Annotated in this window: 109 protein-coding genes, 1 pseudogene and 1 riboswitch (1 of these 111 only partly in view); of the genes and pseudogenes, 57 read left to right on the top strand and 53 right to left on the bottom strand. The window is 63.2% G+C overall.

Annotated features, from left to right (window positions below; genetic code table 11):
• From AC0L2U_RS25105 to AC0L2U_RS25075, 7 genes are all read left to right on the top strand, one after another.
• Positions 1-502, top strand: partial view of an ABC transporter ATP-binding protein gene (locus AC0L2U_RS25105; RefSeq protein ID WP_127808227.1) — the 3' end only. Its footprint begins 1,154 nt before the window's first position; only the last 502 of its 1,656 coding nucleotides appear in the window; its start codon lies off the left edge, out of view; it ends in the stop codon at positions 500-502.
• 182 nt (positions 503-684) lie between these two features.
• A complete protein-coding gene (locus tag AC0L2U_RS25100) occupies positions 685-2,274 on the top strand; it encodes an ABC transporter substrate-binding protein (protein ID WP_127268159.1) in 1,590 nt (529 codons plus the stop codon).
• A gap of 86 nt (positions 2,275-2,360) precedes the next feature.
• Positions 2,361-3,212, top strand: coding sequence for an alkaline phosphatase family protein (locus AC0L2U_RS25095; protein WP_164873920.1), 852 nt, complete (start codon positions 2,361-2,363; stop codon positions 3,210-3,212).
• A 168-nt stretch (positions 3,213-3,380) separates the two neighbouring features.
• Positions 3,381-3,947 (top strand): sigma-70 family RNA polymerase sigma factor, encoded by a 567-nt coding sequence (locus tag AC0L2U_RS25090; RefSeq protein WP_127268161.1) that lies wholly within the window; start codon positions 3,381-3,383, stop codon positions 3,945-3,947.
• A complete protein-coding gene (locus AC0L2U_RS25085; RefSeq protein WP_473602798.1) occupies positions 3,944-4,612 on the top strand; it encodes an anti-sigma factor in 669 nt (222 codons plus the stop codon). The genes AC0L2U_RS25090 and AC0L2U_RS25085 overlap by 4 nt, the downstream gene beginning before the upstream one ends.
• On the top strand, positions 4,602-6,032 hold the full coding sequence (locus tag AC0L2U_RS25080; RefSeq protein ID WP_127808229.1) for a S8 family serine peptidase: 1,431 nt from the start codon (positions 4,602-4,604) through the stop codon (positions 6,030-6,032). The genes AC0L2U_RS25085 and AC0L2U_RS25080 overlap by 11 nt, the downstream gene beginning before the upstream one ends.
• A 500-nt stretch (positions 6,033-6,532) precedes the next feature.
• Entirely contained in the window at positions 6,533-8,722 is a 2,190-nt protein-coding gene (locus tag AC0L2U_RS25075) for an adenylate/guanylate cyclase domain-containing protein (RefSeq protein WP_473602797.1), read from the top strand.
• Positions 8,723-8,733: 11 nt separating this feature from the next.
• Here the strand turns inward: AC0L2U_RS25075 and AC0L2U_RS25070 are convergent, their stop codons facing one another.
• The 3 genes from AC0L2U_RS25070 to AC0L2U_RS25060 form a co-directional block, all read right to left on the bottom strand.
• Positions 8,734-9,252 (bottom strand): YHS domain-containing (seleno)protein, encoded by a 519-nt coding sequence (locus AC0L2U_RS25070; protein ID WP_127320817.1) that lies wholly within the window; start codon positions 9,250-9,252, stop codon positions 8,734-8,736.
• A gap of 13 nt (positions 9,253-9,265) precedes the next feature.
• Positions 9,266-9,856, bottom strand: coding sequence for an ankyrin repeat domain-containing protein (locus AC0L2U_RS25065; protein ID WP_127320823.1), 591 nt, complete (start codon positions 9,854-9,856; stop codon positions 9,266-9,268).
• Positions 9,857-10,070: 214 nt separating this feature from the next.
• Positions 10,071-11,093, bottom strand: a complete 1,023-nt coding sequence (locus tag AC0L2U_RS25060) for a substrate-binding domain-containing protein (protein WP_127808231.1) — start codon at positions 11,091-11,093, stop codon at positions 10,071-10,073.
• Positions 11,094-11,456: 363 nt separating this feature from the next.
• Here AC0L2U_RS25060 and AC0L2U_RS25055 point away from each other — a divergent pair, with 363 nt between their 5' ends.
• From AC0L2U_RS25055 to AC0L2U_RS25035, 5 genes are all read left to right on the top strand, one after another.
• A complete protein-coding gene (locus tag AC0L2U_RS25055) occupies positions 11,457-12,812 on the top strand; it encodes an ABC transporter substrate-binding protein (RefSeq protein ID WP_473602796.1) in 1,356 nt (451 codons plus the stop codon).
• Between the two features lie 228 nt (positions 12,813-13,040).
• Positions 13,041-14,054, top strand: a complete 1,014-nt coding sequence (locus AC0L2U_RS25050) for a carbohydrate ABC transporter permease (protein ID WP_127808232.1) — start codon at positions 13,041-13,043, stop codon at positions 14,052-14,054.
• A 1-nt stretch (position 14,055) separates the two neighbouring features.
• Positions 14,056-15,210, top strand: a complete 1,155-nt coding sequence (locus tag AC0L2U_RS25045; RefSeq protein ID WP_127808233.1) for a carbohydrate ABC transporter permease — start codon at positions 14,056-14,058, stop codon at positions 15,208-15,210.
• A gap of 4 nt (positions 15,211-15,214) precedes the next feature.
• Positions 15,215-16,879 carry a beta-galactosidase BglA gene (gene bglA, locus AC0L2U_RS25040; RefSeq protein WP_473602795.1) on the top strand — a complete coding sequence of 555 codons (1,665 nt, stop codon included), beginning with the start codon at positions 15,215-15,217 and terminating at the stop codon, positions 16,877-16,879.
• A gap of 24 nt (positions 16,880-16,903) precedes the next feature.
• On the top strand, positions 16,904-18,016 hold the full coding sequence (locus AC0L2U_RS25035) for an ABC transporter ATP-binding protein (RefSeq protein ID WP_127267787.1): 1,113 nt from the start codon (positions 16,904-16,906) through the stop codon (positions 18,014-18,016).
• A 76-nt stretch (positions 18,017-18,092) separates the two neighbouring features.
• Here the strand turns inward: AC0L2U_RS25035 and AC0L2U_RS25030 are convergent, their stop codons facing one another.
• The 3 genes from AC0L2U_RS25030 to AC0L2U_RS25020 form a co-directional block, all read right to left on the bottom strand.
• Complete coding sequence (locus tag AC0L2U_RS25030) at positions 18,093-18,329, bottom strand: DUF680 domain-containing protein (protein WP_128289142.1); 237 nt, start codon at positions 18,327-18,329, stop codon at positions 18,093-18,095.
• Between the two features lie 67 nt (positions 18,330-18,396).
• Positions 18,397-18,597 (bottom strand): DUF680 domain-containing protein, encoded by a 201-nt coding sequence (locus AC0L2U_RS25025; RefSeq protein ID WP_128307302.1) that lies wholly within the window; start codon positions 18,595-18,597, stop codon positions 18,397-18,399.
• An 86-nt stretch (positions 18,598-18,683) separates the two neighbouring features.
• On the bottom strand, positions 18,684-18,881 hold the full coding sequence (locus tag AC0L2U_RS25020; RefSeq protein ID WP_027039902.1) for a DUF680 domain-containing protein: 198 nt from the start codon (positions 18,879-18,881) through the stop codon (positions 18,684-18,686).
• A 508-nt stretch (positions 18,882-19,389) separates the two neighbouring features.
• Positions 19,390-19,591, top strand: a riboswitch (cobalamin riboswitch).
• Between the two features lie 115 nt (positions 19,592-19,706).
• On the opposite strand from AC0L2U_RS25020, the gene AC0L2U_RS25015 reads away from it, so the two are divergent.
• From AC0L2U_RS25015 to AC0L2U_RS24980, 8 genes are all read left to right on the top strand, one after another.
• Complete coding sequence (locus AC0L2U_RS25015; RefSeq protein ID WP_473602794.1) at positions 19,707-20,954, top strand: aromatic ring-hydroxylating oxygenase subunit alpha; 1,248 nt, start codon at positions 19,707-19,709, stop codon at positions 20,952-20,954.
• A 25-nt stretch (positions 20,955-20,979) separates the two neighbouring features.
• Positions 20,980-22,080 carry an FAD-binding oxidoreductase gene (locus tag AC0L2U_RS25010; protein ID WP_127808237.1) on the top strand — a complete coding sequence of 367 codons (1,101 nt, stop codon included), beginning with the start codon at positions 20,980-20,982 and terminating at the stop codon, positions 22,078-22,080.
• Between the two features lie 130 nt (positions 22,081-22,210).
• Positions 22,211-22,642, top strand: coding sequence for a PqqD family protein (locus AC0L2U_RS25005; protein ID WP_473602793.1), 432 nt, complete (start codon positions 22,211-22,213; stop codon positions 22,640-22,642).
• Positions 22,643-22,691: 49 nt separating this feature from the next.
• A complete protein-coding gene (locus AC0L2U_RS25000) occupies positions 22,692-23,741 on the top strand; it encodes a serine kinase (RefSeq protein ID WP_473602792.1) in 1,050 nt (349 codons plus the stop codon).
• A gap of 14 nt (positions 23,742-23,755) precedes the next feature.
• Entirely contained in the window at positions 23,756-24,490 is a 735-nt protein-coding gene (locus AC0L2U_RS24995) for a glycosyltransferase family 2 protein (protein WP_473602790.1), read from the top strand.
• A gap of 55 nt (positions 24,491-24,545) precedes the next feature.
• Positions 24,546-25,298 (top strand): glycosyltransferase family 2 protein, encoded by a 753-nt coding sequence (locus AC0L2U_RS24990; RefSeq protein WP_473602789.1) that lies wholly within the window; start codon positions 24,546-24,548, stop codon positions 25,296-25,298.
• Complete coding sequence (locus AC0L2U_RS24985; protein WP_473602788.1) at positions 25,283-25,975, top strand: glycosyltransferase family 2 protein; 693 nt, start codon at positions 25,283-25,285, stop codon at positions 25,973-25,975. Before AC0L2U_RS24990 ends, AC0L2U_RS24985 begins: the two co-directional genes overlap by 16 nt.
• A complete protein-coding gene (locus AC0L2U_RS24980; RefSeq protein WP_127808242.1) occupies positions 25,972-27,447 on the top strand; it encodes a nucleotidyltransferase family protein in 1,476 nt (491 codons plus the stop codon). The genes AC0L2U_RS24985 and AC0L2U_RS24980 overlap by 4 nt, the downstream gene beginning before the upstream one ends.
• Before the next feature lie 19 nt (positions 27,448-27,466).
• Here AC0L2U_RS24980 and AC0L2U_RS24975 read toward each other — a convergent pair whose 3' ends face one another.
• From AC0L2U_RS24975 to AC0L2U_RS24940, 8 genes are all read right to left on the bottom strand, one after another.
• Positions 27,467-27,874: a type II toxin-antitoxin system VapC family toxin gene (locus AC0L2U_RS24975; RefSeq protein ID WP_127267349.1), complete on the bottom strand. Its 408-nt coding sequence runs from the start codon at positions 27,872-27,874 to the stop codon at positions 27,467-27,469.
• Entirely contained in the window at positions 27,871-28,104 is a 234-nt protein-coding gene (locus AC0L2U_RS24970; protein ID WP_127267350.1) for an AbrB/MazE/SpoVT family DNA-binding domain-containing protein, read from the bottom strand. Before AC0L2U_RS24970 ends, AC0L2U_RS24975 begins: the two co-directional genes overlap by 4 nt.
• Before the next feature lie 100 nt (positions 28,105-28,204).
• Positions 28,205-28,951: an FAD-binding oxidoreductase gene (locus tag AC0L2U_RS24965; RefSeq protein ID WP_127320468.1), complete on the bottom strand. Its 747-nt coding sequence runs from the start codon at positions 28,949-28,951 to the stop codon at positions 28,205-28,207.
• On the bottom strand, positions 28,948-29,559 hold the full coding sequence (locus AC0L2U_RS24960) for a molybdopterin-dependent oxidoreductase (protein WP_127395761.1): 612 nt from the start codon (positions 29,557-29,559) through the stop codon (positions 28,948-28,950). Before AC0L2U_RS24960 ends, AC0L2U_RS24965 begins: the two co-directional genes overlap by 4 nt.
• 150 nt (positions 29,560-29,709) lie before the next feature.
• On the bottom strand, positions 29,710-31,230 hold the full coding sequence (locus AC0L2U_RS24955; RefSeq protein WP_473602787.1) for a DegQ family serine endoprotease: 1,521 nt from the start codon (positions 31,228-31,230) through the stop codon (positions 29,710-29,712).
• 248 nt (positions 31,231-31,478) lie between these two features.
• Positions 31,479-32,198: an MBL fold metallo-hydrolase gene (locus AC0L2U_RS24950; protein WP_127328591.1), complete on the bottom strand. Its 720-nt coding sequence runs from the start codon at positions 32,196-32,198 to the stop codon at positions 31,479-31,481.
• A 35-nt stretch (positions 32,199-32,233) separates the two neighbouring features.
• The gene (locus AC0L2U_RS24945) at positions 32,234-33,400 is read right to left on the bottom strand and encodes a diphosphate--fructose-6-phosphate 1-phosphotransferase (RefSeq protein ID WP_127808243.1); all 1,167 of its coding nucleotides are present in this window, start codon (positions 33,398-33,400) and stop codon (positions 32,234-32,236) included.
• Between the two features lie 100 nt (positions 33,401-33,500).
• Complete coding sequence (locus AC0L2U_RS24940) at positions 33,501-34,268, bottom strand: L,D-transpeptidase (RefSeq protein ID WP_127322091.1); 768 nt, start codon at positions 34,266-34,268, stop codon at positions 33,501-33,503.
• Between the two features lie 238 nt (positions 34,269-34,506).
• Here AC0L2U_RS24940 and AC0L2U_RS24935 point away from each other — a divergent pair, with 238 nt between their 5' ends.
• A complete protein-coding gene (locus AC0L2U_RS24935) occupies positions 34,507-34,629 on the top strand; it encodes a hypothetical protein (protein WP_127270199.1) in 123 nt (40 codons plus the stop codon).
• Positions 34,630-34,725: 96 nt separating this feature from the next.
• The gene (locus AC0L2U_RS24930; protein ID WP_127270197.1) at positions 34,726-35,349 is read left to right on the top strand and encodes a LysE family translocator; all 624 of its coding nucleotides are present in this window, start codon (positions 34,726-34,728) and stop codon (positions 35,347-35,349) included.
• Positions 35,350-35,398: 49 nt separating this feature from the next.
• Here the strand turns inward: AC0L2U_RS24930 and AC0L2U_RS24925 are convergent, their stop codons facing one another.
• A complete protein-coding gene (locus tag AC0L2U_RS24925; protein ID WP_473602786.1) occupies positions 35,399-38,188 on the bottom strand; it encodes an autotransporter family protein in 2,790 nt (929 codons plus the stop codon).
• A 225-nt stretch (positions 38,189-38,413) separates the two neighbouring features.
• Here AC0L2U_RS24925 and AC0L2U_RS24920 point away from each other — a divergent pair, with 225 nt between their 5' ends.
• Complete coding sequence (locus AC0L2U_RS24920; RefSeq protein WP_473602785.1) at positions 38,414-39,736, top strand: tetratricopeptide repeat protein; 1,323 nt, start codon at positions 38,414-38,416, stop codon at positions 39,734-39,736.
• 82 nt (positions 39,737-39,818) lie between these two features.
• Positions 39,819-41,273: a xylulokinase gene (gene xylB / locus AC0L2U_RS24915; protein WP_473602784.1), complete on the top strand. Its 1,455-nt coding sequence runs from the start codon at positions 39,819-39,821 to the stop codon at positions 41,271-41,273.
• A 197-nt stretch (positions 41,274-41,470) separates the two neighbouring features.
• Here the strand turns inward: xylB and AC0L2U_RS24910 are convergent, their stop codons facing one another.
• Positions 41,471-41,833, bottom strand: coding sequence for a nuclear transport factor 2 family protein (locus AC0L2U_RS24910; protein ID WP_127269938.1), 363 nt, complete (start codon positions 41,831-41,833; stop codon positions 41,471-41,473).
• 112 nt (positions 41,834-41,945) lie between these two features.
• Between AC0L2U_RS24910 and xylA the strand changes: the two genes are divergently transcribed.
• From xylA to AC0L2U_RS24895, 3 genes are all read left to right on the top strand, one after another.
• Entirely contained in the window at positions 41,946-43,271 is a 1,326-nt protein-coding gene (gene xylA, locus AC0L2U_RS24905) for a xylose isomerase (RefSeq protein WP_127328551.1), read from the top strand.
• A 252-nt stretch (positions 43,272-43,523) separates the two neighbouring features.
• The gene (locus AC0L2U_RS24900; protein ID WP_164873729.1) at positions 43,524-44,018 is read left to right on the top strand and encodes a GNAT family N-acetyltransferase; all 495 of its coding nucleotides are present in this window, start codon (positions 43,524-43,526) and stop codon (positions 44,016-44,018) included.
• Positions 44,019-44,178: 160 nt separating this feature from the next.
• On the top strand, positions 44,179-44,382 hold the full coding sequence (locus AC0L2U_RS24895; protein WP_127398055.1) for a hypothetical protein: 204 nt from the start codon (positions 44,179-44,181) through the stop codon (positions 44,380-44,382).
• Between the two features lie 14 nt (positions 44,383-44,396).
• On the opposite strand, the gene AC0L2U_RS24890 is transcribed toward AC0L2U_RS24895, so the two are convergent.
• Complete coding sequence (locus AC0L2U_RS24890) at positions 44,397-45,377, bottom strand: GlxA family transcriptional regulator (RefSeq protein ID WP_127398053.1); 981 nt, start codon at positions 45,375-45,377, stop codon at positions 44,397-44,399.
• A gap of 128 nt (positions 45,378-45,505) precedes the next feature.
• Between AC0L2U_RS24890 and bcoG the strand changes: the two genes are divergently transcribed.
• The 7 genes from bcoG (at position 45,506) to AC0L2U_RS24855 (ending at position 53,356) form a co-directional block, all read left to right on the top strand.
• The gene (gene bcoG / locus AC0L2U_RS24885) at positions 45,506-46,423 is read left to right on the top strand and encodes a 3-dehydrocarnitine:acetyl-CoA trimethylamine transferase BcoG (protein ID WP_127808248.1); all 918 of its coding nucleotides are present in this window, start codon (positions 45,506-45,508) and stop codon (positions 46,421-46,423) included.
• Positions 46,424-46,445: 22 nt separating this feature from the next.
• Positions 46,446-47,075, top strand: a complete 630-nt coding sequence (locus AC0L2U_RS24880; protein WP_127269384.1) for an HD domain-containing protein — start codon at positions 46,446-46,448, stop codon at positions 47,073-47,075.
• Positions 47,072-48,175 carry a carnitine 3-dehydrogenase gene (locus tag AC0L2U_RS24875; protein WP_127269385.1) on the top strand — a complete coding sequence of 368 codons (1,104 nt, stop codon included), beginning with the start codon at positions 47,072-47,074 and terminating at the stop codon, positions 48,173-48,175. Before AC0L2U_RS24880 ends, AC0L2U_RS24875 begins: the two co-directional genes overlap by 4 nt.
• Positions 48,176-48,179: 4 nt before the next feature.
• Positions 48,180-49,343, top strand: coding sequence for an acyl-CoA dehydrogenase family protein (locus AC0L2U_RS24870; protein WP_127398681.1), 1,164 nt, complete (start codon positions 48,180-48,182; stop codon positions 49,341-49,343).
• A 3-nt stretch (positions 49,344-49,346) separates the two neighbouring features.
• Positions 49,347-51,425, top strand: a complete 2,079-nt coding sequence (locus tag AC0L2U_RS24865; RefSeq protein WP_256746617.1) for an acetate--CoA ligase family protein — start codon at positions 49,347-49,349, stop codon at positions 51,423-51,425.
• A complete protein-coding gene (locus AC0L2U_RS24860; protein WP_256746616.1) occupies positions 51,418-52,200 on the top strand; it encodes a carnitinyl-CoA dehydratase in 783 nt (260 codons plus the stop codon). Before AC0L2U_RS24865 ends, AC0L2U_RS24860 begins: the two co-directional genes overlap by 8 nt.
• Positions 52,201-52,417: 217 nt before the next feature.
• Entirely contained in the window at positions 52,418-53,356 is a 939-nt protein-coding gene (locus tag AC0L2U_RS24855; protein WP_473602783.1) for an alpha/beta hydrolase, read from the top strand.
• Between the two features lie 35 nt (positions 53,357-53,391).
• On the opposite strand, the gene AC0L2U_RS24850 is transcribed toward AC0L2U_RS24855, so the two are convergent.
• The 5 genes from AC0L2U_RS24850 to AC0L2U_RS24830 form a co-directional block, all read right to left on the bottom strand.
• Positions 53,392-55,041, bottom strand: a complete 1,650-nt coding sequence (locus tag AC0L2U_RS24850; RefSeq protein WP_473602782.1) for an FAD-binding dehydrogenase — start codon at positions 55,039-55,041, stop codon at positions 53,392-53,394.
• 41 nt (positions 55,042-55,082) lie between these two features.
• Positions 55,083-56,069 carry a Gfo/Idh/MocA family protein gene (locus tag AC0L2U_RS24845; RefSeq protein WP_292137022.1) on the bottom strand — a complete coding sequence of 329 codons (987 nt, stop codon included), beginning with the start codon at positions 56,067-56,069 and terminating at the stop codon, positions 55,083-55,085.
• A 69-nt stretch (positions 56,070-56,138) separates the two neighbouring features.
• Positions 56,139-56,714 (bottom strand): YceI family protein, encoded by a 576-nt coding sequence (locus AC0L2U_RS24840; protein WP_127808252.1) that lies wholly within the window; start codon positions 56,712-56,714, stop codon positions 56,139-56,141.
• 69 nt (positions 56,715-56,783) lie between these two features.
• Positions 56,784-57,356: a cytochrome b gene (locus AC0L2U_RS24835; protein WP_128288410.1), complete on the bottom strand. Its 573-nt coding sequence runs from the start codon at positions 57,354-57,356 to the stop codon at positions 56,784-56,786.
• 58 nt (positions 57,357-57,414) lie between these two features.
• Positions 57,415-58,305: a LysR family transcriptional regulator gene (locus AC0L2U_RS24830; RefSeq protein WP_127266811.1), complete on the bottom strand. Its 891-nt coding sequence runs from the start codon at positions 58,303-58,305 to the stop codon at positions 57,415-57,417.
• A 96-nt stretch (positions 58,306-58,401) separates the two neighbouring features.
• On the opposite strand from AC0L2U_RS24830, the gene AC0L2U_RS24825 reads away from it, so the two are divergent.
• Positions 58,402-59,397 carry an aldo/keto reductase gene (locus tag AC0L2U_RS24825; protein ID WP_473602780.1) on the top strand — a complete coding sequence of 332 codons (996 nt, stop codon included), beginning with the start codon at positions 58,402-58,404 and terminating at the stop codon, positions 59,395-59,397.
• Positions 59,398-59,508: 111 nt separating this feature from the next.
• Here the strand turns inward: AC0L2U_RS24825 and AC0L2U_RS24820 are convergent, their stop codons facing one another.
• Positions 59,509-60,111: a nucleotidyltransferase family protein gene (locus AC0L2U_RS24820; RefSeq protein WP_473602779.1), complete on the bottom strand. Its 603-nt coding sequence runs from the start codon at positions 60,109-60,111 to the stop codon at positions 59,509-59,511.
• A 273-nt stretch (positions 60,112-60,384) separates the two neighbouring features.
• On the opposite strand from AC0L2U_RS24820, the gene AC0L2U_RS24815 reads away from it, so the two are divergent.
• Complete coding sequence (locus AC0L2U_RS24815) at positions 60,385-62,865, top strand: autotransporter domain-containing protein (protein ID WP_473602778.1); 2,481 nt, start codon at positions 60,385-60,387, stop codon at positions 62,863-62,865.
• A 78-nt stretch (positions 62,866-62,943) separates the two neighbouring features.
• Here the strand turns inward: AC0L2U_RS24815 and pheT are convergent, their stop codons facing one another.
• The 7 genes from pheT to infC all read right to left on the bottom strand — a co-directional run bounded on the left by pheT (position 62,944) and on the right by infC (position 69,177).
• A complete protein-coding gene (gene pheT / locus AC0L2U_RS24810) occupies positions 62,944-65,352 on the bottom strand; it encodes a phenylalanine--tRNA ligase subunit beta (protein WP_292680227.1) in 2,409 nt (802 codons plus the stop codon).
• Positions 65,349-65,771 carry a GFA family protein gene (locus AC0L2U_RS24805; RefSeq protein WP_127328541.1) on the bottom strand — a complete coding sequence of 141 codons (423 nt, stop codon included), beginning with the start codon at positions 65,769-65,771 and terminating at the stop codon, positions 65,349-65,351. The genes pheT and AC0L2U_RS24805 overlap by 4 nt, the downstream gene beginning before the upstream one ends.
• The gene (pheS, locus tag AC0L2U_RS24800; RefSeq protein ID WP_127808258.1) at positions 65,768-66,865 is read right to left on the bottom strand and encodes a phenylalanine--tRNA ligase subunit alpha; all 1,098 of its coding nucleotides are present in this window, start codon (positions 66,863-66,865) and stop codon (positions 65,768-65,770) included. Before pheS ends, AC0L2U_RS24805 begins: the two co-directional genes overlap by 4 nt.
• A gap of 140 nt (positions 66,866-67,005) precedes the next feature.
• On the bottom strand, positions 67,006-67,407 hold the full coding sequence (rplT, locus tag AC0L2U_RS24795) for a 50S ribosomal protein L20 (protein ID WP_023672281.1): 402 nt from the start codon (positions 67,405-67,407) through the stop codon (positions 67,006-67,008).
• 37 nt (positions 67,408-67,444) lie between these two features.
• The gene (gene rpmI, locus AC0L2U_RS24790; RefSeq protein WP_006201248.1) at positions 67,445-67,648 is read right to left on the bottom strand and encodes a 50S ribosomal protein L35; all 204 of its coding nucleotides are present in this window, start codon (positions 67,646-67,648) and stop codon (positions 67,445-67,447) included.
• A gap of 181 nt (positions 67,649-67,829) precedes the next feature.
• On the bottom strand, positions 67,830-68,477 hold the full coding sequence (locus AC0L2U_RS24785) for a methyltransferase family protein (protein WP_127808259.1): 648 nt from the start codon (positions 68,475-68,477) through the stop codon (positions 67,830-67,832).
• 163 nt (positions 68,478-68,640) lie between these two features.
• Positions 68,641-69,177, bottom strand: a complete 537-nt coding sequence (gene infC / locus AC0L2U_RS24780; protein WP_013528312.1) for a translation initiation factor IF-3 — start codon at positions 69,175-69,177, stop codon at positions 68,641-68,643.
• 205 nt (positions 69,178-69,382) lie between these two features.
• On the opposite strand from infC, the gene AC0L2U_RS24775 reads away from it, so the two are divergent.
• The 5 genes from AC0L2U_RS24775 to AC0L2U_RS24755 all read left to right on the top strand — a co-directional run bounded on the left by AC0L2U_RS24775 (position 69,383) and on the right by AC0L2U_RS24755 (position 73,222).
• Entirely contained in the window at positions 69,383-70,153 is a 771-nt protein-coding gene (locus tag AC0L2U_RS24775) for an alpha/beta hydrolase (protein ID WP_473602777.1), read from the top strand.
• A complete protein-coding gene (locus AC0L2U_RS24770; protein WP_127266801.1) occupies positions 70,153-71,295 on the top strand; it encodes a benzoate/H(+) symporter BenE family transporter in 1,143 nt (380 codons plus the stop codon). Before AC0L2U_RS24775 ends, AC0L2U_RS24770 begins: the two co-directional genes overlap by 1 nt.
• Positions 71,296-71,413: 118 nt before the next feature.
• Positions 71,414-71,896 carry a DUF2852 domain-containing protein gene (locus AC0L2U_RS24765; protein WP_127266800.1) on the top strand — a complete coding sequence of 161 codons (483 nt, stop codon included), beginning with the start codon at positions 71,414-71,416 and terminating at the stop codon, positions 71,894-71,896.
• 99 nt (positions 71,897-71,995) lie between these two features.
• Positions 71,996-72,754 (top strand): M48 family metallopeptidase, encoded by a 759-nt coding sequence (locus AC0L2U_RS24760; protein WP_127380272.1) that lies wholly within the window; start codon positions 71,996-71,998, stop codon positions 72,752-72,754.
• Entirely contained in the window at positions 72,755-73,222 is a 468-nt protein-coding gene (locus tag AC0L2U_RS24755; protein WP_127380273.1) for a hypothetical protein, read from the top strand.
• Positions 73,223-73,237: 15 nt separating this feature from the next.
• On the opposite strand, the gene AC0L2U_RS24750 is transcribed toward AC0L2U_RS24755, so the two are convergent.
• Positions 73,238-73,456, bottom strand: coding sequence for a hypothetical protein (locus AC0L2U_RS24750; protein ID WP_292702887.1), 219 nt, complete (start codon positions 73,454-73,456; stop codon positions 73,238-73,240).
• 112 nt (positions 73,457-73,568) lie between these two features.
• Here AC0L2U_RS24750 and AC0L2U_RS24745 point away from each other — a divergent pair, with 112 nt between their 5' ends.
• The 6 genes from AC0L2U_RS24745 (at position 73,569) to AC0L2U_RS24720 (ending at position 79,309) form a co-directional block, all read left to right on the top strand.
• On the top strand, positions 73,569-74,228 hold the full coding sequence (locus AC0L2U_RS24745; RefSeq protein WP_128288418.1) for a phosphoribosylanthranilate isomerase: 660 nt from the start codon (positions 73,569-73,571) through the stop codon (positions 74,226-74,228).
• A gap of 92 nt (positions 74,229-74,320) precedes the next feature.
• Positions 74,321-75,541, top strand: coding sequence for a tryptophan synthase subunit beta (gene trpB, locus AC0L2U_RS24740; protein WP_127380276.1), 1,221 nt, complete (start codon positions 74,321-74,323; stop codon positions 75,539-75,541).
• A gap of 63 nt (positions 75,542-75,604) precedes the next feature.
• On the top strand, positions 75,605-76,444 hold the full coding sequence (trpA, locus tag AC0L2U_RS24735) for a tryptophan synthase subunit alpha (protein WP_473602776.1): 840 nt from the start codon (positions 75,605-75,607) through the stop codon (positions 76,442-76,444).
• Positions 76,445-76,489: 45 nt separating this feature from the next.
• On the top strand, positions 76,490-77,416 hold the full coding sequence (gene accD, locus AC0L2U_RS24730) for an acetyl-CoA carboxylase, carboxyltransferase subunit beta (protein WP_013528321.1): 927 nt from the start codon (positions 76,490-76,492) through the stop codon (positions 77,414-77,416).
• Positions 77,417-77,535: 119 nt separating this feature from the next.
• Positions 77,536-78,861 carry a bifunctional folylpolyglutamate synthase/dihydrofolate synthase gene (locus AC0L2U_RS24725; RefSeq protein WP_473602775.1) on the top strand — a complete coding sequence of 442 codons (1,326 nt, stop codon included), beginning with the start codon at positions 77,536-77,538 and terminating at the stop codon, positions 78,859-78,861.
• Positions 78,862-78,889: 28 nt separating this feature from the next.
• Entirely contained in the window at positions 78,890-79,309 is a 420-nt protein-coding gene (locus AC0L2U_RS24720) for a VOC family protein (RefSeq protein ID WP_127328535.1), read from the top strand.
• A gap of 24 nt (positions 79,310-79,333) precedes the next feature.
• Here the strand turns inward: AC0L2U_RS24720 and AC0L2U_RS24715 are convergent, their stop codons facing one another.
• The 13 genes and pseudogenes from AC0L2U_RS24715 to AC0L2U_RS24655 form a co-directional block, all read right to left on the bottom strand.
• The gene (locus AC0L2U_RS24715; RefSeq protein WP_127323193.1) at positions 79,334-79,615 is read right to left on the bottom strand and encodes a cupin domain-containing protein; all 282 of its coding nucleotides are present in this window, start codon (positions 79,613-79,615) and stop codon (positions 79,334-79,336) included.
• Between the two features lie 131 nt (positions 79,616-79,746).
• A complete protein-coding gene (gene trxA, locus AC0L2U_RS24710; protein WP_013528326.1) occupies positions 79,747-80,070 on the bottom strand; it encodes a thioredoxin in 324 nt (107 codons plus the stop codon).
• Between the two features lie 76 nt (positions 80,071-80,146).
• Positions 80,147-83,665: a double-strand break repair helicase AddA gene (gene addA, locus AC0L2U_RS24705; protein WP_473602774.1), complete on the bottom strand. Its 3,519-nt coding sequence runs from the start codon at positions 83,663-83,665 to the stop codon at positions 80,147-80,149.
• Positions 83,662-86,796, bottom strand: coding sequence for a double-strand break repair protein AddB (gene addB / locus AC0L2U_RS24700; RefSeq protein WP_128364692.1), 3,135 nt, complete (start codon positions 86,794-86,796; stop codon positions 83,662-83,664). The genes addA and addB overlap by 4 nt, the downstream gene beginning before the upstream one ends.
• Positions 86,793-87,521 carry a nucleotidyltransferase family protein gene (locus AC0L2U_RS24695; RefSeq protein ID WP_127808269.1) on the bottom strand — a complete coding sequence of 243 codons (729 nt, stop codon included), beginning with the start codon at positions 87,519-87,521 and terminating at the stop codon, positions 86,793-86,795. The genes addB and AC0L2U_RS24695 overlap by 4 nt, the downstream gene beginning before the upstream one ends.
• Complete coding sequence (gene tsaE, locus AC0L2U_RS24690) at positions 87,518-89,029, bottom strand: tRNA (adenosine(37)-N6)-threonylcarbamoyltransferase complex ATPase subunit type 1 TsaE (RefSeq protein ID WP_127808270.1); 1,512 nt, start codon at positions 89,027-89,029, stop codon at positions 87,518-87,520. The genes AC0L2U_RS24695 and tsaE overlap by 4 nt, the downstream gene beginning before the upstream one ends.
• Positions 89,030-89,037: 8 nt before the next feature.
• Positions 89,038-91,593 carry a sensor histidine kinase gene (locus AC0L2U_RS24685; protein ID WP_127808271.1) on the bottom strand — a complete coding sequence of 852 codons (2,556 nt, stop codon included), beginning with the start codon at positions 91,591-91,593 and terminating at the stop codon, positions 89,038-89,040.
• A 199-nt stretch (positions 91,594-91,792) separates the two neighbouring features.
• Positions 91,793-93,193, bottom strand: a complete 1,401-nt coding sequence (ahcY, locus tag AC0L2U_RS24680) for an adenosylhomocysteinase (protein ID WP_023810629.1) — start codon at positions 93,191-93,193, stop codon at positions 91,793-91,795.
• A 181-nt stretch (positions 93,194-93,374) separates the two neighbouring features.
• Positions 93,375-93,671, bottom strand: coding sequence for an HPr family phosphocarrier protein (locus AC0L2U_RS24675; RefSeq protein WP_027039963.1), 297 nt, complete (start codon positions 93,669-93,671; stop codon positions 93,375-93,377).
• Positions 93,668-94,069 carry a PTS sugar transporter subunit IIA gene (locus AC0L2U_RS24670; RefSeq protein WP_010912939.1) on the bottom strand — a complete coding sequence of 134 codons (402 nt, stop codon included), beginning with the start codon at positions 94,067-94,069 and terminating at the stop codon, positions 93,668-93,670. Before AC0L2U_RS24670 ends, AC0L2U_RS24675 begins: the two co-directional genes overlap by 4 nt.
• Before the next feature lie 174 nt (positions 94,070-94,243).
• Positions 94,244-94,687: pseudogene (locus AC0L2U_RS24665) on the bottom strand (HPr kinase/phosphorylase); the annotation flags it as partial.
• Positions 94,688-94,760: 73 nt separating this feature from the next.
• A complete protein-coding gene (locus AC0L2U_RS24660; RefSeq protein WP_127808272.1) occupies positions 94,761-96,545 on the bottom strand; it encodes a sensor histidine kinase in 1,785 nt (594 codons plus the stop codon).
• A gap of 142 nt (positions 96,546-96,687) precedes the next feature.
• Positions 96,688-97,389 carry a response regulator transcription factor gene (locus AC0L2U_RS24655; protein ID WP_013528337.1) on the bottom strand — a complete coding sequence of 234 codons (702 nt, stop codon included), beginning with the start codon at positions 97,387-97,389 and terminating at the stop codon, positions 96,688-96,690.
• 343 nt (positions 97,390-97,732) lie between these two features.
• Between AC0L2U_RS24655 and AC0L2U_RS24650 the strand changes: the two genes are divergently transcribed.
• From AC0L2U_RS24650 to AC0L2U_RS24635, 4 genes are all read left to right on the top strand, one after another.
• Positions 97,733-99,343, top strand: coding sequence for a phosphoenolpyruvate carboxykinase (locus AC0L2U_RS24650; RefSeq protein ID WP_128288424.1), 1,611 nt, complete (start codon positions 97,733-97,735; stop codon positions 99,341-99,343).
• An 83-nt stretch (positions 99,344-99,426) separates the two neighbouring features.
• Positions 99,427-99,864, top strand: a complete 438-nt coding sequence (arfB, locus tag AC0L2U_RS24645) for an alternative ribosome rescue aminoacyl-tRNA hydrolase ArfB (RefSeq protein ID WP_023810634.1) — start codon at positions 99,427-99,429, stop codon at positions 99,862-99,864.
• An 88-nt stretch (positions 99,865-99,952) separates the two neighbouring features.
• Positions 99,953-100,426 carry a peptidoglycan-binding protein LysM gene (gene lysM / locus AC0L2U_RS24640; RefSeq protein ID WP_027039967.1) on the top strand — a complete coding sequence of 158 codons (474 nt, stop codon included), beginning with the start codon at positions 99,953-99,955 and terminating at the stop codon, positions 100,424-100,426.
• A 102-nt stretch (positions 100,427-100,528) separates the two neighbouring features.
• Complete coding sequence (locus tag AC0L2U_RS24635; protein WP_292696780.1) at positions 100,529-101,158, top strand: alpha-ketoglutarate-dependent dioxygenase AlkB family protein; 630 nt, start codon at positions 100,529-100,531, stop codon at positions 101,156-101,158.
• Here the strand turns inward: AC0L2U_RS24635 and coaA are convergent.
• The 9 genes from coaA to hisB all read right to left on the bottom strand — a co-directional run bounded on the left by coaA (position 101,145) and on the right by hisB (position 106,924).
• Positions 101,145-102,104 carry a type I pantothenate kinase gene (gene coaA / locus AC0L2U_RS24630; RefSeq protein ID WP_027039969.1) on the bottom strand — a complete coding sequence of 320 codons (960 nt, stop codon included), beginning with the start codon at positions 102,102-102,104 and terminating at the stop codon, positions 101,145-101,147. The genes AC0L2U_RS24635 and coaA overlap by 14 nt on opposite strands.
• A gap of 24 nt (positions 102,105-102,128) precedes the next feature.
• Positions 102,129-102,452 carry a phosphoribosyl-ATP diphosphatase gene (locus tag AC0L2U_RS24625; RefSeq protein WP_473602773.1) on the bottom strand — a complete coding sequence of 108 codons (324 nt, stop codon included), beginning with the start codon at positions 102,450-102,452 and terminating at the stop codon, positions 102,129-102,131.
• A gap of 70 nt (positions 102,453-102,522) precedes the next feature.
• Positions 102,523-103,317 carry an imidazole glycerol phosphate synthase subunit HisF gene (gene hisF / locus AC0L2U_RS24620; RefSeq protein WP_164895761.1) on the bottom strand — a complete coding sequence of 265 codons (795 nt, stop codon included), beginning with the start codon at positions 103,315-103,317 and terminating at the stop codon, positions 102,523-102,525.
• Entirely contained in the window at positions 103,314-104,150 is an 837-nt protein-coding gene (locus AC0L2U_RS24615) for an arginase family protein (RefSeq protein WP_292635635.1), read from the bottom strand. The genes hisF and AC0L2U_RS24615 overlap by 4 nt, the downstream gene beginning before the upstream one ends.
• Positions 104,147-104,890, bottom strand: coding sequence for a 1-(5-phosphoribosyl)-5-[(5-phosphoribosylamino)methylideneamino]imidazole-4-carboxamide isomerase (gene hisA, locus AC0L2U_RS24610; protein WP_127380293.1), 744 nt, complete (start codon positions 104,888-104,890; stop codon positions 104,147-104,149). Before hisA ends, AC0L2U_RS24615 begins: the two co-directional genes overlap by 4 nt.
• A 4-nt stretch (positions 104,891-104,894) precedes the next feature.
• Complete coding sequence (locus AC0L2U_RS24605) at positions 104,895-105,185, bottom strand: DUF1330 domain-containing protein (protein WP_127289536.1); 291 nt, start codon at positions 105,183-105,185, stop codon at positions 104,895-104,897.
• Positions 105,186-105,191: 6 nt separating this feature from the next.
• Positions 105,192-105,842 carry an imidazole glycerol phosphate synthase subunit HisH gene (gene hisH / locus AC0L2U_RS24600; protein ID WP_292696777.1) on the bottom strand — a complete coding sequence of 217 codons (651 nt, stop codon included), beginning with the start codon at positions 105,840-105,842 and terminating at the stop codon, positions 105,192-105,194.
• A 1-nt stretch (position 105,843) separates the two neighbouring features.
• On the bottom strand, positions 105,844-106,320 hold the full coding sequence (locus AC0L2U_RS24595; protein WP_292702893.1) for a DUF2628 domain-containing protein: 477 nt from the start codon (positions 106,318-106,320) through the stop codon (positions 105,844-105,846).
• A 4-nt stretch (positions 106,321-106,324) separates the two neighbouring features.
• Complete coding sequence (gene hisB / locus AC0L2U_RS24590; protein ID WP_127266875.1) at positions 106,325-106,924, bottom strand: imidazoleglycerol-phosphate dehydratase HisB; 600 nt, start codon at positions 106,922-106,924, stop codon at positions 106,325-106,327.
• 228 nt (positions 106,925-107,152) lie between these two features.
• Here hisB and hslV point away from each other — a divergent pair, with 228 nt between their 5' ends.
• The 6 genes from hslV (at position 107,153) to AC0L2U_RS24560 (ending at position 112,606) form a co-directional block, all read left to right on the top strand.
• Complete coding sequence (hslV, locus tag AC0L2U_RS24585) at positions 107,153-107,704, top strand: ATP-dependent protease subunit HslV (RefSeq protein WP_127320227.1); 552 nt, start codon at positions 107,153-107,155, stop codon at positions 107,702-107,704.
• A 71-nt stretch (positions 107,705-107,775) separates the two neighbouring features.
• Positions 107,776-108,288, top strand: a complete 513-nt coding sequence (locus AC0L2U_RS24580) for a GNAT family N-acetyltransferase (RefSeq protein WP_292696775.1) — start codon at positions 107,776-107,778, stop codon at positions 108,286-108,288.
• Positions 108,285-109,445: a hypothetical protein gene (locus tag AC0L2U_RS24575; RefSeq protein ID WP_292635629.1), complete on the top strand. Its 1,161-nt coding sequence runs from the start codon at positions 108,285-108,287 to the stop codon at positions 109,443-109,445. Before AC0L2U_RS24580 ends, AC0L2U_RS24575 begins: the two co-directional genes overlap by 4 nt.
• A gap of 52 nt (positions 109,446-109,497) precedes the next feature.
• Complete coding sequence (locus AC0L2U_RS24570) at positions 109,498-110,097, top strand: DUF2585 domain-containing protein (protein ID WP_473602772.1); 600 nt, start codon at positions 109,498-109,500, stop codon at positions 110,095-110,097.
• Between the two features lie 4 nt (positions 110,098-110,101).
• On the top strand, positions 110,102-111,415 hold the full coding sequence (hslU, locus tag AC0L2U_RS24565; RefSeq protein WP_127266872.1) for an ATP-dependent protease ATPase subunit HslU: 1,314 nt from the start codon (positions 110,102-110,104) through the stop codon (positions 111,413-111,415).
• A 231-nt stretch (positions 111,416-111,646) separates the two neighbouring features.
• Positions 111,647-112,606, top strand: coding sequence for a DUF1402 family protein (locus AC0L2U_RS24560; RefSeq protein WP_128306797.1), 960 nt, complete (start codon positions 111,647-111,649; stop codon positions 112,604-112,606).
• Positions 112,607-112,746 lie beyond the last annotated feature (140 nt).

The following is a 112,746-nucleotide window of genomic DNA, read 5'->3' as shown; positions in this document are numbered from 1 at the left end:
CATCGGCCGGCCGCTCGAATTCTATTTCGGCATACGCGGCCGCGAGCGCGACAGGCGCGTCGCCGAACTGCTCGACAAGATCGAGATGGGCAAGGGCTTTTCCGACCGCTATCCGGCCGAACTTTCCGGCGGCCAGAAACAGCGTGTCTGCATTGCCCGATCGCTTGCCGCCAAGCCGAAGCTGATCATCTGCGACGAGGTGACCTCTGCGCTCGATCCGCTGGTCGCCAACGGCATCCTCAAGCTGCTGCTCGATTTGCAGAAGGAGGAGAACGTCGCCTACCTCTTCATCACGCACGACCTCGCCACGGTGAAGTCGATCGCCGATTCGATCGCGGTTATGTATCGCGGCGAGGTGGTGCGCTACGGCCCCAAGAGCCAGGTGCTAAGCCCGCCCTTCGACGCCTACACCGACCTGCTGCTCTCCTCGGTTCCAGAGATGGAAATCGGCTGGCTGGAAAAGGCAATCAAGGGACGGCGCATGACCAGCGCGGGCAACTAAAGCAATTCGGGGAAACTGGAACCGGTTCTCCCAGAAGAAGCGCATGGCGCTTCCCCTGGGAATTGCACCAGACCAAGCCGCCACATGGGGCGCCGGCGACCGTCATCCGGATGCAACACAAGAGCGCCAAACGTCCTTCGGGACGAGCGCTGCTCGCACGACTTTTAAAACAGGGGTAGGACATGAAGACTGAACTCGATTATCTCGCCGAACTCGCCGGTCAAGGCCGGATATCGCGCCGCGCCTTTCTTGGGCGCGCCGCCGCGCTCGGCGTATCGGCGGCCCTGATGCCGGCGCTGGCCGGCAAGGCATTTGCCCAGACGGCGGTGAAGGGCGGTATCATCAAGGCCGGTCTGCAGGGCGGTGAATCCACCAACAGCCTCGATCCGGCGCTGAACCTCAGCCAGGTTACCTTCAGCTTCGGCAAGCTTTGGGGCGAGTATCTCGTGCGCCTCACCCCGGACAACAAGCTGGTCAACCTGATTGCCGAGGAGATTGGCGCCTCGGCCGACGCCAAGACATGGACAATCAAGATCCGCGACGGCATCGAGTTCCACAATGGCAAGACGGTCGGCGCGGAGGATGTTGCTGCCACCATTGAGCGCCATGCGGACGAGAAGTCCAAGTCCGGAGCACTCGGCATCCTCAAGAACATCAAGGGGATCAAGGCGAGCGGCAAGGAGGTCATCGTCACGCTCGGCGACGCCGATGCCGACTTCCCCTATCTGATGGCCGACTACCATCTCACCATCCAGCCGAATGGCGGCAAGGACGATCCGAACGCCGGCATCAGCGCCGGTCCCTATAAGGTTAGCGTCAACCAGCCCGGCGTGCGCCATGGCGGCGAGCGCTTCGCCAATTACTGGCTGGGCGACAAGGCCGGCCATGCCGACCAGGTCGAGATCATCGTCATCAATGACGCGACCGCACGGCTTGCCGCCCTGCAGGGCGGCCAGGTGCACATGATCAACCGCGTCGAGCCGAAGGTCGTCGATCTGGTCAAGCGCATCGCGGGCGTCTCCATCGAGAACGTCTCGGGCAAGGGCTACTATCCGTTCAACATGTTCTGCGACACCGCCCCCTTCGACAGCAACGATCTGCGGATGGCGCTGAAGCTTGCCATGGACCGCGACGAGATGCTGGAAAAGATCCTGCGCGGCTATGGCTCGGTGGGTAACGACTTCCCGATCAACGAGGCCTATCCGCTGTTTTCCGCCGACATCGAGCAGCGCAAGTTCGATCCGGACAAGGCGGCGGCAGCCTATAAGAAATCGGGCCACAGCGGCTCGATCGTGCTGCGCACCTCGGACGTCGCCTTCCCGGGCGCCGTCGATGCCGCACAGCTCTATCAGCAGTCCTGCGCCAAAGCCGGCATCAAGATCGAGATCAAGCGCGAGCCCGGCGACGGCTACTGGTCGGAGGTCTGGAACAAGCAGCCTTTCTCGCTCTCCTACTGGGGCGGACGCGCGACGCAGGACCAGATGTATTCCACCGGCTATGTCTCGACCGCCGACTGGAACGACACGCGCTTCAAGCGGCCGGAATTCGACAAGATGCTGTTTACCGCGCGCGGCGAGCTCGACCAGGCCAAGCGCCAGGCGATCTACCACGACATGGCAGTGATGATGCGTGACGAAGGCGGGCTGATCGTGCCCTTCTTCAACCAGTTCATCGACGCGGCCGCCACCAGCAAGATCGGCGGCTATGCCAAGAGCCCTATCGGCGAAATGATGGACGGCTACGCGCTTGCCGAGTGCTGGCTCAACGCTTGAGCGGACTCTGATCGTCCGATTTCATCTAGCAAGAACGCCGTGTGCCCAAGACGGCACACGGCGTTCCCGTTTCAACCGCCAACCGCATGGAGCAGCCCGTGGCGCTCAAGTCCAAGCTTCTGCTGATCATCCTCGACGGCGTGCCTTACCGGAACTGGCGCCGGCTGATGGGCAATCTCGAAGGCTGGGTGCAATCGGGCGAGGCGCGCGTCTGGAAGATACGCTCGGTGCTGCCGTCGACCTCGGCCTGCTGCTATGCGTCGATCCACACCGGGGTCTCACCGCAGGTGCACGGGATTCTCTCCAACGAGAACCGGTTCCGCGTCGAGCAGCCCGATATCTTCTCCGAAGTCAGCAAGGCAGGCGGCAAGACGGGGGCGGTGACCCATTCCTACTGGTCGGAATTCTTCCGCGGCTATCCGTTCGACCTGGTCGAGGACATGGAATTCGACGAGCCAGGCGGGCCGATCACGCATGGCCGCTTCCACACCATGACCGGGTACAATCTTCGCAACCAGATGACGCCGAGCGATGTCGACCTGTTCGCGACGCTGACGATGCTGACGAAACGCCATGGCATCGACTACGGCATCCTGCACACCTGCACGCTGGACTCGATGGGACACCGCTTCGGCCACGACTGCCACGAGATGGACCATGCCGTCTATGCGATGGACGGGATGCTGGCCGCCTTCCTGCCGCGCTGGATCGAAGCCGGCTATGAGGTGATCGTCACCGCCGATCACGGCCAGACCGATCGTGGCCATCATGGCGGCCATGACGACGAGATGCAGGATTTCGCGCTGTACTATTTTGGACAAGGTAAGGGTCCGCAGGCCGACACGCTGCTCGACCAGCTGCAGCTGGCGCCGACAGTGCTGAGCCGGCTGGGTGTGGCAATACCGGAGACGATGAAGGCTAAATCTTTCTTGGAGTGAGCGGGCGCGCAGAACTCTTCCCTTCCCCCCTTGTGGGGGAAGGGAAGACCCTGCCTCTGGCAACACTTCCTTACTTCGGTTAGCCTCCGCAAAATTCCTTGGCGGAGGATGAACCTTTTTGGACCGATCAGCGACAGAGCAGACAGGAGCCAGGCGGCTCGACCGGCCATGACGGCAGCGACGGAGACCGATCGCGCTCTCGTCGACCGGGTCGCGAAGGGCGACCGTGCCGCCGTGCGGCTCCTGTTCATGCGTCACCACGCGCGGGTCTACCGCTTCGTGGCGCGCCAGACGGGATCGGAAATGATGGCCGACGATATCGCCAACGAAGTCTTCCTCGAGCTATGGCGCCAGGCGCCCGGCTTCGAAGGGCGTTCCGAAGTCTCGACATGGCTGCTCGGCATCGCCCGTTTCAAGGCGCTGTCCTTTCTGCGCAAGAAGAAGGAAGACTGGATCGACGACGAGGCCGCCGCCGCGGTGCCCGATGGCGCGGACACGCCGGAAGTCGTCACCATGAAGGAAGACAAGGCCGCCGCCCTGCGGCGCTTCGTCGACACCTTGCCCGAAGAGCATCGCGTGGTCATCGATCTTGCCTATTATCACGGACAGTCGGTGAGCGAGATCGGCGAGGTGCTCGACATTCCGGTCGCCACCGTCAAGACCCGGATGTTCTACGCCCGCAAGAAACTCGGCGAGGCCCTCAAGGCCGCCGGTTACGACAGGGGGTGGCCATGAGCGCCGCTGAAAAGATGTCGCGCCGCGACGAAATGGAAACGCTGCTGCCATTCTACCTGAACGGCTCGCTGGAAGGTTCCGACCTGGAAGCGGTCGAGGAGTGGCTGGCCAGCGATCCGGCCGCACTTGCCGCCCTTGGCGAGGCTGAAGCCGAATTCTCCGGCGCCACGGCCGACAACGAAGCAATCCGGCCGCCGGCCGATGCGCTCAGCCGCTTTGCCAAGGCACTCGACGCCGAGGCCGGGCCTGCGCGCAAGCCGGCAGGATCGTCCTGGCTGGCGCAGGCCTGGGGCCGCTTCATGGCGGTGCCGGTCGGTGTCGCCTGGGCGGCAGCCGCGGTTCTGCTGGCTCTGGTCATGGTGCAGTCGTTTGTCGAACCCGGCGGCAAGGGCAATGATTTCGAGATTGCCGGCGCGCAAGACGATCCGGCGAAAATGCCGTTCGCCCTGGTCAAGTTCAAGCCGGATGCCAAGATGTCGGACATTTCCGCCTTCCTCGGCAGCAACGGGCTGAAGATCATCGGCGGACCGACCGCCGACGGCGTGTTCCGGCTTGGCATTCCGGCCGCGACAGCTGCCGACTACAACAAGCAAATCGGCCTTGTTGCCGCCCAGGCTTTCACGGAAACTGTGATCGAGGGAAGGAAACCCGTTGATGGCGGCTGAGGCGGTCATTCGATTTGCGGCAGTGCTTGCGACGGCGATGGCAATCGTCGTGCCCGCGTCGGCGCAGACCAACGACCCCAATCCAGACCAGACGAAAATCGACTGCCGCAACGGGACCAACGCGGCGGGCGCCGATTGCGCCAAGGATGGCAATGACACAAAGAGCGGATCGGACGCAGGCCAATCCGGCGCGGTCTTCCTGCCGGCGCTGATCGTCGACCTGTTTCCCAACCCGGCGGCGTCTCCAACACCGGTACCGACGCCCCGGCCGGCGCCCGCAACGCCGCCGGCCGATACTCAAGCCGGCCCCCCGCCCGGTGGCCCGATCGTCTCGCCGACCGATCTTATTGCCGTTCAGCCGCCGCGCGCGGTGGTTGGCGATTTCGTGCCCGACGAGGTGCTGGTGACCGTCGACGGCGATGCCGGCGCTGTCCAGCAGATCGCCGCCTCCTTCGGCCTGCAGGTGCGCTCGCAGCGCCAGTCGCTTCTGCTTGGCACCACGCTGGTGCGCTTCGGCATTCCCGACGGCCGGCCCGTCGGCGTCGTGCTGGCGCAACTGGCCGCCGACGGCCGCACCCAGCGGCGCGAGCCCAACCATGTCTATTCGCTGCAGCAGGCCGCCGGCATCGTCAACTATGCGTTCGATCGTATCGCGCTCGATGCCAAGCAGGCGAGTGGCGAAAACGTCCGCATCGCGGTGATCGACACTGGCATCGACGACACCAACCCGGCGCTGTCGGGCGTCATTGCCGGGCAGTTCGACGCCATGCCCGACGTGCCGATCGAAAAGCGCGATCACGGCACGTCGATCGACGGGCTGATCGCCGGCGTCGGCGTGCTGGAAGGCATGGCGCCGGGCGCAAAGATCTATCACGCCCGCGCCTTCGAGGGCGGCAAGTCGACCATGGACGTCATCCTGTCGGCGCTCGACTGGGCGGCGGAACAGGACGTGCGCATCATCAATATGAGCTTCGTCGGGCCGAAGAACGATTTGCTCGGCGTCGCCTGCCGCAATGCCCGCGCACTCGGCATGGTGCTGGTCGCCGCAGCCGGCAACAACGGGCCGAAGGCGCCCTATGGCTATCCGGCGGCTTTCGATGGTGTCATCGCAGTCACCGCCACTGATGCCAAGGACGGGCTGATGCCGCAGGCCAATCGCGGCGCCTATGTCTTCATCTCGGCGCCCGGCGTCGAGATGGTGGCGCCGAGCGGCGGCGGTTCGGACGTGGTCACCGGCACCTCGTTTGCGGCGGCGATCGTGAGCGGCGCCATCGCCAATCTCATCCATGCCGCGCCCGATCGCTCGGCCGACGACATCGAGAAGGCGCTCGCGGCGACGGCCAGGGATCTCGGCCCCAAGGGACGCGACGATGATTTCGGCTACGGTCTGCTGGACATCAGGGCGGCGGCGAGGGAATAAGGTCAGTCAAAGTGGGTTTGGGTCAAAACTCTATCAAGTGACTGCCGTCAATGGCTGAGATGGGTGGGCAGCGGAAGCCCGAGGCTGGCACCGAGCAGCAACTACATTAACCAGAAACAGTCATCCGCCACCGTTGTCGAATGACCGGGATGAGGCCGGAAGCTGACGGTCGGCTTTCAACTGTTAAAGGGGTGGAAGCGGACTTTCAGAACTTGGGGAGCATCGACGCGATCTGACCCATTCCGGTCATTCCCAGAGCATTTCGGCGTCTCCAAAGCGGACACTCAAACCAAGCCGGCGCTGATGACCTAAGCGGACATCTTGTCGAGAGAGCATTCCGTTCAGATTCGTGGGTGGAAGGTCCGGCGCGTTGCCATTCCGAGTAACACCGCCCCTCTAGCTGTGCCGTAACACGGTCGCGCACACTCGCGTCCGAAGCAGGACTAGAATAGGCTGGAGCCAAAGCCGCTTGGACCGACCAGGGAAGGCGCAGGGCACGTATGGAGCGACGGCTTACAGCAATACTTGCTGCCGACGTGGTTGGTTACAGCCGCCTCATGGGCGAGGACGAGGTAGGAACGCTTGAGGGACTGAAGAGCTGCCGTCGCGAACTGATCGACCCCGAGATCAAGAAACACCACGGCCGCATAATCAAGCTAATGGGCGACGGCGCGCTCGTCGAGTTCGCCAGCGTCGTCGATGCCGTCCAGTGTGCTGCTGTGATCCAGCGCCGGATGGTCGACCGCAACAAGGGTATCCCCGAAGCCCGGCAGCTCCGGTTTCGCATCGGCGTCAATCTCGGCGACGTCATCGTAGAGGGCGACGACATCTATGGAGATGGCGTGAATATCGCGGCGCGCCTGGAAGCGATGGCCGAGCCAGGCGGTGTTTGCATCTCCGGGACGGCGTTCGATCACGCGGTGCACAAAGTGGATGTCGGCTTTGCGGATCTCGGAGGGCAGCGCCTCAAAAATATCGCCGATTCGGTTCGCGCCTATCGGGTTCTGCTCGATCCCGGAGACGCGGGGAAGATCTTAGCGGCGCCAAGCCGGCCAGGTTCCCCCATCATGATAGGAGTAGCAGCGCTGCTCGTCGTCTTGCTTGCAGGCATTTTTGCATGGCAATGGCAAAAACTCTCCGCGCTCGAAAAGCCCTCCATTGCAGTACTGCCGTTTACGAACCTGAGCGGCGATCCTGGCCAGGACTATTTTGCCGACGGCATCACTGAAGATTTGATCACCGATCTTGCGAAGCTTTCCGGGCTCGATGTGATCGCCCGTAACTCCGTCTTCGCCTACAAAGGAACCTCCCCCGTTTTGGCAGATATTGGGCGTGACCTTGGCGTGCAATTTGTCGTTGACGGCAGCGTGAGGCGGACCGGCGATCAAATCCGCCTCAACGCGCAGCTCATCGATATCGCCACTGGCGACAATCTATGGGCTAATCGGTTCAATCGCGGCATCGCGGACGTGTTTGCGGTCCAGGACGAGATGAGCCGGGAAATCGCCAAGGCGCTTGGCGTCCAAGCTTCGGCAGCCGAGAGAGAGCGAATGGCACGCCCGCCGACTGCAAATCTCGAAGCCTATGATACCTACCTCCGTGCGGAGCGGGAGGCGCGCACCGGTCGAGGCGACGGATTGCGCGAGGCGCTTGCGCTGTATGAGAAGGCGCAGAAGCTCGACCCCACCTTCGCCGAGGCCTTTGCCGCCGACGCACGGCTGAGTGTCTATCTTTGGCGGACTGCCTCCGATGATATCATTCAGAGCGCGCTTGCGCGAAAGAGAGCATATGAGAAGGCAAGCCGTGCTTTGGAGCTCGATTCGGATTTTTCATCGCCCTACGCCGTTCTCGGGATTATGCAGGTCATGGATCGCCGCTATGAAGATGCGATCACCTCGGCGGAGCGTGCTGTCGCATTAGGCTCCGGAGACGCTGCGACGGAAATTGCCGTTGGTTATATCCAGCTGTTCGCCGGCAACCATAACAAAGCGGCATTGGCGGTCGAGACGGCATTGAAACTTGATCCCAATCTGGCTCCGATAGACCGGGAGGTTGTCGGGGTTGTCTTGCTTTTGCTCGGGGACATCAGGAAAGCCATTGAGACTCTCGAGCGCGCTCGCGACGATGCTCCAGAGGCGGGCAGCCTGAGGATTCTGCTCGCAGCGGCCTATGCCCGCGCCGGCCGCACAGAGGACGCCAAAGCGGCGATTGCGGACGGCCTCCGGCTGGTGACGAAGACCGAATCCTTGGCTCGACTGCGGTCGTTGGACGCGTTTCGGAATCACTATGCCCATCTTCGCAACGCTGAAGATTTGGCACCGCTCATCGACGCCCTCCGTCTGGCAGGACTTCCCGAATGGCCGTTCGGCTTCACCGCCGACGAACAGGACCGGTTGAACGGTGCGGAAATCGCATCTTTTGTTGTTGGCAAGACCTTGAAAGGCAACCTCGAACCGGACGGGCTTCCAGCCATTATGCAGATAGAACAGGACGGCACGGCAGTCTTCCGAACGATGACACGAATGCTCACCGAGAGGGTCTACGTCGATCGCGACCTCTTATGTGAGCATAGCGAAAATATGTTTGGGCGGCCCATCTGTGGTCCCGTCTACAGACGCAGGGACGCTGCCGGCAACGGGTATTCGTATGTCAATACAGGTATGGTGTTTCACTTCGTGACAGTGAATTGAGCTCGCAAGACTCAGGGGTTATTGATCAAGTTCCAATCCGGCACATCGACTGCCAACTTTGCTTCGACGATCGGCCATTTTGCATCGCCCTTCGGAACAAGATCATCGGCATTGTCCGCAAAGGCGGCCGCGTTCCCTTCGTCGTAGATCAAGTAGAGCTTGCCATCGATGATCTTGAATGCTTCCGGATCGACATTGACGGTGACGGATTCGTGGAGTGCGACCTCGCCCGCGCAGTAACCACCGTATTGAGGAGCGTATTTGGCAGGTTCGCTCATGAACATTTCCTTGTGTTCCTTGCTGGCGAAATGCCACGGCGTGCCAAGCCACTCATAGGAAAAGTCTTCGGAACCCTTCACGGCCTTGCCATCGGTGAAATAAGCGACCGTGTCGTAGCCCATGATCGCCACTCCGCCGAAGTAGCCGGTATTCACCGAGTCGGCCAAGGCAGAGCCTGCACCGGCCATCAAGGTGAGCGCACATATGACTGCCGACGCCGAATTGGAAACCAGTCTAGTCGATCTGTTCATCTGCGTTCTCCGTTCAATCGTGGATAGCTTCGCACTTCGCAGCGTTCGCTTCGCCAAGGACGTTCGCCTGGCACGTCGCGCCATGCCGTTTGAATAGTTTTATGATGTCGGTATTGCCTTTCCAGAACGCGCGGGTAATCGGCATGTAGCCATGACCCTCGGCATGGTTCACATCCGCACCTTGCGCAATGAGGAATTCTGCGAGTTCTACATGGTTTTCCTCACCCGCTATCACCAAGGGTGTGACCCCAGACTTGTTAGCCGAGTCTTCGAGCACCGCCCCCTGTTCGAGCAACAGCTTGGCGACTGGGAGACTTCCAGAAAAGGCAGCCGCGTGGAGGGGGGTAAACCCACCGGAATTGCGCGCCATGACGTCGGCGCCCTTGCTCAGCAGGAATTCCGCAATGGGAAGCTGATCGTCGAGAGCAGCAGCGATGAGGAGCGTTGCCTGGTCGCGTGCCCGGCTGTCGACGTCGGCACCGCCCGCCAAGGCTTGCTCCACGGCATTCTTGTCGCCGGCGGTGATGGAGTCGAACAACGGCTCACCTGCGACTACTCTTGTAGCCGCCAATACCAGCATAGTAAGTGCCAGCAGTCCGCGCATCATGTAGAATAGCATATTAGCTTCGACTTATTCAAGCTGCATTAGGCTCGTCGGGGCAAATGCCGGGGGACAGCGCGGCCGGATGTCTGCTTCCGGTCGGTCACGTGGCCCACTTCAACGGCTGGCTTGAGGCGCGTAGCGGCCACTAGCGTCGTGGAAGACGGACGTAGGCTTTGGGTCGAGCGCGATCGCTACAGGTGATTAAGTTCGGACCTCAGCCAGGCGCCCCTGCCACCGATCCCCGGACCACCAGGTCGACCGGCCAGACCTCGCCTCGCGCCCCCTCCTCCAGTCCTGAAATCCGCGCCGCCAGCCGCTCGGCGACACGGGCGCCGGCGAGACGGATCGATGAACGCGTCGTCGACAGCGGCACCGAGAAATTCTCCGGCCTCAGCCAGGGGAAGACGTCGTCATGGGCGATCAGCGAGACATCGCCGGGAATGCTCAGGCCGAGGTCGCGCACCGCGCGCACGACGCCCAGCGCCATGATCAGGCTGGAGCAGGCGATCGCCGTCGGCGCGTCGTCCTCTTCCAGCAAACGCCTGGTGGCGCGATAGCCGTTCTCCTCGGTCATATCGACCGAGCAGACATGGCGTTCGCTCAATGACAGTCCGCTCGCGGCGAGCGCCCGGCGCACGCCGCGTTCGCGATGGATGGCGAAGGTCTCGCGGTCGTCACCGTTGATCAGCGCCAGCCGCCGATGACCGAGCTGGATCAGCAGCCTGGCCGCCTCGTGGAAGGCGCCCTCATTGTCGATGTCGGTAAAAGCATAGTCGAAGTCGAAGCCCTCACTGCGGCCATGGACGATGAAGGGAATGCCGAGCGTGTTGACCAGCGCCACGCGTCGGTCAACGGGCCTTGGAGAGGAGATATAAACAGCGTCGACCTGCCGGTTGGCGACGATGCGCCGGTAGGTCGTCTCCTGGTCGTCGGCGTCGGCCGGCGACAGCACAAGGTCAAGCTCGTGCGAGCGGGCATAGTCACCAAGGCCGGACAGGAACTCGACGAAATGCGGATCGATGTCGACCGACGCACCGGTCGGCAGGACATAGCCGATCATGCCGGTCTTGCCGGTCGCCAGCCGGCGCGCGCTCGGATTGGGACGATAGCCATGGCGCTTGGCGGCATCCATGACACGCCTGCGCGTCTCCTCGTTGACCTCGGGATAGCCGTTCAGCGCACGGCTTACCGTGGTTTGCGAAAGTGCCAGCATATGGGCGAGCTGCTTGAGGTTCACGAAAGGTCTCCATTCCCTCAAAGCGCTTTTAAATTGAATCGACCCAAGTGCCAGCGGGGCCGAGCCATACCAAGCCGAACCATAGACGCGGTTCGGGCGTGTTTGAAACAAAAACTGCTGCTGCATCGCCATAATAGTATGTTGCAGCGCACTTTCGGGGGCGCAAATGCGCGAACCTAAATCGATTAATCCGCCGGCCTCTTGACTTCCCAGCAATTCAATGGCGTGATCGAAAAAGCCAAAGCGCTTTGGAAGACTCTTCGAAAGGTTGCGGTTCCTTTCCGACTGAGTCACAGTCCTGCGGCGTCGGCGGGCGGAATGGAGGTTCCGTCCGGTGTGTGAGACCCACTGGGAGGAATACCGATGAAGAAAATGCTTTTGCTGGGTGCTGCGTTTGCCACGTTCGCCCTGAACGCGCCCGCGCAGGCCGAACTGAAGTTCAAGCCCGGCGAAGACAAGCGCTTCAACTGGGCGAACTACGAAGAGCTCAAGAAAGTCGACCTCAAGGGTGAGACGCTGTCGATCTTCGGACCGTGGCGCGGCGAGGACGAAGGCCTGGTGCGCGGCGTTCTCGACTATTTCTCGGAAGCCACCGGCGTCGAGATCAAATACTCCTCCTCGGAGAATTACGAGCAGCAGATCGTCATCGATACGCAGGCCGGCAGCCCGCCGAACATCGCCGTGCTGCCGCAGCCGGGCCTCATTCAGGACCTGGCGTCGAAGGGCCTTTTGACGCCGCTCGGTGACGACACCGCCAAATGGGTCAAGGACAATTACGGTGCCGGCCAGTCATGGGTCGATCTCGGCACCTTCAAGGACAAGGACGGCAAGCCGGGCTTCTTCGCCTTCCCTTACAAGGCCGACGTGAAGTCGCTGGTCTGGTACTCGCCGGACAATTTCGAGGAAGCCGGCTACAAGGTGCCGAAGACGCAGGAAGAACTCGCCGATCTCGAAAAGAAGATCATCGCCGATGGCGGCAAGCCGTGGTGCATCGGCCTCGGCTCCGGCGGCGCCACCGGCTGGCCGGCGACTGACTGGGTCGAAGACCTGATGCTGCGCACCCAGCCTCCGGAGGTCTACGACAAATGGGTGAAGAACGAGATCCCGTTCAACGATCCGGCGGTGGTCAACGCCATCGACATTTTCGGCAAGATCGCGACCGACGACAAGATGGTCGACGGCGGCGCCAAGGCGGTTGCGGCGACCGACTTCCGCGACAGCCCGAAGGGCCTCTTTTCGGTGCCGCCGAAATGCTACCTGCACCACCAGGCATCGTTCATTCCGACCTTCTTCCCGGAAGGCACCAAGGTCGGCCAGGACGCGGACTTCTTCTACTTCTCCCCCTATGCCTCCAAGCCTGAACTGGGCACGCCCGTGCTCGGCGCCGGTACGCTGGCGATGATCACCAAGGACAGCAAGAGTGCGCGCGCGTTCATCGAATTCCTGAAGATGCCGCTCGCCCACGAGATCTGGATGGCCGAAGGCGGCTTCGTGACGCCGCTCAAGTCGGTCAACAAGGATGCCTATGCCAGCGACGCGCTGAAGAAGCAGGGCGAAATCCTCGCCAATGCCTCGACTTTCCGCTTCGACGGTTCCGACCTGATGCCGGGCAAGATCGGCGCCGGCGCCTTCTGGACCGGCATGATCGACCTGGTCGGCGGCAAGTCGGCGCAGGACGTCGCCACCGACATCCAGAAGAGCTGGGACGCCATCAAGTAGACGGCTGGCACGTAGACGACCAACCATTCTCGCACTGGATCCGGACCGTACTGGCCCGGATCCGACGGCGGCCCGTGCCGCAGCCTTTCGTCATGAGCGCATTGACATGAAGCGCGATCGGCAATGTGCGCAAGCCGCCGATGACGCGCTCCAAACAACTGAATCGGCGCCTGGTCCCCGTCACCAAGGTCATTCCTTGTCGGGTCATGCGCAGGGGGAGAGGGACCCATGGCGGCTCAGATTTTCTCGGCCATAACAGTCATCATCGTCGGCGTCGGCGGTTGCGTCGCCTATTTCTGGGGCGCCAACAAACTGGTCGACCTGATATTCCCGTCACGCGGCGTCGCCGGTGCCGCGGCCATCGACAATCTGCGCCGGCAAGGGCTGGTCAGGCCATGGCTGTTCGTCGGTCCGGCGATGATTATCCTCACCATCTACCTGATCTACCCGGTGGTCGAGACGCTGCGGCTGTCGTTCCTCGATCGCGGCGGCATCAATTTCGTCGGCCTGGCGAACTATGAATGGGCGTTCGGCGATCGCGAGTTCCGCAACTCGATCCTCAACAACATCATCTGGCTGGCGGTCGTGCCCGCCGCCTGCACGTTCCTAGGGCTGATCATCGCCGTGCTCACCGACAAGATCTGGTGGGGCACGATCGCCAAGAGCCTGATCTTCCTGCCGCTGGCGATCTCCTTCGTCGGCGCCAGCGTGATCTGGAAATTCATCTACGAGTATCGGGGCGAGGGCCAGACCCAGATCGGCATCCTCAACGCCATCATCCAGCATTTCGGCGGCCAACCGCAGGTCTGGATATCGCTGCCGTTTTGGAACAATTTCTTCCTGATGATCATCCTGATCTGGATTCAGACCGGCTTTGCCATGGTCATCCTGTCTTCCGCCCTGCGCGGCATTCCCGAAGAAACGCTGGAAGCCGCCGTCATCGACGGCGCCAATCCGTTCCAGATCTTCTGGAAGATCATGGTGCCGCAGATCTGGGGCACCATCGCCGTGGTCTGGACCACGATCACCATTCTGGTGCTCAAAGTGTTCGACATCGTGCTGACCATGACCAACGGCCAGTGGAACAGCCAGGTGCTGGCCAATCTGATGTTCGACTGGATGTTCCGCGGCGGCGGCGATTTCGGCCGCGGCGCCACCATCGCCATCATCATCATGATTGCCGTCATCCCGATCATGGTCTGGAACATCCGCCAGGCGAACAAAGAGACGGGAGAACATTGAGATGGCCGTCGCGACCGGAAATTCCTTCGCCAGCCGCTTTGGCGTCCACATCGCCGTGCTCATCTTCGTCGCAATCTGGACCATACCGACGCTCGGCATCCTGGTTTCGTCGCTGCGCGACAAGAACCAGATCATCGCCTCGGGCTGGTGGAACTCGTTCGCCAGTTCCACCCAGACGGAAGCCGGCCGGCTGCCGCCCGCCTCGGCGCAAGTCGAGAAGGACGGCAAGTTCGTCCTCGAAGGCAATATCTTCGGCGACGGCGCCAAGCGCGACATCAGCGCCTTCGGAGTCAAATCGGCGGCACCGACGCAATATCCCGCCGGCACCACAGCCGATCTCGGCGACGGCATGACCTTGCAGCTCAATGCCGACGGCAGCTTCATCATGCAGTCCCCGAAAGCGTTCGAAGGCGATCGCGGCCAGCGCGTCTATTATGCTTCGTCGGCGCCGCCGAAATTCACCACCGACAATTACAGAACCGTGCTGTTCTCCGAAGGCATCGGACGGTCATTCATGAATTCTCTGACCGTCACCATTCCGGCTACCGTCATCCCGATCCTGATCGCCGCCTTTGCCGCTTATGCGCTGGCCTGGATGCGGTTTCCCGGCCGGGCGTTGCTGATCGCGGTCATCATCGGCCTGCTGGTGGTGCCGTTGCAGATGTCGCTGATCCCGTTGTTGAAACTCTATAATGGTGTCGGCGCTTTCTTCGGCATGCCGTCGAAGACCTATCTCGGCATCTGGCTGGCGCATACCGGCTTCGGCCTGCCCTTCGCCATCTACCTGCTGCGCAGCTACATTGCGGGCCTGCCGCGCGAAATCATGGAATCGGCGCGCATCGACGGCGCCAGCGATTTCGAGATCTTCGTCAAGATCGTCTTGCCGCTGTCGTTCCCGGTGCTGGCTTCGTTTGCCATCTTCCAGTTCCTGTGGGTATGGAACGATCTGCTGGTGGCGATGGTTTTCCTCGGTACAGAGGCAGACCAGATCGTGCTGACCGCCAAGCTCAACGCGCTGTTGGGCTCACGCGGCGGCGACTGGGAGATTCTGACGACATCGGCTTTCGTGACCATCATTGTGCCGCTGATCGTGTTCTTTTCGCTGCAGCGCTATTTTGTCCGCGGGCTGCTTGCCGGCTCGGTGAAAGGAGGCTGAGACGATGCAATCCGCTTTGAAGGCCAGCTCGAAGCCTGACCTCGCCATCGATCGCGACTGGTGGCGAGGCGCCGTGATCTACCAGATCTATCCGCGCAGCTACCAGGACTCGAACGGCGACGGCATCGGCGATCTCAAGGGCATCATAGGCCGCCTCCCCTACATCGCCGCACTCGGCGCGGATGCCATCTGGATTTCACCGTTCTTCAAGTCGCCGATGAAGGATTTCGGCTATGACGTGACGGATTACTGCGATGTCGATCCGATGTTCGGCACGCTGGCCGACTTCGACGCGCTGACCGCCGAGGCACACAGGCTGGGCTTGAAGGTGATGATCGACGAGGTGTTGTCGCACACCGCCGATAACCACCCATGGTTCAAGGAAAGCCGGTCGAGCCGCAGCAACCCGAAAGCCGATTGGTACGTCTGGGCAGACGCCAGGCCGGACGGCACGCCGCCCAACAACTGGCTGTCGATCTTCGGCGGCTCGGCGTGGCAATGGGACACCAGCCGCCAGCAATATTACATGCACAATTTCCTGGCCGAACAGCCCGACCTCAACTTTCACGACCACGAGGTCCAGGACGCGTTGCTCGACGTCACCCGCTTCTGGCTGGAGCGCGGCGTCGATGGTTTCCGGCTCGATACCATCAATTTCTATTTCCACAGCCAGGGCCTGGAAAACAATCCGCCGCTGCCGCCGGAAGAGCGCAACGACCAGACCGCGCCGGCGGTCAACCCCTACAACTACCAGGACCATCTCTACGACAAGAGCCGGCCCGAGAACCTCGGCTTCCTCGAACGGTTCCGTGCCCTGCTCGATGAGTGTCCGGCAACCGCAGCGGTCGGCGAGGTCGGCGATTCGCAGCGCGGGCTTGAAGTGGTTGCCGCTTACACCGCAGGCGGCAAGCGCGTGCACATGTGCTACTCCTTCGATTTCCTGGCGCCGGAAAAGATCAGCGCGGGCAAGGTCCGCTCGGTGCTGGAATCCTTCGGCAAAGTCGCCAGCGACGGCTGGTCGTGCTGGGCCTTCTCCAACCACGACGTGATGCGCCCGGCCTCGCGCTGGGCCGCCAATGAGGCCGATCCGACCGCCTACCTCAAGGTCATCTCGGCGCTGCTGATGTCGTTGCGCGGTTCGGTCTGCATCTATCAGGGCGAGGAGCTTGGGCTCGGTGAGGCAGAGCTGCGGTTCGAGGATCTGCAGGATCCCTACGGCATCCGCTTCTGGCCGGAATTCAAGGGCCGCGACGGCTGCCGCACGCCAATGGTGTGGGATGGCGATGCCAAGAATGGCGGCTTCTCCCAGGCAAAGCCCTGGCTGCCGGTGCCGGCCAAGCATCTGGCGCAAGCGGTCAATGTCCAGCAGGACGACGAGGCTTCGCTGCTCGAGCACTACCGGCGCTTTCTCACCTTCCGGCGTGCCCATCCGGCGCTGGCCAAGGGCGACATCACCTTTATCGAAAGTGAGGGAGATACCGTCGCCTTCACGCGCCGCGCAGGCAACGAGCAGATCGTCTGCGTCTTCAATCTGGGAGCCGGGCCGGCCAAGGTTGACCTTGGCGGCCGATCGCTGCAACCTCTGCCCGGGCACGGATTTTCGGGGCAGGCGAACAGCGGTTCCATCGAGCTTGGCGGCTACGGCGCCTGGTTCGGGCGTCTCGACTGAATTTCCAATCACTGGAGGAAACCAATGGCCGATGTCACGCTAAGACAAGTGAAGAAGTCCTACGGCAATCTGAACATTCTCCACGGCATCGATCTCGATATCAAGTCGGGCGAGTTCATCGTCTTCGTCGGCCCGTCGGGCTGCGGCAAGTCGACATTGCTGAGGTCGATCGCCGGGCTCGAGGAAATCACCTCCGGCGAGCTCAGAATAGCCGGCGAAGTGGTGAACGACGTGCCGCCGTCGAAACGGGGCATCGCCATGGTGTTCCAGTCCTATGCGCTCTACCCGCACATGACCGTCTACGACAACATGGCGTTCTCGATGAAGATCGGCAAAGAGAACAAGGCCGAGATCGACCGCCGCGTGCGTCAGGCCGCCGAGATCCTGCAGCTGACCAAATATCTCGACCGCCTGCCCAAGGCGATGTCGGGCGGCCAGCGCCAGCGCGTCGCCATCGGCCGGGCCATCGTGCGCAATCCGAAGGTGTTCCTGTTCGACGAGCCGCTTTCGAACCTTGATGCGGCGCTGCGAGTCGCCACCCGCATCGAAATCGCCAAGCTCAAGGAATCGATGCCCAACACGACCATGATCTACGTCACCCACGACCAGGTCGAGGCGATGACGCTCGCCGACCGCATCGTGGTGCTCAAGGACGGCCATATCGAGCAGGTCGGCACGCCGATGGACCTCTACAAGAAGCCCGGCAATCTGTTCGTTGCGCAATTCATCGGCTCGCCGGCCATGAATATCCTGCCCGCAACCATCGACAAATCAGGCAATCCGACCGTCGTCAGCCATGTCGGCGGACGCAAGGCAACCGTGCCGATCGCGACGCCGGCTTCGGCGAAGGGCGCTGCGGTTAGTTTCGGCGTGCGGCCGGAGGACCTGATCATCGCCAGCGGCGCGGACTATCTGTTCGAGGGGACGGTCGACTATGTCGAGCAGCTCGGCGAGGTTCAGCTGGTCTATGTCGACATCGGTCGCGCCGACCTCCCGCTGGTGACCAAGCTGCCCGGCAATGTTGAGGTCAAGCGCGGTTCGACATTGCGGCTGAGCGCCAATGGCGAGGACCTGCATCTCTTCGACGCTGACGGACGGTCGTTTGCCCTTCATGAGGCTGAAGCGAAGGCGGCCTGAGGCAGAACCGCGTCTTGGACAAAAAAGAGCAGCGGGCCAGGCCCGCCGCTCTTTTTTTGAAGATCAGCTTCGACTGTTAACGGCCGAAGAGATTCCGGTCGCTGCCCTGAGGAGCGGACTTCTCTACGTCGCCCGACGAATTGAGCAGCTTCTCGACGAGGCCACCGCTGTTGCGGACCGAGTTCGTATGCGCGCTGTCAACCGAAGTAACCGCAGGCTGGTTGGCGCCGTTGGAGCCAAAGTTGTCGCTGCCGGCGAAGGCACTGCCGGTGATGGCCAGAACGGCGGCGGCAGCAATAAGGATCTTGTTCATTTTAGTCTCCTGAATTCTGGATTTCGCCAGACGGCAGACACAGCTGCCGTCGCTTGCGAAATTGGTTTTAGCGACCGAAGAGGTTACGGTCGCTGCCCTGAGCGGGTGTCTGGGCAGCCGGTTCCGAGGTCTTGGTGGAAGCCGTGTACGACTGGTCCACAGCGGCGGCAGGCTGGTTGGCGCCGTTCGAACCGTAGTTGTCGCTGCCCGCGAAAGCGCTGCCGGAGATGGCCAGAACGGCGGCGGCAGCAATGAGGATCTTGTTCATCTTAAATACTCCTGAATGTCTGAATTTCGAATGTCTGAATTTCGCCAGGGCAGCGGGCGAGCCCGCCGTCGACTGGGAATCGGCTGTTAGTTGTTGCCGAAGAGGTTGTGGTCAGCACCCTGGGCCGGCGCCTGAGCAGCCGGTTCCGACTTCTTGGTCGAAGCGGTGTACGAGCTGTCGACAGCAGTGGCTGCCGCGGCGTTCGAACCGTAGTGGTCGCTACCAGCGAAGGCGCTGCCGGAAATGGCCAGAAGGGCTGCGGCAGTGAGAATGATCTTTTTCATTTTTGTACTCCAGTATCGTCTTTTTCCGTCCGTCTAGCGGCGTGTCTTGGAAATGAAATCGCGTCGTTCGGACAGCCCCGATGTGGGAGGGCAACCCCGCCTTTTCCAATCACGAAGTTGTTCCGTGTGGACCATGAATCCACACCTTGAAATTGTGCCAGGGGAATCTAGAGAGGCATTTTTCCTCTCTATATCAGCATGTTAAGTTTAATCATCCGATGGATCACTGACTGTTTCAAAGGCCCGGCGTTCACACCGTCCTGCACGCACCGTCAACAGAAACGAACCGTTCGGTTCGATTTTAGGTCAAGCTAATAGTCACTTTTCGAAACCGTTAACCTTTTTTGACCCCCGCCAAGGGTCGGATTCGGGAAGATCGCAGCCGGCAAATGGCCGCCCGGGAGGCGGGATTTCGGCCCCAGACGATCTGCGGTGACGTTTCGCATGCCGTGTCGCGCCGCATGGATACGATGTCGTTTTCATGCCGACGGCGCGCCCCCGATCGTGGTTAGATCATACCATCTCAGGTGCCGCTTCGTGACGACGAGACGGAGAATTGGGAAGCCGGTCAGAATCCGGCGCTGCCCCCGCAACGGTGGTGGAGTTCAAGTCGCAACGGGAGACCACTGGGCAACTGCCTGGGAAGGTGTCGCGATGGTCCGCAAGGACAACTCCAGAGCCCGGAAACCAGCCCGAGATTTTTAGACTCGACTGATCGCGGTGGGCGGTCAAGAGGTGGATAGCGCATGTCCGGCACCTAGCCGGCCTGCGTTTCAATCCTTCCTCCATCACCACCAGTTCAGTCCTTAGAAACGAGGACAGGACATGGATATCCGCAACGACATGCTGAGGCTCCTGAAGGGGCGCCGGCAAGGCTTTTCACTGGAGCAGCCCTTCTACACCGATCCAGACTACTTCAAGCTCGACATGGAGCTGATCTGGTATCGCGACTGGCTGTTCATCGGCCATGATTGCGAACTGCCGAAGCCGGGCAGCTACATCACCGTGCAGATCGGCGACTATCCGGTCGTCCTTGTCCGCGATCAGCAAGGCAAGATCAACGCCTTCCACAATTCCTGCCGCCATCGCGGCAGCCGCGTGTGCAACACGGAGAAGGGTACGGCGGCAAAGCTCGTCTGCCCCTATCATCAGTGGACCTATGAGTTGGACGGCCGCCTGCTGTTTGCCCGCCAGATGGCCGACGGTTTCGACAAGAGTGATTTCGGCCTGAAGCCGGTCGCCTGCGAGAGCGTCGGCGGCTACATCTTCATCTGCCTGGCCAAGGAGCCGGCGGATTTCACGCCGATGCGGGCGATGATCGAACCCTATCTTTTGCCGCACCGCTTGCGTGAGGCAAAGATCGCCTTTGAGAGCACGATCATCGAGAAGGGCAACTGGAAGCTGGTCTGGGAAAACAACCGCGAGTGCTACCACTGCGTCGCCAATCACCCTGAGCTGTGCAAGACCTTCCCCGAGGCGCCGACCGTGACCGGCGTCAACGGCGCCGACAGCGACCCCGAGATGGTCGCGCACTGGGCCAAATGCGAGGCCGCTGGCTTGCCGAGCAAATTCCGCATCGATCCGGCAGGGCAGTACCGCGCCACCCGCGCGCCGCTGCTGCGCGATGCCGTCAGCTACACCATGACGGGAAAACGGGCGGTGAAGAAGAACCTGTCCGACAGCGTTTCAACCGACCGCATCGGCTCCTTGCTGCTTTATCATTATCCGACAACCTGGAACCATATCCTCGGCGACCACGCCGTCACCTTCCGCGTGCTGCCGATCAGTGCCACGGAAACCGCGGTGACGACGAAATGGCTCGTCCACAAGGATGCGGTCGAAGGCATCGACTACGACCTCGCTGAGCTCACCCATGTCTGGACCGAGACCAACGACCAGGACCGCCGCATTGTCGAGGAAAACGCCTTCGGCATCCTGTCGCCGGCCTACGAACCAGGCCCCTATTCGGAGCTGCATGAGGGCGGCGTGATCCAGTTCGTCGAGTGGTACGCGTCGTTCATCGGGCCGCGCCTTGCCGAAGGCGGCCGGCCGGCCCTGCGCAGCGTCGCCTAGCTCAGGGGACAAGAGGATGAATGCGATGACGGACCTTGGCCTCTATCGCCATCTCGACCAGATGACGCCCTGGAACGACCGGCTGCAGGTGCTGGAAGTGATCGGCGTCAGCGACGAAGCGCCGGACGTGAAGACCTTCACCTTCCGCTCCGACAACCAGACCTGGTTCCGCTACAAGCCGGGCCAGTTCGTGACGCTGGAACTGCCGACATCGGAGGGGCCGCTGATGCGCACCTACACGCTGTCGTCCTCGCCGTCGCGGCCGTTCTCGATCGCGGTGACGGTCAAGGCGCAGGCAGGCAGCACCGGCACGCGCTGGATGTTCGACCATCTGACGCCGGGCTCGCACGTCAAGGCCTATGGGCCGACCGGTGATTTTTCGCTGCACAGCCACCCGGCGGCCAAATATCTGTTCATTTCGGCGGGCTCCGGCGTGACGCCGATGATGTCGATGCTGCGTTGGTTGAACGACTGTGCGCCATGGACAGATGTCGGCTTCGTCAACTGTGCGCGCCGCCCGGAAGAGATCATTTTCCGCAAGGAACTCGAGCTGCTCGGCAGCCGCATGCCCGGCCTGTCGCTCGGCTTCATGATCGAGGAGCGGTCGAGCCGCGAGGGCTGGTTCGGCCATATGGGCCGCATCGACGCGATCCGGCTGCCATTGCTGGCGCCCGATTTCCGCGAGCGCGAGATTTTCTGCTGCGGCCCCGATCCCTTCATGCGCGCCGTGCGCGGCATGCTGGACGCCGCCGGCTTCGACATGGCGAAATACCATCAGGAAAGCTTTGCTGCGCCTGCCGTGGAGGAGATCCCGGCGCCGTTCTCGCCGCCGGCGGAGGACGGCGCTGCTGCTGCCGTCGAGGCCGTGACACCGATCCGGTTTTCGCTTTCCGATGTCGATGCCGAATGCGTCGCCGGCCAGACCGTGCTGCAGACGGCACGCGCCTCTGGGGTGCGGATTCCCGCCGCCTGCGAGTTCGGCCTGTGCGGCACCTGCAAGGTGAGGAAGGTCGCGGGCGATGTCGAGATGAGTCACAATGGCGGCATCCTCGATCACGAAATCGAGGACGGCTTTATCCTCGCCTGTTGCTCGAAGCCGCTTTCTGCGCTTGAAATCGAAGCGTGACCGGCTGCGCTCGCCCCCAAGCCTGCGCCATCTTGCCAAAAACCCTGCAAATGGTTAGACGCCTGCAACGGTGGGGTTGACCGTAAGGCCCGAAGATCATCTCCGCGGCCTGCTCGGCGGGGGAGCAAACATGCGACAATCCGGCATCTATGCCATTGCCAGCAAGGATATCGTCTTTGAATCCTTCGACGGCGAAGCCGTCGTTCTTGACCTGACCACGGGCAAATATTTCGGCTTCTCTGATTCAGGCAGCAGACTTTGGGATGCACTGTCGTCCGGCGTGCCTGCCTCCGAACTGGTCGGCGCCACGACCGGCATTGGCGCCCTCGATGCCGCCGCGATTGACGGCTTTGTTTCACAATTGCTCGAATTCGGTTTGCTGGCGGCCGTAACCGATGGCGTGGCAAGACCGGCTCCAAGCGAATTGCTGGCTCAGCTCGCCGCTGCCAGAGAGCCCCTCAAGGTCGACATCCATGACGATCTCGCCGATCTCATTGTCGTCGACCCCATCCACGAGGTCGAGGAGCCCCTCGGCTGGCCCGTGGTGAAGCAGGCCAACTGAAGCGCCCATCAGGTTCTCGTTGCCGGACAGCTCCGGAACAGGCAAACCCATGCCGAACGTCACTCTCGAAAACTTGGTTGACTACGCACGTCATGTCCTGGCGCAAGCAGAGAGCAGCGCCGAGCATTATCCACTGACCCGCAAGGCGAGCTTGCCGCATCTGGATTTGACCGCGAATGTCAGCGCCGGCGCATTGGCGGATGCCGTCGCTCATGGCTTTGTCCCTGCTCCGGGCAACCGAACGCCTGCCGATATCTGCCGCGTCTTCGTCGCACATCCCGGCATAGACGGCATCGCGGCACCGGTCAGTTGGGGCCAGGGGCCCTTCACGCAGCATGGCTTCGCCACCCGGCTGGCGGAGGCCGGATTGCGCGGCAACCATTTTCACGACCTGGATTTCTGGCAGTTCTATGATCCGCAACGTCGCGTTGGGGTGCAGTTGATGGCTTCGGCCGATGCCTTTCCACCGTGGGAGCCGGGAGCGCCGCTGCGCCCCTTCCTCCATTGGGAATATGCGGCGCGCGGCATGCGCCTTGCCCATGCCGGCACGCTCGGGGCCAATGGCAAGGGCGTGCTGTTGGCCGGCGCGGGCGGGGCCGGGAAATCCGGAACCGTCGCCGCCGGCCTCCTCAACGGACTGGACAGCGTCGGCGACGACTATGTGCTGGTCGACCTCTCCAACGGGGTGACTGCCCGCCCACTGTTTTCAACACTCAAACAGGATCCCCAGGGGTTCGTTCGGCTTGGGCTGAAGCATCGGCTGAAAGCGCATGGTCCGCTCAACTGGCAAGGCAAGCATGCTTTTCACATTGATGACATCGCGCCTCGGCCGGTGCCCGAAACTCTGGACATCAACGCGCTGCTGGTGCCACATATCGGCGGAGGCGAGGCAAGTTCGATCGTGCCGGTGTCGCGCAGGGATGCCATGATTGCCTTGGCGCCGTCGGGCATAGCGCAGATGCCGGGCGAGCGGGAGAGCGGCTTTCGCTTCTTCAGCGACCTGACCCGCCTGCTGCCGTGCTATCGTCTGTCGCTGGGGACGCAGCCACAGGAGATAGCCGGTACGATTGCCGACTTTCTCACGCGGGGCGCTTCGTGAAACTGAGCGTGATAATGCCCGTCTACAACCGTGAGCGCTATGTCGTTTCGGCATTGCGCTCGCTGGTGCGGCAGCGGGACGCCGCCGATCTCGACATCATCGTCATCGACGACGGCTCGACCGACGGCTCTGCTGAGGCCGTGCGCTCGATGATGCGCGAAAACCCCTGCATCCGACTGTCCCAGCAATCCAACATGGGCGTGGCCAAGGCGCGCAACGCCGGGCTGCGGCAACTGCCGCCGGATGCGGAGTTCGTTTCGTTTCTGGATTCTGACGACATCTCGCTGGCCGGACGGTTCAAGAAGGACCTTGCACGCTTCAGAGCAGACCCCGGACTCGAGCTGACCTATTCGCTGATGACGCTGGTCGAGCGGATTGACGATGAGCGGCTGAAACCGGCAGCCGACAGCCGCACGATGACGCTTCGGGGAATTTCGCTGAGCACCGCCGTGTTCAGCAGAGGGCTTGTCGACAGGACGGGCGAGTTCGATGAGGATTTCGAGCAGGCTGAGGATACCGACTATCTGCTGCGCGTTTTCGAGGCGGGACCGAACTACGAATTGTTGGACGCGGTCGCGATCTACTACCGACGCCACGCCGGAAATGTCACCAAGGAGCATACCGGCAGGGTCCGCAACCACTTGCGTGCAATCCACAAGTCGATGCGGCGGCGCAAGGCCGATCCGGCACGGCGAGAGGTCCAGGGAATCTTCGAATTGAAGAGTCCCACCGATTGGCGGATGCTATGATGCTCGACACAATCAAGTCGGATCAGCCAAGCCCGGAACGCTGCCGGAGACGCCCATGAAGCTGAGCGTCATCATGCCGGTCTACAATCGCGAACAATTCGTTGGCCTCGCGCTGCGCTCGCTGCTCAGGCAGCGCGAAGACATCGATCTCGACATCATCGTCATCGACGATGGGTCGACCGATGGCTCGGCAGCCGTCGTACGGTCGTTGATCGACGAGGCCCCGTGCATTCGTCTTTTCCAGCAGATCAATGGCGGGGTCACCAAAGCGCGCAATGCCGGGCTGAAGCAGTTGCTGCCGCAGACTCGTCTGGTGTCGTTTCTTGATTCGGACGACATCTCCCCGACAGGGCGCTTCAAGGCGGATCTCGCTTGTTTCGGAGAGAATCCTGGCCTCGACCTGACCTATTCGCGCATGACGCTGGTCGACAAGATAGATGGCGAGACGCTGGAACCGGCCGCCGACAGCCACTCCATCACCGTGCGAGGGATCCACCTGTCCGCCGGGATCTTTGCGCGAAACCTCATCGAGCGCACCGGAGATTTCGACGAGGATTTCAAACAGGCCGAGGACACCGACTATCTGTTGCGTATCTTTGAGAGCCAGACAAAATACGTTATGCCCGATACGGTGGCTCTCTACTACAGGCGTCATCCCGGCAACATGACCAAGGAAGCCGATGTGCCCTTTCGCGAGTTCATGCGCGCCCTTCACAAGTCGATGAAGCGTCGTAAGGCCGACCCCAACTTGCGCCGAGTGGAGGGAATCTTCGACTTCAAGGATCTCGCGCAGTGGCGGTTCCTTTGATGGCAGCCTACGGCGTCGTCATTCCGGCTTTCAACGCGGCCGCCACCATCGGCGCGGCCCTGAACTCCGTCCTGGCCCAGACGGCAAGGGCGGAGGCCGTCGTCGTGGTCGATGACGGTTCGACCGACGATACGGTTGCGGTGATCAATGCGATGAACTTGCCGGTGACGGTGCTGCGACAGGACAATGCCGGACCTGGCAGCGCAACGACCCGTGGCATTGCGGCACTCTCGACGCCGCTCATCGCGACGCTCGATGCCGACGATTTGTGGTTGGCGGACAAGATCGAAAAGCAGCTGGTCCATCTCGACCGTCATCCCGGGACAACGGGCGTCTTTACGCATTGGCGGACGTTTCGCGGCGACAGCCCCGATTTGCCCGATGCGACCAGTGGAGCTGGCTGGTCGCGCACGACGATGATGATCCGCCAAGAGGTGGTGCAGAGCGTCGGTCCCATCATCGACCCACCAGGCGGTCGCGGCGAGATGATCGACTGGATCGCCCGGGTTCGTGAGGCAGGCTTTGCCCTTGCCATGCTCGACGACGTGCTTGCATTGCGCCGCATCCGTCCGGGCAGCCTTTCCTACGGCCGCGATCCGGCACGCGACCGGGGCTACCTCCAGGTCGCAAGGCTCGCCATGCAGCGGCGAGCCCAGAACAAGGCAGGTTCCAGTTGAACGCCACGCCCGTTCGCCGCATCGGCCGCCGCTTCCCGGACTATGGCTGGTCGTGGCCCACCGGCCAGCTGGACCTGTTGCTGAAGGCGGCGCTGCTCTCCGATGAGGACGCAGCCGCTGCCTGTGCCGCGCGCTGGCTGGACGAGAACGACATCGATCTCGTCTCGTTTCGAGAACATCGCCTGCTCGCCGCCATCTCCGACAGGTTCGGCAGGAAGCTGGCCGGGCATGCCGCCCATCCGCGCCTCGTCGGCCTGCAGAAGATGCTGTGGACGAAGTCGCGCATGGCGATGCGCGAGGCCGAGCCGGCGCTGAAGGCGATGGCCGACGGCGGCGCCGACATCATGCTGATAAAGGGCGCCAGCCGCATTGCCTTGAACGCGTCGGCGCAGCGTGGCCGGGTGGCGCATGATATCGACATATTGGTGCGCCCGCGCGACATGGCTGCCGTCTTCGACATCTTGCGCGATCGCGACTGGCAGATCGCCTCGGGCGTCAGCGCGCAATATTTGCGAACCCGGTTGGCGTCGCTGCGGTCGATGAACTTCTTCAAGGGCCGTTTCGGTGACATCGACCTGCACCAGCTCGGCTATGACGGGTCGCAGACGAGCGCGGAAGACGACCTGGCGATCTGGCAACGGGCGGTCCCGGCACAATTCAGCGGCGTCGCGGTCTTCGTGCCGTCGCCGGCCGATCGCATGGCCCTGGCCATCGCCCATGGCGGCCTCGACGCCCATACCCACAGCGACTGGCTTGTCGACTGCGCGGTCGCCATTCATGGCGAAGACGTCGATTGGGACACGTTCCTCGACATCGTCGGCAGACGCGGCCTGGCGGTTCCAGCGGCGGTGGCGTTATCCTATCTAACGTTCGAGATCGGCATTCCGGTGCCGGAACCGACAATGGCCAGAATCTTGGACATGGCCGACGGGGTTGGCCTGTCGCGTTGGTCGTCGGTTCTGCAAGCCAAGCCGCGCACGGATTTCGGCGGCCTGGTCTGGCTATCGCGCGGGCTTGCCAAGCAGTTGCGCCTGAAGCGGAAGAAGGGCCGGTTGCAGCAGGAGCCGCCCGCCACACCTTGGCGCGGCAGATCGGCCGCGCGCAAGCCTCAAGCAGCATCGGCGCCTTTGGTGTTTTCGCAGGCCATCGCCTGTCCGCAAACGACCGGCGACATGATGCTCGAAATCATCGTCAGGATCGGCGTTCCGCCGGTCCGGCGCCGCATCGAGATGGAGATCAATGACGGTGGCGAGCATATTGCCCGCCTGCGCGCCATGGCCATCAGCCGGTCCGGCAGGGAACGCGTGCTGCATTTTCGCGGCAAGGTGACTCTCGACGGCGCGCGAGTTGCCTTGACGCTCGAGGCGCGACCATCGCGACAGTTTCGCGAGTGGAACGACGCGGCCACGGTGGCCGCCTATGGCGCCTTGCCTTTCCAGTTGCTGTCGGCGGATTTCTTTCCGGTCGGCTGAAGGAAGGCCCACCCGGCAGCTATAAGGCGTCGGGAGTGATCAGCCTCAAGGATGGGAAATAGGTCTGGTAGCGGCCGACATCACGGGTCAGAAGCGGAAGCTTGGTGACGGCGGCATGTGCGCCGATGAAGAAGTCAGGCAAGACGCCGGTCCTCGATCCTCCTGATCGGCGGTATTGCGTGAATACCTTTCCAGCAAGGAAAAGGGCGGCTCTTGGCATCGGAGCCATTTCGAGACCGGCCGCATCCAGAAATGCCTCAAGATCCTCGATTCTGATGTAGCGAACGGCAAGTTCTGCATAGACCGCATCATTGATCAACAATGGCCCATCGAGGCTTGCCGCCTCGAGTTGCGCGATCGACCAGCCCGCCCAATTGGGATCGTCCGTAACAAGGTCGAGCAGAACGTTGGTGTCGACGAACGTCACGCTCCGCCACGCGTCAGCGCCATGATAGCCTCGGTCGTGAGCCCCTCGCCGGCATGGCCGCGCAGATTGGCGAAGCGGCTCGCAGGCGGCTTTCTGTCAACCCGAGCCAACACCACGCTGCCATCGGCGGCGCGCCGGAAATCGACTCTGCTGCCCGGGACGATCCCCAGGAGGTCGCGGACGGGTTTGGGAATGGTCACTTGTCCCTTTGCCGTGACGGTGGTGGCCATCTTCACTCCTTGGTAATACCATATTCCGACAAGGTATTACCTCATCGGTCGATTTTCAAGGCTTGAAGCATCGTGTCTCGACCGAACCGCCAGAGTCCGTTCAAACTCCGTAGCGTTCGGTGCGAATGATTTCCGCTGCAACGCCGGCATCGATCAGCGCTTGGGCGGCCGCGGAAACGAAGGCGTTGGAGCCGCAGACGAAGGCGATGCCAGGCGGCTCCGGCAGCCGCGTCATGGCTTGAACCATCATCGCGACGTCTACCCGCCGCGCATAGTCGGCTGGACGGCGTGCGGCTTCGCGCGTCAGTGTCAGCATCAGGTCGAAGCCGTCCTGGCGTTCGTCGAGGGCGATCAACTCGTGACGAAAGATCACTTCGTCCCAGACCCGGACCGAAAAGACCAGGACGACGGGCACCGCTGAATTACGCGCGGCGCGGTGGCGGAGCATCGACATCAAGGGCACGACGCCCGAACCGCCGCCGACCAGAACAAGCGGTCCACTCTCATCCTCCGGCCAGACGAAATGCCCGCCAAGCGGCCCGCGCAGTTCGATTTCATCGCCCACTGCCGCGACCTCGTGGAAGAAGGGCGAGACCTCGCCATCGTCGAGTTTTTCGATCGCCAGTTCGATTGCGCCGCTCGTTTCGGGCGCGGAGGCGATGGAATAGGAGCGGCGCGCCTGATAGCCGTCCGGCGCCGTCAGCCTGACGTCGACATGCTGCCCGGCGCGATAGGCGAAGGGCCGAGACGGCTGGAAAAAGAAGCTGGTGACACGCGGCGTGCGCTTTTCGATGCGGACGATGCCGGCTGTTTGCCAGGGCGACTGCACTGCCGCCGCATCGCTCATGGATCGTCCGTGTAGCGCTGCTCGCGCCATGGGTCGCCATAGATATGGTAGCCGCGCAATTCCCAGAAACCGGGCTCGTCTCGCGTGGTGAATTGCAGGCCGTTCAACCATTTGGCCGACTTCCAGAAATAAAGATGCGGCACCAGCAGCCTTGCCGGGCCGCCATGGTCCGGTGTGATCGGCTTGCCTTCGTAGAGCAGCGCCACCATGGCCTTGCCGGCGGTGAGGTCCTTGACCGGCACGTTGGTGGTGTAGCCGTCGAACGCGTGCGCCAGCGTGAAGCCGGTCGGCGGCTCCAAACCGGCATCGGCAAGGATATCGTCGACCAGCACGCCTTGCCACGGCGTGTCGAACTTGGTCCATGCGGTCACGCAATGGATGTCGCGCGTCATCTTGTTCAGTGGCAGGGCGTTGAACTCGGCCCAGTTCCATTTCTTGATCGGGCGTGGCCCATGTTTCAGCGTGAAAGACCAATCCTCGGTACGCACGCGCGGCGTCGGACCGGCCGACAGCACCGGAAAACCCTGTTCCAGATATTGGCCCGGCGGGATGCGGGCATCGCCATCGGTTGGCGGGCGCCGTCCTGAAGAGAAACCTCGGGTGACCATAGCGGCAATCCCCATGCAATCAGGCCACTATCGGCCTGACGCAATGTTCTCGAAGATGCCCTGACGGGCAACCGAAATCTTGACGGGCGGAGACCGGCGGGATCGTCACCGATGGACCTGCCGGTCCCATGTTCACGTCAACGCCATTTCTCAGCCATTGGCGAAAGGCACCGCGATGTACATTTGAGCGTCGCCACGCTCGACCAGCAACAGCACCGATTTCCTGCCGGACTTGCCGGCCAAGGCGATCGCCTGGGTTACCTGCCTGGCGTTCTTGACCGGCACCTGATTGACGGCAACGATGATGTCGCCGGCCTGTATTCCGGAAGCGGCGGCCGCTTTGTCGGGGTTGACGCTGGCAACCACCGCGCCGTGCTGCTTGCCGGCTAGGTTCATCTGCTGGCGAATGTCGGGCGTTATATCCATCAAGCCGAGTCCTATCGCGGGAGCGCGCCCGGCGCTCGGCGCGTCGGACCCGTCGTCCAGCGACGCGGTCTTCGCATCGGCGCTGTTTTGGCCGACATCGACGGAAATCCGCATCGGCTTGCCTTTGCGCCAGACATCCACCGTTTCCCTGGCGCCCGGCGCGACATCGGCGACCGCCCGCGACAGGTCCTTGGGATCCTTCACGTCCTGCCCGGCAAAGCTGGTGATGACGTCACCCGTCTCGACGCCGGCCTTGGCCGCCGGCGAACCGTCGTTGACCTCTGAAACCAGCGCGCCGCCGGAATGGCCGAGCCCGATGGCGCTCGCGACATCGGGTGTCACCTCCTGGATCTGAACGCCGAGATAGCCGTATTGGATGGAGCCGCCCTTCATCAGCTTGGCGACCACCTTCTGGGCCTGATCCGACGGAATGGCAAAGCCGACGCCGACGCTGCCGCCATTGGGTGAATAGATCGCCGTGTTGATGCCGACGACATTGCCGGCGACATCCACCAGCGGACCGCCGGAATTGCCGTGGTTGATCGGCGCGTCGATCTGGATGAAATCGTCGAACGGGCCACTATGCAGGTCACGGCCGCGCGCTGAGACGATACCTGCCGTGACGGTGGTGCCGATGCCGAACGGATTGCCGAAGGCCAGCACCTGGTCGCCTGGCATGAGCTTGTCGGAATCGCCCCATTTGACGGTCGGCAGGGGTTTGTCCGACTTGACCTTGAGTACGGCGAGATCGTTCTTGGCATCGCGGCCGACAAGCTTGGCCGGAAGTTCGGTGCCGTCGTCGAGCGTCACCTTGATCGAAGAGGCACCATCGATGACGTGATTGTTGGTGACGACGGTGCCATCCGCGCCGACGATGAAGCCGGAACCCAGCGCCTCGGCGCGCTGCGGTTGCTGTTGTGGCGGCGTCTTCGGCGTCGGCATGCCCTGGTCACCGAAGAACTGGCGGAAATAGTCATCGAAAGGCGAGCCGCCGTCGAAAGGAGTTGCATCGCTCATCGTTTCAGGCTGTGCCTTCATGACGGTGGTGACCGTCACCACCGCCGGCTTGTCGGCGGCAACGATGGGTGCGAACGAGCCATTGGGCGCGGTGATGCCGGCGACAGGCGTCTGGGTTGTCGGAATGGTGTTGCCCTCGCCTTGGGCGAAAGACATGACGAAGGGGGATATGATCAGCGCAGCGCCCAGCAAGGCCGCGACGCGATGCCTACGAAGGATATCTGACATGGTCGTTTGTCCGGGCGAGAGTTGATCCAGCGCCGTGGCCTCTCCCGTGCGGGGAAATCGGTCATCGGCGTGTCGAGGTCGCAATTGCCCGTCTCGCCTACATGGCAGCCAACCGGATCGACGGCCTTGCATCTAGGGCGCGGATTCGCCCGATTTAGGGTTTTAGGGCGACCTTACGAAGATTTAATATCCGCACGGCGGCAGGGCCGCAAAGTCGTTGGGCGGCACCTTGCTGTCTCGCTGGAGCCTCAGCCACCGGCGCTTCGCTCGAGATAGGCCGTGGCAATCTCGCGCATGCGCTTGCCGTCGAAGCTCGGTCCGTGTCCACCATGACCGATGCGGATCGGCAGGTCGAGCAGGCGCCGCATCGTGCTGACATAGGCGGCTCGGTCGGAATCCGGCAGGTCGTCGATCAGCATGGCGTCGTAGATGGCATCGCCGCTGAAGAACAGGCCGTCGACCTCGTCGAACAGCGCGATCGAATCCGGTGAATGGCCCGGCAAATGCAGCACGCGAAATTGCCGGTCGCCAAGATCGACGACATCGCCCTCGTCCAGGGTTCGCGTCAACGGCGCGGGCGGGATCCTGTAGTCGGCCGACTTCCATCCGGGCGCCGGCAGTTTCGAGACGGCACCGTCGAGGTCATGGAACATGTAGGCGTAGGTCGCGGCCTCATCCATGGTCTCGAACCGGGCCGCGCTCATCCTTGGCCCGGCCCGCAACGGGAATTCATGCAGCGAGCCGACATGGTCGAGATGGATGTGGGTGGCAACGACCAGCAGCGGCTTGCCTTCCGCCGTCTCGATCTGCGGCGCCAGCGGACAGATGCCCATGCCGGTGTCGACGAGCAGGTCGGCATCGCGACCGCGCAGATGCCAGATATTGGCCCGAACATAGGCATGGACGAAGGGCTCGGTCAGCATCGTCGTCTTGTCGTCGACGACGCTCCTGCTGAACCAGTCGGGCATCACCTGTGAGCCGGGCATCAAGTGTGAGCCCGGCATCAGACGAAGGGCTTCCCGACCTTGTACTTTTCCGGCACCAGCCGCTTGAGATAGGCCATGCCGGCATCCGACAGCTGATTGACATCGGGCTTCATGAAATCGTCCGGCATGTGGCGTGTCTTGCCGGCGACGTTCTTGAGCGGCACTTTCTTCAGCACCGTTCTGGTGCCGTCATATTGCAACGCCACCGAGCCGCCGCCCTGTTCGGCGACGGTGACGGCGAAAGCGCCGGCATCGAACGCCTCCTGCGCGTCGACCGCGCTGATGGCGCCGATATAGCCGCGCGGCATGTAGCCGAGCGCATCGACGCGGGCCCGCTTGCCCGGCAGGCCTTCCGCCAACGCGCGCTCGAGTGCGGCCGGCAGGTCGCTGCCCGACAGCTTGACGTTGCCATGCGCGTCGCGCTCAAGCTTGTCCGGCGGCACCAGGCTTTCGACCAGCGCCTTGCCGTCGGCGGTGCTGACGCCTTCCGAAACGGCGACGATGCAGCGCTTGTGGCGATCGAGCGTGGCACGCACGTCGTCGATAAAGCCGGCGGCCGAGAATGGGCGCTCGGGCACGTAGACGAGGTGCGGGCCGCTGTCGGGGTCGAGCTGCCAGGCGGCCGCGGCCGCGGTCAGGAAGCCCGCATGCCGGCCCATGACGATGCCGACATAGATGCCGGGCAGCGCACGAAAATCGAGATCGACGGACAGGAAGGCGCCGGCGACGAACTCGGCCGCCGAAATGAAGCCCGGCGTGTGGTCGTTTTCCTCGAGATCATTGTCGATGGTTTTTGGCGCATGGACGAAGGCAATTGAGCCGCCGGCGGCATCGGTCAGGATCTGCTGGGTACCCGACGTGTCGTTGCCGCCGATATAGATGAAGGCGTCGGCGCCGGCCTTCTTCAGGCCGTTGAGGATGACATCGCAATAGGCGGCGTCGGGCTTGTCGCGGGTCGAGCCGAGGGCGGCGCTCGGCGTGCCGGCAATCAGCCGCAGCCGGTCCTCGGGGATGGCGGAAAGGTCGATATAATTGCCGTCACGGATGCCGCGCACACCATGGATGGAGCCCAGCACCTTGGCACCGGGATGCCGCTTGCGGACCTCCAGTGTCGCCCCGACAACCGTCTGGTTGATGACGGCGGTTGGGCCGCCGCCCTGCGCGATGACAAACGTTCCAGCCATGCTTGATTTCTCCCGGCGCGATGGTTTTCAAGGCACCTTGGCCTGTCTTGCCGCATCGCGCAACGGGAGTTTCGAGCGGCGCCAACACGCCGCATAAGCGTCAGACGACGACGACCGGATTTTTTTTGGAGACGCGGCTGTAGAGGTCGATGATGTCCTGGTTGATCAGGCGCACGCAGCCCGACGACATCGCCTGGCCGATGCTCCACCATTCGGGCGAGCCGTGGATGCGATAGCCGGTGTCCTTGCCGTCCTGGTAGATGTAGAGGGCACGCGCGCCGAGCGGATTGGTGAGGCCGCCGGGCTGTCCGGCTTGCCATTTCACCAGTTCAGGCTTGCGGGCAATCATCTCCGGCGGCGGCGTCCAGGTCGGCCATTCCCTGCCGTACTGGATGTTGGCGCGACCCGACCAGCGGAAGCCATCCTTGCCGATGCCGACGCCGTAGCGAATGGCGTCGCCACCCGGCTGGACGAGATAGAGCATGCGCTCCTTGAGATGGACGACGATGGTGCCGGGCGCCTCGCCTGTCGTGTCGACGACGATCTGGCGACGGAATTCCGGCTTGACCTTCAGATATGGCACTTCCGGCACGTTGAAGCCGCCGTCGGTCAGCCCGGCATACATGACGCCGGGGCTGGTGATGTTCTTGTCGACGCTGATGCTTGGCCGGATCGGCCGCACGGAACCCGTGGTGACGTCGTCGAGCTCGAGCGCCGGCAGACCCAAGCCCGAGGTCGAGCAACCGGCGGCGCTCAGCAGCGCGAGCGCCCCTGCCCCGGACAGGATGGCGCGGCGGGAAAGATGATGATCGGTTTCGATTGCGTCGCCATTTCGCGGCGGCGTCAGACCTTGCGGCAACTCACGCATATACCCAGACCCTACGCTGTCGGCGGGAAGCACGGTCCGGCCGGATAGCGGGCATTTTCATCATTCATGGTTGATAAAGCGTGAAGACGTTGCACAGCCTGCATTTGCGCATGGCCTTGACGATGTCCGACCTTCTTGCCTGGGCTTGAACGAAGGCTGCTGCACAAAAAGACCTCGGCCGGGTCATATTCCCGGCGCCGGCGTTTCCTACTCCTCGAACCATCAGCGAGGGGCCTCCATGTGCAAGATCTTAAAAACCGACATCAAGCTTTTTGCCGCTGCCATTGTCGCGGCGGCAACCGTTCTCGGTGCCAATGTCAGCCTGGCCGATATCGTGAGCACGCTGAGCGGCGCGAACTGACACCGATCTGCCGCTGGCGCAGTCAGGGAAATCGCCTCTTTACATTCTCCTGGGCCTGAGGATTTATCCTCTTCTTTAAGCTCAAGGGAGACGAGCATGTCCTTCGAAAACTGGGCCGCCTTCGCCGCCGCGTCGACGATCCTCCTCATCATTCCGGGTCCGACCATCCTTCTCGTCGTGTCCTACGCGTTGGGCCAGGGCTGGCGCACCGCTCTGCCTATGGCAATCGGCGTGGCGCTGGGCGACTTCACCGCGATGACCTTGTCGATGCTGGGCATCGGCGCGCTGCTGGCAGCTTCGGCTGGTGTCTTCACCATCCTGAAGCTGATCGGCGCCGGCTATCTGATCTATCTCGGCGTGAAACTGTTTCGCGCCGGCGGCGCGCTGAAAGCCGAACCGCGCACCGACGCGGTCTCCTCGGCCAAGATGATGGCGCACGCCTGGCTGGTCACCGCGCTCAACCCGAAAAGCATCACCTTCTTCGTCGCCTTTCTGCCGCAGTTCCTCGACCGGCACGCCGATTTCTGGACGCAGATGCTGATCTTCGAGACGACCTTCCTCGCGCTCGCCTTCGCCAATGCCTTTGGCTATGCGCTGATCGCCTCACGCGCACGCAACGTGGTGCGCAATCCCAAGGCGATCCGGATCTTCAACCGCACCGGCGGCACGCTGCTGGTCGGCGCCGGCATCGCCACGGTGGCGATGCGTTCCAGCAATTAGCTGTCTTTTTGCTCATGACCCCGAAATTGTTTTCGGGTCATGATCAACCTTACCATTTGACGCTGAACCCAAGATTGCCTTCGAGTATCCGACGCTCGTCGCCGCCGAGATTGGTGGTGTAGTCGCCGGTGGCGAAGATGCTGACCTTGTCCGTCACCTTGGCGATCACACCGCCACCGAATTCGAACGAGGTCGATCTGCCCTCGGTGGAGATATCGGTAGTGTCGAAATTGACATGGCTCGTGCCGCCGAAATCGTGCCAGATGTTGGCCTTGAGGTACGGCTGCAGCGCCATGCCATTGATCGTTGTTTCGCCTTGCAGCCGTGCGCCGAGCCGGCCGGTCACGTTGCCGTCGGTATCGAAGGAAACCGAAGCAAAGCGGTCCGATGCATCGTCGAGCGACAGTTGCTGCCAGACCAGTTGCGCCTGCGGTTCAAGCGTCCAGCCTTGCCCCAGCGCGATGGGATAGCCGCCTTCCAGCGAAGCGGTGACACCGGTCCCGCCGACGTCGATGCCGATGCCGCGCGACGATGTTGCGTCTCCGCCGAAGAAGGTGGCCATGAGGACGCCGTCCAGGTACCAGCCACCCTGACCGATCCGGGTCCAGTAGCCACCGACGCTGGTGCCGTTGATATCCATGCTGCCGACGGACAGATTGTCCCAGCCCAGCGCCTGGCCGCGCACGTCGCCATTCATGCTGGCATAGGCGACGAACAGGCCGGCGCGATCGGTCTGGCCCGACGCGGTTTCGCGGCCGAACAGATCGAAGCCCGCCTGGAGGCCGAACAGGGTGCCGTCGAAGGACGGCGATACCGTTCCTGAATATGCCATCTTGCTGTCCTGGCCGAAGATGCGGCCCCAGACCGGCGACAGCTCGGTGTTCGACAACAGGCTCTGCTCGCCGCGCCGTTCGTGGAAGGTGCCGAGCGTCGTCATCGCCAGATGTTCGGCGACCGGGGGCAAGGCGGAATAGACCGGAACCTCGATGCGATAGAGCAGGATCTCCTCGCCCGCCGCCGGTGTCGGCAGGTCAGGCACATCCGTTGGCACAACCGGCGGCGGCGGGGGCGGATCCGCAACTGGTGCCGGCGGTGGTGCCGGCGGCGGCTCGGGCTCCGGATCGGCGGCCTGCACCGGCGGTGTCGGATCGACCGGCGGGTTGTTGATGTCGCCCTCGGTCGGAGGCGGCGTCGGCGGCAGCTCGGAAGGCGGCGGCGGCGGCGGTTCGGCCGCCGGCGGCTCTGGTTCCGGCGGCGCAGTAGGTTCCAGCGCCGGCGGGGCGGCGGCCGGAGGGGCCGGCGTGTTCAGCGTCGAGCGCAGGTACCAGTTCTCCTCGCTGCCGGCACTGACGCCGCCCTTGAACAGGTAATATTCAAAGGCACCGGCGGCGACCGGGGCGTCGAGCGCGAATGTCGTGGCGCCCGAGGTGGCGCCGTTGATTGCCTGGACGACCATGATGCCGTCCTGCGTGGTCGCAGCCCCCGCGCCGCCGAGATTGACCACGGAGATGCCGGTCGAACCGGAAGCCGTTCCGCTCGACAGGACCAACTTGTCGGATGCGGAGGAATCGTCACCGAGCTCGGTCTGGATAAGCAGCAGGCCCCCCAGCCCGACATAATTGCCCGAAATCGTCAGGCTGTCGGTGGCGCCGGTGGTGCCATTGGTCAGGTCGATGCGGCCGGCATTGGTGACCTGCGCCAACTGGCCTGCCGTAAACGCCTGGATCGCTGCGTTGAAACCACCGCCATAGAGCGTGCTTGCGGCATCGACACTGAGCGAACCCGTGCCGGTGCCGCTGTCGCCGAGCACCAGATTGCCGTCGAGCGTCAGCTCGGTGTCATTGGTGGCGTCGATGCTCTCCCAGTTCTGGAGCCGGCTGACCCCATCCAGTTTGACGTTGTCCAGGGTCAGCGCATCGCTGCCGGCACCACCTGATATGGCGTCCGTGGCACCGAGATTGGCGTTGGTGAGGTTGCTGAGCCTGGCGGTGTCGTTGTCGCCGCCGAGATCGACGGAACCATAGATGATGCCGCCACCGTTCCAGACGAAACTGTCGGCGCCAAAGCTCATCAGTATATCGCCACCGACCGTGCCGCCGGTGACCGTGACGCTGTCATCGCCGCCGCTGACGCTGATGTTGCCGCCGATGGTGCCGCCCGACAGGATGATCGTGTCCTTGTCGAAGCCGGTGACGAGGTTGCGGTCGATGGTGCCGCCGGACATGTTGAAATAGTTCTGGTCGAGCTTCATGTTGACGCGGCCGATGCGGCCACCGGTCATCACGGCGCGGTCGCCATCGTCGAAGAAATCGACGATGCGTCCGCCGGTCATGGTGAAGGTGTCGAGGCCGTCGCCCTGGTTGAGCGAGCCGATCTGGCCGCCGCTCATGTTGAAGTCGTCGATGCCGGCGCCCTGCTGGACATTGCCGCCGACGGTACCCGCGCCAATGGTGAAGAAATCCGTGCCGCCGCCCTGATCGACGGTGCCGGTGATGGTGCCGGACTGCATGTCGATGCGGTCCGTGCCGACACCAAAGGTGACGTTGCCTGATATCTGCCCGGTGCCGCCGGCGGGAAAATTCAGCGTGTTATCGCCATCGGCATCGGTGAGGCTGCCGCCCGAGTCGCCGCTATCGCAGGTGTAGACGGTGTTTCCAGCGGATGGACCCAGCACGCATGCGGCAAACGCGGCGGAGTTGGGCAGCAACGCAAAAGCTGTAGTTGAGAAGATGCTAATAAGCCACGGGTGTAGCGGCTGCGGCTTTCGCCGTAGCGAAGCAACTGCCACCTGAGCATCCCCCGAACGACTGTTCGGAGGCGAGTTCTTCATATGCCGCATCGCGTCCCCTCTCGATTCGCGATTCCAGCCCCCGCCAGCCGCCGTAATGAAGACACAATTCATTCGATTTTACAAAGCCTAATCTGCCCCGCATGGTTGCTAAACTGCAAAGACTACTGAAATGATCTGGCGTAGCGCGCGGTTGGCGTGTCCGTGGCCCATGCTTTAGGATCGGTTTGGGCCGAAGGATCGAGGCCCTGTCACGGATCGATGAAAGGACATCGCATGGCAACCAGGGACGCATTCGGCCTGGCGCTTTCGGGCGCGACGGCGGCGGGATCCACCCCCTACAGCCAGGCGGTGCGTGAACTGCAGTGCTTCATCGGCGACCCCGTAGCCTCCGACGACCGCGCCATCGCGGAAGATCCCGGCTTCGTCATGGCGCATGTCTTCAAGGGCTATCTGTTCGGCCTCGCCACCGAGCGGGAGGCGACAGCGGTGGCCAAGGCTTGCCATGAGGCGTCACTGCCGCTTGCCGCGACCACGCGCGAGCGGGCGCATGTCACAGCCCTGGGTCATCTCGCCAACGGACGCTGGCATCAAGCCAGCCGCATTCTCGAGGACATCACCATCGAGACCCCGCGCGACGGGCTGGCGCTGCAGGTCGGCCACCAGATCGATTTCTTCACCGGCAATGCACGCATGCTGCGCGACCGCATCGCACGCGCCCTGCCGTCCTGGCAAAGCGGCATGCCCGGCTACCACGCCATGCTCGGCATGCACGCCTTCGGGCTGGAGGAAATGGGTGACTATGTCAGGGCCGAGCAGCTTGGCCGCGCGGCGGTCGACATCGAGCCGCGCGACGGCTGGGCGCAGCATGCCGTCGCCCATGTCATGGAAATGCAGAGCCGGCAAAGGGATGGCATCGCCTGGATGCAGGCCAACCCGGAAGCGTGGACAAGGGAAAGCTTCCTGCAGGTGCACAATTGGTGGCACCTGGCGCTGTTCCACTATGATCTCGGCGAGACCGACGCGGTGCTGGCCCTCTATGACGGCCCCATCTACAGCGTGCAATCGACGATGGCGCTCAACATGGTCGATGCCTCGGCAGTCCTGTGGCGGCTCGCCCTCGGCGGCGTCGATGTCGGCGACCGCTGGGCGGCGCTCGCCGCCAATTGGCATAAGGCCGGCGCCGGCAATTATGCCTTCAACGATGCCCACGCGATGATGGCCTTTGTCGGTGCAGGGTTAGATGCGCCGGCCCTCGCTTTGCTTGAGGCTCAGCGCGAGGCCATGCGTGGCAGCGACGACAATGCGGCTTTCACGCGGGATGTCGGCCATCCGCTGACGCTCGCCATCAAGGCATTCGGTGAGGGCAGTTACGCCGAGACCGTGCGCCTGATCCGGCCGATCCGATCGATCTCCCATCGCTTCGGCGGCAGCCACGCCCAGCGCGATGTTATCGACCTGACGCTGATCGAGGCAGCGTTGCGCGCCGGTGACGGTGCGCTGGCCAGGGCGCTCACGGCCGAGCGTTCGATGGCGCGGCCCGACAGTCCGCTGTCAGCGCTGTTTGTGCGACGCGCCGCCGATTTGTCGGAGAATTGACCCGAAGCGGATCTTGTTTTAAAAACTGGCCAAGTCAGATTTTTTCGAGACCCGAAAAAATTAACTGGCGTGGGAGGAAGACATGTATCTGGGCCTCGATCTCGGAACGTCGGGCGTCAAGGCGCTGCTGATCGATGCCGGGCAAACCGTCATCGGTTCCGGCCATGGTTCGCTTGATGTTTCACGGCCGCATCCCGGCTGGTCGGAACAGAATCCCGAGCACTGGATCCGGGCCTGCGAAGACGCAATTGCCGAGCTCAAATCCTCCCATCCGGATGAACTCGCCGCGGTCAAGGGCATCGGCCTGTCCGGCCACATGCATGGCGCCACGCTGCTCGACGCCGCCGACAAGGTGCTGCGTCCCTGCATCCTGTGGAACGACACGCGCAGCCATGCCGAGGCGGCTGTCCTCGATGCCGATCCGCGCTTCCGCGCCCTGACCGGCAACATCGTCTTTCCCGGTTTCACGGCGCCGAAACTTGCCTGGGTGAAAAACAACGAACCTGCTCTCTTCGCCAAGGTCGCAAAAGTGCTGCTGCCCAAGGATTTCCTGCGGCTCTGGCTTTCGGGCGAACACATTTCGGAAATGTCGGATTCTGCCGGTACCTCCTGGCTCGATGTCGGCAAGCGGCGCTGGAGTACGGACCTGCTCGCAGCGACGTCGCTCGACGAGGAGCAGATGCCGTCGCTGGTCGAGGGTACGCACAAGGCAGGCGCACTGCGCAGTGAATTGGCCTCGAAATGGGGCGTCCAGGCCGGCATTCCAATCGCCGGCGGCGCCGGCGACAATGCGGCCTCGGCCTGCGGCATGGGCACGGTCGGCGCCGGCCACGCTTTCGTCTCGCTCGGCACATCGGGCGTGCTGTTTGCCGCCAACGCTTCCTACCTGCCCAACCCGGCTAGCGCGGTTCACACCTTCTGCCACGCCCTGCCGAACACCTGGCACCAGATGGGGGTCATCCTGTCGGCGACGGATTCGCTCAACTGGCTGTCCGAAATCACCGGGAAGAGCGCCGGCGAATTGACCGCCGAGCTCGGCGATACATTGAAGGCGCCGAGCGGCGTGTCCTTCCTGCCTTATCTCTCGGGTGAGCGCACACCCTACAATGATGCCGCCATTCGCGGCGCGTTCGCCGGGCTGGCGCATGAATCGAGCCGTGCCGTGCTGACCCAGGCCGTGCTGGAGGGTGTAGCCTTTGCCTTCCGCGACAGCCTCGAAGCCCTGGCCACGGCCGGCACGAGTCTGACGCGGGTGACGGCGATCGGCGGCGGTTCCCGCTCGCGCTACTGGCTGAAGGCGATTGCCACCGCGCTTCAACTGCCTGTCGACATTCCCGCCGACGGCGACTTCGGCGCCGCCTTTGGCGCCGCACGGCTCGGCCTGATCGCTGCGACTGGTGCCGATCCCCTGGAAGTCTGTACGGCACCGAGGACGGATGCCACGATCGAACCGGACGCGGCGCTTGGCGGCGTCTATGCCGATGCCTATCAGCGCTACCGGGAGCTGTACCCGGCGATCAGGGCTGTAACCGCGTGATTCAGTGCGAGGCGCCCCCCTCTGCCCTGCCGGGCATCTCCCCCTCTAGGGGGGAGATCGGCAGCGTTGACGGCTTTACTCGTCTTGCAAGGTTGATAATTAGCGATGGCGGGAAAGACAGCCAATCTCCCCCCTTGAGGGGGAGATGGCCGGCAGGCCAGAGGGGGGCGCTTCGCACCCGCCTCGCCCAGAAGTCCTTACTGCGCAGGCACCTTGTCGAGAAAGCCGGTGACGCTCTTCAGGCGGCCGTTCTCGATGATTCCGATGTCGGTACCTTCGATCACCGATGGCGTCCCCTCAGGCCCGAGATTCCACGAGAAGCGGATCTTGTCGGCAAAACCGTCCGGCGTGCCCTTCAGCGAGAACCGGAAGCCGGCAAAGCGCTGCTGCACGCCGTCGATCAGAGCCGCGACGCCTTCATGGCCGTCGCCCTGCATGAGCGGATCACGATAGCTGACGTCTTCCGTGAAGGTCGCCTTGAGCAATTCGGTCCGGCGGACGGCATCGCTTTCGTTCCAGGCGGTGATGTAGTTTTCAGCGATCTTGGTGAGGTCGGTCATGGTCTGTCTCCTTCATTTGACGGTTTTGACATGACCCTTTTCAACCGGCGCTGGCCTGAAACCAATTACGCCTGAGGTAATGGCGGCAGAACTTTGTGAGAGGACAGAAATCATGAGCAGCGGATTTTTCGGCGACATCAAGAAAATCAAATATGAAGGGCCGGATTCGACCAATCCGCTGGCCTATAGGTTCTACAATCCCGACGAGCTCGTCGCCGGCAAACGGCTGGAAGACCATCTGCGCTTCGCCGTCGCCTACTGGCACTCCTTTGCCTGGCCGGGCGGCGATCCGTTCGGCGGCCAGACCTTCGACCGGCCGTGGTTCCCCAAGGCAGGTGGCACCGACACGATGGAGCTGGCAAAGCTGAAAGCGGACGTCGCCTTCGAGATGTTCTCGCTGCTCGGCGCGCCCTATTTCTGCTTCCACGACGCCGATGTGCGGCCGGAAGGCAAGGATTTTTCCGAAAGTGCCGCGCGCCTCGACGAGATCGCCGATTACTTCGCGGGGAAGATGAAGCAGACCGGCGTCAAGCTGCTTTGGGGCACCGCCAATCTGTTCTCCAATCGCCGCTTCATGTCGGGGGCGGCCACCAATCCCGATCCGGATGTCTTTGCCTACGCAGCGGCGACGGTAAAAAGCTGCATCGACGTCACCAAGCGGCTGAAGGGCGAAAACTACGTGCTGTGGGGCGGGCGCGAAGGCTATGAGACGCTGCTCAACACCGACCTCGCGCGCGAGCAGGAACAGGCCGGCCGGTTCCTCAGCATGGTCGTCGACTACAAGCACAAAATCGGCTTCAAGGGCGCGATCCTGATCGAGCCGAAGCCGCAGGAGCCGACCAAGCATCAGTATGATTACGATGTCGCCACGGTCTACGGCTTCCTCAAGCGCTTCGGGCTGGAGAAGGAGGTCAAGGTCAATATCGAGCAGGGCCACGCCATCCTGGCCGGCCATTCCTTCGAGCACGAACTGGCTCTGGCCAATGCGCTCGGCATTTTCGGTTCGATCGATATGAACCGCAACGACTATCAGTCGGGATGGGACACCGACCAGTTCCCCAACAACGTGCCGGAAATGGCACTGGCCTACTACCAGGTCCTGCAGGCCGGCGGCTTCAAGACCGGCGGCACCAATTTCGACGCCAAGCTGCGCCGCCAGTCGCTCGATCCGCAGGACCTGCTGATCGGCCATATCGGCGGCATGGACTCTTGCGCACGTGGCCTGAAAGCCGCGGCCCGCATGGTTGAGGACAAGGCGCTATCGGCGCCGCTGGCCGAACGTTATGCCGGCTGGAACACGGCCGAGGGCAAGGCGATGCTCGCCGGCAAGCGCACGCTTGAGGATATCGCCGAGCGTGTCGTCAAGAAGAAGATCGAGCCGCAGCCGAGGTCCGGCCGCCAGGAACTGCTGGAAAATATCGTCAACCGCTACGTGTAAGGCGCGCGCCGCTCCATCTCTGGACCGACATCCGGCACCACTGGATGAAAGCCGCCGCCATCGCTATCTGCTAGTCAGCCCACTTCGCGAGAGGCTGCCGAGGATCGCACAGATCTTCGGCAGCCAGCGTGAGATCAAGATGCCACGCGTGTCGCCGAAAGAGAGCCCGTGCGGCAGCCTTTATTTTTATGCATGTCGTCATCCCAAAACCGCTGGCACTTTTGGGCGACATGCATTGGCGGGAGACGGAAAATGGCAGAGGATCGAATCATCGTGCGCCCGGCGCAGGCGAGCGATATTCCGGCGTTGAAGCAGGTGCTGCAGGAAACGTTCGAAGGCACATGGCTGCCGAACATCACCGAAGCAGCGGCGCGGTGCTATGTCGAGACGGATATTGGCGGGCGCTATGTCGACCGGAGCTGGCCTGAGTTCGCCGTTGCCGAGATCGATGGCGAGGTCGCCGGCCTGATCCATTGGCGCGCGGATTTCATCGAGGCCCTGCACGTCATGGCATCCCGTCAAGGCCAAGGTGTCGGCCGCAAGCTGCTTTCCCATGCCGAACAGGCAATCGGCACCGCCGGGTTGGCGCAGGCGCGGCTGGAAACCGACACGTTCAACCTGCCGGCACAAGCCCTCTACAAGGCGGTCGGCTATGTCGAGAAAAACCGCTATCCAGACGACGAATGGGACAGTGGCTTTACCACGAGTGCTGTTCGAAAAGCGGCTGTAGATCTCTCCTTGACCTGACCTGCCAAGGCGCAGGAACAGCTTTGCGCATGGCCCGGTCCCGCGACACGGTTTTGCCCTTCGACGCCCTTCAATGACCTCGCTCTTGCCTTCAAACAGCCGTCACGAATCTCGTATAAGACTGGCTCGTGGCGGGAGAGGAAGAAGGAGGCGAACCGATATGCAGAACGAACGTGAAATCGACGCCCTGCTCTCACCTGGCGAGGCTGGATCGATCATCGACCGGCTGATGGCGATGCCGCGGAAAACGGACGACGCCAAGATTTCGAATGAATGGGATCGCGCCGTGGCCAGCCGCTTCGAGACCCGTCTGGCCAGACAGATGCGCTCGCAAATCGACGGCGACCGCCAGAACGCGGCCTGATCGCGCGTTGAAACCTACCCCCTCCGCAACCTGACCGGCGCTTCGCCGAAAGTCTTTGAAAACGCCCTCGAAAATGCCGCGGCGGACGAGAACCCGGTCCGCCCGGCAATGTCGGCCATGGCAACCCTTGTGTCGACCACCAGCCGGCGCGCGGCACCGAGGCGCAGCCTGAGATAATAGGCGCCCGGCGTCTCGCCGATCGACTTGCGAAAGATGCTCTCCAATGTCCGCGCCGTCACCCCGGCGCGCTTTGCCACTGCTTCTATGGTCAGCGGCTGGTCGACATGCGCTTCCATCAGCCGGATGGCTTGCGCAAGGCGCGGGTCGTAGCCGTCGAGCCGGCCGAGCGAGACCAGCGGCTGTGCGTCGGTGGCGGCGCGCGCCTGGTCGTAGATGAAGACGCTGGCGACATCGAGTGCGACGGCCATGCCGAGCCGCGTACGGATGAGATGCAGCATCAGGTCGAAGGTCGGCGACGCGCCACCCGACGTGAACACCGGCCCGTCGATGACATAGCGGTCAGGGCGGACATCGACGCCGGGAAAGGCCGAGGAAAAATCCTCCATGTCCTCCCAGTGGGTGGTGGCGCTGCGCCCTTCCAGCAGGCCGGCGCGAGCCACCAGCCAGGTGCCCGCCTCGACACCGCCGCAAGCACGCGCCGTGCGTGCCGCCCGGCGCAGTCCGGACAACAGAGCCGACGTTGCATAATTCTGGGTGCCGAAGCCGGCGACGACGACAAGGACGTCGGTTGGCTCGCCCGCGTCGAAACGGCCACTGACCGCCACCGGCAGGCCGCATGTGGTGACCGGAGCCTCGCCGGTCACCGAGACCAGCCGAAAATCGAACAGGGTCTCGCCGGAGATGCGGTTGGCGGCCCGCAGTGGATCGACGGCGGATGCGACGCACATGATGGACGAGCCGGAAAACACCAGCAGCGTCACCTTGAGCGGCGAGCGCTCGGCGCGAAAGATCGTCGGTTTTTCGCTTTTCGTCATGGAAGCTTCGTAAAACGCAAAACAGTTTCCGGCAAGTCGGGCATTGTTGTGGTCATCTTTGTGCATGTCGTTATCCCAAAACCGGTTCCCACTTTTGGGCGACATGCATACTATTGGAGGAGAATTCCATGCCGCTTGCGATGAACCGCGAGGTCTTCATTACCTGTGCCGTGACTGGGTCCGGCGGGTCGCAGGACCGCAGCCCTCATGTGCCGCGCTCGCCAAAGCAGATCGCCGATTCGGCCATCGACGCGGCCAAGGCTGGCGCCGCAATCGTGCACTGCCACGTCCGCGACCCCGAAACCGGCAAGCCCAGGCGCGATGTGCATCTCTACCGCGAAGTGACCGAGCGCATCCGCGAGGCAGAAGTCGACGTCATCCTCAACCTGACCGCCGGCATGGGCGGCGACATGGTGTTCGGATCGCCGGAAGCGCCGCTGCCGCTCAACGAAAAAGGCACAGACATGGGCGGCGCCACCAACCGCATGGAACATGTGCGCCAATGCCTGCCGGAAATCTGCACGCTCGACTGCGGCACCATGAATTTCGCCGAGGCCGACTATGTCATGACCAACACGCCCGGCATGCTGCGCGCCATGGGCGGCATGATGACGGCGCTCGGCGTCAAGCCGGAGATCGAGGCCTTCGACACCGGTCATCTGTGGTTCGCCAAGCAGCTGGTCGAGGAAAAGGTGCTCAATCCGGATGCACTGGTGCAGCTCTGCATGGGCGTGCCGTGGGGCGCGCCCGACGACCTCAACACCTTCATGGCGATGGTCAACAATGTGCCGTCGACCTGGAACTGGTCGGCCTTTGCCATCGGCCGCAACCAGATGGCCTATGCTGCTGCGGCGGTGCTGGCCGGCGGCAATGTCCGCGTCGGTCTCGAAGACAATCTCTGGCTCGACAAGGGCGTACTGGCGACCAATGCGCAGTTGGTCGAGCGCGCCGCCAGCATCGTCACCAATCTCGGCGCCAGGATCCTTGGGCCGGAAGAGGTACGGCAGAAGCTCAACCTCACCAAGCGGGCGCCGATCGCGGCATAAATTATTCGTCGGGAGGGTCGGCATGACTACCGTAAAATTCACCGCAATGAAGGATGGCGACCGGGACGACTACGAGTTCCTGACCGCGCATGAGATCGACTATGCCGCCAGGACCGGCGAGCGGCTGCTCGATGCGCTGGTGCAGCTCGACGCGGGCCTTTCGGGCTACAAGATCACCCGGCTCGGCCATTCGCTGCAGGCGGCGACGCGTGCCTGGCGCGACGGCGCCGACACCGACTGGATCGCCTGCGCGCTACTGCACGACATCGGCGACATCTATGCGCCTTACAATCACGACGAATATGCCGCTTCGATCCTGAAACCCTTCGTGCGCGAACAATGCACTTGGGTGGTGGAGAAACATGGCGACTTCCAGCGGCTCTACTATGCCCATCACCTCGGCGGTAACCGCCATGCGCGCGACCGCTTTGCCGGCCACGCCTATTTCGACGATTGCGACCAGTTTTGCGAACGCTGGGACCAGTCCAGCTTCGACCCCGATTATGACACGCTGCCGATCGAATTCTTCCGGCCCTTCGTCCTCGAAGTCTTTGCCCGCAAGGCATACGACCCGTCCGTGATCCGCGCCGGCGAACGCGTGCCGCTCATAGATCCCACAACCGCCATGACCAGAACCGGAGCTTCCGCATGAGCATCATCAACAAGGCAGCCGCCATCGGTGGCGGCGTCATCGGCGCCGGCTGGGTGGCGCGGCTGCTGCTCAACGGCATCGACGTGTCGATCTTCGATCCCGATCCCGAGGCGTCGCGCAAGGTCGGCGAAGTGATGAAGGGCGCGCGCCGCGCCTACAAGCAGATGGTACCCGGCGGTTTGCCAAAAGAGGGCAAGCTGACCTTTGCCAAGACCATCGCCGAGGCAGTGGCCGATGCCGATTTCATTCAGGAAAGCGTGCCGGAACGGCTCGACCTCAAGCACCGGGTGCTCGCCGAGATCGATACCCACGCGCCGGCCAATGCGATTGTCGGTTCCTCGACCTCCGGCATCAAGCCAACCGACATGCAGGTGGCGATGAAGAAGCATCCGGAGCGGCTGGTCGTCGGCCATCCGTTCAACCCGGTCTATCTCCTGCCGCTGGTCGAGATCGTGGGCGGCGAGCAGACCTTTCCCGAGGCGATCGAGGTCGCCAAGGAGATGTATGCCTCGATCGGCATGAAGCCGGTCGTCATCCGCAAGGAGATCGAGGCCTTCGTCGGCGACCGCCTGCTCGAAGCGGCATGGCGCGAGGCGCTGTGGCTGATCAAGGACGGCATCTGCACGGTCGAGGAACTCGACGACATCATGCGCTACGGCTTCGGCCTGCGCTGGGCGCAGATGGGCATGTTCCAGGTCTATCGCGTCGCCGGTGGCGAGGCCGGCATGCGCCACTTCATGGCGCAGTTCGGGCCCTGCCTGAAATGGCCATGGACCAAGCTGATGGATGTGCCGGAGTTCAACGACGAACTGGTCGACCTGATCGCCACGCAATCGGACGACCAGGCACATGGGCTGTCGATCCGCGAACTGGAAAAAATCCGCGACGACAATCTGGTCGCCATCATGGACGCGCTGTCGAAGCAGAACAAAGGCAAGGGCTGGGGCGCCGGCGCGCTGCACAAGGACTATACCAGGCAACTGGCCAAGCTGGCGGCGAAGAAGCCCACGGCCTCCAAGGCGGCCGAGAAGGCCAAAGCCTTGAAACCGGTGAAGAAAGCCGAAAAGCCGAAGAAGAAGCCCGGCAAGAAGAAAGGCTGAGAGCATGGATTTCGGGCTGTCGGAGGAACAGAGGCTCATCGTCGAGACGACGCGTGCGTTCGTCGAGAACGAGCTTTACCCGCATGAGCGCGAGGTCGAGCGCACCGGCGTGCTGCGCCGCGACCTGATCGAGGAGATCAAGGTCAAGGCGATCGAAGCTGGGCTCTATGCCGCCAACATGCCGGCCGATGTCGGCGGTGCTGGCCTCGATACGGTGACTTGGCTGCTCTACGAAAAGGAGCTTGGCCGCGCCAATTACGCGCTGCACTGGACTTGCGTGGCGCGGCCCTCCAACATCCTCCTGGCCGGCACGCCGGAGCAGCGCGAGAAATATCTGTTCCCCTGCATCCGCGGCGAGAAATGGGACTGCCTGGCGATGACCGAGCCGGGCGCAGGCTCCGATTTGCGCGGCATGAAGGCGACCGCCGTACAGGACGGCGACGACTGGGTGCTGAACGGCACCAAGCATTTTATCTCCCACGCCGACCTCGCCGACTTTGCCATCGTTTTCATGGCCTCAGGCGAAGAGGATTCGCCGCGCGGCAGGCGCAAGAAGATCACCGCATTCTTCGTCGACAAAGGGACGAAGGGCTTCACCGTCCGCGATGGCTACCGCAACGTCTCGCATCGCGGCTACACCAACGCCATCCTCGAATTCGACGATTGCCGGCTTCCCGCCGCCCAAGTGTTGGGCGAAGTCCACAAGGGGTTCGACGTCGCCAATTCATGGCTCGGCGCCACCCGGCTGCAGGTCGGCGCCACCTGCCTCGGCCGCGCCGAGCGGGCGCTTGGCCATGCCATCGAGTATGCCGCGCAGCGCCAGCAGTTCGGCCAGCAGATCGGCAAGTTCCAGGGCGTGTCGTTCAAGCTTGCCGACATGGCGACCGAATTGAAGGCCGCCGACCTGATGGTGTTCGAAGCCGGCTGGAAGTACGATCAGGGCACTGTCACCGATCAGGACATGGCCATGGCCAAGCTGAAGGCCACCGAGATGCTTGCATACGTTGCCGATGAGGCGATCCAGATTCATGGCGGCATGGGACTGATGGACGATTTGCCACTGGAGCGCATCTGGCGCGACGCGCGCGTCGAGCGCATCTGGGAAGGCACGTCAGAGATCCAGCGCCACATTATTTCAAGGGCGCTGCTGCGTCCGTTCGGGGCATAACATATGCATAAACTTGAGCGTCTCCTGCGGCCGAAATCGATCGCCGTCTTCGGCGGTGCGCAGGCCGCGGCCGTCGTCGCGCAATCGATCAAGATGGGCTTTGCCGGCGAGATCTGGCCGGTGCATCCGACCAAGGACGAGGTCGCGGGCCGCAAGGCCTATCGTTCGGTCGCCGATTTGCCTGACGCGCCGGACGCCGCCTTTGTCGGCGTCAATCGGCATTTGACCATCGAGGTGATCAAGGCGCTGGCCGAGCGCGGCGCCGGCGGCGCCGTCTGCTTTGCCGCCGGCTTCCTTGAGACCGAGGCCTACGACGACGACGGCGAGCGGCTGCAGGCCGAGCTGGTTGCGGCAGCCGGCTCGATGCCGATCATCGGGCCGAATTGCTACGGCCTGATCAATTATGCCGACGGCGCGCTTTTGTGGCCCGACCAGCATGGCGGCATAAGACTGGCCGAGGGCGGCAAGGGCGTCGCCATCATCACCCAGTCCTCCAACATCGCCATCAACATGACGATGCAAAGGCGCGGCCTGCCGATCGCTTTCCTGATGACCGCCGGCAACCAGGCGCAGACCGGGCTGTCCGAAATGGCGCTTGGCCTGATCGAGGACGAGCGGGTCACGTCGCTCGGCCTGCACATCGAGGCTTTCGATTCGGTAGCCGGCTTCGAGCGGCTGGCAGCACGGGCGCGCGAGCTGAAAAAGCCGATCATCGCCATGAAGGTCGGCCGTTCCGAACAGGCCAGGCAGGCGACCGTCTCGCATACCGCGTCGCTGGCCGGCTCGGATGCGGCCTCGGGTGCGTTCCTGCGGCGGCTCGGCATTGCGCGTGTCGATTCGATTCCCGCCTTCATCGAAGCGCTGAAGCTGCTGCACATCACCGGACCTTTGCCCGGCTATAGGCTGTCGTCGATGAGCTGCTCCGGCGGCGAGGCCTCTGTCATGGCCGACAGCGCCGAAGGGCGCTGGGTCAATTTCCCTGTGCTGACCGACAGCCACCGCGCCCATGTCAAATCGACGCTCGGGCCGCTGGTCGCGGTCGCCAATCCCTTGGACTATCACACCTTCATCTGGAACAACGAGCCGGCGATGACCGCCACCTTCACCGCAATGGTGTCGGGCGGCTTCGACCTCAACATGCTGGTGCTGGATTTTCCGCGACCTGATCGTTGTTCGGTCACCGATTGGTGGGCGACGCTGCGCGCCTTCGAATCGGCGCTGAAGACCAACAAGGCGCATGGCGCGATCGTCTCGTCGCTGCCGGAAAACCTGCCGGAGGAGTACACCGCCGAACTGATGGCGCGCGGCATGGTGCCGTTGTTCGGCATTTCGGAAGCCATGGATGCCGCCGGGGCGGCGGCCTTCATCGGTTGGGCTTGGGCCGAACCACAGGCGCAGCCGATCGACACTTCTGCTGCCGGTGCGCCTCGTGGCGACCATGTCACGCCCGACGAGGCCGAAGCAAAATCGCGGCTGATCAAGGCCGGCCTGCCTGTGCCGAAGGGCGAACGCGCCGCCAATGCGGTCGAGGCGGTGATCTCTTCCATGGCGCTTGGCTTCCCGGTGGCGCTGAAGGCGCTCGGCGTCAGCCACAAATCCGAAGTTGGCGCCGTCAGGCTCAACCTCAGGGATGCCGAATCCGTCAGCACCGCGGCGCATGACCTGTTGCCGCTCGGCACCGGGCTCTATGTGGAGCGCATGGTGCGCGACGGTGTCGCGGAACTGATCGTCGGCTTCACCCGCGACCCGATGTTCGGCGCGGTGATGACCTTGGGCACCGGCGGCGTGCTGGTCGAACTGTTGCGCGACAGCGTCACGCTGATGCTGCCGGCAACCCGCGACGACATCGAGGCGGCATTGCGCGGCCTGAAACTGTTCCCGCTGCTCGAAGGCTATCGCGGCCGGCCGAAAGCCGATGTCGCGGCCGCCATCGATGCCATCTCGGGCATTGCCGGCTTCGTGCAGGAGAATGCCGGCGAGATCGAGGAACTCGACATCAACCCGCTGATCGTCTGTGCAGAGGGCAAGGGCGCCTGGATCGCCGACGCGCTGCTGGTGCTGGGAGAGAACAAGAATGTCTGACGTCATTTCTACCCGCCGCGAGGGCCCGATCCTCGAAGTCACCCTCGACCGGCCCAAGGCCAACGCCATCGACCTGAAGACCTCGCGGCTGATGGGCGAGACCTTCAAGGCGTTCCGCGACGATCCGGAATTGCGCGTCGCCATCGTCAAGACCGCCGGCGACAAGTTCTTCTGTGCCGGCTGGGACCTCAAAGCCGCTGCCGGCGGCGATGCCGTCGATGGCGACTATGGCGTCGGCGGCTTTGCCGGGCTGCAAGAATTGCGCGACCTCAACAAGCCGGTGATCGCTTGCGTCAACGGCATGGCGGTCGGCGGCGGCTTCGAGCTGGCGCTGTCCTGCGACCTCATCTATGCCTCCGATCATTCCTCCTTCGCGCTCCCCGAAATCCGCGCCGGCACGCTGGCCGACGCGGCAACGATCAAACTGCCGAAGCGCATCCCCTACCATGTCGCCATGGACCTTCTGCTGACCGGCCGCTGGATGGATGTGGCCGAGGCGCATCGCTGGGGCCTGGTCAACGAAGTGCTGCCCAAGGAGAAGCTCGAGGACCGTGTCTGGGAGATCGCCCGGCTGCTCGCAGGCGGCCCGCCGCTGGTCTTTGCAGCGATCAAGGAGACCGCGCGTGTGGCCGAGGCGCTGACCTTCCAGGACGCCATGAACAAGGTGACCCGCCGCCAGCTGCCGACGGTCGATGCCCTCTACGGCTCCGAGGATGGCATGGAGGGTTTTCGCGCTTTTGCGGAGAAGCGTGAGCCGGTTTGGAAGGGGAAGTAGTGGATACCGCCGGAACGATGGCGCTTACCCCCCTCTGGCCTGCCGGCCATCTCCCCCTCAAGGCGGGAGATTGGCAGCTTCGATCTCTGCACTCTTCTTGCGACGCAGAAGGTTGGCGAAAGTCTTCGCAACATCCGATCTCCCCCCTTGAGGGGGAGATGTCCGGCAGGACAGAGGGGGGCGCCCTGGCTCAGCCTTGGGCGCCTTTCCAGCACCCATGACCGATTACAAAATCCTCATCGACGCCGAGACCTGGGCGTTCATAGAGCGGACCAATTCCTACTATCCGCCCGACACGATCGATTACACGATCGCGCAGCAGCGCGGGATCTATGACCGCATGTGCCGCGAATTCTTTGCCGGCTATCCCGAAGGCGTGGCGGTCGAAACCTCAGCCATTGCGACGCCCACGCACGACATCCCGATCCGCACCTACCGAAGCACACACAAAGCTGCGGTGACGGTGCTCTATGTCCATGGCGGCGGCTTCATCCTCGGTGGGCTGGACAGCCACGACGATGTCTGCGCCGAGCTCTGTGCCCGCACCGGCTATGAGGTGGTCTCGGTCGATTATCGGCTGGCGCCGGAGCATCTGCATCCGGCGGCCTTCGACGATGCGATGAGCGCCTTCGAATGGGCCGCCGCCAATCGCGATCATCCTATCGTGCTGTGCGGCGACAGCGCCGGCGGCAATCTCTGCGCCGCCGTCAGTCACGCCACGCGTGACCGTTCGAAAAGGCCGTTTGGCCAGGTGCTGATCTATCCCGGCCTCGGCGGAGACCGCGCGAAAGGCTCCTATGTCAAGCACGCCGAAGCGCCAATGCTGACCGTGCGCGATCTCGAATTCTACAAGCATATCCGCACCGGCGGCGTTGATAGGACCGGGGACATCACGCTGTCGCCGCTCGCCGACACCGACTTCTCCAACCTGCCGCCGACAGTACTGATCACCGCCGAGTGCGACCCGCTGTCGTCGGATGGCGAGAGCTATCACGACCTGGTCGTGGCGGCGGGCGGACGCGCAACCTGGTTCGAGGAAACGGGGCTGGTGCATGGTTATCTCCGAGGCCGGCACACGGTCGGCCGCGCCCGCGCAAGCTTCACCCGGATCGTCGATGCGGTGACCGCGCTTGGACAGGGCGATTGGCGCTGGTGATCGCGGCTGGACTCTGAGGACCGACCGGCCCCGGCTCATCCCACCGAAGCGGCCGCCGCACGGCCGGCGCTGCGGCCGGAAAAGATGCAGCCGCCGAGGAAGGTGCCCTCAAGCGCCGCATAACCATGCACACCGCCGCCGCCAAAACCGGCGGCTTCGCCGACGGCGTAGAGTCCCGCAACCGGCTGGCCATCGGCACCCAGCACGCGGCTGTCGAGATCGGTCTGCAGGCCGCCCAGCGTCTTGCGCGTCAGGATGTTGAGGCGCACCGCTATCAGCGGGCCGTTTGCCGGATCGAGCATCTTGTGCGGCTTGGCCGTGCGGATCAGCCGGTCGCCGAGATAGGCGCGCGCCCCGCGCAGAGCGGTGATTTGCATGTCCTTGGAGAACGGGTTGTCGAGCTGCCGGTCGCGGGCGCGGATTTCGCGCTCGACTTGGGCTACCTCAAGAAGCGGCTCGCCGCCGGCAAGCGCGTTCATGCGCGCGACCAGCGTCGGCAAGTCGGCCTCGACGATGAAATCCTCGCCCTTCTCCATGAACGCCTTGACCGGGCTCGGAATGCCCGATGTGGCGCGACCGAGCACCTGGCGCCAACTCTTGCCGGTCAGGTCCGGGTTCTGTTCGGAGCCCGACAGCGCGAACTCCTTCTGGATGATCTTCTTGGTCAGGATGAACCAGGAATAGTCGAAGCCGGTGCTCATGATGTGGCTGAGTGTGCCCAGCGTATCGAAACCGGGATAGAGCGGCACCGGCAGGCGCTTGCCGCGCGCATCGAGCCACAGCGATGACGGGCCGGGCAGGATGCGGATCGCATGATCGGTCCAGACCGGCCCCCAATTCTTGATGCCCTCGACATAGTGCCACATGCGGTCGCGGTTGATGATCGAACCGCCGGCCCGTTCCGTGATCGCCAGCATGCGGCCGTCGACATGATCGGGCACGCCGGTGATCATGCGCTTCGGTGCCGCGCCCAGCCGCTGCGGCCAGTTTTCCCGCACAAGCTGATGGTTGGCGCCGATGCCGCCGGAGGCGACGATCACCGCTTGCGCGTGAAGCTCGAAATCGCCTGATATTTCGCGCGAACTCTTGTGGCCGCGCTCGACAGCGCTGGGCTGCAGGATGTCGCCACGCACACCGGTCACAACAGCACCCGTCCGCGTCAGTTCATTGACGCGGTGGCGGAATTTGAAACTGATCAATCCGCGCTTTTGGGCCTCGCGCACGCGCTGGGCGAACGGTTCGAGCACACCGGGGCCGGTGCCCCAGAAGCGCGGCACCGAATTGCCATGGCCGATGGCATTGCCGCCGCCCCGCTCGGCCCAGCCGACCACAGGAAAGAATTTCAGGCCGCGCTGCATCAGCCAGGAGCGTTTCTCGCCGGCGGCGAAGCCGACATAGGCTTCCGCCCATTTGCGCGGCCAGAAATCCTCCGGCCGATCGAAAGCCGCGGTGCCCAACCAGTCTTCCAACGCCAAGTCATGCGAATCGCGGATGCGCATGCGCCGCTGCTCGGGCGAATCGACGAGAAAAAGGCCGCCGAACGACCAGAATGCCTGGCCGCCCAGCGACTGCTCGGGCTCCTGGTCGACGATGATGATTTTCTTGCCGGCCTCGGCAAGCTCGGCGGCGGCAACCAGCCCTGCAAGGCCGGCGCCGACAATGATCACGTCCGCATCGTCAGCCATCTTTCCTCCCAGAATTAGCCGGCTACTTCAATTGCAAGGGGTCAGACGGTCTCCCAGCCTTCTTTGCCGCCGGCGCGGAAGATGGCATCGATGACTTTCTGGTTGAGCACGGATTCCTCCAGCGTGAAGACGCGCTCCTTGCCGCCCTGTGCTGCACGCGCGAAGGTCTCGACCTCCAGCCGGTATTGCTGCGTGCCGGGAAAGCGGAACACCTGCGCCTCGGTGTGGTTCTGGTTGTGCAGTTCGACGCGGTGGTGGTCGTAGAGCCCGGCATTGAAGGGCGAGAACAACTCGATGAAACCCTTCTCGCCGTGGAACACCATCACCTGGCGCGCCGCCATCTGCGTCGACAGATAGAAGGACAGCTCGAAGTCGCCGAAATCGGCGCGGATCGAGGAGTAGATGTCGGTGCCGAATGTCTTGTCGCGCTCGATCGTCGCCTGCACGCGCAGCGGCTCCTTGCCGGTCGAAAAGCGCGTCGACACGGTCGGGTAGACGCCGATATCGGGCAGCGCGCCGCCGCCGAGGTCGAGCTGGTTGCGCATGTTGCTGGGGTCGACATTGTAGTAGGAGAAGGCACCCTGCACATGGCGCGGCCGGCCGATGGCGCCGCTGGCGATGAGGTCGCGTACTTTGATCCATTGCGGGTGGTAGATGACCATGAAGGCCTCGCAGACCAGCACCTTTTTCTGGTCGCGCAGCTTGATCAGCGGCAGGATGTCCTTGGCGTCGAGCGCCAGCGGCTTTTCGACCAGCACGTGCTTGCCGGCTTCGATGGCCTTGGCCGCCCATTCGACATGCTGCGAGGTCGGCAACGGGATGTAGACGCCATCGACCTCGTCGGAGGCAAGCAGTTCCTCATAGGAGCCGAAGGCATGGCGCGCGCCGAAGCGCTCGGCCAGCGCCTTGGCCTTCGACAGGTCACGGCTGGCGATCGCCGACAGCACGCCGTTCTCCGCCTCGACCATCGCCGGCAACAAATGCTCGCGGCCGATCTTGGCCGTCGACAACACACCCCATCGGAACATCAGGCTTCTCCATCACAATTACAGGCAACGAGGTTTGCCCGAAATCGCCGGAAAAGCCAATGACGAGGGTCAGCCCCTTTTGCCGGTCAGCGTCATGTCGAAGTCGACGATGTTGGAATAGATTGGCGTGCCGACATCCATGCCGTAGCGCGACCTCAGCACCTTGCCGGTGACATGGAATTTGATCGTCCCGGCCTTGAGACCGCCAAGCTCGGCCGTGAACTTTTCCGGAAACGTCTTGCCGCGCGCCGTCAGCCGGCCGCTGACGAGGGCCGTGGTGTCGCTGGTTCGGGTCACGCTGGTAGAGCGGAACTGGATCTCCGGGTTGTTGGCGGCATCGAACACCGCGTCGGAGCGCAGGAAGGCATCGATACGGCTCTGGCCGGTGCCAACGCTTTCGGGAAAGATGGTGAAATTGACCTGCGAGTGCCCGACATCGCTGTTGTCGATGCGGATCGAGCCCTTGAAGCGGGCGAAGGCGCCATTCAGGCCGCCGCCGCCGACCTTGCCGATGGAGAAGCGGATGCTGGAGTTGGCCGGGCTGATCGAATAGCTGCCGGCGGCGTCACCAAGCGCGACGGCCGCTGAAACAGGCATGGCGAGGCAAGCGGCGACCGCCGCAAATCCGAGGATGCGCGTGTACATGGGGATGTTCCTTGTTGGAGGCAGCGCATTTCTCGCGCCCTCACTCCATGAACGAATGAACCGCTCGCTCTATTCCGGATCTGACGAAGGCGTGATCATGCGCATGAGCACGCCATCCCTGAGCTGGAAATGATGCCGCAGTGCCGCCGCAACGTGGAGAGCCACAAGCGCCATGCCGGCATAGGCAAGATACCAATGCGCCGCCGCCCAGAAGCTTTCGGCACCATCCGATTCGGCCAGCGGCAGGTTCGGCATGACGAACAGGTTGAACGGCAGGCTGGGTATCTCCAGCATCGAGACCGACACGAGCGCCCAGCCGGACAAGGGCAAGGCAAGCTGGAACGCGTAGAGCGCAAAATGGGCCAACGGTGCCGCCCGACGTTCCAAAGTCCCGACCGAGCGCGGCAGCGCCGGCGTTGTATTGCCGCAGCGCCAGACGATGCGCAGGATGATCAGGCCGAGCAGCAGGAAGCCGAAGGATTTGTGCAGCTGGATCAGTTCGAAGGCGGTGCGCTGGCTGGTCACCCGCACCATGACGAAGCCGAGTCCGAACTGGCCGATGAAGATCAGCGCAATCAGCCAGTGAAGAATGATCGCGCCCCAGCCATAGCGGGTGGTGCTGTTGGTGATCGATGTTTGCATCGTTGGTGAACGACCGCGATGCCGGTTTTCTTCCACCAGGGGGAGGGGCGAGCCGGCTCTATCCACTCACCTTGAAGAAATCGACAAACGCCCTGAGCGCTGGCCGCATCTGACGGCGGCTCGGATAATAGACAAAGAAGCCGTCGAAGGGCGGGCACCAGTCCTCCAGCACGCGGATCAGCCTGCCGTCGGCGAGCGGGGCGCGGACATAGTCCTCAAAGACGAAGGCGAGCCCGGCGCCGTCGACCGCCGCCTGGGCGATCAGATGGTCCTCGTCGAGGATCAGCGGTCCCTCCACCGCCATCTCGATCGTCTCGCGGCCTTTCTCGAACTCCCAGCGGTAGAGGATGCCGCTGGAGAAGCGGAAGCGGATGCAGCGGTGGCCGGCCAGGTCGCGCGGGTGGCGCGGCTTGGGGTTGACCTCGAAATAGACCGGGGCGCCGACCACCGCGCCGCGAAGGTCCGGCCCGATGCGCACCGCGATCATGTCGCGCTGCAGGCTCTCGCCAAGCCGGACGCCAGCATCGAAGCCGCCTTCCACCACGTCGGTGAAGCGGTCCTCGATGACGATCTCCAGCACGATGTCGGGATAGGCCGACGCAAAGGCGCCCAGCCGTGGCGTCAGCGCCAAATGCGCTGCCGTGCGCGGCACGGTCAGGCGCAGATTGCCGGCCGGCCGGTCGCGCGTCTCGATTGCCGTCTCCAGCGCCAGGTCGATCTCCGACAGCGCCGGCCGCAACCGCTCCAGCAACTGCGCACCTTCTTCGGTCGGCGCGACGCTGCGTGTGCTGCGCGCCAGCAGCCGAACGCCAAGCCGCGCCTCCAGGCTGGATACCGCGTGGCTGACAGCCGAAGGCGCGATGGCCAATTCCCTGGCGGCGCCCCGAAAGCTGCCGCATTGAGCGACAGTTGCCAGCACGGCCAATTGGGAAAGATGCGCGCGATTCATTGATCTATCTTTTAGTACAGCCCGTGCGGATGGAAGCCGATTATCGAACACAAGGCAAGGCGCTATTTCTCCCACATCGCAACAAGGAGACGCGTTATGCAAACCCGCAAGCTAGGAACTGAATTGAACGTCTACCCCGTCGGCCTCGGCTGCATGGGCATGAGCTTCGCCTATGGCGGCCAAGCGGAAGCCGATGCGATCGCCACGCTGCATCGCGCCGTCGATATCGGCGTCAACTTCTTCGACACGGCGGAGGTCTATGGCCCCTTCGAGAACGAGATCCTGCTCGGCAAGGCGCTGAAGCCGGTGCGCGACAAGGTGACGATCGCGACAAAATTCGGCTTCCGGATTCTGGAGGAAGGTACAGGCCTCGACCGCATGGCTGGCGTCGACAGCCGCCCCGAGCACGTCAAAGCGGTCGCCGAGGCCTCGCTGAAGCGGCTGGGCACCGATGTGATCGACCTCTACTACCAGCACCGTGTCGACCCCAACGTGCCGATCGAGGATACGGTCGGCGCCATGGCCGAACTGGTGCGCGAGGGCAAGGTGCGCGCGCTTGGCCTGTCCGAGGCGAGTGCCGCGACCATTCGCCGGGCCCATGCCGTGCATCCGATATCGGCCGTGCAGAGCGAATATTCGCTGTGGAGCCGCGACCCGGAAGACGAGGTGTTCGCCGTCTGCCGCGAGCTCGGCATCGGCTTCGTTCCCTATAGCCCGCTCGGCCGTGGGCTGCTGACCGGCACGATCGCCGACCCCGAGGCCTTGAGCGACGGCGACTGGCGCCGGACCTTGCCGCGCTTCCAGGCCGAGGCGATGGAAGCCAACGCCGCTGTCATCGCCACCTTGGAAAAGCTGGCTGTTAAAAAGGGCGTGACCTCGGCACAGCTGGCGCTGGCCTGGGTGCTGCACCAGGGCGATTTCATCGTACCGATCCCCGGCGCGCGCAAGATACGCCATCTGGAGCAGAACACGGCGGCGGCGGACATCGCGCTAAGCGCGGCCGAGATGCAGGCTATTGGTGACGCGCTGTCGCCCAACAAGGTTATGGGCAAGCGCTATACTGAGGAGTTGCTGGCGCTGGTGAATGGGTAAAAACTGCGAGTAAGCGAAAGGGGCGCCGGGCGCCCCTTTTTCGTACGCAGCGCGGTGCAAAAGGTGGGAGACGCTGGCGTGAAGCGCCCCCCTCTGCCCTGCCGACATTTCCTACCGAGGCACGACAGTGATCTCCGGCCAATACTCCTGGGCGCGTCTGCCCTTCGCCTCATGCGTCTTCTGACTGTCCATCACCCGGTTCGGTGTGATGCGGAACGAAAAAACATCATCCAGCCCGAACGGCGCCACCAACACCAGCTGCCCGTCAGCATCGTATCGAACCCCGACGGCGTGCGTCTTCGACGCGAAATAGCAGACGGGATCGCTGGCGTTCGAATAGCGCGGGCACGGCCGCCCGAACTTCTGCGGATACCAAAGATGCACCCGCGCCTGATTGCGCACCTCGACCGGCAGCGGCAGTCCTTCGAAATGCTTCTCCGCGCGGCGAATAACGGCGTCCTCGGCCTCGTAGGAGAGGTCGCTGTCATCGAAGTAGAACAGGTCGACATCCCTGATGCCATACCCCGAAGGCTTGCCGGTCAGATGGTTCCAAACACTGTTGTAGAGCGCGCCGGAAACCACCAGCCAGTCCGGCAGGTCGAGCGTGCGAGCCCGCGCCAGCGCGTCGCGCAACAGCGGGTCGGCAAGCACGATGGCGAGAAACGCCGCGCGCTGCTCTTCAAGAGGAAGGCCCGAATAGCAGAGAGGATCCATCGCCCTTTGGAGAGCGATTCGGCAAGTATCCGCAATGCTTCGCCCATAGCGCCACCAAAGATGTGGCCAGATTGCAACGTGACCGGACCATGATGCTCGGCCTGGCCCTAAAACAGCCCCACCCTCGTCATCTGACGACTATGCGCGTCTGCCCATCTGCCGGCATGGACGATTGCTATTGGAATTTTCCACACCGGCTGGGGTAGCCTGGGCATGCAGATATCGTCGGTTTGGCCAGCAGCATCGTCGAGAGGACCGATCGACAGGGCAAAATTGACTGCGAAGTGGTTCTGGATTGCCGCGACCTTCTGCGTTCTGATCGCAGCCTCGCTCAATGCAAGTGCTGCGGCGGAGCCGATCGTGATTTCCCCGGCCACGCTGCCGGATGGGAGAGTTGGTGAGCACTATGATCGGACGCTGATGGCTTCAGGCGGAGCTGGCGGGCCATACACGTTCGCGCTCACTTCGGGGGTCACGCCGGTCTCCTTCAGCAGCGGCGGCGTCCTCTCCGGGGCAGTGATAGCCGCCCCCGGCACCTATAATTTCAGAGTCCTGGCGACAGATCAGGTCGGCAACACCGGCACACGCGACTACACGATTGTGATCGCGGACAACCCGGTCTTGATTTCGCCTGCTGCGTTGCCCGGCGGGCAGATTGGCCAGCCGTATAACCAGGCGCTGACGGCTTCGGGTGGCGCTGGCGGTCCCTACACGTTCTCGATCGTTTCGGGCTCCATGCCCGTCGCCTTCAGCAGTGCCGGCGTCCTCTCAGGGCCAGTGATAGCCGCCCCCGGCGTCTACAGTTTCAGGGTCCGGGCGACAGACCATGTCGGCAACAGCGGCGAACACGACTACACCATCGTGATCGCGGACAACCCGGTCGTCATTTCACCAGCTGCCTTGCCCGGCGCGCAGATTGGCCAGCCCTATAGCCAGGCGCTGACGGCTTCGGGTGGTGCTGGCCGCCCCTTTACGTTCTCGATCGTTTCGGGCTCCATGCCCGTCGCCTTCAGCAGTGCCGGCGTCCTCTCCGGGCCGGTCATAGCGCCCCCCGGCGTCTACAGTTTCAGGATTCGGGCGACGGACCATGTCGGCAACAACGGCGAACGCGACTACACGCTTGCGATCACCACTGGCCCGCCCATCGTAATTTCACCGGCAGCTTTGCCCAATGGCCAGGTTGGGCAGCCCTATAGCCAGATGCTGACCGCAACCGGCGGTGTGGGCGCGCCTTACACGTTTCAGCGGATCATCGGAAATCTGCCCGAAGGCGTTTCGCTCGCAACCGATGGCACACTCGGCGGCACGCCGACCGAGAGCGGATCATTTGCCTTTGCCGTCGATGTGTTCGACACCTCCGAGAACAGGGCAAGGCGCGAGTATACGCTGGACATCGCTGCGGCGCCCCGACCGACGGCGCCGTCACTGACCATGACCATCGTTGCCGGCATGTCGGCTTCGCTGCCGTTGACGCCGGGTGCTACCGGCGAACCATTCAGCGCCGCGGCGATCATGTCCAGCGCCCCCGCCGAGGGCGGCACGGCGACGCTGTCCGGCGCGCCCAACTACCTACTGACCTTCGCGTCCTCGCCGGTGTTTTCAGGCACCGTCATCGTAACGTACACACTGACCGGCCCCGGCGGCGTTTCCGATCCGGCCACGGTGACCATCACCGTCACCACGCGGCCGGACCCCTCCGACGATCCGGAGGTCGCCGGGCTGCTCAATGCCCAGGCGCAAGCGGTGCAGCAATTCGCCGCCGGGCAGACAGACAATATCAACCATCGCATGGGCGCTTTGCGAAGCGAGGCGTGCCGCAAGGCCTTTGCGAATGGGCTCGAACTGTCTGGCCAAGGCGCCGATGGCAATGCCGCCAGCGTCGACTTTCCAGACGGATCCGATTGTGGGGGCGACGCGGCAAAGCTGGGCTTCGGCTTGTGGGCCGGCGGTCACATCGATCTCGGCCATAGTTTGCCTGACAATAGCGCGGAGCGGGACTCCGTTTCGATCAACATGACCACCGGCATCGACTACCGTTTCAACGACCGTTTCGTCGCCGGTCTGGCCGTCGGCTACTCCAGCGACGACAGCGACATTGGCGGCAATGGCACCGAGAGTTCCGGCGAGGCCTACAGCGCGACGCTCTATGCAAGCTATCGCCCGGCCGAAAACCTGTTTCTCGATGCCCTGGCCGGCTACGGTTCGTTCAGCTTCGATTCGAAGCGCTTCGTGACAAGTGTTGGCGGCTTTGCCGACGGTCAGCGTGACGGCGACCAGATTTTCGGCTCGCTGACTGCCGGTTTCGATCATAGCGTCGGCGGGCTGCGACTCACTCCGTTCGCCAGGTTGACGGCATCCTCTTCGAGCCTCGACGCGTTTACCGAAACCGGAGCAGGCATCTATTCGCTGAGCTTCGGCAAGCAGAGTGTCGACAGCCTCGGCGGCACGCTTGGCCTTGCCGGCGGCTATGACATGCCGGTGGCCCTCGGCGTCTTCACACCACGCTTCCGGTTTGAATACACTCACGAATTCTCCGGCTCGAGCGGCGTCGATATCCGCTACGCGGATAGTCCGGATGGCCTTGTCTATGGCTTCCAGACGCAGCCTTTGGCGAGTGACCAGGTGATGATCGGCCTGGGCGCCGATCTGCTGCTGCACCAAGGGTTATCCATCGGGCTCGATTATCGCGGCACAATCGGCTTTCAAGACAGCTACAGCCATGCCTTTGGCCTGAGGGTCGGCGGCGGGTTCTGACCATTGCGGCAACGGCTGCTCATCCGTCCCGTGGACGGATGAGCAGCCCCATCGCTAACAGTTCAGTCGCCTTGGGCGCTACGTCCTCAGAACGCCACCGGCCTGCTTACCGACATTCTCGACGATACGCTTGGCCAGTGCCTCGAAATCCTCGTCGGTCAGTGTCTTTTCAACCGGCTGAATCGACACTTCGATGGCGATCGATTTCTTGCCCTCGCCCAGCGAAGCGCCTTCGAAGATGTCGAAGACCGAGACGGCGGTGATGAGCTTCTTGTCGGCGGCGAGCGCCGCGCGCACCAGCGTGCCGGCCTCGACCGTTTTGTCGACGACGAAAGCAAAGTCGCGCTTGACCGCCTGGAAGGGGGACAGTTCCAGTTTCGGCTTGGTTTTCGTCGGCTTGGCCTTCGGTTCGGGCACGGCATCGACGAAGACTTCGAAGCCGCACAGTGGCCCGGAAACATCAAGGCCTTCCAGCGTCTTCGGGTGGAATTCGCCGAAGGTGCCGAGCACGGTTTTCGGACCGAGCTTGATCGTGCCGGAACGGCCGGGATGATACCAGGCCGGGCCGCCGGCCTCGATCTGCAGCCGGTCGACAGGCGCACCGCAGGCTTCCAGTGCGGCGATCGCGTCGGCCTTGGCGTCGAACACGCCGACCGGGCCTGAATTGCCGGCCCAGTTGCGGCCTGAGCCGTCGAGCTTGGCGGTGCCGCGGCGCACGCCGGCGGCCACGCGCCGCTGCTGGTCGGCGCCGTCGCCCTCATAGGTGCCCGACACTTCGAACAGCGCCACGTCGCCGATACCCTTGTCGGCGTTGCGCTGGGCAGCAGCGATCAGGCCCGGCAGCAGCGAGGGCCGCATGTCAGACATGTCGGCGGCGATCGGGTTGGCGAGCTTCAGCACGGTCTGGCCGCCGCCGAACAGCTCGGCGTGCCTGGCCGGAATGAACGACCAGGTGACGGCTTCCATCATGCCGCGCACGGCAAGCGCGCGCTTGGCGGTACGGGTACGGACCTGCAGCGTGGTGAGGATCCTTGCGTTGACCGCGTCATGCGCACCGAGCGGCTGCGGTGCTATGTTGTCGACACCGTGGATGCGCATGACCTCCTCGACCAGGTCTGCCTTGCCATCGACGTCGGGGCGCCAGGACGGCACGGCGACATCGACGACATCGCCCGAGCCCTCCGGCTTGAAGCCGAGGCGCGACAGGATGTCGAGGCTTTCCGCCCTGGGAACCTCGATGCCGGTCAGCCGCTTCACTTCCGAAAGCGGGAAGGAAACGATCTTCGACTTGTGGCCGGCGTAGCCGACGACTTCCATTTCGGTCGGCGTGCCGCCGCAGAAATCGAGCACCAGTTTCGTTGCCAGCTCGACGCCGGGAACCATGAATTCGGGGTCCACGCCGCGCTCGAAGCGGTAGCGCGCGTCGGTGATGATGGCGAGCGTGCGGCCGGTGCGCGCCGTGGTGATCGGATCCCAAAGGGCGGATTCGATCAGCACATCTGATGTGTTCTCGTCGCAGCCCGAATGCTCGCCGCCCATGATGCCGGCGATGGACTCGACGCCGTTGTCATCCGCGATGACGCACATTTCCGGCGTCAGCGTGTATTCGCGGCCGTCGAGCGCCTGCACCTTTTCGCCATCGCGCGCGCGGCGCACGACGAGATTGCCGGCAACCTTGCTGGCGTCGAACACATGCAGCGGGCGGCCGCGGTCGAAGGTGACGTAATTGGTGATGTCGACCAGCGCGCTGATCGGTCTCAGCCCGATGGCGATCAGCCGCTGCTGCAGCCATTTTGGCGACGGCCCATTCTTGACGCCCTTGACCAGGTTGAGTGCGAAGCCGGGGCAAAGCTCCGGCGCTTCGATCGTTACCTTGACCGGACACATGCCGTTGCCGACATGCGACATGATGGCGCCGCCGACGAGGCGGCCAAGCCCGCTCGCCGCCAGATCCCTGGCGATGCCGTAGACGCTGGTCGCATCCGGCCGGTTCGGCGTCAAATTGATCTCGATGACCGGATCGTCGATATGCGCATAGGCGGCGAAGCTGGTGCCGACCGGCGCATCCTCGGGCAGGTCGATGATGCCGTGGTGTTCGTCGGACAGTTCCAGTTCGCGCTCGGAACACATCATGCCGTGGCTTTCGACGCCCCTGATCTTGCCGACCGTCAGCGTCACGTCGATGCCGGGCACATAGGTGCCGGGCGCGGCAAAGGCGCCGATCAGGCCGGCCCGCGCATTGGGCGCGCCGCAGACGACCTGCACGGGTGGTTTGCCGTTGCCCGTATCGACAGTCAGCACGCGCAGCCGGTCGGCATCGGGGTGCTGCACCGCCGTCAACACCCTGGCTATGACGAAGGGTTTCAGGCTCGACTTGTCGTCGACATGCTCGACTTCGAGGCCGATCGAGGTCAGTCGCTCGACGATCTCGTCAAGCGTGGCGTCGGTCTCTAGGTGGTCCTTGAGCCAGGAGAGGGTGAATTTCATGGGACTGTTCCGTCTGGTCTTTTGACGCTTGTTTTCAGATGTCTCGGCAGGTCGTCGGATATATGCAGGAAGGCAAGCTGTTCGCTGACATAGGCATGCTGCGTCGGCTCAAAATCGGCCGGCATGTCCATGGTGCCGAGCATGAAGTAGATGTCGTCCTCCAGCCGCTCGTCGACATAGGCGATGGGTGAGCCGCAAGTGCCGCAGAACGAGCGCGTCACCGGGCCGTTCTCATACATCTTCAGCGCCTTGCCGGTGAACGCGACCTGATCGACCAGAAAGCCGACAAAGGCCGACACCGGCGCGCCGCTGGCCCGCCGGCAATCGCCGCAATGGCAATAGCTGACGTGATGCGGTTCGACTGATGCCTCGAACCGCACGGCGCCGCAGCGGCAGCCGCCGGCATAGGGCGCTGTCATGCGCTCAGGCCTCCGAACAGCGTCGGCATGTCGAGCGGCCTGAAGCCGTAATGCGACAGCCAGCGCACGTCGGCATCGAAGAAGGCGCGCAGGTCCGGCATGCCGTATTTCAGCATGGCGATACGGTCTATGCCCATCCCCCAGGCAAAGCCCTGATATTCGTCCGGATCGAGCCCGCCATGGCGCAGCACGTTGGGGTGCACCATGCCGCAGCCGAGGATCTCCATCCAGTCGGAGCCTTCGCCGAAGCGCACTTCGCCGGGCCTGGAGCGGTCACACTGGATATCAACCTCGAGGCTCGGTTCGGTGAACGGGAAGAAGGACGGCCGGAAGCGCATCTTGACCTGCGGCACCTCGAAGAAGGCCTTGCAGAACTCCTCCAGCACCCACTTCATGTTGGCGACGTTGGCCGTCTTGTCGATCACCAGCCCCTCGACCTGATGGAACATCGGCGAGTGGGTGGCATCCGAATCCTGCCGGTAGGTCTTGCCCGGAATGACGATGCGGATCGGCGGCTTCTTCGTCTCCATGGTGCGGATCTGCACCGGCGAAGTGTGGGTGCGCAGAAGCTTGCGCTCGCCCTTCTCGTCCGGCTGGAAGAAGAAGGTGTCGTGCATCTCGCGCGCCGGATGGCCTTCTGGGAAATTCAGCGCGGTGAAATTGTAGTAATCGGTCTCGATATCGGGACCTTCGGCGATGGAGAAACCGAGGTCGCCGAAGATCGCCGCAATCTCGTCGACGACCTGGCTGATCGGGTGTATACGGCCGCGCTCAGCCGGCGACTGCCGCACCGGCAGCGTCACATCGACCTTTTCGGCGGCGAGGCGCGCGGTGATCGCCACATCTTTCAACTCGGCCTTGCGCGCCGTCAGCGCATCTGTGACGCGGTTCTTGAGTCCGTTGATTGCGGGGCCTTTGACCTGACGCTCCTCGGCGGTCATGGCGCCAAGGGTCTTCAGCATCTCGGACACGGCGCCCTTCTTGCCGAAAGCAGCGATGCGCACGGCCTCGATGGCCGGCTCATCGGCGGCCGAGGCGATTTCGGCCAGAAGTGAGTTTTCAAGCGTATCCAGGCCAGTGGTTGCGTCGTTCACGGTCAAAACTCGCTACGTTGGAAATCAGCTCAAAGTGAAAGTCACTTTTAAGTTGAAGTTCAGGCAAAAGAAAACCCGCGCCAGCCGTGCCAGCGCGGGTTCCCCAAATCAGAATTGCGAATGCTTGGGAAGCGCTGGTCTTAGGCGACAGCGCTTTCAAAAGCGTTCGGCGTGGTGTTCTTCAGATATTCGAGCGCCACCTTGGCCTTGGCGACCAGGGCTGCGAAAGCCTGCGGCTCGTGGATGGCCATGTCCGACAGGATCTTGCGATCGATCTCGATGCCCGACTTGTTGAGGCCGTCGATGAAGCGGCCATAGGTCAGGCCATGCTCGTGGGTCGCGGCGTTGATGCGCTGGATCCACAGCGCGCGGAACGAGCGCTTGCGGTTCTTGCGGTCGCGATACGCGTACTGCATCGACTTTTCCACCGCCTGCTTGGCGATGCGGATGGTGTTCTTGCGGCGGCCGTAGAAGCCTTTCGCGGCTTTCAGGACCTTCTTGTGCTTGGCGTGCGAAGTGACGCCTCTTTTTACGCGTGCCATGTCATGATCTCCTTAAAACGTGTCCGGACCGAATGCCTTAGAGGCCGTTCGGCAGAAAATTCTTGATGACCTTCTTGCCATCCGGTTCAGCCAGAACCATCGTGCCGCGGGCATTTCGAATGAACTTGTTGGAACGCTTGATCATGCCGTGACGCTTGCCGGCCGCAGCCGACAGGACTTTACCCGTACCTGTGATCTTGAACCGCTTCTTGGCGGCCGATTTGGTCTTCATCTTGGGCATTTTGCTACTCCGTATTGTTGGCGCACTATCGCGCTTCTTGTTCGCTTCAGGCCGACCAAAGCCCGAAAAGCAAATGAAACCGCCACGGCATGCCCTGCCGGGCGGTTTTCTTGAACCGCGGTGCTATACGTCAAACACGGCCCGCGCGCAACACCTGTGGAGATGCGGCGCTGTGTCCTCGTCAGGGCAGCGTGAACCAGACCGGCAACATGCCTGACTGCTGGGCGCCGTCAATCAATTCAAAGGCCGGCAGCGCGACGAGGAAGACCAAACCGTCGAGCAGCGTGGTCAACAGCAGGCGCGGCTTGAAGTTTCCGGTATTGCCCTCCTGGTAGAGCGACAGTTTCGGGAAAAAGCGCGGCACCCGCGCCAGATAGGCCTGATACGGCGCGCCGAGCGCTTCCTTGAGGAACTTCTCCTCGCGCAGGATGACGATATGGAACGCCCCCGCGCACAAAAGCCCGAAGAGGATGATGCCGGAGAACGAACCGATCTGCGCGCCGACGCCAGCCGCGGCTACGGTCGAGAACACATAGAGCGGGTTGCGGGTTATCGAGTAAGGCCCGCCAGTCACCACCTCGGACGATTTGCGCCCGCCTATGTAGAGTGTCGCCCAAAGGCGGCCCACGATGCCGAGGAAAATCAGCAGCACGCCGAACATTTCGATCGTCTCGTGCACGGCTGTGTCGGGCGGAAACGTCGATTGGCCAAACAGCAATGCTGCAAACAGCACGACCACGAGAACGGCAAGCACTATCCGGCGCATATGCTGGTAATTGCCCAGCCCGTGTTTGAAGTCCACGTCCGAAACCTTGACTTCATCGACCATAGTGAATCCGATCGTCAGGAATTTTGCCGGCGATCGCAGCGTCTGAACAAGAAGAAGGCGTCCCGCCGATCGCCGGGACGCCTTGCGATGTGATTCAGGCGGATTTAAGCGCGATGGCCAAGCCTGACGTTATCGTGATCCTAGATACGCGCCGATGCAGATCTTAGCGCGGCGACAGCACCATCATCATCTGGCGGCCTTCGAGCTTCGGTTCCGCCTCGACCTTGGCAATCGTCGCCACTTCCTCACGGACCTTGTTCAGAAGCTGCATGCCGAGTTCCATATGCGCCATCTCGCGGCCACGGAAGCGCAGCGTCAGCTTGACCTTGTCGCCTTCCTCGAAGAAGCGGCGAACCGCCTTCATCTTGGTCTCGTAGTCATGGCTGTCGATGTTCGGGCGCATCTTGATCTCCTTGATCTCGATGACCTTCTGGTTCTTGCGCGCCTCGGCCGCCTTCTTCTGGTTGGCGTATTTCAGTTTGCCGAGATCGAGTATCTTGACGACGGGGGGCACCGCATTGGGCGATATCTCGACGAGATCGAGCCCAGCCTCTTCGGCGAGCAGCAATGCGTCGTTGATGGAAACATCGCCGCGGTTCTGGCCTTCGGCGTCGATAAGCTGGACCCGGGGAACCCGGATGTCACGGTTGGAGCGCGGGCCATCCTTGGTCGGCGCCGCTGCTTTGAAAGGTCTGCGAATGGTCGTGGTCTCCTTGGCCGTTTCGTTCAGGGTCTGTCAGTGTTGATGCATGGACGCGCCAATGTGGTGAGCGCGCGGGCGGAGTCAATAGCACAGCATTGACAGAAAATCACCCTGATCGCTGCTCTGCACCAAACAAACAACATCGTGAGCACTTTTCGCCACGCCACCGTCCGTGTCACAAGACCGGCGTTGAGGAAAAGCCATGACTGCCACGCCCCCAATCTTTCTGGATGTAGATGGATCGCGCATCGCGGTGCGCCATACTGCTGGCTCTACGCCGGGCATCGTCTGGCTCGGCGGTTACAAGTCCGACATGCTGGGCACGAAGGCTCAGACGCTGTCGGACTGGGCGGCAAAAGAAGGCCGCGCCTTCCTGCGCCACGATTATTCCGGCCATGGCGAATCCGGCGGCGCCTTCGCCGACGGCACGATTTCGACATGGCTTGCGCAAAGCCTTGCCGTGTTCCGGCATTTCACCCGGGGCAGGCAGGTCCTGGTCGGCTCCTCGATGGGGGCCTGGATCGCGCTGCGCATGGTGCAGGAACTGCGCAAGGCAGGCGATAGCAACGTCGCCGGCATGGTGCTGCTGGCGCCTGCCCCGGATTTCACCGCCGAACTTGTCGAACCGGTGCTGACCAAGGCGCAGAAGCGCGATCTCGCCAAAAAAGGTTTCTTCGAAGAGCCGTCGGACTATTCCACGGAACCCTACATCTACACCCGCGCGCTAATCGAGGACGGGCGCGACAACCTGACAATGACAGGCCCGATCGACACCCATTGCCCGGTGCACATCCTGCAGGGCCTGGCCGATGCAGATGTGCCGGCAAGCCATGCGCTGAAGCTGGTCAGCCTGCTGCCCGCCGACGACGTGACACTGTCGCTGATCCCCGACGGCGACCATCGCCTGTCGCGACCGCAGGATCTCGACATGCTGGTTAGGGCCGTCGATGCGATGGCGCAGAGGGGAAACTGATGCGCCTTTCCATCCCGATATCCGCCTTCGTCGCGGCGATCGTCGGCTTCGGCGGCACGCTGGCCATCGTCATCGCAGCCGCCACCGCAGTCGGTGCGACGCAGATCGAGACGGCAAGCTGGGTGACGACGATCTGCCTGGCCATGGCGATCGAGAGCCTGTGGCTGTCATGGCGCACGAAGATGCCTGTCATCACCGCATGGTCGACGCCGGGCCTGGCTCTGATCGCGGCATCGAGCGGCTTTTCGATGAGCGAGGCCGTCGCCGCCTTCATCGTCACCGGCGTCCTTCTGATCGCCACCGGGCTGTTTCGGCCCCTGACCAAGCTGATCTCGAGGATACCGCCCTCGGTCGCCTCGGGCATGTTGGCCGGTATCGTCGTCACCTTCGCGCTCAATGCGGTGAAGACCATTCCGATCGACCCATGGCTGATCCTGCCGCTGATCGCCGCCTTCTTCGTTATCAGGCTGTTCAACCCGGCGCTGTCGGTGCTGGCGGTTCTGATCGGCGGTGGCCTCGCCGCTTTCCTCACCGGCCGCGTCGGTGGCCTGCCGACACCGGAACTGTCGACGCTGACGCTGATTGCGCCTGACTTCACCACCAAGGCGGTGATCGGCCTGGCACTGCCGCTCTACCTCGTCACCATGGCCTCGCAAAACCTGTCCGGGCTCGCCGTGCTGCGCGCCGCCGGCTATCACCCGGAGCCCGGCCCGCTGATCGGCGTCACGGGCCTGTTTTCGCTGCTGTCGGCGCCGTTCGGCGGCTCGACGACCAATCTGGCGGCGATCTCGGCGGCGATCTGCACCGGACCGGACGTCCACCCCGATCCTGCCGAGCGCTGGAAGACCGGGCCGTTCTATGCGCTCGCCTATCTTATCTTTGCGATTTTCGGCGCTTCGCTGGTGGCGATCTTTGCGGTGCTGCCGCAGAGCCTGATCGTGCTGGTGGCAGGCCTGGCGCTGATGGCGTCGCTCGCCAACGCGCTGTCTATCGCGCTGAAGGAAGAGGCGGATCGCATGGCCGCCACCGTCACCTTTGTCGTCACCGCGTCGGGTCTGACGCTGTTCGGCGTTGGCGCCGCATTCTGGGGCCTGATTGCCGGGCTGGTCGTGCTTTTCCTCGATATGATCAAAAAGCGATAATCATTTCAGATGCTTGTCCGGATTTGGCGGACATTGTCTTGAATCGCCGTTTTTCTCTTCCCATTTCGATTCCACGCAGCCCGGATTTGGCTGTCTCCAACCGAAGGAATGGGAGAAAATGAACGCATCCGCATTGATCCGTCCGGCCTGGACGCCGGCAACCATCGCGTTGATGGTTGTAGGTTTCATGGTGTTCTGGCCACTCGGCTTCGCCATGCTCGCCTACATCATCTGGGGCGACCGCCTCGATGGCTTCAAGCGTGACGTCAACCGCGCGACCGACGGCATCTTCGCCGGCTGCCGCCGCGGTTCCGACAAGGCCGCGCGCTGGGGCAATGGCTCCGCCCGCACCGGCAACGTCGCTTTCGACGACTGGCGCGAAAAGGAACTTGAGCGGCTGAACGAAGAGCGCCGCAAGCTCGACGAGATGCTGACCCAGTTCGACGAGTATGCCCGCGAATTGCGCCGCGCCAAGGACCAGGACGAGTTCGACCGGTTCATGGCCAACCGCAACAAGTCGACGGCTCCGACGAAGACCGATCCAAGCACCGGAACGACGACCACCAAGCGTGGCAAGGGCTCGAACCTGCTTGACGACTGAGGCCAAGCGACTGGCCACATCGTGAAAAACGGCGTCGCGCGAGCGGCGCCGTTTCTTTTTTGTTCTAGTCGTTTTTCTCGAATCGCGTATCGTCCCGCCATGACTCTCGGCTTCTTTCGCAATCTGACAAAGCCCAAGCCCACGCCTGTCGTGGAGCGCGAATATTGCGTCGCCGGCCGCACGCTGCCGCTCAAGATCGTCGAGAGCGCCAGGGCGCGCCGAATGACGCTGCGCATCGATTCAGGCGGCCAGGGTCTACGCATAACCGTGCCGCCAGGCCTGCGCCGCGGCGAAGTGGACAGGTTCCTCGAGCGGCACCAGGACTGGCTGGAGCAGCGACTGGCCAAGGTGCCGACGCGGCCGCAGGTGCGGCCCGGCATCAGGATCCCGGTGCGCGGCGTGCCGCACCGCATCGTCCATGAACCATCAAAGCGCGGCACCGTCACCGTGTCGCGCGACGAACGTGGCCCGCTCTTGATCGTGCATGGCGACCGCATACATCTGCCGCGTCGCCTCGCCGATTTCCTCAAGCGCGAGGCCAAGAAGGAAATCGAGAAGCTGGTGGCCAAACACACCGAGGCGCTCGGCAAGCGCGCCAAGGCTATCCGCTTCAAGGACACGTCAAGCCGCTGGGGGTCATGCACCTCCGAAGGCAATCTGTCCTTTTCCTGGCGCATCATGATGGCGCCGTCGCCGGTCATCAATTATCTCGTCGCGCATGAAGTGGCGCATCTCAAGGAGATGAACCACGGTCCGAAATTCTGGAAGCTGTGCGAAAAGCTCTGCCCCGACACCGATCGCTGCAAGGACTGGCTGAAGCGCAATGGCGGTGCGCTGCAAGCGATCGTGTTCGAGTAGGTGACTGCGAAGATCGAATATCGACTGATTGGAGCGGGTTGGGCAATCTGCGATGTTGCGGTTGAAGATCTTAAGGCAACCGTGGCGGCATCCTATCTGGGCGACACACTGAATGAGTTGCTTTGCGCCACGCTGAGCGCGCTGGAGGGCACCAGATATTCCGCCGCACGCTTTTGCGACGAACCCAGTGAGTATCGCTTTGTCCTGATGCCGAAGGATGGCTTTGTCAGAGTGCGAATACTGGAATTTTCAGAATTGTGGTCTGACGAGCCCGATGACTTCGGTGCCATAAGGTTGGATGCCATCTGCGGTTTGCGAGAGTTTGCTGAGGCAGTTCTCAGCGCCGCCCGTGCGGTTCTGAACACCCATGGTATCAAGGGTTACAAGGAGAATTGGGGCAGACATGAGTTTCCATTGGAAGCTATGAACAAGCTGAGCCGCGCGTTGGGAGTGGCGACGCTCCAGTGACCAGGGTTTCAACCGTCAATCGTCATTCGCGGCGTTGAGCTCCTCGGGCCGCAGCCCCTCATCGCCATGATGCGGCCACGGCAAGAAATTGCCGTCGAAGGCATCACCGCCGAAATAGTCGAGCGCCCGGTGCGCCTCGGCGCCGTTGAAGGCGGCCTTGTCGATCAGGTGCGCGATGACCTCGCGCGCCTGCGCGATCTTCTGCCTGAGTTCGGCTACGGTTCTGTCTGTCATGATCATGCTCCCGCCTTGCGTCCTGTCCATTCATAGGTAGCGCCTTTGGCCGTGCCGGCAAACAGCATGCTTTTTCTCGACTCTTATCGCTTTTCATGCCAATTCCCGCGCCATGGCACTCGACATCAAGATCTGCGGCTTGAAGACCGACGCGGCAATGGCCGCGGCGCTGGCCGGCGGCGCCAGCCATGTCGGGTTTATCTTCTTCGCCAAAAGCCCACGCTATGTCGAACCCGCCGAGGCTGGCCGTCTGCGCGAGGCGGCGCGCGGCAAAGCGACGGCGGTTGCCGTCACCGTCGATGCCAGCGACGCTTTCCTGGATGAAATCGTTGCCCAAATGCAGCCCGACATGCTGCAACTGCATGGCGCGGAAACGCCCGAGCGCGTGGCCGAGGTCAAAGCCCGTTATGGTTTGCCGGTGATGAAGGCGCTGCCGCTCAGCGAGGCCGCCGATCTCGAACGGATAAAGCCATTCATTGGCATATCAGACCGGTTCCTGTTCGACGCCAAGCCGCCGAAAGGCTCAGAACTGCCGGGCGGCAATGGTGTTGCCTTCGACTGGCGCATTCTTGTCGGCCTTGACGGCGGCGTCGATTACATGCTTTCCGGTGGGCTCAACGCCGCCAATATCGGCGATGCCCTTCGGCTTGCCGACCCGCCCGGAATAGACATTTCCTCAGGCGTGGAAAGCGCACCGGGCGTCAAGGATCCGGCGCTGATCGAACAGTTTTTCCGGGCCGTCAGGACCGCGCGGAACACCCGCGCAGCCTAGTAGTGCCTTAAACCAGAGCATGTCCCGGAAAAGTGGGAACCGGTTTCCCGACAAGGACATGCTTCATAAGTCAAGATGCCAGGAGATCGGCGATGAACAAGCCGGCGACACCCAATTCCTTCCGCACCGGACCCGACGAACAGGGCATGTTCGGCATTTTCGGCGGTCGTTTCGTTGCCGAAACGCTGATGCCGCTGATCCTCGATCTGGAGCGGCACTGGAACGAGGTCAAGAACGATGCGGATTTCAGGGCTGAATTGACGGACCTGTCGACCCATTATGCCGGGCGACCCTCGAAGCTCTATTTCGCCGAAGGCCTCACGAAGCATCTCGGCGGCGCAAAGGTCTACTTCAAGCGCGAGGATTTGAACCACACCGGTTCGCACAAGATCAACAACTGCCTCGGCCAGATCCTGCTGGCCAAGCGCATGGGCAAGAAGCGCATCATCGCCGAGACCGGCGCCGGCCAGCATGGCGTGGCATCGGCCACGGTCGCGGCCCGCTTCGGCTTCCCCTGCGTCGTCTATATGGGCGCCACCGACGTCGCCCGGCAAAGCCCCAACGTCTTCCGCATGAAGCTGCTCGGCGCCGAGGTCCGTCCGGTGACCGCCGGCCACGGCACGCTGAAGGACGCCATGAACGAGGCGTTGCGTGACTGGGTGACCAATGTCGAGGACACCTATTACCTGATCGGCACCGCCGCCGGCCCGCATCCCTATCCGGAGCTGGTGCGCGACTTCCAGTCGGTAATCGGCACCGAAGCGCGGGCGCAGATCCTCGAGCAGGAAGGCCGGCTGCCGGACACGATCATCGCCGCTGTCGGCGGTGGTTCGAACGCCATCGGCCTGTTCCATCCCTTCCTCGACGACAAGGAGGTCCGCATCATCGGCATCGAGGCCGGCGGACGCGGCCTTGACGGCATCGAGCATTGCGCCTCGATGAATGCCGGCGCGCCGGGCGTGCTGCATGGCAACCGCACCTATCTCCTGCAGAACGCCGACGGACAGATCATGGACGGCCATTCTATCTCGGCCGGTCTCGATTATCCCGGCGTCGGCCCCGAGCATTCCTGGCTGCGCGATTCAGGCCGCGTCGAATACGTGCCGATCCTCGACGACGAGGCGCTGGAGGCCTTCAAGCTGACGACGCGCGTCGAAGGCATCATCCCGGCGCTGGAATCCGCGCATGCCATTGCGCATGCGGTGAAGATCGTGCCCGCCATGGACAAGGACCAGATCGTCATCGTCAACCTGTCCGGCCGTGGCGACAAGGACGTGCATACGGTGGCCTCGATGCTGGGTATGGAGATCTAGGCCCCTTTGGACAGTTTCGATTTGGGAGTTGATTATGAGCAAAATTCGTCCAAAGGGCCAGACATGGTGACCCGCATCGACCGCCGCATGGCAAAACTGAAAGCCGAAGGCCGCCCGGCGCTCGTCACCTATTTCATGGGCGGCGACCCTGACTACGACACCTCCTTGTCGATCATGAAGGCGCTGCCCAAGGCCGGCGCCGACATCATCGAGCTCGGCATGCCGTTTTCCGACCCGATGGCCGACGGCCCGGCGATCCAGGCAGCGGGCCTGCGGGCGCTGAAAGGCGGCCAGACGCTGGTCAAGACGCTGAAGATGGCGGCCGACTTCCGGACCAATGACAATGAAACGCCGATCGTGCTGATGGGCTATTACAATCCGATCTACATCTATGGCGTCGAGCGCTTCCTCACGGACGCGATCGCCAGCGGCATCGACGGGCTGATCGTCGTCGACCTGCCGCCCGAGATGGACGAAGAACTGTGCATTCCGGCGCTCAAGGCCGGCATCAATTTCATCCGGCTGGCGACACCGACGACCGACGACAAGCGCCTGCCGAAAGTGCTGCAGAACACGTCGGGCTTCGTCTATTACGTGTCGATGACCGGCATCACCGGCTCGGCGCTGGCCGACACCGGCAAGGTGGCGGCGGCGGTCAAGCGCATCAAGGGCCACACCGACCTGCCGGTCTGCGTCGGCTTCGGCGTAAAGACCGCCGAGCAGGCCCGGGTGATCGGCGCCAATGCCGACGGTGTCGTCGTCGGCACCGCGATCGTCAATGCGGTTGCCAATGTGCTGGGACCGAAGGGCGAAAAGACCGCCGATCCGGCCGAAGCCGTCGCCACGCTGGTCAGCGGCCTTGCGCAAGGCGTGCGTTCGGCCCGCCTTGCTGCTGCCGAATAGTTCTCCTACCTCTTCCCAATCCTCGTCAGGACAGGAGCCGAAGCGATGAACTGGATCACCAATTACGTTCGCCCGAAGATCAATTCGATGCTCGGCCGGCGCACCGACATGCCCGAGAACCTCTGGATCAAGGATCCGGAGACCGGCGAGATGGTGTTCCACAAGGACCTGGAATCCAACCAGTTCGTCATTCCGTCGTCCGGCCATCACATGAAGATCTCGGCCAAGGAGCGGCTGAAATTCTTCTTCGATGGCGGCAAATACGAGACCCTGGACAACCCCAAGGTGATGCAGGATCCGCTGAAATTCCGCGACGAGAAGCGCTATGTCGACCGGTTGAAGGACGCCAAGGCCAAGACCGGCCTTGAGGACGCGATCATCAATGCGCTGGGCACCGTCGAGGGTCTGCCGGTGGTGGTCACGGTGCAGGATTTCGCCTTCATGGGCGGCTCGCTCGGCATGGCCGCTGGCGACGCCATCGTGCATGGCTTCGAAGTGGCCCTGCAGCGCAAGCGGCCGCTGATCCTGTTCGCCGCTTCCGGCGGCGCGCGCATGCAGGAAGGTATTTTGTCCCTGATGCAATTGCCGCGGACAACGGTTGGTGTCGACCGGCTGAAGGAAGCCGGCCTGCCCTACATCGTCGTTTTGACCAACCCGACCACGGGCGGCGTGACCGCCTCCTATGCCATGCTGGGCGACGTGCACATTGCCGAGCCCGGCGCGCTGATCGGCTTTGCCGGACCGCGCGTCATCGAACAGACGATCCGCGAGAAATTGCCCGACGGCTTCCAGCGCTCCGAATATCTGATGGAGCACGGCATGGTCGACATGGTCGTATCCAGGCTGGAAATGCGTGAAACGATCGCGCGCCTGCTCAAGATGCTGCTCAAGCTGCCGGAAGAGCAAAAAACGCTGGAGCCGGAAATCCTGCCCCCGGCGGTGGTCGCCGCGGAAGCTCGGCCGCAAGCCTGAAGCGACACGAAGCGCCGCGACCGCGATTGCACGGGTGCTTCGGCGCGCTGTAGCTTTTGATTGCCATGGCCATCCGAAACCGATTCTGGTTTTCACGGCTCATGCGCTAGGATTCTGCCATGACGACGCTTGCCGCCGACCGCGAAATCGAAGCCCTGATGGCGCTTCATCCGAAAGGCTTCGACCTTTCGCTCGACCGCATTTCGCGGCTGCTGGAGCGGCTTGACGATCCGCAGGATCGGCTGCCACCGGTCATCCACATCGCCGGCACCAACGGCAAAGGCTCGTGCGCCGCCTTTTCGCGCGCCCTGCTCGAGGCAGCGGACTACCGCGTCCATGTTCACACCTCGCCGCATCTGGTCAACTGGTATGAGCGTTACCGGCTGGCCGCCGATGGCGGCGGCAGGCTGGTCGAGGACAGGGTTTTCGCCGATGCTATTGCCCGTGCGGCCAGAGCCAATGAAGGCGAGAAGATCACCGTCTTCGAGATTCTCACCGCCGTCACCTTCCTCTTGTTTTCCGAACACCAGGCCGACGCCGCCATCATCGAGGTCGGGCTCGGCGGCCGCTTCGACGCGACCAATGTCGTCAAGGAGCCGGCCGTGTCAGTGATCATGCCGGTGTCGCTCGACCACGAGGCCTATCTCGGGGACCGTGTCGAACTGATCGCGGCCGAAAAGGCCGGTATTATCAAGCCCGGCTGTCCGGTGGTCATCGGCGCGCAGGAGAGCGAAACGGCGCTGCAGGTGCTGATCGAAACCGCCGAGCGGCTTGAATGCCCCACCTTCGTCTACGGCCAGGACTTCCTTGCCTTCGAGGAAAACGGCCGCATGGTCTACCAGGACGAAGACGGCTTGATGGACCTGCCACCGCCCAGGCTGCCCGGACGCCATCAGTTCGCCAATGCGGCGGCGGCGATCGCCGCGGTCAAGGCGGCCGGTTTCGAGATCAGCCATCGCGCCGCCGAAAAGGCGATGGTCAATGTCGCCTGGCCAGGGCGTATGCAGAAGCTGATGCAGGGCCGGCTGGCCGAACTGGCACCCAAGGGCGCCGATATCTGGCTCGACGGTGGCCACAATCCGGGGGCCGGCGTGGTGGTTGCCGAAGCGTTGGCCGAGCAGGAAGAGAAGAACCCGCGTCCGCTGTTCCTCATCTCGGGCATGATCAACACCAAGGACCAGAGCGGCTATTTCCGTGCCTTCAAGGGCCTCGCCCGGCATGTCTACACGGTGCCGGTGAGCCTTAGCGAGGCCGGCGTGCCAAACGACGAACTGGCGGTCCGCGCGACGGAAGCCGGGCTGACCGCCGAGCCGGTGAGTTCCGCCGCCAGCGCGCTGATGCTGTTGCGCGACACCTGGGACGGCCCGGCGCCACGAATCCTGATCAGCGGTTCGTTGTATCTGACCGGCGCGGTGCTGGCCGAGAACGGCACCCCGCCGACCTGAAGGCGGATTTTTCTGCGAGGAACCTGTCATGATCAAGGTCAAGCAGCTCGCTCACGTCTGCATCTTCGCCAACGACCTTGAAGCGACACGAAGCTTCTATCGCGACGTGCTGGGCATGGACACCCGCTTCAATTTCCTGCGTGACGGCAAGATTTTCGGGTTCTACCTCGATTGCGGCGGCGGCAGCCATGTCGAGGTGTTCGGGAAAAACGAGGCCCGCTATGGCGACCTGAACCAGATCAACCACTTCTGCCTAGAAGTGGAGAACATTGATGCCGCGATCGCCCACATCAGGTCGAAAGGTGTCGACGTCACCTCAAAGAAACTGGCCTGCGATGACACATTTCAGGCCTGGATCCGCGATCCAAACGACGTGAAAATCGAGTTGTTCGAGTACACCCAGAAAAGCGCACAATTCACCGGCGACGACCGCATCGCTGATTGGTGAAAAGCGCCTGCCAGCCCTGACGGCTTACTTCAGCTCGATCTCGATAAAGGCGTATTCGCCTTCATTGGCGTTGATGACGTCGTGCTCGACGCCCTCCTTGCGGAAATAGGGCGCGCCCTTCTTCATTTCGGCGAAGGTCTCGCCGTCCTTGGTCAACAGCTTCACCTTGCCGTCCATCAGCGGCACGACGACATAGTCGTGGCCGTGGCGATGCCAGCCGGTGTTTTCGCCCGGCGCGAAGCGGTACTCGGTGACGATAACGCGCTCATTGTCGATGAAGACGGTGGCCTTGGCGGATCCGGTCATGGGTTTCTCCTGTCTGGCTCAAGCAGATGACATGGAGTGGCCGGACGCGAGAGCCAGAGCCACGCACCGATGACGCCAACAAAAAGCCCGGCGCGAGGCCGGGCTTGATGGTCATATGAATTTCAGATGGATCAGGCGAGATTGCCATTGATCCAGTGCGACAGCGCGGTCTTGGGCGCCGCACCGACCTTCATGTCGGCCATTTCGCCGCCCTTGAAGATCATCAGCGTCGGGATCGAGCGCACGCCGAACTGGGCGGCAAGCTCCGGATTCTCGTCGATGTTGAGCTTGGCGATCTTGACCTTGGCGCCAAGTTCGGTGGCAATGTCTTCGAGCGCCGGCGCGATCATCTTGCAGGGACCGCACCATTCCGCCCAGAAATCGACGACGACCGGTACGTTGGCATCAAGCACGTCGGCCTGGAAGTTGCTCTTGTCGACCTTCACGGTTGCCATATGGAAAAATCCTTTTGAAAGTTTTTGTCCCACCAAATGTGGTGGCGATCGCGCCCTTCTTCAAGCAGGTGTTGTGTCACGCTCCCGTGAGTCGGGCAAGGGCGTCGTCCATGGCACCGGCCGGCAGCTCGATCAGCCGCGGCGCCTCGGTGAACAGCAGGGCCGCCTTGACTGTGCGGCCGGGATAGAGCGGCTGTAACAGGGCGCGATAAAGTGCGAGCTGGAGCAGGTAGGCCGGCGGCACCTCGGCCAGAGTGGAGGGCGCCGGCCGGTTGGTCTTGTAGTCGACGATCGAGACCGCGGCCGATGTCACCGCCAAACGGTCGATCTTGCCGGAAATCGAGCGCTTTTTGCCCTTTACTTCCAGGCTGCCCATGATCGCGACCTCGGCACGTGACGATGGTGCAAACAGCTGACCGAAGCCGACGTCGGCAAGGATTGATGTCACCGACGCCAGGGCTTTTTCGCGCTCTGACGGCGGCCAGTCCGCGCCCGTTCGCAAGAGATAGCGCTCCGCCGCGCGCTGGCGTTCGGGCTCGGCAATGCCGGGCAGCATCTGCAGCAGTTTGTGCAGGGCAAGCCCGCGCAGCACCGCAAAGCCCGGCTCGGCATCGGCGTCGAGCACCGGCGACGCCTTGTCGACCACAGCTTCCTTGCCTTCGTCTATCAGCGCCGCAGCACCGGATGGCGACAGCGGACGCGGCAGATCCTCGAAGGAGGGCAAGGGCCGGAACAAGGTCGCCGGCAGAGGTCCGAAAGCATCCGTCGGCCGCGCCTGCTCGCCGGAAGCCAGTGCGACCGGCGGCAGCTTGGTGACATGGAAACGATGCACCGGCTCGCCGCCGGCGGGATGCGCACGCTGCTCGCTTTCCGGCGCACCGATCAACGCGCGGCTGACGATCGAATGCCAGGTGCCGGCGTTCGGCGCCCGCTTGCCGTGATAGCCGCAGACGATCAGCCGGTCCTCGGCACGGGTCATGCCGACATAGAGCAGCCGGCGGTATTCGTCGTCGGCGAGTTCCCGTGCCCGCGCCGCCGCTGCTTTGGAAAAGCCGTTGGCGACGTCGCTGGCAGAGCGCCAGAGATAGCCCTTGCCGTCCCAATTCGCGCCGGAGCCATCGAAGGGCATCAGGCGCGGCAGATGCTGGTCACTGAACGGGGCGGAACCGCCATCGACCAGGAACACGACCGGCGCTTCCAGCCCCTTGGCGGCATGCACGGTCATGACCCGGACCTCGTCGCGGGTCTGGTCCATCTCGCGCTTGATCTCGGGACCGGCGTTTTCCAGCGTCGACAGGAAGGCTTCAAGCCCCGGCAGGCCGGTCCGTTCCTCGGCCAGGCAGAAGCTGAGGAACTCGTCGAGGATGTCGCCGGCTTCGGGCCCGAGCCGCGCGATCATCTTCCGGCGCACGCCATCGCGTGCCAGCAGGCCAGCGTAAAATTCGAACACCGGTTTGAAGGCGGCCGCGTTCGTCCAGATGTCGACCTGGGCGACGATCTTCGCAAGTCGCTCGCTTTCGCCGGCGTGCTGTCGCAGCGACGCGATCAGCGACAAGCCGGACGGCCTCTGCGCGGCGAGCGTGAAAAGCGTCTCTTCCGGCAGATCGAAGATCGGGCTGCGCAGCACGGCGGCGAGCGACAGATCGTCCTGCGGCTGGATGAGGAGGTGACCGAGCGCAATCAGGTCCTTGACCGCGATGTGCCCGGGCAGGCTCAGCCGGTCGGCGCCGGCAACCGGAATGTCGCGCCGTTTCAAGGCACGGGTCAGCGCGTGGACGAAGCGATCGCGCTTGCGCACCAGCACCAGCACGTCGCCCGGCCGCAGCCGCGTGCCGCGGCCTTCGATGATCTCGCCACTGCCGATCCAGCCGGCGATGGTGGCGGCGACGTTCTCGGCCACGCGCACCGCCGGCGCGTGCGCATGGTCGATGGCTTGCGTCCAGTCGTCGGGCTCATCGACGACATCGGCGCCGACTGACGGCCACACCTCGACATAGCCCGGTGCGTCGGTGCGGATCGCCTGGTGGCGCAGCGGATCGGGATCATGGCTGATGCCGCGCCGCACGCTCGCGTCGGCAAAGACGCGGTCGACTGCGGTCAGAACATCGTCGGTCGAGCGGAACGACCAGGTCAGCTTGAGGTCGGCAAAGGACGCCTCGGCGTCGCGCACCCGTCCGGCGAACAACAGCCGGCTGTCGGCGAAGGAGTCCGGGGCGGCACCCTGGAACGAATAGATCGACTGCTTCTCGTCGCCGACGGCGAAGACCGTGCGATGGACCCTGTCGCGCGCGCCAAAGCCGGCAAAGAATTCTTCCGCCAGCCGCTTCACCACTTCCCATTGATCGGGGCTGGTGTCCTGCGCTTCGTCGAGCAGGATATGATCGATGCCCTGGTCGAGCTTGTACTGCACCCAAGGGCCGGCGTCTGGCCGCGCCAGCAGGTTGACGGTGCGGGTGATCAGGTCGTTGAAATCGAGAAAGCCGCGGCTGCGCTTGAGCATTTCGTAGCGGGCGATCAGCCAGTCGGCGATGGTCAGCGCCGCTCTTGTACCCTCCAGCATCCGGAACAGGGCCAGCCGGTCGGTGGTTTCGACGATGGCATTGGCGGCCGAGAGATAGCGCTCCGCCAGATCCGGCAGCCGGTCGACCAGGGCCTTCCTGAAGGCCTTTGCCGGGTCGTAGGTGTCGCCATCGGTCTTGAGGAAGGCGCGCGCGAGCAGTTGCAGGCGCCGAATGGGATCGCCCTCGGCGAAAGCCTGCCGCGCATAGGGCAGGATGTTGTTCAGCACCGATCTGGCATCGGTGGCCTCGGCTGCGTGGGCGAAGCCGGCAAAATAGTCGGGCAGGAAACCCGGCAACGGCCATACCGAAGCGGCTATGCCCTCGGCCGTCTGGCCTGGATGGAAATGGAATTCGTCGAACAGGGCCTGGAAGCGCGTGCCGTCACGCCCGACGGCGTCGATGAAATTGCGCAAGCCGTCGCGCTTGCGCACGATCTCACCCAGCAAGGCGTCGAGCCCGGCTTCGCCGCCCCGATCGAGAATGGCGGCAAAAGCCTCGGCCAGATCCCTGTCGCCGGCGGATGTGCCCGAAATCATCTCGCGGCGCGCCCCGGCAAACAGCGAGGCTTCCATCTGGCCGTCGAGCATCTCGAAATGGGCCGGGATGTTGGCTTCCAGCGGGAACTGGTGCAGCACCGATTCGCAGAAGGCATGGATGGTCTGGATCTTCAGCCCGCCGGGTGTTTCCAGCGCCTCGGCGAACAGGCGCCGCGCCCGGCGCATGGTCTCGAGATCGGGCCGGCGCCCCTCCAGAGCCTCGACCTTTGCCGCCAGATCCGCGTCACCAAGCGTCGTCCACTCCGACAGTGTCGAGAACACCCGGTTGGACATGTTGGCGGCGGCGGCGCGCGTATAGGTCAGGCACAGTATCTTCGACGGATCGGTGCCGCGCAGCAGCAGCCGGATGACGCGCTGGGCCAGCACATGGGTCTTGCCGGATCCGGCATTCGCCGACACCCAGGCGGAATTGCCGGGATCGGCGGCGCGGGCCTGGCTGGTCGCGGTGTCGCTGGGGATCGGATAGGCCTTTTTCATGCCTCTCCTCCCTCGTCACCGGCATCGCCGCCTGCCGACCATTCGAGCACGCGGGCAAGATGGTCGTAGTCGCCATCAGTCTCGCCTTCGCGGAACGGCAGCGCGCGCGACAGATAACCCGTCGCAGGATCGGCATAGTGGATCAACAGCTTTTCCAGCCGCGCCCAGGCCTCTTCGGCAAGATCGGTCGCGGTCCGCGGCTGGCGATTGTGTTCGAGGATGGATTCCTCGAACACCTCGCCATTCGGCTTCAGCCTGATGAAGGCCAGTTGAGAGGGCTCGCGCGCGCCTAAATCCTTGAAGGCGCCGCGCCTGAGCAGCGCACCCTCCAGCGCCAGTTGCGGCGCTAGCAGTGTGTGCGCCTGCGCCTTGGACGGCGAGGAACCGGTCTTGTAATCCAGTATGTCGGCCATGCCACCGGCCAAAAGGTCGACCCGGTCGGCGTAGCCGGACAGAGTCACGCCGGACTGGCCGACAACGGTCTTGCCGGCGCGCTCCTCGGCATAACGCCTTGTCACCGCATCGGCGCGCGTGCGCTCCCACTCGATGATGTTGGCGGCGAGTTTCTCGAAACGTGGCCACCACACCGCCTCGACATCGGCCGGAAGCGCGGCCTCGGCAAAACAGGCGCGGCCGGCGGCGATAAGGCCGGCGAGCGCCTCGGGGGTGCGCGGATCGGCGACACTGCCTGAGAACAGGTGCAGGATGGCGTGAAACAGCGTGCCGCGCTCGGCCGCACCAGGATCGCGGATGACCTGATCGAGCGGCATCAGGCCAAGGATGCGTCTCGCATAGACGGCGTAGGGGTCACGGCGCAGGGTCTCGATCTCGGTGACCGAGAAATGCGTCGGGCGCACCGACAGCGGCGGCTTCGGCTGCGGCCGTGGCGCGAAATCCTGCCTTGGGCCGGTATCCAGCGCGCGCGCCCAGGCGAGCAGTTCGTCGCCACGCCGGCGCAGCTCCGCTGCCTGGTCGCTGCCGATGAAGGTCAGCAGCCGCTGCAGCCAGCGCGACGGCACGGCGGGGGCGTCGCCGGCACGCGCCGAGCGGGACAGCACCACTTTCCCAGCGCCCATGGCCATCTGGAAATCATGCGCGGCAAGGCCGATGCGCCGCTCGGGCGGTTCGAGGTCGATGCCGGTCTTCATCAGCCGCGACATGAAGCGGTCGCTCTCGGGCTTGCGCGGCCATACGCCCTCGTTGAGCCCGCCGATGACCAGCGTGTCGACGGTCTGCAATCGGGCTTCCAGCGCACCCCAGATGGCGATGTTCCGGTCGGTGCCTTGTGCCGGCTTGACCGTTTCAGGCGCGATCAGCGCCGCCATGATATCGGGCCACTCGGTCGCCGCGAAGGACAGTGAAGCCGAAGCCGAGACCAGCCCGCGCAGCAGTTCGGCAAGCTTTTCACCGGCGTCACCGGCATAGAGCTCGCCAAGACCACCGTCGGCGGTGCGGCCGAGATTTTCGAGTGAGACGACACTGGCCCTGACAAGCGCGGCAAGGTTGGCGTCATCCCGGCCGCGGAAGGCTGCGAGCGGCGCCAGCGCTTGCTTGAGACGTTCAAGCAAATTCCGGGCAGTTTCGATGGAGCGCACGGTCAGCCGGGAAAACCAGAAGGGCTGTCGACTGCCGCCGCCCAGGCCGGTGAGGCGGGCCTCGAACAGTTCCGGCAGCGAAACGATGTCTGGGCGGCCGGTGCCGCCGCGCAGCGCCACCAGCTCGACGAGTTCCGCCGCGTGGCGCACATCGGCCCGTTCGAGGCCGAGGCCAAGCAGCGGATGCTTGAGCAGCGACAGCAGGCCAACCGGATCGCCTGGCCTGAACAATGCCTCGAGCGCCAGCCTGAGCAGGCTGGCCGCCGGGGTGTTGGCGAGCGGCGTGCCACCGGAATCGTCGGCGACGACGCCGAAGCGCTGGAGCTCGATCGAGACGCGCCGTGCCAATGCGCGATCGCCGGTGACGAGAGCCGCCCTTTGGCCGGGCTGTTCGACCGCGCGCTTGAGCGCGACGGCGATGGCGACAGCTTCATCACGTTCGCTGGCAGCTTCGAGCAGGGTCACCTCGGCGAAGGCGCCGGCAATGTGGGACGCCGGGAAGCCCGCACGTGTCTCGGCCCAGAGTTCGGTGGTTTCGGCCGGCCGCAGCGCTTCGCCGACAAGAGCGGCGCGAAGCGCAAGTCGCGGTTCGGCCACGCCAATCTCCTCGACGTCGCCGCGCAATACGCCGATCTTGCCTATCAGCCTGGCCAGGCCATATTGCGGGTGGCCGAGCACAGCTGGACGCGCGCCGGGCGCGGCAATCGCCTGGAATGACGCTTCGTCCAGCGTTCGGTCGAGACCCGGCAGCACAATGGCGCCGCCGGGCAGGCGCGCGATGGCGGCAAGCAGTTCAGCCGTGGCGGGGATCGAGCCGGTCGACCCTGCGGCGATGACCGGGCCAGCGGGCGGATTGCGCAGCAGCCGCGCCGCCTCGGCGCGGATCAGCGCGCTGCGATGCGCGGCCGGATTGGAGCGGTCGCTTTCCGCGAGGAATTTCGGCCAGGCTTCGGTGACGATGCCGAGGAATTCGAGGGTCACCTGCCACCATCCGGCAAGGTTGCCGGTCACCAGATCGGTGAGCTTGGCCCAGTCCGTTCCTTCCGTCTCGATCTCGTCCATCAGCCGGGCGAGATCGCGCGCCAGCCAGATCGCGTCGGCGGTGGAAGCCGGGATGACGATCTCCTCGGCAAAGAGGGCGGCGACATGTGCCGGCAGCCGGCGTTTCCAGGCGCGCACCAGCGGCGTCAGCAGCAACAGGCGTTCGGTTGCCGAAATCGGCGGCGCGAGATCGATGGCCGCCGATGCCTCGGTCTCGAACGCGGCCTCATCTTCGTCGAACTCGCCGAGCGGCCGGATGACCGGCAGGATTGCCGAGCCGCCGCCGCCGCGTGCCGCCAGGCTGTCGACGAAGACACCCCGCAAGGCACGCGCGGCACGGCGTGTCGGCACATAGATGGTGACATCGGCCAAAGCGAGCGGGTCGCCGTCAAATCGAAACCCCGGAACAAGGCGACCGGCAAGCAGCGCCTCGGCAAGCGTCGGCAGAAACGGCGCTCCGGGCGGGATCGAGAAAACGCGGCTGGAGCCGCTCATTGCGACTCGATGAGCGCGCCGGCGACCGCCGCTTCCGCGAGCGGTACGGCATCGGGCGTGCCGACGGTGACCCAGTGGCCATGCATGGGCATGCCGAACAGGCGGCCGGCCGCGATGGCGGAATCGAAATAGGCGTTGAGCGAGTGCGGCCCGGCCGGTGCACCCTCGAACAGGCGCGGATGGACGATCGCCGCCCCGGCATAGATCAGCCCCGCCGGGTCGCCTTGCGAACGCCGCAAGCCGCCATCCGGCGCCACCAGGAAATCGGTGCTGCCGCAGTGTCCGGTCGCCTGTTGGAGATCCGCCAGCATCAGCAGAATATCCATTTTCGCCGCGTCCCATGCAAGGGCGAGGCGCTGGAGATTGAGAGGACCGTCATCGATCCAGAACGTGTCGGCGTTGAGGATGTAGAAGGGCTGATCGCCCAGTTCGGGCAACGCCTTGACGATGCCGCCGGCGGAATCGAGCAGTTGTTCGCTCTCGTCAGAAATGACGATGTTTGGCGCGCGGCGGGCAGTGACATGGGCGACGATCTGTTCGGGAAAGTAGTGGACGTTGACCACGGCCTTCGCGACGCCGGCGGCGGCCAGGCTGTCGAGGCTCCAGTCGAGCAACGTCTTGCCGGCAATCTTGACCAGTGGCTTGGGAATCGTGTCGGTGATCGGCCGCATGCGTTTGCCAAGCCCGGCGGCAAGTACGATGGCGGTGTCCGGTCTTGCTGTCACAGCGCTCGCTCCTCCAGCAAACCGTGGGCGTCGTAGAACTCGCGCAGGCTTGCCAGCGCCGGATGAGACAGAGCCCGGCGCAGATAGTCGCGGATGCGCGGCAGGTGCTTCAGATAATAGGGCTTGCCGTCGCGTTTTTCGAGGCGAACGAAGATACCGAGTATCTTGGAGTTTCGCTGCGCCGCCATGACGGCGTAGGATTCCAGGAAGCTTGCTTCGTCGAAAGCCCCGGCTGCGTGGCGCGCCGTGACATAGGCATCCAGCGTCTGTTTCTCGATCTCGGGCGAGATGGTGACCCGCGCGTCCATAGCGAGCGAGGCGACGTCATAGGCGCAAGGGCCGATCAGCGCATCCTGGAAATCGACAATGCCCAATCGATCATGCCCTGAACGGTCGCCGCGCCAGATGATGTTGGGCGAATGGAAGTCGCGCAGCATCAGCGTGACCTCGCGGCCCTGCAGCCGGTCGAGGAGTGCGTTCCATTGCTTGTGGTAGCCGGCGCGCAAGCTGTCGCTTGCCGGGCTGCCCGATATCGCCGGCACGTACCAATCGACCAGCAGATCGGCTTCGATCATCATGGCATCGCGGTCGAAAGGCGGCACGTCGTGGAAGCCGCCTTGCCCTGTTTCCAGGCGCTGCGGCCAGGCCCTGCCATGCATCATGGCCAGCAGCTCGGCCGCCGCTGCGCAACGCTCGGCCAGCGGCTGGCCATCGCCGCCGAGGAAACCTTCGGAACCAAGATGTTCGAGCAGCAGGAAACCTTGCTCCTGGTCCTCGGCATGGATTTGCGGAACGCTGACGCCACCTTCCTTCAAGGCGCGGTCGATGGCGACGAAGGCGGAGACCGACTGAGCGGTATGCGCGATCTCGGCATAGGGCTTGCCGTCGCGCACAGGCGGACCGAGAACCAGCCGTGGCGAGTTCATCAAGACCCGAGGCTTTTGGTCCGGCAACGAAACGATCTCGTAGGAGCGGGCCGAAGCATCGCCGATGAAATGGCGGCGCTGCGCTTCCCCCCAGCCGGCGTTCACAAGAAAGTCGCGCATGGCCAGCGATCGTGCCGCCCGATCGAAGGCATCACCCTGGCCTGACAATCGCGCCAGCCGGCCGTCGCCATGCTGGACGAGCTCGATCAGGACCGTGGTTTTCGGCAGATGGGCTTCCGCCCGTTCCGGCCATTCGACCAAAGCAGCACCCTGCGCGAGGGCTTCGTCGAACCCAAGCTCATCGAGCTCGTCCGCCGAGGACAGGCGGTATAGATCGAAATGATGGACCGGAATGCGGGTGTCGTAGCTCTGCACCAGCGTGAAGGTCGGACTCGGAACCTCGAGGCCGGCATCGTCGGCCAAGGTCCTGATCAAGGCCCGCGCCAGCGTCGACTTGCCGGCGCCGAGATCGCCCTTGAGGGCAAGCACGTCGCCTGGGCGCAGCGACAGCGCAAGATCCTCGCCCAGCCGCGCTGTGTGTGTTTCGTCGGCGAGTAAACGCTCCAGCACCAATCCCGTCATCGAGCGCGCTACTCGGCCGCGGCGCGGATGCCCGGCATGTCTGGAAAGGTGCAGATGACGGTCGTGCCCTTGTCCTTGCCGGTTTCGATGCGAACGCTGCCGCCATGCAGCTCGACGAAGCTCTTGACGATCGACAGGCCGAGGCCGGCGCCGCGCCGGCGGCCGCCATTGGCGCGCGGCTCGAAACGGCGGAACACCGAATCGAGCACATCCGGCGGCATGCCGGGACCATCGTCATGAACCGAGAATTCCACCCCATCCGCCAGATGGCGGCATGTGAGCCGGATGATGCTGGCTTCCGGGGCGTAATTGGCGGCGTTGCTGAGCAGATTGTAGAGGATCTGGCGGACGCGGACCTCATCGCCGTGAAACGTCTTCGGCGCCGCGATGGCGTCCACCTGGAGACTGATCGAATGCTCTTCCAGCCGGTCGGCCACCAGTTCGGCCGCAGCGGCGATGGTGCGATCGACCTGCACCTCGGAAATGTCGAGCTGCATGATGCCGGCGTCCACCGTCGCCAGGTCGAGGATATCGTTGACGATGGTGAGCAGGACCGCGGAGGACGAGCTGACATGCTCGACATATTCGCGCTGCTTCTGCGTCAGCGGACCGGTCGTGGGCTGCGACAGGAGTTCGGTGAAGCCGATAATGTTGGTCAGCGGCGAGCGCAGTTCATAGGAGACGTGCTGGACGAATTCGTTCTTGAGCTGGTCGGATTTTTGCAGCGCCTCGTTCTTGTCCTTCAGCGCCCGCTCTACATGGACGCTGTCGGTCACGTCGACGAAGGTCATCATCACCTGCCCGTTGGGCAGCGGGATCATGGCGTAACTCAGCACATTGCCGTTGTTGAGCTCGGTCTGTCCGTGGCGGTCGCGGCGCTCGTCGTCAAAGCCGGTGATGGCGGCAACGAAGCTGGGCCAGGGGCTGTCCGCGGCCTGCCGGTCGCAGAGGTCACGTATCGTCGACACGTGGACACTGGGCTTGGCCGCTTCACCGCTCAATCCCCAGAGAGTGGCAAAGGCAGGATTCGACAGCCGGAGCCTGCCGTCGGGTCCGAACACCGCCACGCCTTCGGCAAGATTGTCGAGCGTCTCGCCCTGAACCCGCACGGCTGTCTGGTAGCGGCTTTCGAGGTCCATCTTCTCGGTCAGGTTCTCGAACACCCAGGTCACGCCGCCCTTGGGCTGCGGATTGGCGACGACGCGAATGGTCTTGCCATCCGGCAGATGCCACCAATGTTCCTGGGATTCGACGGCGCGATAGGCGCCGAGCAGGCCTTCCTTCCAGCGGCGCCATTCAGGCTGTTCGGCGATCTTGCCTTCGCTGCGCAGCCGGTCGAGCAGCAAGGCATTGTCGGGTGCGCTGTGCAGGAAGCCGGCGTCCAGCCCCCAAAGCTTCTGGAAGGCTTGATTGAAGAACCGCAGCTTCTCGTCGGTGTCGAAAATGGCGACTGCCGTGTTGAGCTGGTCGAGCGTGTCGGCGTGGCTTCGCACCGTCCGTTCGTATTCGCCGCGAACGGCCTCAATGGCACTGGTGTCACAGGCAAGGCCGGCCGAGCCATCGCTGCCGGCGAAATCGGTGACCGCGAACACACGGCGGTCACCTTCGATCACGGTGGACAGCGACTGCTCGAAAACCGGATGCGTCTTGTGCTGGGCGGCAATCGCATCGCGCGCCTGGCCGCCGAGGAACTCTTTTTTCTCCCGGACCGCGGCTTCGGCATTTTCGGCTTCGACGGCATCGGCATAGGCGCGGTTGACCCACTTCAGCCCGCCACCCTCGCCGCGGAGCCATGCCGGCATGTTCAGCGCGTCGAGCAGGCCGATCATCGTGTCGTGGTCGGCGGCCAGCCGCTGGTTCTCGATCTTCAGCCTGGCCTGGCTGCGCTGCGTCTCCGAGAGCGAGACGAAACGCACGAGCACATGCGCGGCACTCTTGCGGCCATGCACTTCGAGCGGCGCACCGGCCTGCGATTCGATGACGAGGTCGAAGGGTTTGGCCTTCTCGCGCAATCCCGCGACGGCATGTTCGAGTGCCGCCGCCGAACGCGGCATCAGCCAGCGGCCGAAAGCGAGAAAAGCGGCCCTATCCTCGGGAGCGCCGCTTTCGACGGGCAATGTGCCGATAAGCTCGGGCTTCTTGTTTTCCGCGGCCCAGACGACCACGCGCTGGTCACGGAGATTGAGCAGCGCCTCGGAGCGGCGGAGCGCCGCGTTGATGTCGGCGAGGCGGCTCCTGAGTTCGACATTCTCCGCCGAGGTGCGGGCTCTTTCGCGGATGAGAACGATGGCCGATATCAGTGCGGCACCCGTCACGCCGACGAACACGGCAAGCTGCATGACCTCGATGGCGCTCACCGACAGTCCCGCGACGCTGGCAGCAGCGGTTTCGGCATGCGCGACGGCGCCAGCCAAGGGGCCCGCGAGCGCGGAGGTGGCAAGGAATGTCGACGCACGGGCGCGCCAGGACAGGCTCCCGCCTTCCAGGGCGGAGCCAGCAATCCCCGAATCGTCATGGCCGCCGGAAACGGCCCGTCCCGCTCTGTGCGGGTGTTGCCCCGGCATGTCTTGGTCCTCTCCGCCGCCTGAATGCAAGACCGCCCTGATGCGTGCCTCTCTTGACCCTCTCGGGCTGGAAGCATCGCCGAATCACCTGACAATAACCCCTCGCCGAATCGCCGTGAAGGCTGATGGCGCGCAAAAATAAGGCCGGGCGAAAAGTCAATCGCCCGACCTCAATATCTGGTAGTAATTTTAGCTTTGGTTAATAGCGGTAGTGTTCCGGCTTGAACGGGCCCTGCGGCGTGACGCCGATATAGGCGGCTTGTTCACCCGACAGTTCGGTCAGACGGGCGCCGAGCTTGTCGAGATGCAGGCGCGCGACCTTTTCGTCGAGATGCTTGGGCAGGACATAGACCTGGTTCTCGTACTGGCCGGGCTTGGTGTAGAGTTCGATCTGCGCCAGCACCTGGTTGGTGAAGGATGCCGACATGACGAAGCTCGGGTGGCCTGTGGCGTTGCCGAGATTGAGCAGCCGCCCTTCCGACAAAAGGATCATCCGCTTGCCGTCCGCGAAGGTGATCATGTCGACCTGCGGCTTGACGTTGGTCCATTTCAAATTGCGCAGCGCGGCGACCTGGATCTCATTGTCGAAGTGGCCGATGTTGCCGACGATGACCATGTCCTTCATCGAGCGCATATGGTCGAGGGTGACGACATCCTTGTTGCCGGTGGTGGTGATGACGATGTCGGCGGTGGGGGCCGCATCTTCCAGCGTGACGACTTCAAACCCGTCCATCGCCGCCTGCAGCGCGCAAATCGGATCGACCTCGGTGACCTTGACGCGGGCGCCGGCGCCCTTGAGCGAGGCCGACGAGCCCTTGCCGACGTCGCCATAACCGCACACGACAGCGACCTTGCCGGCCATCATCGTGTCGGTGCCGCGGCGGATGCCGTCGACCAGCGATTCCTTGCAGCCATATTTGTTGTCGAACTTCGACTTGGTGACCGAGTCGTTGACGTTGATGGCGGGGAAGGGCAGCAGGCCCTTCTTCTGCAGCTGATAGAGCCGGTTGACGCCGGTGGTCGTCTCTTCGGTGACGCCGCGGATCGCCGCCTTCTGCTTGGTGAAGAAGCCGGGCGAAGCCTTCAGGCGCTTCTTGACCTGGGCGTAGAAGTATTCCTCTTCCTCGCTCTGCGGGTTGGACAGCACATCCTCGCCGGCCTCGGCGCGGGCGCCGATCAGGATGTACATGGTGGCATCGCCGCCATCATCGAGGATCATGTTGGAGAGGCCGCCGTCGGCCCACTGGAAGATCTTGTCGGTGTAGTCCCAATACTCCTCGAGCGACTCGCCCTTGACGGCGAACACCGGGATGCCGGCTTCGGCGATGGCCGCGGCCGCATGGTCCTGGGTCGAGAAGATGTTGCAGGAGGCCCAGCGGATATCGGCGCCCAGCTCCTTCAGCGTCTCGATCAGCACCGCCGTCTGGATCGTCATGTGCAGCGAGCCGGTGATGCGCGCGCCCTTGAGCGGCTGCTTGGGACCGAATTCCTCACGGCAGGCCATCAGGCCCGGCATTTCGGTTTCGGCGATCTCGAGTTCCTTGCGGCCCCAGCCGGCAAGCGAGATGTCGGCGACCACATAGTCCTTGCTACCCGTCATGGCAGTACTCCGATGCGAATGTTGTGCTTGCGAATTTGTTGCGGGCACGCCCGCGCCGGTCGGCGCGTCGAAGGGCGCGAATTGCCGGCCTGACTAGCAGATCGGAGCAAGGACGACAATGGGATATAAAGAAATCTTTATCCCTGCATGTCTCTCAGACACGCATCGGCGCTCTACCTGATCAGCATTCCTCGCCAAAGCGGGACGCCACCAGCTGCTCCAGGGCGTCGATGACCTGCCGGGCTTCCGGCCCGCTCGCGGTGACGCGGATCGAATAGCCGGGGCTTGCCGCCAGCATCATCAGGCCCATGATCGAGGTGCCGCCGACCTTGACGCCATCCTTCTCGACATGCACCGAGGCATCGAAGCCGCTGGCCAGCTGGACAAACTTCGCCGAAGCGCGCGCATGAAGGCCACGTTGGTTGATGATGGGAAAATCCCGGACAATTTGGTCTTTTTCCGGGGACAGCGCGGTCATTTGCTGCTCAGGAGCTGGCTGGCGACATTGATGTATTTGCGGCCGGCGGCCTGAGCCTCATCGAGCGCGGCGGCCATATTGTCGCCCTTGCGGATCGAGGAGAGCTTGATCAGCATCGGCAGGTTCATGCCGGCGATCACCTCGGTGCGGCCGGATTCCATCACCGAGATGGCAAGGTTGGAGGGCGTGCCGCCGAACATGTCGGTCAGCACGATAACGCCCGCCCCGGTATCGACACGGGCAACAGCGTCGACGATGTCGCGGCGACGCTGCTCCATATCGTCGTCGGCACCGATCGCCACGGTTTCGAAATTGTCTTGTGGCCCGACGACATGTTCGACGGCATGTCGGAACTCGGTGGCCAGTTGACCGTGCGTTACAAGCACGAGTCCGATCATTCTTTGGTGGCTCCCGTCATCGCCGCTTCACAGGCGCATTTTATGCTCGCCAGCCAATCCAGGCGGCGGGAGCGCTATCTTGTCGACGCACGGCCCGTTGACAAGCCCAAAATTGCGCAGGCACATGCCATTTTGACGCATTGCAGCAAAAAACCCGGAACGGATCATAGACAAAGGCGCGATCGACAGCCGCGCCATCACGACCGGCAAGGCGGCAGCGACGTTGCGTTCGACCGCATCGATGCGCGGCACCCGACAGCCGGCGATGCTGGTGTCGGCATCCTCCTGAAAGCGTGCCGTTTCACCGGCCGGCGTCAGGCGGACATGCAAGTCGACAATGGCGGCGGGCTCGAACGGCACCGCTCGCGGCCCGAGCCCAGGCACCTCGACGAGGCCTTCTATGGTGGCGGGAGCGCGGCAGAGAAGCCGCCCGGCATGCGCCTCGACAAAGAGCTGATCGTCACCGACGAGCCGCGAGAACAGGCCGCGCTGGCGACAATGATCGAGGAGGGCCAGCGCCAGCGTCGTCTTGCCCGAACCGGAGGCTCCGGTGACGAGAATGCCGCGCTCGCCGATCAAAACCATTGTCGCGTGAATGTTTTCAGGCTGCACGATCATGCCTTTAAATGAAGCATGAACTCTGGACGAACGAAACCGTTCGTCCGAGAAAACCGATTCCCATTTTTCGGGATCATGCTTCGGCCGGCAACGTGACCACGAAACGCGCGCCCTTGATCTCGCCGGGTTTGGTGCCGGGGATGTTCTCGGCGGTCAGCGTGCCGCCATGGGCTTCGACGATCTGCCTGGATATCGACAGGCCAAGGCCCGAATTCTGGCCGAATGCCTCGCCGGCCGGCCGGTCCGTGTAGAAGCGCTCGAAGATGCGGTCGATGTTGTCGGCCCGGATGCCGGGGCCATTGTCATCGATGGTGACGATGTTGAACTTGCCGGCACGCGCCAGCGACAGGCTGATGTGGCCATGATCCTCGGGAACGAAGGAACGGGCGTTCTCGATCAAATTGGTGATGACCTGGCCGATGCGCAGATCATGCCCGACGACGACGTAGCCTTTGACGCCCTGCGGCAGTTTGGCGGCCTTGAACTCGATCTCGACCGCCTTCTTGTTACGCGTCGCTTCGCGCGAAACGGCGACCAGATCGGTGATGAATTTCTTCAGGTCAACCGTCCCCGCATCTTCACGCGCGAGTTCCGCGTCCAGGCGCGATGCGTCGGAAATATCGGTGATGAGCCGGTCCAGCCGCCTGACATCGTGCTGGATGATATCCATCAGCCGGCCGCGCGAATCGTCGTTCTTGGCCAGCGGCAAGGTTTCCACCGCGCTGCGCAGCGACGTCAGCGGGTTCTTCAGTTCGTGCGAGACATCGGCCGCGAAGCTTTCGATCGCCTCGATGCGGGCGTAGAGCGCGTTGGTCATGTCGCGTATGGCGATCGACAGATTGCCGATCTCGTCCTGACGGTCGGAAAAATCGGGAATTTCCTCACGGCTCTTGACGCCGCGCCGCACCCGCACCGCCGCCGCCGACAGCCGGCGCAGCGGATTGGCGATGGTGGAGGCAAGCAGCATCGACAGGATGGCGGTGACAAGCGCCGCGATACCGAAGACGCGCAGGATCGCCTTGCGCTCGGCAGCGACGATCTTGTCGATGTCGCCGCCTTCGGTCGACAGCATCAGCACGCCCAGAACAGCACGAAAGCGCTGGATCGGCACCGCCACCGAAACGATCTGCTCGCCCTGCTCGCTGACGCGCACGATGGTCGACGGGCTGCCGGTGAGAGCCTTGACCACTTCCGGGAAAGCGGCGCCATTGCCGCCCGGCTGCTCGTGATAGACCGGCAGCTCGGTGTTGCGGAAGAAGTCGAAGACGAATTTCTGGATGCGCTCGACCAGATCGGGCTCTTCCTCCTCGACCGGCGGCAGGTCGTAGCGCAGGATCTGGCCACGCGAATAGAGGTGGCGTGAATCGAGCAGCAGATTGGCGTCGCGGTCATAGATGCGGGCGCGGGTCCTGGTCGGCGAGATCAGCCTTCGCAGCACCGGGGCGACGCGCTCCGGGTTGATCGGGAAGTCGAGATTGTCGAGCTGGTCGGAGCCCGGCCCCAGGCTTTCGCCGGCCTGCAGTTCAAGCAGCTTTTCCGGGTCGATGCTGATCGAATCCGTCTCGACCGTCGCCGACGCGGCGATCGCACCGGCGATGATCTCGCCCTGGGTCATCAGGCTTTCGACGCGGGCGTCGATCAGCCCGTCTCGGAAGGTGTTGAGATAGAGGATGCCGGTCACCAGGACGGCGAGGCCGGCAAGGTTGAGGAACAGGATACGCCGCGTCAGGCTGGAAAAGATATGATGGCCAAGGAAGCGGCGCATCGGCACCGTGATCTTCGAGACGAAGGACGGCATGATCCGCGACGGCCGCCTGGAGGCGCCCGCCGGTCTTGTTCGCTGTGCTTCCACTGCCATCGAATAGCAGCTCCCGCCTAGTCCTTGGCCTGATGCATGTCGTTGTCCCAAAACCGGGACCACTTTTGGGCGACATGGATTACCTTGCTTTGATGCATGTCGGCATCCCAAAACCGGGACCACTTTTGAGCGACATGCATCATTACGCTTCGCGGAACCGGTATCCGACTCCGTAAAGGGTTTCGATCATCTCGAAGTCGTCGTCGACGGCCTTGAACTTCTTGCGCAGCCGCTTGATGTGGCTGTCGATGGTGCGATCGTCGACATAGACCTGTTCATCATAGGCCGAATCCATCAGCGCATCACGGCTTTTTACGACACCGGGACGCTGCGCCAGCGAATGCAGGATCAGGAACTCGGTGACGGTGAGCGTCACCGGCTCGCCTTTCCAGGTGCAGGTGTGGCGCTCCTGGTCCATGACGAGCTGGCCGCGCTCGAGCGAGCGGGCCTGCTGGCTTGGCGTCTTGGCGGCAGCCTCGCGGGCACTGGCGCGGCGCAGCACGGCGCGCACCCGCTCGACCAGCAGGCGCTGCGAGAAGGGTTTGCGGATGAAATCGTCGGCGCCCATCTTGAGGCCGAACAATTCATCGATCTCGTCGTCCTTGGAGGTCAGGAAGATCACCGGCAGGTCTGACTTCTGGCGCATCCGGCGCAGCAGTTCCATGCCGTCCATGCGCGGCATCTTGATGTCGAGGATGGCAAGGTTCGGCGGGCGTGCCGCCAGGCCTTCCAGCGCCGACGCACCATCCGTGTAGGTCTCGACGCGATACCCCTCGGATTCCAGGGCGATCGACACCGATGTCAGAATGTTGCGGTCGTCATCGACAAGCGCGATTGTTGCCATTTCAAGCGGCTCCCTCATGAGCTGTCCCTTCTGTCGTAGAGAAGGGGCTTTTGCAGGACAAATTAGGTACAAAATGTGGCATAGGCCTTGTCCGCTGTCACGCGCGGCATGCCGGCGGCCACAATCCTACCTCGACATGGATTGGACGAACGTACATCGCCAATCCTTTGGGCAACCGCGAAACTTTTTGCACATATAAACGATTTAAACAACTTTCAAAATATTTAAATCGATTAATGATTTGATATCATTTGCCTTTTCTGGTTCTGACCATCTCAGCCCGCGTAGTGGGCGTGCTGGAAACGTGCCGGCAAAGATGCGGCAAATCCAAGAGGGACACTCGATGTCGGAAGTCGGCAAACGCAATTCCGCCTGCGCGATCGATCATATCGGCCTGAAAACCACCGGCGTGGTGCGCTATAATTTCGGTGCGGCTGCCCTTTATGAGGAATCGATCCGGCGCGGCGAGGCCCGCTTGACCGCCCATGGCGCGCTGGTCGCCGAGACCGGACAGCACACCGGCCGCTCGCCCAAGGACAAGTTCGTCGTCCGCGATGGCGCCACCGAACCACATGTCTGGTGGGACAACAACAAGGCGATCTCGCCGGCCCAGTTCGACACGCTGCTCGCCGATTTCCAGGCGCATGCCGCGGACAAGGATCTATACGTCCAGGATCTGGTCGGCGGCGCCGATGCGGAGTCGAGGCTGCCGACCAGGGTGATCACCGAATTTGCCTGGCACTCGCTGTTCATCCGCAATCTGCTGATCCGTCCGGATGCCGCCGAACTCGAACAGTTCGTGCCTGAGATGACGATCATCGACCTGCCGTCCTTCCGCGCCGATCCCCTTCGTCACGGCAGCCGCACCGAAACGGTGATCGCCGTCGATCTTTCGCGCAAGATCGTGCTGATCGGCGGCACCTCCTATGCCGGCGAGATGAAGAAGTCGGTGTTCACCATGCTCAACTATCTGCTGCCGGCGAAAGGCGTGATGCCGATGCATTGCTCGGCCAATGAGGGTGCGGCCGGCGACGCCGCCATCTTCTTCGGCCTGTCGGGCACCGGCAAGACGACGCTCTCGGCCGATCCCTCGCGCACGCTGATCGGCGACGACGAGCATGGCTGGGGGCCGCACGGCATCTTCAATTTCGAAGGCGGCTGCTACGCCAAGACGATCAAGCTGTCGGCGGAAGCCGAGCCGGAAATCTTCGCCACCACGCAGCGCTTCGGCACGGTGCTGGAAAATGTCGTGCTCGACGCTGATGGCGTGCCGGATTTCAACGACGGAAGACTGACCGAGAACACACGCTGCGCCTACCCGCTGGACTTCATCCCCAATGCCAGCAAGACCGGCCGCGCCAACCATCCCAACAACATCATCATGCTGACCGCCGATGCGTTCGGCGTGATGCCGCCGATCGCGCGGCTGACCCCGGCGCAGGCGATGTATCATTTCCTGTCCGGCTACACCGCCAAGGTGGCCGGAACCGAAAAGGGCGTGACCGAGCCCGAAGCGACGTTTTCGACCTGTTTCGGTGCCCCATTCATGCCGCGCCACCCTTCCGAATACGGCAATCTGCTGCGCGAGCTGATTGCCCGCCACGGCGCCGATTGCTGGCTGGTCAACACCGGCTGGACCGGCGGCGCCTACGGCACCGGCAAGCGCATGCCGATCAAAGCGACGCGCGCCTTGCTTGCCGCCGCGCTCGACGGCTCGCTCAAGACGGCCGAGTTCCGCACCGACCCTCATTTCGGTTTCGAGGTACCGGTGGCGGTTCGAGGCGTCGACAGCGCCATTCTCGACCCGCGCTCCACCTGGGCCGACAAGGCCGGCTATGACCGGCAGGCGGCAAGGCTGGTCGGCATGTTCGCCGTCAATTTTGAGAAATTCGAAAGCCATGTCGATGCCGTGGTGCTGGGCGCCGCGCCGCGCATGCAGGAAGCCGCGGAGTAATCGCGCCACAGGTTCAGCTTTCGTTGAAAGGCCCGGTTCGATCGGGCCTTTTCTTTTTCGATCCGCCGCGCCATGACTGCGGCATGGCGAGCGACGACAACATCATCATATCAGGCGATGCGGTGATCCATCCGGGCGACCTGCACGAGGATTTCATCCGCTCGTCCGGTCCCGGCGGCCAGAACGTCAACAAGGTGGCGACGGCGGTGCAACTGCGCTTCGACGCGGCCAACGCAACGGGTCTGTCGGAGCGCGTGCGCGAGCGGACGATCAAGCTTGCCGGCCAGCGTGCCACCAAGGACGGCGTCATCGTCATCGAAGCGGGCCGCTTCCGCACCCAGGAACAGAACCGGGCGGATGCGCGGGCACGGCTGACGGCATTGGTCGCCAAGGCCGCCGAACCGCCACCGCCGCCGCGCAAGAAGACACGGCCGTCGAAGGGTGCCGTGGAACGGCGGCTGAAGAGCAAGGCCGGGCGCGGCACGATCAAGAAGCTGCGCGGCCGGGTGGAGAACGATTAAGCACCACACCAATCACGCGCAAAACGACTTCCCATTTTGGACCGCAGATGCAAAGTTCAACCATTGCCATTAGCAAGGGAGACCAAGGATGGGCATGTTCGATTTCGTCAAGAGCGTCGGCAAGAAACTGGGCATCGGCGGTGACGACGAAGCCGCACCCACGGCCGACACACTCAAGAAGGAGCTCGATTCGCACAAGCTCGGCACCGATGGCGTCGAGGTCGTCGTCACGGGCGATACGGCGGTGCTGAAGGGCGTGGTCAAGGACCAGTCGATCTTCGAGAAGGCGGTCATCGCCGTCGGCAACACGCTCGGCGTCTCCAAAGTGCAGGCCGACGAATTGCAGGTCGCGCCAGCACCTGGCACGGCCGCCGCCCCCGCCAAGGAGCCCACCTTCTACACCGTGAAGAAGGGCGACAATCTCTGGAAGATCGCCGAGAAAAGCTACGGCAAGGGCCAAGGCGTCAAGAACACGGTCATATTCGAGGCCAACAAGCCGATGCTGACCCATCCCGACAAGATCTATCCGGGCCAGGTGCTGCGCATTCCCGACCTCGCCTGATCGGCGGCTGCCAATTCGACAAGAGCGGCGGCTTTCGGGTCGCCGTTTTCATTTGATCGTGACATTTTACGGTTCCGAACCATCCAAGAGGTAATCGAATCCGTGCTCGTCCTGCCCAAAGGCGTCCGCCACATGCCGGCCTACCTGTCGCGCAGCGCGCAGGAAGAGCTGGTCGACCAGGTGAGACGGATCGTGCAGCAGGCGCCGCTGTTCGTGCCGGCCATGCCGCGCACCGGCAAGGAGATGAGCGTGCGTATGACCAATTGCGGGCCGCTCGGCTGGGTCACCGACAAGGAGCACGGCTATCGTTACCAGCCGGCGCATCCGGTAACCGGGGCGCCTTGGCCGCCAATTCCGGATGCGCTGCGCGACCTGTGGCGTGAGGTCTCGGGCTATCCGCACCCGCCGGAAGCATGCCTCATCAATTTCTACACCCCGGACGCAAAAATGGGCCTGCATCAGGACCGCGACGAGACCGATTTTTCGGCGCCGGTCGTCTCCGTCTCGCTCGGCGACGACTGCCTGTTCCGGGTTGGCCAGACTACGCGTGATGGCGCCACCAAGTCGTTCAGGCTGCAAAGCGGTGACGTCGTGGTGCTCGGCGGCGAGGGGCGGCTGTGCTTTCACGGCGTCGATCGGATCTATCCCTCGACCTCGGCGCTGCTGAAAAACGGCGGGCGGATCAATCTGACGCTGCGGCGGGTGACGGAGCCGGCCGTCACAGCTTCCTGAGCGCCACTTCCTCGATCAGGTGATCGGCGCCCTTGCGCAGGATCAAGTCGGCGCGGGCCCGCGTCGGCAGGATGTTCTCGCGCAGATTCTTCAAATTGATGTTGGTCCACAGGCCTTCCGCGATGGCGCGCGCCGAACCCTCCGACAGCTGCGAGTAGCGGTGAAAGAAGGAGTCCGGGTTGCGGAAAGCGGTTTCACGCAGCCGCATGAAGCGGGAAATGTACCAGTTGTGGATCAGCTTCTCGTCGGCATCGATGTAGATGGCGAAGTCGAAGAAGTCCGACAGGAAAGGCACGATCTTGCCGTCCTGGGGCAGCTTGCCGGGCTGCAGGACATTGATGCCTTCGAAGATCAATATGTCGGGCCGGTCGATGGTGACGAACTCGCCGGGAATGACGTCATAGGTCAGGTGCGAATAGACCGGCGCGCGGACATCGGGCAGCGCCGACTTGATGCCCGACAGGAAGCGCAGCAGCGCGCCTACATCGTAGCTGTCGGGGAAACCCTTGCGCTCCATCAGGTTCTCGCGGCGCAGGACCTCGTTGGGCAGCAGGAAGCCGTCGGTGGTGATGAGATCGACCTTGGGGCTCGACGGCCAGCGCGCCAGCAGTTCCTTCAGCACGCGTGCGGTGGTCGATTTGCCGACGGCGACCGAACCGGCAATGCCGATGATGAACGGTGTCTTGACCACGTCGACCGCGTTGAAAAAGGCCTGGCGTTGCCGAAACAGCAGCTGGCTCGCTTCGACATGCGCCGACAACAGCCGCGACAGCGACAGATAGATGCGCGTGACCTCTTCGAGATCGACCGGATCGTTGAGCGAGCGCAGGCGGCGGAATTCGTCCGCGCTCAGCGTCAGCGGCGTGTCGGCGCGGAATTGCGACCATTGATCGGCGGAGAAGAAACGAAAGGGGGAATATTTCTCGGTCGGCGCGAGCTGATCCATCGAGATACCTGCCCTTCCTCGCGGTCAGCCCTTGGGCCGTGACGCCTTCTCGGCGATGCCCGAACGCCGGGTGCGGCCTTCGAGTTCCCTGAGCACGTCGCTCAGCGAAACTTCCGAGAGGCCGAGAACGACGAGCCAATGATACATAAGATCGGCACTTTCCGAAACGAGGGCCTGTTTGTCGCCCTTGACGGCGGCAATCACCGTCTCGACGGCCTCCTCGCCGAGCTTCTGCGCCGCCTTGTCAATGCCGCGCGCGAACAATTTTGCCGTCCATGAATCCGGATCTCCGGAATGGGCGCGTTCCCCAATGATTTTTTCCAGATCGGAAAGCGAAAACTCGGTCATGGCGTCATCTATCTGCTTGTTTAAGCATGATCTTTTCCGAAAACCGGTTCCCACTTTTCGGGATCATGCTTTAGGGCCGATTATTCACAGAGTCCAGCCGCATCGGCAGCCCCGCGGCGGCCATATGCGCCTTGGCCTGCGCTATCGTGTAGGTGCCGAAATGGAAAATGGACGCGGCCAGCACCGCGCCGGCATGGCCGTCGCGAATGCCTTCGACCATGTGGTCGAGCGTGCCGACGCCGCCGGAGGCGATCACCGGCGCACGCACGGCGTCTGATATCGCGCGGGTCAGCGCGATGTCGTAGCCGGCCTTGGTGCCGTCCCGATCCATCGAGGTCAGCAGGATCTCGCCGGCGCCGCGATCGACCATTTTCCGGGCGAACTCGACCGCATCGATGCCGGTCTTTTCGCGGCCGCCATGGGTGAATATCTCCCAGCGGTCGGCCTCATTGGTGCCCGACACTTTCTTGGCGTCGATGGCGACGACGATGCACTGGTTGCCGAACTTGTCGGCGGCCTCCGCAACGAAATCCGGGTTCTTCACCGCGGCCGTGTTGATCGACACCTTGTCGGCGCCGGCCAAAAGCAGCTTCCTGATATCGGCGACCTGGCGCACGCCGCCGCCAACGGTCAGCGGCATGAAACATTGTTCGGCGGTGCGTGCGATGACGTCGAAGATGGTCTCTCGATTGTCCGACGAAGCCGTGATGTCGAGGAAGCAAAGCTCGTCGGCGCCGGCCGCGTCATAGGCCTTGGCCGCCTCGACCGGATCGCCGGCGTCGACGAGATCGACGAAGTTGACGCCCTTGACGACACGGCCGCTCTTGACGTCGAGACAGGGGATGACACGGGCTTTCAGCATCAGCGGCCCTCTATCGTGGCGATGAGATCGTTCAGCAACTGGCCGACCAGCGGCGGAACATCGGCCTGGGCGTCGAAGGCCGGGTCGTAGGCGGAGACGGTGATGCCGACGACCGGCACCGCAAGCGCCATGGCGCAAGTGGCATCGCGCAGCTGTTCCGGGCTCGGCCCGCCCGAAGTGATATAGCGGTTGGCCTGCAGCTCCCGGGGATCGTGCACGTCCATATCGAGATGCATGTGCACGCGTCTGGCGCCGGCGACCATCAGTCTTTCGGCCGCCTGGGCCACCCCGGAGCATTCCGTCCGCACGATCGGCAATGTCTCGAGAAGCTGTTTTTCCGCCGGATCGAGATCGCGCGCGTTGACGAGCACGCAGCGTGACGGATCGACCGGCTTGAAGCCCGGAATGGCCGACGCCATCGGCCGCCAGCACAGGCCAAGCACCGTCGCCAGCGCCATGCCATCGAGAAAGCCATATGTGGATGTCTCAGGCGTGTTGAGATCGCCATGCTGGTCGGCCCAGATGATCGCATCGGCGTCCTCGCCAGCGACCGCGCCGGCGCTGGTCAGGCAGTTTCCGGCAAGGACGATGGGAAACCGACCGGCGTCACGGGCAAGACGAACCTCGCTCGCAACCGCGTTGCAGACGGCAAAGCCGGTGGCGATTTCGCGCTCCTGGGTATCTCCAACCTTGCCGATATCCTCGACCATCACATCGTGGCCGGCCATCGTCAGGGCGTCGACGAGCCCGCCAGAGACCAGCGCGTCCGGACCCTGGCCCATGCCGCCATGGTAATGGCCGCTGTCATAGGACGCCAGGATAATGGAGATTTTCACGTCCGCGTCTCCGCCCTGCCCTGCAGGATCGCCAGGGCCTCGGCCGGATCGATGCGGCCATCATAGAGCGCGCGGCCGGAGATCGCGCCTTCGAGCTTTTGCGCATCGGGCATGGTCATGCGCACGATGTCGGCGATCGAGGCGAGGCCGCCCGACGCGATGACCGGGATCGACACGGCATCGGCGAGGTCGATGGTGGCGTCCCAGTTGATGCCGGTCAAAACGCCGTCGCGGTCGATGTCGGTGTAGATGATGGCAGCGACGCCGGCGCCCTCGAACTTCCTCGCCAGTTCGATGACGCCGAGGCTCGACGCCTCGGCCCAGCCCTCGACGGCGACCTTGCCGCCCTTGGCGTCGATGCCGACGGCGACCTTGCCCGGAAACGCCTTGCAGGCCTGTTTGACAAGGTCCGGGTCACGCACCGCCACCGTGCCGAGGATGACGCGGGCCAGCCCGCGATCGAGCCAATCCTCGATCTGCGCCAGCGTGCGGATGCCGCCGCCGAGCTGCACCGGGTTCTTCGTTGCCTTGAGGATGGCACCGACCGCCGCACTGTTGACGCTCTGGCCCTGGAAGGCGCCGTTGAGGTCGACGACATGCAGCCATTCGAAGCCCTGTTGCTCGAAGGCCCGCGCCTGCGCGGCAGGATCATCATTGTAGATGGTCGCGGTCGCCATGTCGCCATGCCTGAGGCGCACGCACTGGCCGTCCTTGAGATCTATCGCCGGGAAAAGGATCATCCGTTCAGGCGCCTTCCACAATGGCGAAATGGGACGTCGAATAGAGGCGTCTGAATTTCAGCGCCGCCTGGTATTCGGGCGAATGGAAGCAGGCGAGTGCGACCGCATAGCTCTCGAACTCGATGATGACATGGCGATTGCCCGATGGCCCTTCCGGGCTCGACGACTGACCGCCGCGGGTCAGGAACTTTGCGCCATATTTGTCGAAAGCCGCTTTGTTGGCGGCAATGTATAGCGGATAGTTTTCCGGATCGGTCACCTCGACCATCGCCATCCAGTAGCCCTTCTTGCTCATCGGTTTTCAGGGCCTCCAACGCAGGAAATTGGTGATCAGCGCCAGGCCGAGCGCCTGGCTCTTTTCCGGGTGGAACTGCGTGCCGACGAGATTGTCGCGGGCGACAGCCGCCGTCACCGGGCCGCCATAGTCGGCAACCGCCAGAACCTCGTCCGCCTTGCGCGCATCGAGATGATAGGAATGCACGAAATAGGCGTGCAGCCCGGCCGCGCCAGTCGGAATGCCGGCAAACAGCGGATGCTGGCGCTTGAGCTCGATCGTGTTCCAGCCGATCTGCGGGATCTTCAGCGCCGGATCGGAAGGCATGATCTCCTTCACGTCGCCCGATATCCAGCCGAAGCCCTCGGTAATTGTCTTTTCGAGGCCGCGCTGCGACATCAGTTGCATGCCGACGCAGATGCCCAGGAAAGGCCGGCCCTTGACGATCGCAACCTCGTCGACGGCTTCCCACATGCCTTCGACGGCCTGCAGGCCGGCCGCGCAGTCGGCATAGGCGCCGACGCCGGGCAGGACGATGCGATCGGCCGTGCGCACCCGCTCGGCATCTGCGGTCAGGTCGATATCAGCCGATATGCCGGCTTCGCGCGCGGCGCGCTCGAAAGCCTTGGTGGCCGAGCGCAAATTGCCCGAGCCGTAGTCGATGATCGCAACCCGCATGTCAGCTTCTTCCCGGAATGTGGGTCAGCCCCAGCGCCATGCCCGGCTGCGCTGGCCGCGCCAGGGCAGCATCGGGGACCATGCGCGGCGCCGGCACAACCTCATCGGCAAGCGCTTCCGCTTCCAGCGCATAGCGTGTGTCGGCATCGTCGAGCCAACCGGCTTCGACCGCGCCCCATTCGTGCCAACCGCGCCGGCGAAGTGCCGCGATGCGCAGGCCTTGCCCTTCCAGTCCGACATAGACCGAAACCAACAGCGACAGCAGCGAGCCGGCCAGACCAAGGCCGAGCTTCTGGCCCAGCATCGAAAGCAGGCCCATGACGACGAAGGCAAGCGCTGCCTCGATCCACAGCCGATGCCAGGCGAACCATAGCGGCGGCACCAGGAGGCCCAGCCAGGTGAAGCCATCGCGGACAAAGGCCGTGGCATCGGCCTTCTCGCTGCGGCCTGGCGGTTCCATCACGACATAGGTGGCCATTGCCTTATCCCTTCAACGATCCCTTGGTGGAGGGAACCGCATCCGGCTGGCGCGGATCGCGCTCGAGAGCCGCGCGCAGCGCGCGCGCCACCGCCTTGAAGCAGGTCTCGGCGATGTGATGGTTGTTGGCGCCATAATGATTGGTGACATGCAGCGTGATGCCGGCATTCTGCGCCAAAGCCTGGAAGAATTCGCGCACCAGCTCGGTGTCGAAGGTGCCGATCTTCGGCGACGAGAAGGAAACGTTCCAGACCAGGAACGGACGGCCGGACACGTCGATCGCGGCGCGCGTCAGCGTCTCGTCCATGGCAAGGTCGATCGAGGCATAGCGCATGATGCCGCGCCGCTCGCCCAGTGCCTTGGCCAGTGCCTGGCCAAGCGCGATGCCGGTGTCCTCGACGGTGTGATGATCGTCGATATGCAGGTCGCCCTTGGCCCTGACCGTCATGTCGATCAGGGAATGGCGCGCCAGTTGGTCCAGCATATGGTCAAAGAAGCCGACGCCCGTCGAAATGTCCGATTTTCCGGTGCCGTCGACATGGACCGAGACGGCAATCTCGGTTTCCTTGGTCTTGCGGCTGACTTCGGCGGCGCGGGGCGGCATCACTCTATCCTTGTCCCAGAGGTTCACATCGTGACCAGCTCAGAGGTTCAAGCGCTCGCAGGCTTGAAAACGAAAGCCTTCTAGCAGCATGATCCGGCGATTGCCAGTTGCGAACCCGGCCGCTATCCAGCGGTTTGCAATCATCGGTCCCATGCATACATATGGCCGATCAAGTCACTCGTACCGCGCCGATCGCCTTATCGGGATGGCGCTGCTCGGAGCCAGGAAATGTCCGATAATCTGACCATGCACGCCACGACCATCGTGACGGTGCGCAAGGGCAACAAGGTGGTGATCGCCGGCGACGGCCAGGTCAGCCTTGGCCAGACCATCATGAAAGGCAACGCCAAGAAGGTGCGCCGCATCGGCAAGGGCGGCAATGTCATCGCCGGTTTCGCCGGCGCCACCGCCGACGCCTTCACGCTGCTGGAGCGACTCGAGGCCAAGCTCGAACAATATCCAGACCAGCTGACGCGCGCCTGCGTCGAGCTCGCCAAGGACTGGCGCACCGACCGCTATCTGCGTCGGCTCGAGGCGATGATGCTGGTGGCCGACAAGTCGGTATCGCTGGCGCTGACCGGCACCGGCGACGTGCTCGAACCCGAATTCGGCGTCATGGCCATCGGTTCGGGCGGCAACTACGCGCTGGCCGCGGCGCGCGCGCTGATGGACAGCGACAAGGATGCCGAGGAGATCGCCCGCAAGGCGATGCAGATCGCATCCGACATCTGCGTCTACACCAACAACAATTTCGTCGTCGAAACGCTCGATGTCGGCTGAGAAAGCCGGCCATGACCCCGAAAAGTGGAAACCGGTTTTCTCAGACGAACGGTTCCGTTCGTCCAGAGATCATGGCCGAACAAGAAAATAGCTACGATTTTCGGCCGGTGACGGAAAAAGACCTGCCGATGATCGCCGGCTGGCTCGCCGAGCCGCATGTTGCAGAGTGGTGGGACGATCCGGAGACGGAAATCGCCGGCATTCGCGAGCACATCGACTCGATTTCGGTCGAGCCGCTGATCGTCGAGCTCGACGGCAAGCCGATCGCCTATCTGCAGAGCTACGACCCGCATCTGGAAGACGACCATCCCTATGCCGACCAGCCGTTCGGCACGCTCGGCATCGACGTGTCGATCGGCGTGCCGGAGCTGCTCGGGCGCGGCCATGGCTCGGCAATCGTGCGCCAGTTCGTCGAACAGCTTTTCGAGGAAGGTGTTCCGCGCGTCATCATCGATCCGGATCCCGCCAATGTCAGGGCGATCCGTGCCTATGAAAAGGCGGGCTTTGTTGCGTTTGACACCAGAACGTCGGAGTACGGGCCGGCCTTGATGATGGCGCGCAACGCGACGCAGGAGCCCAATTGATCAGCGCCGAAACCCTCGACAAGGCAGTCGCGAAAGGTCTGATCTCGCAGACCCTGCGAGATCAGTTGGAGGACATGGAACGCGCGGTCGCTCTCGCCCCCGAGGCCAGGCGCGCCGATGACGAGGGTGACGAGGAAAACCTGCGGCTGGTCGGCGGCGGCAACGATCTGTTTGTCACTGTCGGAACCGTTCTGCTCAGCGCCGGCTTCTTCTTTGTCCTGACCACCTTGCTTCCAGGCCAGACATTCTGGATCGCAGGCATCCTCGCGGTTTTCGCCTGGGGGCTCGCCGAAATCGTCACGCGTCAGCACCGGATGAAATTATCGTCGTCCGTGCTTGCCCTGATTTTCATGGCCGCCATTCTGGCCGCTCTGGCGCTACAGGTGGAGGCCAGCTTCAGCATACGCAAGCCGGAGACTATCTGGCAGCTATTGGCGTTGCGCCAGACGGCGTCCCAGGCCGGATATCTGTTCCTGGGCGGAGGAATAATCGCGGCGGCGATCTATTTCTGGCGTTTTCGCGTCCCCATCATTGCCGGGGCTATCGCCATCGCTTTTACACTGCTTGCTTTCCTGCAAACGGCGATAATCCTGTATGACAGCGTGACAGCGGGTGCGATTGCGCCACCGCGTATGGAGGATGTTCCCGAATTGCTCCGCGCGGCACTTTACATGCCGCTGATCTGCGGCCTGATCGTGTTCGCAACGGGTGTAGCTTTTGACATTTACGATAGGGATCGACGCAAGATCTGGTCCGATTGCGCTTTCTGGCTGCATGTCGTCTCGGCGCCCATGCTGGTGCATCCGCTCTTCATTATGGCAACCGGCCAGAACGTCGTATTCGGACATATCGCGCCGGATACCAATGCAACCCTCATGCTGGCGATTCTGATCCTTGGCTTCCTCTATGTCGCGCTTGCCATCGACCGCCGTTCGCTTCTGGTTCCGACATTGGCTTACTTCGGCTCGCTGGGCATCTATTATCTGGTGAATTCCGCCTCCGATTCGACGGGCATCCCGCCTTTTGCCTTGATCCTGGTCGTTGTTGGCGCGCTGATCATTCTGTTCGGGGCTGGCTGGCAGCGTATCCGGCGAATTGTGGTCAAACCCACCTTGCCGGCTGCCGTGATCCGCCGGCTACCGCCGCTGAAGGCGTGACAAGGCTTTGTGATGATCGAGACGGCGACGCGAAACGAGGGGGAATGAACCGATGACGACACCGGCCGCGGAGAACAGCTATTCGGCCTATGAAGACAGCTGGCGAATGGGGCTTCTGCTGGTGCTTGCCCTGGTCATCCTCCAGGCCGGGGCGCTCTACGGCATGGGGCGAGCGCCGATCTGCACCTGCGGCTACGTCAAGCTCTGGCATGGCGTCGTGCAGAGTTCGGAGAATTCCCAGCACATTTCGGACTGGTATACGTTCTCGCACATCATCCACGGCTTTCTGTTCTATGCGCTGGCAAGATTCCTGTTCCCGCGTTCGCCGATCGGCTTGAGGCTGGCGTTCGCCGTCTTCATCGAAGGCGGCTGGGAGCTGCTCGAAAACAGCCCATTCATCATCGAGCGCTACCGCGCCGGCACCATCTCGCTCGACTATTACGGCGACAGCATCATCAATTCGGTGTCCGACACACTGGCCATGATGCTGGGATTTGTGATGGCGCGAAGGCTACCTATATGGGTGATCGTCAGCCTTGCCATCATCTTCGAACTCGGTACCGGCTATCTCATCCGGGACAATCTGATACTCAACGTGATCATGCTGCTGCATCCGTTCGAGGCCATCAAGCAGTGGCAAAGTGGAATCTAGTGATATGAGCACATTTTCTCCCCGCGAAATCGTTTCGGAACTCGACCGTTTCATCATCGGCCAGAAGGACGCCAAGCGCGCCGTGGCCATTGCCTTGCGCAACCGCTGGCGCCGCCAGCAGCTGGAAGGCCAGATGCGCGAAGAGGTGATGCCGAAGAACATCCTGATGATCGGGCCGACCGGCGTCGGCAAGACCGAGATCTCGCGCCGCCTGGCGCGTCTTGCCGGTGCGCCTTTCGTCAAGGTCGAGGCGACCAAGTTCACCGAGGTCGGCTATGTCGGCCGTGACGTCGAGCAAATCATCCGCGATCTGGTCGAGATCGCCATCGGGCTGGTGCGCGAGAAGATGCGCGAGGACGTCAAGGCGCGCGCCCACGTCAACGCCGAGGAACGCGTGCTGGAAGCGCTGGTCGGCAAGACGGCGAGCCCGGCCACCCGCGATAGTTTCCGCAAGAAGCTGCGCGACGGCGAGCTCGACGACAAGGAGATCGAGGTCGAGGTTGCCGACACCGGCAGCGGCGGCATGCCCGGTTTCGAGATCCCCGGCATGCCGGGCGCCAATATCGGCGTGCTGAACATCAACGACATGCTGTCGAAGGCGATGGGCGGCAAGAAGACCAAGATGCGCAAGACGACGGTGAAGGAGTCCTACGATCTGCTGGTCAACGACGAATCCGACAAGCTGCTCGACCAGGACGAAGTGGTGCGGCGGGCGCTCGATGCGACGGAGAATGACGGCATCGTCTTCCTCGACGAGATCGACAAGATCGCGTCACGCGAAGGCGGCATGGGCGCCGGCGTTTCCCGCGAAGGCGTGCAGCGCGACCTGCTGCCGCTGATCGAGGGCACCACGGTGGCGACCAAATACGGACCGCTGAAGACCGACCACATCCTGTTCATCGCCTCCGGCGCCTTCCACGTCTCCAAGCCGTCCGACCTTTTGCCGGAGCTGCAGGGCCGCCTGCCGATCCGCGTCGAATTGCGGGCGCTGGAGAAGGACGATTTCGTCCGCATCCTGACCGAGACCGAGGCGAGCCTGATCAAGCAGTATATCGCTCTGATGAAGACCGAGGGCGTCGAGCTGACCTTCACCGACGACGCTATCGACTCGCTGGCCGGCATCGCCGTCGATCTCAACGCCAGCGTCGAGAACATCGGCGCAAGGCGGCTGCAGACGGTGATGGAGCGGGTGCTGGACGAAATCTCCTACGATGCGCCCGACCGCAACGGCACATCAGTCACCATCGATGCCGCCTATGTGGAGAAGCATGTCGGCGACCTGTCCAGGAATACCGACCTGTCGCGGTTCATCCTTTAAACGACGGCGCCGGAACGTTCCGGCGCCGGTCCAGGCAACATTTTCCGGCAAGCAAAATCATGTGTGGCCAGATGGTACCATCTGGCCACCTTTCGTAGTGCCGGGTGAAGGGCGCTCTCGACTCGACCAAGAGCTTTACCTAGTTTGCGCGGCAATTCTCGATCTCTTGGTTTGACGGAATTCCGGGAAACCGTTTCACACTTTTCCTGGAATTGCTTGGGCGGCGGGTGCATGAAAAAACTGATCCTGGTCATTCTCGGCTTGACGCTGGCGGCGACGCTGTTCGCCGCCGAGGCAGCGACATTGGTGCCGCCGGGAAATCGCAATGCCGTGCAGCCCGACATTCCGGGTGCCTCCAGCCGGCGCACGCAGGCGACCAACACCAGCTTCCAGGCGAAGTACCGCAAGGTCTACGCCCTGCTGCAGAACGACGCCGGTCTGCGCGGCAAGATCAAGAAGGCAGCAGCCACCTACGGCATCGATCCCCTGCACATCGTCGGCGCCATCGTCGGCGAGCACACCTACAATGTCGATGCCTATGACCGACTGCAGACCTACTATGTCAAGGCAATCTCCTATCTCTCCAGCAAGCTTTCCTTCGCCTATGACGGCGAGGACATCACCGATTTCGTGCAGCGGCCGGAGTTCAAGAAATGCGCCGGGATGTCCGACAGCTACGACCTGTGGGAATGCCGCGAACAGGTGTGGAACCGTTCGTTTCGCGGCAAGAGCGTCGGCGGGACCAGCTTTCCCGACGACCGTTTCGGCGCCACCTTCTTCCAGCCTTACTATGCCGGCCAGACCTTCGGCCTCGGCCAGCTCAATCCGCTGACCGCCCTGCAGATGAGCGATCTCGTGCACAAGGTTTCCGGCCTGCCGAAGCTCGACGTCGGCGATCCCAATTCGGTCTACAAGACCATCATGGATCCCGACCTGACGCTGCCCTACGTCGCCGCGACGATCCGGAAATCGATCGATGCCTATAAAAGCATTGCCGGCTTCGACATTTCGGGCAATCCGGGGGTCACGGCCACGCTCTACAATGTCGGCAATCCGGAGCAGCGCGCCGACGCGCTGAAGGCGGAGAACGACAGGCGCCGCGCCGCCGGCGAGCCGGAAAAGCTGCCGGAAGAGAATTACTATGGCTGGCTGGTGAATGACAAATTGGCGGAGCTGAAGGCGCTGTTTTAGGCTGGGGTTCAGGCGCGCTGACGTTAATTTGCCGACGCCTGCGCCGCCCCTCATTGCCCTGCCGTGTCCAGCCGATAGATGGGTAACAGTTTGAACCGGATAGATAGGTAACAGTTTTCCCCCTTATGATGGGTTCGCGG

This window comes from Mesorhizobium sp. WSM4808 (genome assembly GCF_055811675.1).
This window is presented reverse-complemented; position numbering and strand designations above follow the sequence as displayed.

What these genes read in the sequence shown, in the direction of transcription:
- AC0L2U_RS25100 (WP_127268159.1), top strand. Translation starts at nt 685, where the DNA reads ATGAAGACTGAACTCGATTATCTCGCCGAACTCGCCGGTCAAGGCCGG.
- AC0L2U_RS25095 (WP_164873920.1), top strand. Translation starts at nt 2,361, where the DNA reads ATGGAGCAGCCCGTGGCGCTCAAGTCCAAGCTTCTGCTGATCATCCTC.
- AC0L2U_RS25090 (WP_127268161.1), top strand. Translation starts at nt 3,381, where the DNA reads ATGACGGCAGCGACGGAGACCGATCGCGCTCTCGTCGACCGGGTCGCG.
- AC0L2U_RS25085 (WP_473602798.1), top strand. Translation starts at nt 3,944, where the DNA reads ATGAGCGCCGCTGAAAAGATGTCGCGCCGCGACGAAATGGAAACGCTG.
- AC0L2U_RS25080 (WP_127808229.1), top strand. Translation starts at nt 4,602, where the DNA reads ATGGCGGCTGAGGCGGTCATTCGATTTGCGGCAGTGCTTGCGACGGCG.
- AC0L2U_RS25075 (WP_473602797.1), top strand. Translation starts at nt 6,533, where the DNA reads ATGGAGCGACGGCTTACAGCAATACTTGCTGCCGACGTGGTTGGTTAC.
- AC0L2U_RS25070 (WP_127320817.1), bottom strand. Translation starts at nt 9,252, where the DNA reads ATGAACAGATCGACTAGACTGGTTTCCAATTCGGCGTCGGCAGTCATA.
- AC0L2U_RS25065 (WP_127320823.1), bottom strand. Translation starts at nt 9,856, where the DNA reads ATGCGCGGACTGCTGGCACTTACTATGCTGGTATTGGCGGCTACAAGA.
- AC0L2U_RS25055 (WP_473602796.1), top strand. Translation starts at nt 11,457, where the DNA reads ATGAAGAAAATGCTTTTGCTGGGTGCTGCGTTTGCCACGTTCGCCCTG.
- AC0L2U_RS25050 (WP_127808232.1), top strand. Translation starts at nt 13,041, where the DNA reads ATGGCGGCTCAGATTTTCTCGGCCATAACAGTCATCATCGTCGGCGTC.
- AC0L2U_RS25045 (WP_127808233.1), top strand. Translation starts at nt 14,056, where the DNA reads ATGGCCGTCGCGACCGGAAATTCCTTCGCCAGCCGCTTTGGCGTCCAC.
- bglA (WP_473602795.1), top strand. Translation starts at nt 15,215, where the DNA reads ATGCAATCCGCTTTGAAGGCCAGCTCGAAGCCTGACCTCGCCATCGAT.
- AC0L2U_RS25035 (WP_127267787.1), top strand. Translation starts at nt 16,904, where the DNA reads ATGGCCGATGTCACGCTAAGACAAGTGAAGAAGTCCTACGGCAATCTG.
- AC0L2U_RS25030 (WP_128289142.1), bottom strand. Translation starts at nt 18,329, where the DNA reads ATGAACAAGATCCTTATTGCTGCCGCCGCCGTTCTGGCCATCACCGGC.
- AC0L2U_RS25025 (WP_128307302.1), bottom strand. Translation starts at nt 18,597, where the DNA reads ATGAACAAGATCCTCATTGCTGCCGCCGCCGTTCTGGCCATCTCCGGC.
- AC0L2U_RS25020 (WP_027039902.1), bottom strand. Translation starts at nt 18,881, where the DNA reads ATGAAAAAGATCATTCTCACTGCCGCAGCCCTTCTGGCCATTTCCGGC.
- AC0L2U_RS25015 (WP_473602794.1), top strand. Translation starts at nt 19,707, where the DNA reads ATGGATATCCGCAACGACATGCTGAGGCTCCTGAAGGGGCGCCGGCAA.
- AC0L2U_RS25010 (WP_127808237.1), top strand. Translation starts at nt 20,980, where the DNA reads ATGACGGACCTTGGCCTCTATCGCCATCTCGACCAGATGACGCCCTGG.
- AC0L2U_RS25005 (WP_473602793.1), top strand. Translation starts at nt 22,211, where the DNA reads ATGCGACAATCCGGCATCTATGCCATTGCCAGCAAGGATATCGTCTTT.
- AC0L2U_RS25000 (WP_473602792.1), top strand. Translation starts at nt 22,692, where the DNA reads ATGCCGAACGTCACTCTCGAAAACTTGGTTGACTACGCACGTCATGTC.
- AC0L2U_RS24995 (WP_473602790.1), top strand. Translation starts at nt 23,756, where the DNA reads ATGCCCGTCTACAACCGTGAGCGCTATGTCGTTTCGGCATTGCGCTCG.
- AC0L2U_RS24990 (WP_473602789.1), top strand. Translation starts at nt 24,546, where the DNA reads ATGAAGCTGAGCGTCATCATGCCGGTCTACAATCGCGAACAATTCGTT.
- AC0L2U_RS24970 (WP_127267350.1), bottom strand. Translation starts at nt 28,104, where the DNA reads ATGGCCACCACCGTCACGGCAAAGGGACAAGTGACCATTCCCAAACCC.
- AC0L2U_RS24965 (WP_127320468.1), bottom strand. Translation starts at nt 28,951, where the DNA reads ATGAGCGATGCGGCGGCAGTGCAGTCGCCCTGGCAAACAGCCGGCATC.
- AC0L2U_RS24960 (WP_127395761.1), bottom strand. Translation starts at nt 29,559, where the DNA reads ATGGTCACCCGAGGTTTCTCTTCAGGACGGCGCCCGCCAACCGATGGC.
- AC0L2U_RS24955 (WP_473602787.1), bottom strand. Translation starts at nt 31,230, where the DNA reads ATGTCAGATATCCTTCGTAGGCATCGCGTCGCGGCCTTGCTGGGCGCT.
- AC0L2U_RS24950 (WP_127328591.1), bottom strand. Translation starts at nt 32,198, where the DNA reads ATGCCCGACTGGTTCAGCAGGAGCGTCGTCGACGACAAGACGACGATG.
- AC0L2U_RS24945 (WP_127808243.1), bottom strand. Translation starts at nt 33,400, where the DNA reads ATGGCTGGAACGTTTGTCATCGCGCAGGGCGGCGGCCCAACCGCCGTC.
- AC0L2U_RS24940 (WP_127322091.1), bottom strand. Translation starts at nt 34,268, where the DNA reads ATGCGTGAGTTGCCGCAAGGTCTGACGCCGCCGCGAAATGGCGACGCA.
- AC0L2U_RS24935 (WP_127270199.1), top strand. Translation starts at nt 34,507, where the DNA reads ATGTGCAAGATCTTAAAAACCGACATCAAGCTTTTTGCCGCTGCCATT.
- AC0L2U_RS24930 (WP_127270197.1), top strand. Translation starts at nt 34,726, where the DNA reads ATGTCCTTCGAAAACTGGGCCGCCTTCGCCGCCGCGTCGACGATCCTC.
- AC0L2U_RS24925 (WP_473602786.1), bottom strand. Translation starts at nt 38,188, where the DNA reads ATGCGGCATATGAAGAACTCGCCTCCGAACAGTCGTTCGGGGGATGCT.
- AC0L2U_RS24920 (WP_473602785.1), top strand. Translation starts at nt 38,414, where the DNA reads ATGGCAACCAGGGACGCATTCGGCCTGGCGCTTTCGGGCGCGACGGCG.
- xylB (WP_473602784.1), top strand. Translation starts at nt 39,819, where the DNA reads ATGTATCTGGGCCTCGATCTCGGAACGTCGGGCGTCAAGGCGCTGCTG.
- AC0L2U_RS24910 (WP_127269938.1), bottom strand. Translation starts at nt 41,833, where the DNA reads ATGACCGACCTCACCAAGATCGCTGAAAACTACATCACCGCCTGGAAC.
- xylA (WP_127328551.1), top strand. Translation starts at nt 41,946, where the DNA reads ATGAGCAGCGGATTTTTCGGCGACATCAAGAAAATCAAATATGAAGGG.
- AC0L2U_RS24900 (WP_164873729.1), top strand. Translation starts at nt 43,524, where the DNA reads ATGGCAGAGGATCGAATCATCGTGCGCCCGGCGCAGGCGAGCGATATT.
- AC0L2U_RS24895 (WP_127398055.1), top strand. Translation starts at nt 44,179, where the DNA reads ATGCAGAACGAACGTGAAATCGACGCCCTGCTCTCACCTGGCGAGGCT.
- AC0L2U_RS24890 (WP_127398053.1), bottom strand. Translation starts at nt 45,377, where the DNA reads ATGACGAAAAGCGAAAAACCGACGATCTTTCGCGCCGAGCGCTCGCCG.
- bcoG (WP_127808248.1), top strand. Translation starts at nt 45,506, where the DNA reads ATGCCGCTTGCGATGAACCGCGAGGTCTTCATTACCTGTGCCGTGACT.
- AC0L2U_RS24880 (WP_127269384.1), top strand. Translation starts at nt 46,446, where the DNA reads ATGACTACCGTAAAATTCACCGCAATGAAGGATGGCGACCGGGACGAC.
- AC0L2U_RS24875 (WP_127269385.1), top strand. Translation starts at nt 47,072, where the DNA reads ATGAGCATCATCAACAAGGCAGCCGCCATCGGTGGCGGCGTCATCGGC.
- AC0L2U_RS24870 (WP_127398681.1), top strand. Translation starts at nt 48,180, where the DNA reads ATGGATTTCGGGCTGTCGGAGGAACAGAGGCTCATCGTCGAGACGACG.
- AC0L2U_RS24865 (WP_256746617.1), top strand. Translation starts at nt 49,347, where the DNA reads ATGCATAAACTTGAGCGTCTCCTGCGGCCGAAATCGATCGCCGTCTTC.
- AC0L2U_RS24860 (WP_256746616.1), top strand. Translation starts at nt 51,418, where the DNA reads ATGTCTGACGTCATTTCTACCCGCCGCGAGGGCCCGATCCTCGAAGTC.
- AC0L2U_RS24855 (WP_473602783.1), top strand. Translation starts at nt 52,418, where the DNA reads ATGACCGATTACAAAATCCTCATCGACGCCGAGACCTGGGCGTTCATA.
- AC0L2U_RS24850 (WP_473602782.1), bottom strand. Translation starts at nt 55,041, where the DNA reads ATGGCTGACGATGCGGACGTGATCATTGTCGGCGCCGGCCTTGCAGGG.
- AC0L2U_RS24845 (WP_292137022.1), bottom strand. Translation starts at nt 56,069, where the DNA reads ATGTTCCGATGGGGTGTGTTGTCGACGGCCAAGATCGGCCGCGAGCAT.
- AC0L2U_RS24840 (WP_127808252.1), bottom strand. Translation starts at nt 56,714, where the DNA reads ATGTACACGCGCATCCTCGGATTTGCGGCGGTCGCCGCTTGCCTCGCC.
- AC0L2U_RS24835 (WP_128288410.1), bottom strand. Translation starts at nt 57,356, where the DNA reads ATGCAAACATCGATCACCAACAGCACCACCCGCTATGGCTGGGGCGCG.
- AC0L2U_RS24830 (WP_127266811.1), bottom strand. Translation starts at nt 58,305, where the DNA reads ATGAATCGCGCGCATCTTTCCCAATTGGCCGTGCTGGCAACTGTCGCT.
- AC0L2U_RS24825 (WP_473602780.1), top strand. Translation starts at nt 58,402, where the DNA reads ATGCAAACCCGCAAGCTAGGAACTGAATTGAACGTCTACCCCGTCGGC.
- AC0L2U_RS24820 (WP_473602779.1), bottom strand. Translation starts at nt 60,111, where the DNA reads ATGGATCCTCTCTGCTATTCGGGCCTTCCTCTTGAAGAGCAGCGCGCG.
- pheT (WP_292680227.1), bottom strand. Translation starts at nt 65,352, where the DNA reads ATGAAATTCACCCTCTCCTGGCTCAAGGACCACCTAGAGACCGACGCC.
- AC0L2U_RS24805 (WP_127328541.1), bottom strand. Translation starts at nt 65,771, where the DNA reads ATGACAGCGCCCTATGCCGGCGGCTGCCGCTGCGGCGCCGTGCGGTTC.
- rplT (WP_023672281.1), bottom strand. Translation starts at nt 67,407, where the DNA reads ATGGCACGCGTAAAAAGAGGCGTCACTTCGCACGCCAAGCACAAGAAG.
- rpmI (WP_006201248.1), bottom strand. Translation starts at nt 67,648, where the DNA reads ATGCCCAAGATGAAGACCAAATCGGCCGCCAAGAAGCGGTTCAAGATC.
- AC0L2U_RS24785 (WP_127808259.1), bottom strand. Translation starts at nt 68,477, where the DNA reads ATGGTCGATGAAGTCAAGGTTTCGGACGTGGACTTCAAACACGGGCTG.
- AC0L2U_RS24775 (WP_473602777.1), top strand. Translation starts at nt 69,383, where the DNA reads ATGACTGCCACGCCCCCAATCTTTCTGGATGTAGATGGATCGCGCATC.
- AC0L2U_RS24770 (WP_127266801.1), top strand. Translation starts at nt 70,153, where the DNA reads ATGCGCCTTTCCATCCCGATATCCGCCTTCGTCGCGGCGATCGTCGGC.
- AC0L2U_RS24765 (WP_127266800.1), top strand. Translation starts at nt 71,414, where the DNA reads ATGAACGCATCCGCATTGATCCGTCCGGCCTGGACGCCGGCAACCATC.
- AC0L2U_RS24760 (WP_127380272.1), top strand. Translation starts at nt 71,996, where the DNA reads ATGACTCTCGGCTTCTTTCGCAATCTGACAAAGCCCAAGCCCACGCCT.
- AC0L2U_RS24750 (WP_292702887.1), bottom strand. Translation starts at nt 73,456, where the DNA reads ATGACAGACAGAACCGTAGCCGAACTCAGGCAGAAGATCGCGCAGGCG.
- AC0L2U_RS24745 (WP_128288418.1), top strand. Translation starts at nt 73,569, where the DNA reads ATGGCACTCGACATCAAGATCTGCGGCTTGAAGACCGACGCGGCAATG.
- trpB (WP_127380276.1), top strand. Translation starts at nt 74,321, where the DNA reads ATGAACAAGCCGGCGACACCCAATTCCTTCCGCACCGGACCCGACGAA.
- trpA (WP_473602776.1), top strand. Translation starts at nt 75,605, where the DNA reads ATGGTGACCCGCATCGACCGCCGCATGGCAAAACTGAAAGCCGAAGGC.
- accD (WP_013528321.1), top strand. Translation starts at nt 76,490, where the DNA reads ATGAACTGGATCACCAATTACGTTCGCCCGAAGATCAATTCGATGCTC.
- AC0L2U_RS24725 (WP_473602775.1), top strand. Translation starts at nt 77,536, where the DNA reads ATGACGACGCTTGCCGCCGACCGCGAAATCGAAGCCCTGATGGCGCTT.
- AC0L2U_RS24720 (WP_127328535.1), top strand. Translation starts at nt 78,890, where the DNA reads ATGATCAAGGTCAAGCAGCTCGCTCACGTCTGCATCTTCGCCAACGAC.
- AC0L2U_RS24715 (WP_127323193.1), bottom strand. Translation starts at nt 79,615, where the DNA reads ATGACCGGATCCGCCAAGGCCACCGTCTTCATCGACAATGAGCGCGTT.
- trxA (WP_013528326.1), bottom strand. Translation starts at nt 80,070, where the DNA reads ATGGCAACCGTGAAGGTCGACAAGAGCAACTTCCAGGCCGACGTGCTT.
- addA (WP_473602774.1), bottom strand. Translation starts at nt 83,665, where the DNA reads ATGAAAAAGGCCTATCCGATCCCCAGCGACACCGCGACCAGCCAGGCC.
- addB (WP_128364692.1), bottom strand. Translation starts at nt 86,796, where the DNA reads ATGAGCGGCTCCAGCCGCGTTTTCTCGATCCCGCCCGGAGCGCCGTTT.
- tsaE (WP_127808270.1), bottom strand. Translation starts at nt 89,029, where the DNA reads ATGACGGGATTGGTGCTGGAGCGTTTACTCGCCGACGAAACACACACA.
- AC0L2U_RS24685 (WP_127808271.1), bottom strand. Translation starts at nt 91,593, where the DNA reads ATGCCGGGGCAACACCCGCACAGAGCGGGACGGGCCGTTTCCGGCGGC.
- ahcY (WP_023810629.1), bottom strand. Translation starts at nt 93,193, where the DNA reads ATGACGGGTAGCAAGGACTATGTGGTCGCCGACATCTCGCTTGCCGGC.
- AC0L2U_RS24675 (WP_027039963.1), bottom strand. Translation starts at nt 93,671, where the DNA reads ATGACCGCGCTGTCCCCGGAAAAAGACCAAATTGTCCGGGATTTTCCC.
- AC0L2U_RS24670 (WP_010912939.1), bottom strand. Translation starts at nt 94,069, where the DNA reads ATGATCGGACTCGTGCTTGTAACGCACGGTCAACTGGCCACCGAGTTC.
- AC0L2U_RS24660 (WP_127808272.1), bottom strand. Translation starts at nt 96,545, where the DNA reads ATGGCAGTGGAAGCACAGCGAACAAGACCGGCGGGCGCCTCCAGGCGG.
- AC0L2U_RS24655 (WP_013528337.1), bottom strand. Translation starts at nt 97,389, where the DNA reads ATGGCAACAATCGCGCTTGTCGATGACGACCGCAACATTCTGACATCG.
- AC0L2U_RS24650 (WP_128288424.1), top strand. Translation starts at nt 97,733, where the DNA reads ATGTCGGAAGTCGGCAAACGCAATTCCGCCTGCGCGATCGATCATATC.
- arfB (WP_023810634.1), top strand. Translation starts at nt 99,427, where the DNA reads ATGGCGAGCGACGACAACATCATCATATCAGGCGATGCGGTGATCCAT.
- lysM (WP_027039967.1), top strand. Translation starts at nt 99,953, where the DNA reads ATGGGCATGTTCGATTTCGTCAAGAGCGTCGGCAAGAAACTGGGCATC.
- coaA (WP_027039969.1), bottom strand. Translation starts at nt 102,104, where the DNA reads ATGGATCAGCTCGCGCCGACCGAGAAATATTCCCCCTTTCGTTTCTTC.
- AC0L2U_RS24625 (WP_473602773.1), bottom strand. Translation starts at nt 102,452, where the DNA reads ATGACCGAGTTTTCGCTTTCCGATCTGGAAAAAATCATTGGGGAACGC.
- hisA (WP_127380293.1), bottom strand. Translation starts at nt 104,890, where the DNA reads ATGATCCTTTTCCCGGCGATAGATCTCAAGGACGGCCAGTGCGTGCGC.
- AC0L2U_RS24605 (WP_127289536.1), bottom strand. Translation starts at nt 105,185, where the DNA reads ATGAGCAAGAAGGGCTACTGGATGGCGATGGTCGAGGTGACCGATCCG.
- hisH (WP_292696777.1), bottom strand. Translation starts at nt 105,842, where the DNA reads ATGCGGGTTGCGATCATCGACTACGGCTCGGGCAATTTGCGCTCGGCC.
- AC0L2U_RS24595 (WP_292702893.1), bottom strand. Translation starts at nt 106,320, where the DNA reads ATGGCCACCTATGTCGTGATGGAACCGCCAGGCCGCAGCGAGAAGGCC.
- hisB (WP_127266875.1), bottom strand. Translation starts at nt 106,924, where the DNA reads ATGCCGCCCCGCGCCGCCGAAGTCAGCCGCAAGACCAAGGAAACCGAG.
- hslV (WP_127320227.1), top strand. Translation starts at nt 107,153, where the DNA reads ATGTCCGATAATCTGACCATGCACGCCACGACCATCGTGACGGTGCGC.
- AC0L2U_RS24580 (WP_292696775.1), top strand. Translation starts at nt 107,776, where the DNA reads ATGGCCGAACAAGAAAATAGCTACGATTTTCGGCCGGTGACGGAAAAA.
- AC0L2U_RS24570 (WP_473602772.1), top strand. Translation starts at nt 109,498, where the DNA reads ATGACGACACCGGCCGCGGAGAACAGCTATTCGGCCTATGAAGACAGC.
- hslU (WP_127266872.1), top strand. Translation starts at nt 110,102, where the DNA reads ATGAGCACATTTTCTCCCCGCGAAATCGTTTCGGAACTCGACCGTTTC.
- AC0L2U_RS24560 (WP_128306797.1), top strand. Translation starts at nt 111,647, where the DNA reads ATGAAAAAACTGATCCTGGTCATTCTCGGCTTGACGCTGGCGGCGACG.